Genomic DNA, 115,343 nt, shown 5'->3' on the forward strand with positions numbered 1-115,343 from the left:
AGCTTTTATCGCAGGCATTTGGGCATATACGGCGATTATCCGTCCGCAGCCACCATTTTAACGGGTGGCCCGAGTCTTGAAATCGGCCTATATGCCCAGTTGACCTTCATGAGGGGTGGCTGGCCTCGCAAAAAGTTGCTATAAGGACAAAATAGTAAAAATCAGAGGTGGCTGGGAGCTTTCCAAAACGCTATATGCCCAAACCATTATTCTTCACAATCATATGGACTGAATGGAACATAGAAAATTTGGATTGTCAAAGTGAATTGGGTATATAGTCATATTTTTTAAGTTAACACATCCATCGACAGAATTTTCAGGAAGTGAAACTGGGCATATATGAGAAAAAATAGATTTACACATCCATTGAATCAGTGATATGAGACAATCAATCATCTATAAAATGGTGCGTGAACTTCAAAAAGGCCGTATATACCCAAAACCACAAGTCAAAATCCTTGTCGACTGGTGTTGTAAGTTCAAAAATCAGGCTATATTTCCAAAATGGAATCTTCGCTCTCTTCATTGGAAGCCGCAGGAATATAGTCACACATATCCTTGAAAGTAGCCACCCCTACTGTTCTCGGAATTGGATCCTGAGGCACCTTAACCAAGCCACACCGAAGGTGCTTGCCATTGACGGGTTCTGAGGAAAACGCTACAATGCTGATTCCGACGGTGCGAGAAAATCTACTGTTCCCATCATCCTCACCGTCGGCTCGCAGACCAAGGCGTTTTACTCAGGTCCAGTCAATGGTGGCGTACGGAGCCAAGCATTGAAGACAGCGGATATATCTGGAGATCCAAGATTCTTTAAAATCCCATCATAAATTGCATCGTCAAAAACAAATAAAATGCGTGCCATGATTTCTATCTACTCGTATAAACAGTATAGAACTGATTGATTGGCGCAGACGAAATTTTATTTTAGGCATGTTTAATAATACGTTATTAAATATTTAATAATTCGTTGATAAACTGTATATGTATAACTTTGAATACTGTCTTATTGTGCGCTTTTTTAAGGTAAGCAAAGGAGTAAAAGATTATGCCTATAGATGGAATGGAACTTCAAAAAGAGAAAAAGCCTTTTGAGATAAAGGTTACACAGGATGCTGAAGACGTCTCCGGAAATCTTGATGTGAAAGAAAAAATAGGAAATCCTTATGATCTTCAAAAGAAGAAAAGGCCATCCACTGATGATGATATTGTCCATGAAAAGAAATGGGTTAGCGATTCCTTAAAGAAAATGGAAGAGGAAGATGAAAAGCGCAAAAAAGAAGAAAAGGCGCGGAGAGAAAGATCAAAAAATCTTCAGGAGCAGGATGAAAAAGAGAGATTAAAGCTCTTTGTAGAAGATGCTATCGATATTTCAAAAGATCGTCTTGAGGTTAAAGTTCCACTTAAGACAGTTCTTGATTTTAGCTATGGGAAAAAGTTTACTGACAGGATTGATAAATCTAAGCGTCAAAAAGCCCAGAATAATAAAAACTCCCGCCTGTATCACAAGCTTGTTACAGCCAAGGCGCTTGAAGATAAATTAAGCGATATATATGAAACACAGTTTGCAAGATGCAACGAAATGGCAAAAGAAGTCAAAGGAAACATTGATTCTTTTGACTTTAGTGACCTGTGCAGTTTTATGGGCAAAGATAAGTTTAAAAATATAGATCTCTTAAAGCTTTTTCTAGGCGGCAGAGATGAAAATGATAATCCTCAGACTGATGAATTTCACGCAAGGCTTGCCCTTGTTGAGATGGCTAACCAGATACTTGGATTTAACTTTGATGGCATAGCTTTAAATACAGATAATGACATAGTAGCAAGTGCAGACAAGCTTGAAACAATGTCTGTGCAGGTTGCTGCATTTGAAAGAATATCTGCAAAGTATAAGCTTTTCGAAAACATTGACCCTGCTAAAGTATCAGCAATAGAAAGTAAGCTCGCATCTCTTAGGCCGCTACTTACATACTATTCCATACGTAAGCAGATAATCGGAAATAAAGAGTATAAAAACCACTATAACGATGAGCTTTCAATGGATATTAGCGGAGCCAAGACAAAAGAGCAGAAGGAACTTGCAAAGCTTCTTATGAGTTCTTATGTTGTTGGAAAAAACATGTTTATTGCAAGCAAAAATACAAAACAAGCAGAAAAAATGAAGAATCTGCAGTTTAAGAATACATCAGCAAATGAGGCATATAACCAGATCGTAAATGAGTTTGCTTTAAATAATCAAAAGAATTATTCAAAAGAGCTTAAGGATAATTATACTTCAACAGAAAGCCTTGGAGCACTGGCACTTCAGATGAAACAGGCGGGAATAAATGAAGAAGTAAAAATAGATGCTCCTATTGAGAATAATGTTCAGGCCAGGGCACATAGCCAGAAGATGAATGCGTATAGCTATATCGAAGCGCCACTTAGGTCGATGCTTACTTCAGATGAGCTTATTCCTCTTAAGGGCACCAGAGAAATGGCTACTCTGAAAAAAAATATAGCTGCAATTTCAGCATTTGCAAGCAATACGATGCCTCCTATAAAGCTTGATGCCCAAGGCAATATAGATGGAGAAAATGAGAAGAAGGTTCAAGGCGAAATTGATGCTGTATGTACAACTATGGTCATGCTCTATTCGAAACTTACAGACAGCATAGATAAATTCATAAAAAAATATGGCAGTGCCTATACAGAACTTAGTGAGATGCTTACTGAGTTATCTAAAAGTGTTGCTGAAGAAAGAGAGTCTTTTAGGCAAAAGACTATCGAATACAGAGAAGTTGTGAGCATTGATCAACAGTTATCAAAAAAGCCAATAACTGTTTTAGATACTATCAGGTACAACCGAGGAGCTTTCTATGACCTTGACAATGATAAAAATCTGACAGTAGAGGTTGGAGGAGCAGTATCTTCTATTGTTTATAAGATAACAAGGAAGGTTCCAAAGACAAAAGAGAATCCTGAAGGCAAAGAAATAGTTTATTTCAGGGAGAAGGATGAGGTTCCAAGCGAAAATAATATAAAACTTGTTGATTCAGCGCTGGCTGGCTTTGAGTTAAGTGAAAAACTTAAAGAAACGCTTGAAGATGCGTTAGATAATATTTCAAATAATTTAAATAAAATCAAGACATTATTTGGCAAACTAAATGAGTACAAAGCTAATAAAGAAATGACAATAGAAGAAAAGATCGAAAAACTGAAATATTATATTAAAGACATGACTGACAAAAAACTGAATATTTCTGAAAATGAGTATGAAGCGGTATGGAATGCAGTACTTAAATATCAGCATTTGATGACATCGCGTGAAATAGCAAGTCAGATGGATGAATCACCCAAAATAAAATGCGGGAAAAATCTCTCTGACAGAAATGTAGCTACAAGCCGCCTTGCAACACTATTAGGTATGCAGGCCATGATCTGTGATTCACGAACAGCTACCATCCGTATGAATGGAAAGCTTGTTAAGGGCAACTTAATGGATAATACAGGAGGTAGTAGCACAAGTACGAAAAATGTAGCATATTCACCGGAAGCCATAGCCCAAATATTCCAAATGCAGGTATTTGATTTTATCTGCGGCCAGACAGACAGACACTTTGGAAATTTCCACGGAGTAATAGAAAACGGTAAATTCACTCAGATCAGGTGCCTTGATAATGACCTGGCTTTTGGAAGACTTAAAGCTGCTGATATAGATGGAAAATACTTTAATCGAATTAAGCCAGTTGATTCAATTGCAATTTCAGGACTTTCAGCATCATTTATCAATAAGATAATGGCGATGGACAGACCATATATGGAGCAGATTCTTGGCGATATTATTGATGCTGAAGAGATGGACGCTCTGATGGACAGGCTTAATTGCGTTAAGAACCATATTGTTAATTATGCTGAAAATCATAAAGCAGTAGCCGAGTGGGATAGCGAGAAAAAATTGTTTTCATTCAAAGGAGCAACAAAGGATGATCAGCTAAGACAAATACTTGCTGTCAAAGCATATGTGAATCGTGCAGATCAAAATTATCAAATGCTTGAAAATATATGCTGCTTCTTTAGAGAAAATATTGAATTTACTGATCTTGATAGCATGGAAAAGAAGCGTAGAAGAGAACTTCAAAATGCAGGCAATAAATAATTACTTTTCGTAAAAAAGGAGATCGCTATATGCCCAACAAAGATATGCAGCATTTAAACAAAGAAAATAGTTTAAAGAAAGGCAAATATAAAGAGGCAGAGGATGTAGCAGGTAAGCTTGATATAAAGTCGATGCTTCTTAATGATGCTGAGCCTATGAACATAAATGGGCAGGACGCTTTAAATGATCAAAATGCTGATAAACAGTGGGTTGGCGATTCTTTAAAGAAAATGGAAGAGGAAGACGAAAAGCGCCGTAAAGAAAAAGCGCTTAAGGCCCAAAAGGAGAAAGAACAAAAAGAGAGGTCAAAGCAGCTTAGAGACCAGGACGAAAACCAAAGACTTGACCTTTACGCGGAAGACTTAATTGATCTTAAAAACAGCCAGATTGGTGTTTCCATTCCGAAAAATACTGTTCTGCAGATCAGTCATGGAAAACAGTTCTTAGAAAGGCTTACTGCGGCAAAAAGGGCTCAGAAGCAGAAAAATAAAAAGTCCCGCTTATATAACAAACTCCGCAATGTAGAGGAATTGGAAAAGCAGCTTTCGGATGTCTATGACAGCCAGTATGCGACACGCCTTGAAATGGCAAAAGAAATAAAGGGCAACATAAGCGCTTCTGACTTTAATGATATCTGTAACTTTATGACAAGCACCGACAAAAGTAAGAATATTGACCTTCTGAAATTATTTATGGCAGGCAGAGATGATAATGGGAATCCTCAGGTGGATGAATATCATGCAAAGCTTGCTCTTGTAGAGGCTGCAAATCAGATCCTTGGAATAAAACTTGATGGAATCAGACTGGATTCAGACAAAGATATTGTAGAAAATACTGTAAAGCTTGAGAAATATTCGATGCTGGTTGCTTCTTTTGACAGGCTTACATCTAAATACAAATTCTTTGAAAACTTAGGAAATGAGAAGAAACAAGCAATCGAGTCCAAGTTGTCGTTACTCAGGCCCGTGCTTACTTACTATACACTCAGAAAAGAAATAATCGGAAATAAAGAGTACAAGAATCATTATGATGATGAACTTTCTATGGACTACAGCAAGGCAACTACCGAGGAGCAAAAGGAACTTGCAGGGCTTCTGATGAGTTCCTATGTTGTAGGAAAAAATATGCTGTCACTTACCGGTAAAAAATCATCCGGTATGAAGTCGCTTCACTTTAAGGATTACAACACAACACAAGTTTATGCAAAGATCGTCGAAGACTTTGCGCCGGAAAATGAAAAGGTATATAGGGAAAAACTTCAGGACAATTACTCGCCAACTGACAGCCTTGCAGACATTTCTCTAAAATTGCATAGCGAAGGCTTGAATGTTGAAGTCCAAATAGATGAGTCTATGGTGGATGAGGAACAGATCATAGCACACAACAAAAAGATGAATGAGAGCGAGTATTTATCAAAACCTCTTAGCACAATGCTTTCATCAGATGAGCTTATTCCTCTTAAGAGCACCAGAGAAATGGCAGCACTCAGAAAGAGTATCGAAGCTCTTTCTGCATTTTCATCCAATTCTTTTCCTCCTGTAAAGCTTGATGGGGAAGGAAAACTCGATGAAAAAAATGAAAAGCTGGTTAAGGATGAAATTGATGCAGTCTGCACGTCAATGATCATGCTATACAACAGAGTTACGGACAGCATTAACAATTTCATAAAAAAATATGGCAGTGGGTATACGGAACTTACCGAAATGCTTACAGAGCTTTCTAAACAGGTAAGCAGTGATAGTGAAACATTCAGGCAAAAGACAATTGAATACAGAGAAATAGTAACTAGGGATCCGGAACTTGTGAAAAAACCTATTACAATACTTGATACTATCAGGTACAACAGAGGAGTTTTCTATGATCTTGATAATGACAAGACTTTGACAGTAAGTATTGAGGGAGCAGCGGCATCCACTGTATATAAGATTACCAGAAATGTAGCCAAGACCAAGGATAATCCTGATGGCAAGGAAGTGGTGTATTTCAGAAAAAAAGACAATGTACCGCCTGAAAATAATCAGGAACTGGTAGAGGATGTTCTTTCAAGATATGAGATCAGTGAAGAAGTAAAAAGTAAGCTAAGAGAAGGGTTTAACAGCATACTTGGCAATGCAGAAATTGGCAAAATGTTCTTTATGAGACTGAAAAGCATTAAAAACACTCCAAAGGAATATTTTTCCGATGCAGTTGTAGTAGCCACCGGAGCATTTATTGCGGCAACGAGTATTGATATTGCAATTCCTAATCAGGAAAAAGAAGAAGCCTGGAGATTATTTGTAGATTTTACAAATGCGGTTACCAAGAGAAAAATGGCAACAATGAAGGGGTCACCTTATATTGATTGTGGGAAAAATCTTTCTGACCGAAACGTGGCAACAAGCCGCCTTGCAACACTTTTGGGAATCAGTTCCATTGTCTGTGAATCAAGAACTGCCACTATTCGTATGAATGGAAAACTTGTAACGGGAAATCTTATGGAGAATTCTGGAGGAATATCTACGCTGAATGGCAAAAAGCCAGCAACCTACTCGGATAAGGCTATTGAACAGATATTCCAGATGCAGGTGTTTGATTTTATCTGCGGACAGACGGACAGACATTTTGGAAACTTCCATGGGATATTAGAGAATGGGCAATTCACGCAGATAAAGTGTATTGATAACGACATGTCTTTTGGAAAGCTTAAAGCCAAGGATATAGACGGATTCATATATAACCGCTCAATACCTATAAGCGATAATGGAATCAGTGGACTGTCGGCGGAGTTTATAAATAAGATCATGGCACTTGATAAACCATATCTGGAACAGGTTCTTGGAGATATTTTGGATGAAAAAGAGATTGCGGCTCTCATGGATAGGCTTAACTGTGTCAAATCTCATATTCTTAAAACTGCAGGTAAGAATAGTGATATTAAATGGGATAAAAAGAAAAAGAAAATTGTCTTTACCGGCTCTATGAAAGATGACAAGCTTAGGCGCTTAAAGGCAATCAAAGCATACCAAAAATATATTAACCAAAATAAAAAACAAAAATTAGAGCTGGAGCATATTAGTAAATTTTACGGTCCCCATATCAAACTAACAAACATCGATAAGATGATAAGTGACAGAGAGGCAGAACTGAAAAACGCAGCTAACAAGTAATTCTTTTTCATGGATCAGGAGGCGAAGATATGCCAAATAGTGATAACCAGCAGCTAAACAAAGAAAAAGGAAAGGCAGTCCATAAGTATAAAGAAGCGGAGGATGCAGTAAATAAGCTTGATATTAAGTCAATGCTTCTTAATACGGGTGATAATGGTCAGATAAATAAAAAAAATGCTGACAAGAAGTGGGCCAGCAAATCCGTAAAAGACTTGGAAGAAGCGCCTGAAGGAGGCATACAGGTGGAAGTTCCTGCCCAGTCTGTATTAAACGAAAATCATAGCGGAAAGTTTAGTGGCAGATTAAATAACAGGAAATCACTGGGGGAACCATCGGTAAACAGAAAAAAATTAAAAGAAGACTTGAAAAAGTCCAAAGTGCTGGATCATGAAAATTTAGATAATGCGCCAAATGAAATTATTATCCAAAATGGGCCGCAACAGGCAGAAGTGCCGGTCAATGTAGAAGAGGTAAAGGATAATCAGCCCATTGAGAATGAAATTCAGGAAGAAGCGCAAATGGAGCGCTTTAAAGACATAAGTTTTGATAATGAGGCGATAAATACTCTTCTTACATCAGATGAACTTGTTCCGCTTAAAGGAACAAGAGAGCTTGCTGATGTAAGAAGGAGCATAGAGGCTATCCAGGCAGTTTATACCAACGAACTGCCACCTATTAAACTTGATAAAAAGGGAAAGCTTGACACTGAATATGAAAAGAAGGCGCAGGAAGAAATGGATGGCCTGTGCATAATGGTCACTATGCTCTATAAGCGCCTTATAGACAGCACCAATAATGTTCTTGCAAAGCATGGCGCAGACTATAAGGATGCCTGCCAGATACTTAAGGTCCTTTCAGGGTATACCCAGAAAGAAAGCGAGAGCTTTAGGGAAAAACTGCTTGAGTACAGAAAACTGGCCATTTCAGATAAGACTCTTGCAGGAAAGAAAACAACAATTCGCGACATAGTCAGCTTTAACAGGGGCGAGTTCTATGACCTTGATAATGACGAAAATATTACTTACAGCATAAAGGGCGCTGCAGCTTCAACTATCTACATGATAAGCAAAAAGGTTCCAAAAACAAAGGCTAATCCTAAAGGAGTAGAAATTGTGTATTTCAGGGAAAAAGACTTTGTTCCGGCAAAAGACAACATAAAAATGCTCTCGGATGTATTTGCAAAACATGAACTTACTGAACAAACGAGAACGAAGTTAAAAGAAATACTCTCAGAAGTTCTTGATAAGAGAAATCAGCGAGTGGATATTTCCGATGCAATCTCTAAATATAGGGATAAAGGACTAAAAGCTGATAAATTTGCAAAGGCAATGGAAAAGGAAATAAAAAAGGCAACCGGGAAATCAATTAAATTTGATGCCGGAGAATATGAAGCAGTTAAGCTGGCGCTAATTGATTACTCAGGTGCATATGCTAAGCGAAATATGGCAAATAAACTTAATAATTCTGCCAAGATAGGATTTGAAAGGAATCTTTCTGACAGAAATGTGGCCACCAGCCGTCTTGCTACACTTTTGGGAATACAGTCAATGATATGTGACTCGAGAACGGCCACAATAAGACTAAATGGAAAGGTTTTACAGGGAAATCTCATGGAGGATGCAGGTGGAAAGTGCACACTTATTGATTCACCGGGTTACTCTATGAAGGCAATTTCTCAGTTGTTTGAACTACAGATATTTGACTATATCTGTGGTCAGACTGACAGACACTTTGGGAATTTTAACGGAATAGTTAAAAATGGAAGAATAGACCAGATACGATGCTTTGATAATGATATGGCATTTGGAAATCTAAGGCAAAAGGATTTAAAAGGAAAATTCTATAACAGGATAATTCCTGTTAGAAAGGAAGGTATTTTAGGACTGCCGACTTCCTTTATCAATAGGCTGATGGCTCTTGACAGGCCTTATTTTGAGCAGGTTCTTGGAGACATTTTAAATAAAGAAGAGCTGGATGCCATGGAGGAGAGGCTTAACTATGTTAAGCAAAAGGTATTACAGTTGGCAAAAAAAGATAAAAATGTTAAATGGGATGATAAGAAAAAGCAGATTTCTTTTTCTAACGAACTGGCAAATGAAGAATTAAGACAGCTGTACTCCATTAGATATTTTGCTGATCTTGCAGCGAATAAGGGCTTGGGAATCGAGAAGGTAAGTAAATTTTCACCTGTCGCTATTTTTAGAAGTGACATAGACGATATGATCAGGAATAGAAAAAGGAGAATTCAATGAGAGGGACACTGATAAACGAATCCAATATTAAATTCTTTGAAAATGCTCTTGATGCTGAGACCAGAAAAAGAAGCGACATTCTCATAGGTGTTATTGATGAAGAATCTGGAAATGCCTGTGGCATCCTTGCAGCAGAAGCGGTTGGTGATCACGTTTTGGATATCAGGTATATTTTCGTTGATGAGAATTTCAGAGAAAAGGGCGCAGGAAAAGAACTGGTCTATACCTTTATTGAAGCAGCAAAAAGAATGCAGGCAAGTGGCATTACCTGTGTGCATTCAAGAGGAAACATCAGTGATGGTATATCAGAGCTATTGGAATCCTGTGGCTTTTATCCTGATGAAGAACTGAGCAGCTTTATATATGGAGCCATGCTAAGTGAAATACAGATAGATGAGATCAAGGAAAAAGCGCTGAAATTCAGCGTAAAATCCCTGAAAAATATAAGTGATAAAAAGTGGAATGATAGCAGGATCATGTGGGATCACGATGGCGGATCATCTCATGGTATGGCAGGTCTTTCCTACAAAAAAGATACCTATGACCAGGAACTTAGTTTTATGGCGTTTGATGATAACGGGGACATAAAAGGAATGATCCTGGGAAAAATATCAGAGGCCGGCTTTGAAATCCTTACCCTTTCAGCCATAGGGGCACAAAAATCTTATATTCTTTATGCGCTGCTCAAAAATGCAATTGATGCTTCACGTAAAAAGCTTGATGAACAAACATATGTCATTGTGAGCGGTGCTTCAAAATCATCTATGGAAGTGCTTGATCATATATCAGGGGGCGCTTATATAACCCTCGGCAAGACAATTTATTATTACTACGATATTGGATAATATCGGATGATATCTGTAATGGAGATAAAAGTACTTTTGGAATAAGGAGAGATAGCATGAATTACGATGAAATGTTAAAAACTACCCAAAAGAAGGCCCAGGTTATCAACACAAAATCTGATGAAAAAAAGAAGCTTAATCTGGCTAACCCGGATGAAAAGAACAAGCTAAAGCCACAAAAGGCAGCCGATAAAGAATTTATCTCCAAGCAGACTGCCGCCCAAAATGAATTTAAGAAAAAATACATGTCCAGGAGGACAGGCTTTGATATTATAGATGGTCCTGAAATTGAAGAATCATCTTTTGTTCCTGTGAATGAATCAGTTGAACTCAGGGCTTTTGATAAGACCTTTAAAAACCGTATAAAAAAAGATGCCAAGCAGTGGGTATCAAAATGGAACGATATATGCCAGATCAATGATCTTAATAAAAATGGTTATGGCTTTAAGATAGCCAGCAAAAATGTAAATTACAAAACCTACTCAATGATGGTAGGCCTTAATAACTGGGCCAATGCACAGAAGTTAAAAGAGCAGTGCGCATCAGTTCTTAAAGGAAATAAGTTCTATCAAAAGAACAAGAAGATAATTGATGCTCTTGCTCCAAGTCCTAAGATGGATATCAAGGCTGTCAAGGAAAGTGAGGACTCATCAAATAATCCACTTGTTCTTGATCTTGAGTATAAAAAGTTTACTGCTGGTTCTGTAGAAGCGGTACGAAAGTATTATGAACAGTTTAATAACAATGATGAAAAAACTCAGGCTGAGCTTCTAAAAACAGTCGCAGAAGAAAGTCTTATCTCTATGGATTATATAAACGATAAGGCTTTAAGCCCTGATGCAATGCCCCAGAAAATAATGGAAAGCAAGCTTCTTAGGGACAGGTTAGAGGCTATTCATCTGTATTCAGCGACAAGCGGGAATACAATAAATGAAGAGTTTTCTGAGCATATAAAATTAGCAAGGCAGCTCTTTATGGCTCTTGATGCAGATATGAGGACGTGCTTTGTGAAAAATGGAATGGATTTTGCTGAGAATGGTTCATTCCTTCTTGAAATGAACAAACAGGGAGTTCAGATTAAAAGTACCTATAAAACTCTTAGCACGGCATACCACAATCTTGCCAAAAACCATAAGGAAAAGGGACATTGCGCGGAACTTATAATAAAGTCACTTGCCGGGTACGATACCAGAAAGAAAAATAGTGAATCAAGTGATTTCTTTGATATTTTTAATAAAGAGCTGGAAGAAAAAATTGAAGCTCACGGAAATAGTGGTGACGATGAACTTGGAATCGGGCAGGCTGTTTTAAATATGCAAGCTAACAATGAAGAGAAGTACCAGGCTAACAAAGCCATGCTTGATCCGATGATAGAAGATGCCAAAAAAGTGGCGACTTCTATTGATAGTCTTAGGCATCAAATTGAGTACATGGAAAAGATAACAAGTGGGGCTGGGGTTCCTGATGACTCCAGTGCTCTTTCTATGCGCATTCAGATAAATGAGAACTTAAAGAAGTCATTAAATACAAGTATAGAACAGAAAAAGAGACAGGTGATGGAGCTTTTGGGAAGAGCTAATGGCTTCATGAATGCTATGAGCAATATATACACTGACTCTGAACTTAGTCCGGAAGGACAGGATATCATTGAAAAATATAGAAGCAATCCGGATACATATGTAGATAATTCACAGACTGCAAATCTTCTAAGAAAGATTGGAGGATTGTCAGTCCCAACAAAATTTAACAATACTTCAGAATTAAAAAATACTCTTATAAGTAAATTATGCGCAGCAAAGAAGGCAAGCCAGAAAAAGGAATTAACCGAAGAAGAAAAGGCAAAGATAAGTACATGGATGAATTCTACTGCAGGTAGTTTATGTCTTATTGACCTTGATATTAATGGCGTTGATGTTAGTAAGCTAAGCGATAAGGAATTATACGAAAAGATACATGAGTATGCTCCTCTTTTAGGAGATTTGAAAAAAAATAAGTTTAAAAAGCTTATTAAAAGAACCAAAAAAGAAGAGGATGTGATTAAATCCATATTTGATAAGGTAACTGAAATCAGTGTAGAGTTTCAGAAGCTTTTTGCTGATAATTTTGGAGCTATGGGCACTCTTAAGGAAGAAACATCCACTGCCAAAGCTTTTAGGGATAAAATCGAAAAGCTTATAGAACTTAGGAACAAGTATGATTCTGTTCAAAAGATATTATACTCAGAAGTCGACGATATAGATTACACTACTAAAAAGCCAATAAAAAAGACTCTTATTGAGACGCTTAATTATAAACTTGGGCCTGCTCAAATGGAAAATTTTGAGAAAATCCATGCCATATGTCAACAAGAGTTTAAGACCGCAGAAAATGTTGTTTTTGAGTTTAAACTGGGTGAATTAGTCAAAAAGCTTGATATGGGCGTTAGCATTAAAAAGATTGTTACGGATAAAGTTTTTGGGGAGCATCCTGACCTATATAAAGCTATTGATTTATTTCAAAAATCGAAATCTAATGCAACCGAGGATGATCTTATTATTTGTGTCAAGACTCTCTATGCGAAACATAAGGAATATACTGATAAGGCCATAAAAAATCTTTGGAAGCAATTTGATAAAAATGAGGTAGTTGCTCAGCAAAAGCCTATATACAACGAAAATATAGATTTCTTTGTAAAAAAACTAAGAGAATATGCTGAAGATGGATACAACGAAGAAGAGGATGCTAAAATCCAACAGGAAGTTACATTGGAACTAGTAAAAGAAGCGACAGAAAGAAGAGAGAAAGAATTTCTTGATGAACTAAAAAAACAAAATATTGGTAATCGGCTAAATAATGAAAAAATAGACATTGATGATGAATATGCAGGAACCTTGGATAAAGAACTTGAAAAAGAAGTGGATTACCTGCTTGATATTGGAAACAGTGATGTAAAGATTTCTCTTGAAAGTAAACTTTCTGATATAGCAAAGGGTAACAGTCTCATTAATAATATCGATAAGAGAATTCTTTGTATCGATGAAAAGTACCTTACAGATGAGGAAAAAGTGGCAAGAGAGAACTTTATGCTATTACTAAATAACATTGTTGAAGGTGCAAAACTACTAAATATTGAATTCATGGATGAAAACGGAAAAGACGCTGTAGAAATACCATTATTACGAAAGCACGCAAGGAAGCTTGCCAGAATAAAAAATTACAAAGAAAGAGAAAGTGCAAAAGAAGGATTAAAGAATAAGCTTTTAAATGGAGATAAAGATTTTGATGGTCTTAGCGCCGGAACAAAGTTAAGACTTCTTTTGATGTGCGACAAAAATATTTCCGGTAAAAAAGTTGTATATGTTAAAAAAGATAAAGAATTTTCTGGTAAAGCTAACAACTATGCTGGTATGGAAGCTAAATATCAAAATTTCGATAATGATCAGATAAAGGATATATTAAGAAATTATGAAAAATTGTCGTTTAGTCCAATTGTAAGATGGCGAGACGAGAAAGAAGCATTCGAGGAGCAGAAAAACAGAGAGGCTATTGAAAAGTATAAGAACGCAGTTTCTGTACCTGATGTATTAAAAGAAACTGTTGATAAACTGCTTGGTGTGGGCGACAAGCTGGAAAAGCTTGGCGTGTATGAAAATAGTATACTTAATAGTCCAAAAGCAATAATTGAGTCTTATATGAAACGGCATGATTTTGATAAGAGAATTCTGTATCTGGATGATGATCTTTTATCAGATAAAGAACGTAAAGATAAAAACGATTATGTCAATGAAATATCTAAGATAACTAAAGCATTTGAAAAAGTATATGGTAAAGACGGCACATATGCAGATGATAAGGGCGATTACGATCTGGCCGTTATTATGGATATGGCTAAAAAATTCGCTGTAGCAAGTGATGATCCTGAAGATTCTGAAAAAGATACCAGTGATCTTATTTCTGAATTTGATAACTTGATGTCTCCAAGGAGCGAGATAAATAACGCAACGCGTTTCAGATTACAACTCTTATATTATAGCAAATATGGTATGGGAGCATCTGGTGAATTAGATGATAATAAGCATATTTATGATACGTTAATGAATAATTTAAAGTTCATGGGAAAGGGAGAAATAGATTATACCGATTATAGGTACAAAGATTACAATGTTAGGATCAGGAAAAATGAGCTTAAGTTGGCTGAATTAAAAAATAAAGGAACTATTTCTGCAGATCTTCAAAGAAAATTGGATGCAGATTCTATTTCAAATATTGCTCTCACAAGAAATCTTGACTCTATAAGAGATCTTTTTAATGATCCGGGAGACCAATATCTGAATGATATGGGATTAGTCACCAGAAATTTTATAGAGGATTTCTTTAAGGGAATGGATAAGTATCAGGAAGATGCAGTGGTCCTGGATACTTCTATTAGTGATGAAGAAATAAAGGAACTTAAGTATATCATTGATAGCACCGGATATGACAGAATGTATGATCTTCGTAAACAGATGAATATATTAAGTCAAGATATTGATTCTAAATTCAAGTCATATTCTGATGGATTTAGAATAAGACTTGCAGGAATTATCAATAGCTATATAGCATTGGCAAATAATAGCGATGAACTGAAAGAGAGTGTCGCCAGAAAGAAAGGCCGTTTAGAGAATCCTGGAGGATATGATGAGAGTTTAGGAGAGCTGTTTGTTGATGAGGATAAAGCTTGGGAGGAGCATGTTAAAGCCGTAGAGAAAGAAGAAGCTTTAGAGAAAGAAGCTTTAAAGAAAGAAGCTTTAGCGAAAGAAGAAGCTTTAAAGAATAGAACATTAGACGAAGTGATCAACGAATACATGGCCCCCTATTTGAAAGATTTAACGGGACAATTTGCTAAGCTGGCTGAAAAAGAAGAACAAAAGAATAAGGACGCCATTCTTCGGGCTGAAGTAAAGAAAAATGTGAGAAATGAAGAACTAAATAATCATGGGGAACTAAGTAAAAATGAAGTAAAGGAACTAGAGAAAAAAAGTAAAAGAGCTGAGAATTTGTTCAATATATTAAATTCCAGATATAAGATGCGAGATGGTCTAAAACATATTCTCCTTGTTGATGATCTTAAAGATATGTTTAGGGCATTTGATACAAAGCTTTTATTCATTGATCCTAAATACTTGGATGGACATGAGAAAGCTCTTATTTCGATGTTCTTTAAAATTAAAAAGAGAATGATTTCTTATAATAAATCGTTTAAAAACAATGAACAATTAATGCCTATGTCTATGATAAAAGGAGAAGAGACGCTTCTTTCTACAATAATAGATTCTTTTTCTATTCTTGGGACTGAAAATCAAAATGTAAATTTAAGCCTTAAGAATAATCTTTTGAATGAAATAGAAAAAAAAGATGGCATGTTTGAACTATGCTCAGATGGCTTTAAGCTAAGGCTAAAGATGCTTCTCAATAGTGGATTTGATGCTCCTAGTGTAAAAAATGAAGGTTTTAGTTCTGATGGAGAAAGAAATATTGCAAAATATTATGAAGGCCTTAAAGAGCTGGGGTTTGATGATGAAGAATTGAGTATCTTAGAGCAAGAAAAGAATACTCATATGCGGAATCGTGAGAAATATACAAACGAACGAATAGATCAAATAATGGATTTGGAAAAATTCGAAGAAATAGATCAGAAGGTAGATGAGGTATTAAAAGATAAAGAAGAAGCGATAGAAAAAGAAATTGATAAGAAATTAGAAGAACTGAATTTGTCTGAAGACCAGATACACGAATATAAGAACCAATTCATAGCAGCAATAAAAGAAGAAGTAAACAACAAGGTTGAGAAAGAGCTTAAAGATGGAATTAATGAAGAATCTGCTAAGAAACATGGAAAATACATATCCAAGGATGAATTTGATTCTGAAAAGTATAATGAAAAAGATGAGCTCGAAGAAGAGGTGGAGGAAGAACTTAATAATCTTAATAAGAGAGCAAAAGACGATTTTGATACTGCAAGACATAGAATGAAACTTGATGATGTTGATACTGATGTTGAACTTGCTGTTGATACTGTTATTAAACAAAAACTGAGTGAACTGGGGCCACAGTATGATGTCATCGAGGAATATGTAAATAAAGATATGGAAAGCAGCTTTATTTCTGCTAAATCAGAAGTATCATTTGAAGAGCAAGAGGAGTCAGATTCTGATCAGCTCAAAGAGGATAGTCTCAATAAATCTTCAGTAGAACAGCTTAAAGAAAGCAGTAATGTCAATGAGGATTTTGATGATGAGGATTATGAGGATTATGATGATGCTCTAGGAGAAGAGGAGTTTTATGCGCAGTATGCTAATGAAGTAAAGAATAATGAGCAAGAAATCAATGAAAAATCTAAAGAAAAAATAAGTTTTAATATTAACGAAGAAAAAAGAAACTGGCAAGACACTGATGAAGACTTTGAGAAAGCTTTAAATGACAACAAATCTGAGAAACTTTTGAAAGAACAAGAGTTGCAAGAGCAGATAGCTAAGGAGAAAGAAGAGGAAGAACGTAAGAAGAAAGAAGAACAACTTCGTAAGGAGAAAGAAGAGGAAGATCGTAAGAAGGAAGAGGAAGAACGACTTCGTAAGGAGAAAGAAGAGGAAGATCGTAAGAAAGAGGAAGAACGACTTCGTAAGGAAAAAGAAGAGGAAGAACTGCGCCTTAAGAAAGAAAAGGAGGAGCTGGAAAAGTATGAATTGGCAAAGAAAAAATATCTAGATTCATTAAAAGCGCAGAAAGCCAGTAGAAGAAAAGAAATTAAAAAGATATTGGAGTCTGGGCTTGATAATGAGCTGGATAAAATGGAAGAAAATATGGGTGGTAAGACTGAAGAAGAAATACAGAAAGAAATTGATAACCTGACTGATGAAAAGTATAAATATGGTATAAAAAAAGGCAACTACAATTTTGGAGATATTTCTTCTTCTATGTTTAAGATATTCGTCACAAATGAATACGGTAAATTTGAGTTTGTGAAGAACGAGATAGACGATAAAGATGAAGAAATTGACCGAAAAGTATTACTCAGGTTTGCACTACACACACTAGGCAAGAAGGCGCTCAACCATGAATATTGGCAATATGTAGAAATGCTTCCGGAAACAGATTACAGGAATATATTTTATAAAAAGCTTTTGGAAGCCTTACCAGAGGACTCTTATCAACTTGGTGATGCACAAATGCTATATTTTGATAAGCTTTTTGAACATATTGATGATTATTCAAGTCCAAGGCAACTTAGAGATAGAATGTATGAACTTGAGAAGGAATTTCCACAATTCTATGAAGAAGGTAAGCTTAAGCGTGGTGCGTTCGAATATTATTATGATCTTATGGATGCATGGAAAAAAGCTGAAAGTGCTGCATTAAATTCTGAACCTATTCAGAAACAGAAATACGACAAATTATATAAAGAGTTACATGATCATAAGAAGATGAAAATTAAACTTACAGAGGATGTCTATAAGGATAAGTATCAAAAAAAATGTTATATACAAAATGGCGATACTTTCGAACCTCAATTTTATAAAAATAGCTGCTATGCTACATGTTCTGCATATTTGCTAAATAAGTTCTTTATACAAAATCCAGATTTGATAGATAGTGGAAGATTAGATAAATATCGCTGTAAGAATAGTAAGTTTGGAAAGGATGAAAAGGGTGTTTATGTAAATCAGGAGGATTTTAAGTATGGAAAATTAAAAATTAATGATATTGCAAAGGATGCATTAGATAACAAAGGCCCATTTGATGCGGATACAAATTCAGGAATTCAATATGCTTATAAGAACTTTTTGGAAGAATCAAATACTCAAAATGACAGTGAGCGTGACATATATAGTATCTCTGATAAGTTTATTAATATGTCTAAGAATGTATGCGTAAACTGCATAGAATTTGAGCCATTTTCGGATTTCTATACCGAAGCTCTGAAAAAGGAGACAGAGAAGGATAATCTACCTTTCAACAACAGTGCTTTAGATTCTAGTATCGACAAATATAAGGTTAATAGTAAAAAAAGAAAGCACTTTACTCCTTATATGAGAGATATTAAAGAAAATTATTTTCAAACAGTTGTTGGAAAGATAGAAGAGCTTATGGAAGAAAGGCCAGATACGCCAATTGCTCTTTTGACTGCTGATTATGGACAGGCGGGGCATTACGTTGTAGTAAAGGGAACTACTACAGATGGCAGACTAATCGTTATGAATCCAATGCACAAAAAGGATAACGAGGGTGATACTTCAGAATTGATACCTGATATGCTAATGGATGTGGACAAATTTTTTGGCTATTCGGGGGACAAACCTGGATTTACTCTTACGTGGCTGGAGAAATTTGACTCAAAAAAAGCACAAGAGGTTGAAAAGAAATGTGATATGAAGGGAGCCTCTTATAACGAAAAAGGAGAACTTGTTAACTCTACGGCAGCTGAAAAATCTAATTTGAGTGATAAGGCTTCATGGCTTGCACATAGGAATGGTGTTTCTTTTGAGGTTAATAAAAAGTTAAATGGAAAAAATGGAGATTTGTTCAACCATCATATTTACGTTCCAAAGACCTATGATCCATCTGTGAAGTAAAGATGAAAAAGTTATCATAAAAGTGTATACTTATAATAGAGGATAACGCACATATGGTTACTGAGATCTATAAGCAGGATGTTAGGAAATTCATACACTTGGTTGATGACCGTATATGGAAAAAGGCGATTGAGAGAAAATACCATATGCTTGGAAGCATATGGGAAACAGAGAGTGGCATGCTTCCGGCCGGAGTTATGATCTACGATATCATAGATCATCCAGAGCACGTAGGAACCTCTTTTATACACATTAAATGGGTGTATGCTTCGGTTGCGGTTCAGAGGCCGGAAGCGGTTTACGATGATTTTTTTGAAGAAATTTATAAAGTTGCTGTTAGACGTAAGATAAAGCAAATATCAATAACTATTCCCAAAGTTAAGGAGTATAACTTTGAACTGTTGTCTTCTTATATTGGGGACAGAGGCTATATCTTAATGGAAGGCAGTTCAGGAAATGTAAATGCTATTCTGAAACTGCCCTAATGCAGGAGGCATGCTGAATGCTTGGTGGTGACGATCAAAACAGTTTAAATAAGTTCAAAGAAAATAATCAGAACATAGTTGCTCATGAAAATCAGAATGTAGAACAAAAAGCCCAGAACGTTGAAATGCTTAATAAGGGCCTGTATTCTTATGCCGAAGGCAAAACAATGGACAAAATGAAAAAAAAGTTTGGCCTTGATTCGGAGTCGGGATCAGAGCATAAGGAAAACGAGCTAAAGCATGTAGTAAAGGTTTCAAAGGAAATTGCAGATGAGGATAATAGCAATGTGCAGGTAGCAGCAAATGCAATGCTTGCTAAAGAGGTGCTCACTGCGCCAAAAGAGATAGAAAAAATAATACAAAAATTTGAGGACGATGGGTTTATTGACCTCATCTCTGATTGTAATGTCCTTATAGCAGACAAAAGCAAGATAGACACAAATGTGCTTGCAGAGTTTAAAGAAGCAGCAGATGAGCTGGGGGCTGTTGCCCATAAATATATGAAAAATACTGCTGCAGCAACACCTGATGACTATGATGCCTTTGTAAAGGGGCTTATGCGCCTTTATGAGGCTGCTTCAGGATATATAAGTGTGACTGGTAAAAAAAGTAATACAAAAGATCTGGCACAGTCTATCTATGACAGGATAAGTGCTATGCTTTTGGCAGATAATGAGGTTGTAAATAATGTCATTGAAAATAATGATTCTCCAGAAGCTATAAAAAAAGCGAAAGTTGCTCAAAAAGCACTAATCAACTTAAATGAAAACTATTTAAGGTTTTCTAAAGAGCTTGCAGAGGATCCGTATGATTCTCCTGAGGAAAAGCTTAATAGAAAGCTGAGTCTTTTTAATTCCCATAAAGCTTATTTTGATGATTATATAGCTGTGCATGAAGGCAATATGCCGGCAGAGATAAAAAATCTTTTGGCAGAAAGAAAAAGACTTTTTAGTGAGCTTAAATTTATGGCCACATGCACTAAAAACAGCCTGGCTTTAAAGAAAGAAGAAAAGGAATCTCTTTTTGATAATAAAGATGAATTAAAGGAAAGAAATAAAAAGCTTGATGAGGGCCTTACCAAGGAACAGGAGAGAGGAGTTGCTGAAATTGACAGATGGCTCCTTAGGAATTATCAGAACGGAGGCCTGGTAGGTGGATTTAGAAGTAAGGTAAAAAAGAACAGGTCAGAGTTTATATTCAGCCTGTTATCCATGTCAAAGAGGGAGAGACTCTTTGTCTACTTCATGGTGGAGTCAAGAAAGCGTGTTAAGCCTGATGAAAAGGGCAATGACATGATATATTCTCAAAAGCATTATATTCCTGATCTTGATAAGTTTAAGGGCAGAATGATAGCGTCCAAGTGGCTTATGTCTAAGCGCTTTACGGGAGACTATATTTACTGGGATAAGCTCGACAAGGCTGTCTCCTTATTGGGAAGTGAAAGTAACAGGAACGTACTTGACGAGCAGTATCTTGAAAAAAAAGTAGTACAGGCTGATGTTGATGAGGATTATGAGCCTGTTAAGAAGGAAAGCTTTTTCAAAAGTGGTCGTTTAAAAAATGCAAGGCGTGAGTTTAAAGAGGCCAAACAAAAAGCTGCCTATCTCAATAATATGATCGATATCTTTGAGAAAGCAGGTCTTCTTGACGGAAAAGGAAAAGTTGATTTATCCTTCCTTGAAAAATTTGGGGTAAAGCTTGGAAGAAATATAGCAAATTCAGCAGTTTATACGCCTTTTTCTGTGCTTGGAGCCATAGAAAAGATAGTGATGCAGATTAAATTCGGCAAATATTCTGATAACCCTGATTTACTTACTGCCCTTATTGATATTTTGATCTCTGGTGGCAGAACAGTAAGCTCAGTTCTTATGTCTGTGAAAAGTATTGGAAAACAGATTGCCAAGGACGGCTTTAAGAAGTTCAAATTCCTGGATAAGTTCAGCAAGGTTCTGGGCATAGTCGATGTGGGCAACAAGATTCTCCAGGGTGGAATCTGGGGGCATAGAAAAGGTAAAGTTACAAGTGCTGTAAATGCGATTAAGAATAAGTATGCTGATCAGGATGATGAGAACCTTACCAAGGAGAAAAAGAAAGAGAAAAACTACGACCAGAAGATTGCAGCTCTTAGTAAGAAGGTAGTGAACTTTAAAGGAAAGAACCTGGCCTTTGGGTCCGTAACCTCAGGCCTTGCTCTTGCATCAGCCTTTCTTCCGGGATATGGAATTGTATTTGGAGCGGCAACCGCTATCTATGCGACTATTACCAGCGTTTTAGATGCTACAAGAGAAAACAGCATAGCTAAGTGGATCTTTGATAAGTACTATGACATAGAGAATAGGTATAAGGAAATTGTCGGGAAATTTAAGTTCGAGCGTCCGGATAAATACAAACTCATGAGAAGGCTCAGAGAGAGAGTTGCATCTGAAAATAAGTTCACTTCAGTTAATTCTGCAGTTTCATCTATCGGAAAAGATTATGCCAGATTCATTATAGATAAGGTTTTTGACGGAACAGATATAAATAGTGAAGAGAAAAAGCCCTATATAAATATCATTAAGGCTTGCGGACTTAAAATACATGAAGCCAAAAAAGAGGATGAAAAAAACAAACCTACTGTTGAATCTTTGGCTTATAAGCTCATAGGAAAGTAAAAGTGGAGGGTGTAATGGATATTGAGAAGATTAAAAAGCAGAGAGAAAAGCTATTACAAAAAGCAAACGAAGAGCTTAAGGATGAGCTTATACCGTCAGTAATTAAGGATAAAGAAGAATCCGGAATTGAGGACGGAGTACTGGCTATTCTTTTTGATGAGCTTGGATCAAATAGTGATGAGGCATTTGGAGAATTCTTTTTTTCTCCTGTAATCACAGATGAGGATGAGGTTCAGTATTTTAACTGTGTCATTGTGCTGACTCAGGATATTGATAAGGATAAGCTTCCTTTATTGTATGAGGCATTTGCTTATATTAACTTTTATATTCCTTATGGAGCGTTTGCCATTGACGCAGATCATGAGAGCATAGTTTACAGATACACTCAGGCCCTTCCAATCAGGATGAAGGATGAAGACCTGTATGCGCAGATACAGATAGCAATGGGAAATGCCATTTCAATGGCAGATACTAATGCGAATATTGTTCTTAGCCTTGAGGATGGGACTATGGATCTTGAAGATGTGAGGGATGTCTTTATTACAAGTGGCGACGAGGAATGATTTTCTTTTTCTTATGAGGATAAAAAATGCCTGGATTTGGTGAAGATCAGAAAGATGAACAGGTAATTGATAATAATATAGAGAATGTTGAAGAAAATGAGCAGCAAGCCTCCCTGGAAAATGAGGAGGCTGATTTTGCTGGTCAGGAAAATGAAAATGAGAAATCTTCTGAGAATGAAAGCCCTGCTGATGAAGCCAAAGAAAATAAAGTTGAAGTAGAAGCCCAGGTTGAAGAGGACGTTGAGATAGATTCCGGTTTTAACCTTGATGCAGGTCAGTTCATGGAGGCTGAGCTAAAGGGAGAAAGTGAGCCTTTGGAGGTGGAGGACATTAACACTGAAGGCAAAGATTTTGACTCCCTAAACGCTATAGTTATAGGTATTCTTGAAGATATCAATGAAGAATCAGATATCATCGATGATGTCAATAGTTCCTCTGAGTATAAGAGAAAAAAAGGGATTCTTGAAAGCAAGATACAGGAGCATGAAGAAAACAGAAAAAAACTTGAAGAGTGGGCTAAAGGGAAAGATGAAAAGGAAGTTTCAAGTGAAGTCTTTTCTTTTTATAAAAGTGCGATAAGCACTGATGATATCACAAAGGCATTTGACACTCAGGCTGAGATAGAGGCCAAAAAGAGGCTTGCAACGAAAGATGCCCTTCTTGATTTTGAGGATGGGAGACTTAAAGAGGCACGGAGCGGTGATATCGAAGTAATAAAAAAGCTCTTTGACTATGCCTATGATCATGGAATCAAGAACTTTGAAGAGGTAAGGCCTGATTTTACAACCCACGCCTATACAATTGCAAAGCCGCTGGTGGAAGGTAGAGAAGTAGAGGATGTATCTGATGAAGACATTATAAAGCGAGAGAGAGAGAGGATAGACAGGGAGACCTTCGAGGGAAACGAGAGAATAAAGCTATATGAGAAAAAGCTTGAAGAGCTTGGAATAGGAGATGACAAGCTTGATAAGCCCAATAAGGATTTTGCCAGGTTTTATAAGGAAAATGGCGGTAGTCTGTTTTTTAAAGAAGCCATAATAAACGGCCTTGTTGATGTTACAAAGATAATAGACATAGAACTTTCGGAGCTGAAAAGGGACGACGCCACAAAGAAAGCCTATGATATCTACCAGATGCTCTTAGAAAAAAAAGAAGAGTATGAGACTTATGAGGAACCGTACAAAAAGGTGAGCCTTGAAACCGCCAGAAAGCAGTTTTTTGGAACGGGCGGATTTAAGCTTTCGGATGTGGTCGCAGAGGCCTACAGAATGGCTACTTCAGAGGAAATTATCGATTATGAGGAAAGAAAGGTCAATCGGATTGAGAATGACCTGTTTTTAGGCAAAAGAGTAGATGAACTTCTTGCAAGTATTGATTATACGGGAATCAGCCAGAAGGTCTTTTCACCTGATAATAATAAAAGAAAAGAAATAATAAAAAACAATGTTGAAATTGATACCCTCATAAAATATGAGGATGAGCAGATAGCGTATTTTGAACGTGTCAGAGATGTAAAAGAGGAACAAAGGCACCGCAGCAGACGCGGATATTTATCAGGCCTTTATAGTGATATTAAAAAGCTTGAAGAGGGTGAGATAAAAGATGCCCAGATAAATGCCTTAAGAGCAGATTACTTTAAGGGAGTTTTTGACTATAAGGGCGAGAATATGGGGGATCTGAAAATAGCCCCTATAAAGGACTTTTTGGATGCTGCTGTGGAGGGAAGATATATAGCTGATGATCAGCAGATATTGGAGGCTCTTAAGAAGGAAATAATAGATAGTCATTATTCCAAAGAGTTTATTTTTTCAGACAATCACGTTCTTCTTTTGAAAAAGTTAAAAGACCTTAAGGCAAACGGAGCTTCAGAAGATGAAATCATGGACTTTTACAGAAAAGAAAGGGGTATGAATATCTCGCATTTTTCTAAAGATATAATGTGGGACAGATTAGATCTGAAAGCATTTATTTCTTTTGATGAAATGATCAATTTTACCAGGAGTAAGTTAAGAGACCTTTCAAAGCTGTCCTGGGCTACCCGCAAGAAAAAGGGAATTGGGGATAAGGAGATAGCAAATCATTTTGACAGGATAGAGGCTCTGGCAAAGTTCCGTGACAGTAATGAATATTCAGATCTTCCCGAAGATGAGCGCCGAAATAGGCTTAAGGAGTTATATATTGATGAGCTTAAAGCTGGTGGAGCTTTGAACAAATTTGTTAGTGATACCGACAATACGCAAGCTACTCCTAAAATGATAATGGATTATGAAAGAAGGCTTGTCCATGAGGAAAATGAGAAAAAGCTAAAAGAGCTTGACCTGTTAGTAAGCGGAAGAAAAAGGGAGTATAAGGCCGCTGCTGAGGGGGAAGACAACGTTTTTGTATTATGGGCAAAAGCTGTTTTCAGGAAGACTCATGGCGAGAAAGAGCTGCTAAAGATCGAGCCAAAGGAAATAATCGATAACTTAACACCACTTGATATTCTGGAATATCAGTATGAATATTTCAAGGATGCAGGCCCTGAATACAGTAAGAGAGTAGCATTTCTTAAAGGCAGTAACATAACGCAGGAAAATGCCTATGAAGAATATGATAAAAAATTTGGAACCGGGGATTTCTTTAAGGTAAAGGCAGAGCAGCTCCAAAAGCTGAAGGTGTCTCTTTCAAAGGCATATATGAAGAAAGGAACCTTTGGGCTTGATAAGCTCGTTAAGTTTGAACAGGACAGAGAAAATCTCTACAAAAAAGAACTGGAAGCACTCCCTGATAAAGAAATCGCAAGGAGTAAGGAAAGGTTACAGAAGCTAAACAATAATTATGAAAAGATAAGAGCTGCCATAAGAAAGCTTGGTGAATTGGGTTCCAGTGAAGAACAAAAATAAATCATAAGGAGAAACTATCAGATGTTTACATGGGGTAACTTAAGCAGGGATCAGAAAATTCTACTAATTTCATCTTGTGTTTTATATGTACTTGTAATATTTGGCTTTTTTAATTTTGATCTTTACCTGATCATAGTTCTTTTTGTTCTGCACAGCATTTCGCTTATTCTTTTTACATATGTGTCACTAAGCGCCAAAACGGATGAGGATGACCTTGATGATCTCAGACAGGAAATCGGAATAATGCGTGCTGAGAATGCACAGACTGTAAGGGACTGCGATGAGAAAGTTGCATCCATCAAAAAAGAGATGGATGATCTTGAGCTCTGTCTTGTGGATGAGAGAAACAAGAATAAGGAACTGTCTGATGCTCTTGAAAAGGAAAGAAATAATAAAGAACCTGAGAGAGTAAATAGTTTTAATGATGATGCTTTTTCATCACTCCTTCCTCCGGCAGCAGATGGAGAGGAAAACAGGGTGGTGGATATTATCGCCATTGCAAAAGAAACTGCTGAGGAGTTTAGAGAATCTGCCCGTCAGGCAGGACTTACAATAAATGTCGTGGCAACAGAAGAGGCACTTGAGGTAAGAGCAAGTGCCAGACGCATTAAGATCATGTTCAAGAACATCATAGATAATTCTATAAAGTACATGCAAAAAGAGGGCACTTTAGTTATTACGATCTCAACTATAAATGACGATATATTTATAGTACTAAAAGACAGCGGAAATGGTCTTTCAGAAAATGAAACGAAGCATATATTTGAACTCAATTTCCAGGGAAGTAACAGGATAAGCGGAAATGGGCTTGGTCTAACTCAGGCAAAAGCGATTGTAGATTATTATGGTGGCAATATTTATGCAAGAAGCAGCCAGGGAAAGGGTATGGGCGTCTATATCCAGCTTCCTGCTGAAACTGCAAAAGAAGAATGAGGTAGGCTATGAAAAAAAATCAAAACTATTTAATATTCATGATTGTTTTTTATGTACTTGTTGCTTTTTTTGCATTTGCATTTCTTAGCAGGGACTTGTCTGTATTTAACAGAAAGTACTCAGATGAAGTCATAGAGGCCCAAAATACTGAGACAGTGGTCGGAAGAGTTGAAAAGGCCGAGGAAAGTACAACAGAGGCTACAGCTGAAGTAGAGACCAAGACAGAGATTGAGGAAGTTGTAGCTGCAATTGAAGCTACCAGTGAGGCGCCTGCAGAGACTGAGGCAGAGCCTGCAGAAGAACCTGCAACAGAGCCTGCAACAGAAGCAGAAATTGTTTACTACTCCTATGTAACAAATAATACAGAATCAAATCTAAGAGTCAGGGAAGAGCCTTCTTTAAATGCGAAGGTTCTAAAGAGGCTGTACCCGGGCTCTAAGGGATATGTTCTTGAAAAAGACGATGAGTGGTGCAAGGTTGTTGCATCAGGAGATACTATAGGTTATTGCTCGACAGAATTTTTAGACTTGGAGGAAATTGCAAAGGAAGACTTTCCGGCAGAGTATGTTGAACTTGTCACAAGCACCAGATGATCAGGAGGAGCTTTGATGAACAGAATTAATATGCTGAACAAGAAAGCTAAAAAAGCCTTAGCCATATGTATGGCCACAGCGCTTGCCTGCACGACTACAAGTATAGGGACATTTATAGTAGAGGCGGATGATCCATATGAGGATATGTATATTACTGATTTTGACACACTTTCGGAGTCAGTTGCATATCAGAAACTAATGGTTGGTTCATCTGAATCAGACATAGTTTTCCCGACATCACTTAGTGTTACTTTTTTATCTTTTGGTAAAAAGGATTCATCAAGTGGTGCTTCGAGTGCGGCTTCAAGTGCATCAAGTGAAGCTTCAAGTGCAGCATCGAGTGCATCTACAGAAAGCTCAAGTGCGGCAAGCTCTGCATCAAGTCAGGAAAGTACAGAAGGAACGAGCGAAAGCTCTTTAAACGGAGCATCAGCTGCAAGCGCTGCAGAAAATAGCGGCGAAGTAACAAATCCAGAGGCAGCAGGTGAAGCAACTGTAAATGAAGATGCTGCAACTACAGGAAGTGATGTAGAAAATACAGAGCCTGCAGGTAATGCAGAAACTCCTGCTAATACAGAATCAGGTGATAATACAGAAACTCCCGCAAATACAGAGCCGGAGACGACCTCTGAAACTGAACAGGAAGTGCCTGCAGAGACGCAGCCTTCTTCTGAACCTGCACCTTCTACAGAGGAAGAACCTTCGCAGCCTGAAAATGCAGAACCTGAAAATTCAGAGCCTGAAAGTACTGACGGCACAATAGTTGGAAGTGCCATTAATTCTTTTAATAAAGTAAGGGCCCTGTCCGTAGTTTATGCTATGGAAGATGACTTAGAAGAACTATCAGAGGGAACAAGGGCTATCCTTGAAGATATAACCTGGACTTTGGATGAGAGCGCAAGTTCTCACAATCAGTTCCTTTCATTTAAGGAGAATGTAGGCGATTACTACACCTATGTGCCTGTTCTTGATGAATACGAGATTTCAGAAAATGCCGTTCTTCCTAGAATAAGAGTAACTATTATTCCTGATGAAACTGAAGAAGAAAAGCTTTATCCATTTAATGAGAGTGTGACAATTGACGGAATCACAATCTCGGTATCAGCTCCTGAAGGAGTATTTCCTGAAGGTGCCTTTCTTGAAGTATCAGCCCTGGGCGGCAGAGATGACCTTGAGTATATAGAAGGCGAGCTTTCGGGGCGTATATCTGAAGATAAAGAAATTGAAGATATTATCTCTTTTGACATAACGATATTTAATAAAGACGGAGAGAAAATAGAACCGGATACAAATTATGGAGAAGTAAGCGTTACATTCTCTCAGCTGGGTATGGCGCAGGATGTTTCAGAGGATGATAATGCTGAGCTTAGGGTATACCATTTTAGCGATGACAGCGGCAGCGTAGATGAAGTTGGAGCTGATGTAAATGGCGATACAGTAGAATTTACAACAAACAGTTTTTCTACTTATACCATAATCAAGATCACGGATTCAAAAACAAATGCGGAAATAGATATCTCTGTTACAGGAAATGACTCCATTTATGACGGTCTTGAGCACACTCTTGTGACAATAGGAGACTATGACGCTAGTAAGATCACTATTTCAGACTTTGCTATAAAATATACTGACACTTTAGGTAAGACAACATCTACAACTTCCCAGAGTATTCCAAAGGGCATAGCAGCCGGGCAATATGATATTACTATCAATTGCAAGGACAGCGCAGGTAAAACCTCTGCCAATGTAGTTACAGCCAATATTGTGGCAAAGAGTATCTCTACGACTACAATGGAGCTTACACCCTCTGATGGAAGCAACCAGTTCTTTAAGTATAACGGTGGGAATGAGGTAAAGCCTAAAGTTACAATTACTGACTACATTGACGGCACAGAATATGTTCTAAAAGAGGGAACAGATTATACTGTAGCTTTTTCTAATAACAAAGAGAAAAAGCTCTCCACGGATACTGATGCACCTACTGTAGCAGTTACAGGTAAGGGCAACTATACAGGTTCTCTGTCCCAGACATTCTCAATCGGTGATGAGATAGCTGCAAGTGAGATTCTTGTGACAGCCTGTGACGCTGAGTATACAGGAGCATCAATACCTCTTGTTACATTAAATGGAACTTACCCTTCGGGAAATATCACAGCTGTAAAGTACTCAGTTGAAAAAGAGGCAGAGACCGATACAATTCCTGAGGCTATAGCTGCGGATATATATGAAGTCAAGGTGAGATTCTGCGGTAAGGAAGGGTACTGTGACTATGTAAAGACACTTAACTGCAGAATCAGGCCCAAGGATATATCAGGCATGACGGTAGTGCTTGTAGAGTCTTCTACTTCTACGACACCTTTGGAAGAGTACGCCTATACAGGATCCCCGGTTGAGCCTATTGCCAAGGTGACTGATGGGACAACTGAGCTTTCATCAGGGATTGACTATATCATTTCCTATGAAAACAACACTGCAGTTGCTAAAAAGACTGCTGCCAAGGCGCCTACTGTAGTAGTGACAGGTAAGGGCAACTATACAGGAGTCATCAAAACAAAATTCTCAATTGTTGGAAGCAGCGGCGATATCACTGTTATGTATAACAGCAGCACTACCAAGAAAGACTGGTACACCGGTGACGTAGTAGTAACAGTTCCAGGGTATAACTTATCTACCGCATTTGATGGTGCCTTCCAGCCTAAATACACCATAACAGGTGAAGGTATGGTAATAGGTGCGGGACTATATTTAAAGAATACTTCAACAGGTGAGGTTCTTTCATCGCCTATAACAGCCACCGTCAACATAGACAGGACTGCTCCTACAGGTACTGTAAGAGTAGGTGATCATTCATCATCCAAGATAAATACCTCCAAGGAGATTGCTTTTTACACAAGGGAAAGAAGGGGTATACACATAACATATGATGATGTGCTCTCCGGAGTTACTTCGGTTGAGTACTATATTTCATCAAAGCTTTTGGCAGACTCTTCTGACATTGAAACAGCAGCCAAAAACAAATGGATCAAATACACCGAGAGCACAAATCCCAAGATCGCGGATAATGATGCAAGCTTTGTATGTGTAAGGATCCAGGATGTTGCCGGAAATATTGCCTATGTATCAACCAAGGGAATAATACATGATACAGAAGGCCCGACTATTAAGAGCATGGCAGTAGTGCAGGATGGCAGCGTTGCTCATATCAAGGCTGTAGCTTCTGATAAGCTAAGCGGAGTTGCAAAGTACTATCTTATTCAGTATGAGGCAGCATATGCTCCATCAAGTAAGCCGGATGCTGATACAGTTAAGGGCGGATACTCATCTGATAAAGGTGAGTTTGATATTCCTGCAGATAGCACCAAAAGCTATGTATATTATGCTGTGGCAGAGGACAAGGTTGAAAATCTTGGAGAGGTTTACAAAAAGGGTAAAAATGGCGGTGGAAGCAGCACAGCCTCATCAAAAGCAAGTGGTGCAACCTCCCTTGCAGCTACTCCAAATGGAATAGCTGGCGGTGGCGCATCAGGTTCAGGCGCAGGCGGAAGCTCGCAGGGCTCTAAGACTTCTGGAAATAAGAACAGCAGTAAGGAAAAATCTTCAGGATCGTCAGATAGCGGAAAGCTCGATCTTAGTCAGATTGAGATAAAACGTGATCCTTATATATATGATGCCACAGGCAATGTCCATATCGGAGAGGAGCTTACCAGCACCTGGCCTTCAATTTCATCTGAGGTTAAAAGAGCTGATGAAGGTGCAACAATTTCTGTAGATATGAGGGGAACAAGCAATGTCCCTGCTACATTTATCTCAAATCTTCAGAATAAGGATGTGGATGTTATCCTTAAGATGGCGGACGACTATAGATGGACCATAAATGGAACAAGTGTTACAGATATAGAAAGTGATGGAGTTGACCTTAGAGTTACAGCCAATTCCAGAAATATCCCATCCAGCCTTATCAGCCAGATGGCAGATAGTTATCCGCACTATGAATTTAATATAGCCCATGATGGTGAGTTTGGATTTACAGCAAGACTTACAATGAATGTAAATAAGGCAAATGCCGGCCTTTACGGTAACCTTTATTACTATGATCCATCTAAGGGAGAGCTTAACCTTGTTGATAGCTCCAAGGTTGATAATAACGGAGATGTATCCTATGAACTTGGTCATGCTTCTGACTATACAGTAATAGTAAAACCGACGGTAGCAGGAGCAATAGGGGATCCGCAGGGCCTGGGAATAGCAGGCACTATCGAAGACTACACCAATGTTCCCACAACCAGGAGTACAGGACTTCTTTCAGCAGGTAAGAAGTTTGAGGGAATAAGGAACTGGCTTATTGCGATTACCATTATAAGCATAGCACTTGGTGCATCCATCCTCTTTATTCCGGGAATGCAGGACGAGAATTTCAGATTTACAGACTTTATTCTAAATACTGCTAAAAGATTAAATTTTAATAAACAAAAAAAGGATCCTTGGGATCAAATGCTTGATGAATAACAGAGTACAAGCGGTTTTAGAGCAAGGCGTGCATTAAAATAGTGCACGCCTTGTTTATGTTAGGGCAAACATAAAAACTCTTAATTATGATAAAATATATATGTGATTTTGCATTAAAAAATACGGTATCGAGGGCATATTCTTGGAACAAAAAACAGACGACTGGCGAGGATTTGTGCTTGATTTGATATCTTTTGCCAATGGAGGTTTTGACAATCGAAAAAATACAGATTCGCTTCGAACTTGTTTTGACGGTCTTTATGAAAAAGATAAAGATCTGGGACTGTCAGAGATAAGTTTTTTTGCGCTTATTTTCTATGTCTGTAAAGACCTCTATGAGTCCGTAGACAATTCTTTGTCCAAAAAATCCTTATCATATAGAGATATTTGCCTTTATGCCGGATTTATTTTTCCGGAGAGTTCTTTTGAATGCGAACTTCTATCAGAAAATAGCCTTCTTAATGAGGTTTTTATGGAACCGCTCAGGGAATCGGAAGGACTCTCGCTGTCGGCACCAATGAAACTTGAAAGCGGGATAGAGAGCTTTATCTGTGAAAAAAAGCTACCTCTCGGTGAGGCAGAACTTTGCTGCAAAGAAGAATCCTATGAAGAGCTTCTGAGCCTTGATCTTGAAATGCTTTCCCATAAAGAAGAAATCTTGGAAGCCTGGTCTGTGGTGCAGACGCTTGGTATTCGCCAAAAGAAAGGAATTATTCTCTTTGAGGGAACCAAAGGCAGAGGAAAGAGATTTGCCGCAAGGCGCCTTTCCTGCCAGATGAAAAAAGGTCTTTTGACACTAAGTCTTAAAAAGTATCTGGCGCAAAAGGAACAGATGAGGCAAAAGATACTAAAGAGAGTTCTCCAAAAAGTATATCTTGAAAATTATCAGATCTATATAGATTGCAATGGAGAAAGCTTAGATGATCAGGGCGTTTTGAGAACCCTTACCCAGATTATCTCTTACATACAATTAAGGGCAGATATCCTTGTGGCAGGCTGCGAAAAGAAACCGGGAGGAAGTATTTCTGATCTTGAAGTTTATGAGATCACTCTCCAGGGACTTAATGAGACAGAGCAGATAGCCATGTATAAATACTTTTCTCAAAGAGAAGATATTTATTTTGCAGATGATGTGGATTTCGACAAGATTACTTCCAAGTACAGATTAAATTCAGGTCAGATAAAAGAGGTTTTAGTTAACTGCGCAAAAGATGTGATAGGTAAGAATGATTCCGAAACAGATTTTGAAGAGGAATTTATTGTTGACAGACAGGTCCTTGAAAAGAATATCAGAAGTTCCTGCAATGTATCTTTTAACGGCCTTGCAACAAGACTTGAAAGTGCATACACCTTTGAAGATATAGCTCTTCCGGATGAGTCATTGAACAAGCTGAAGGAAGTGATAGACAGGGTAATCTATAAAAATACAGTGCTTGATAAATATGGCTTTTCCAAAAAGCTTCCCTATGGAAGGGGGCTTGTACTTGCACTTTACGGGCCACCTGGCACAGGAAAGACCATGGCTGCCAATGTTCTTGCCAATGAACTTGGACTTGATATATACAGAATAGACCTCTCGCAGATTAGCAGTAAATATGTGGGAGAGAGCGAAAAGAATCTTGGGGCAGTGTTTGAAGCCGCAAAAGATTCAAATGTGGTTCTTTTCTTTGATGAGGCAGATGCCCTGTTTGCCAAGAGGACAGAAGTTTCATCCTCTAATGATAAATATTCAAACTCGGAGACAGCTTATCTCTTGCAGAAGATGGAGGAATATGAGGGGATTTCGATCCTGGCAACCAATGTAATGCAGAACTTTGATAATGCATTCAAGCGAAGGATCACCTATATCATAAGCATCGAAGCTCCCCAGGAAAAAGACAGACTCCTTATGTGGAAGAAGGTATTTCCAAAAGAGGTTAAGCTCTCTAAAGACGTTAAGTTTGAAGTATATGCAAGATACGCAGATATGCCGGGAAGCAGCATAAAATCTGCTGCCTTATCTGCAGCTTACAAAGCGGCCGCAGGAGATGGAGTCATAAAGCATGAGGACCTGTGCAGCGCTATTGATGAGGAATACAAGAAAACCGGTCATACCAGTATTCTTAGAGAACTATTATATGGGACTTTGTAAATAGGAAAAAATAGAAAGGACTAAATAATGGGCAATAATCGTCTGTATCCATTTGAAAAAAACCGTTACTACAAGGGAAAAGAGCTTGCCAGCGCTGATTTTTTGGCAGAACAGAATTACAGCGTCAACAAGTCCAGATTCATGAACAGCCTTATGTATGGATCCGGTATTGTTTGCGGACTTGGAGTGTTTAGTCTTGATGATCTGTCCATCCTGGTTGAAAGCGGAGTGGCAATCGACGGGATTGGCAGAGAAATTGTAGTTGACAGTTCTGTGGTTTTAAAGCTCTCATCCATAGAAGGCTATGAGAATCTAAAAACTTCATCGGCCAGCCTGATCATTAAATACAAGGAGACAGAGGTTCATCCTGTGTATTCCGTAAGCCATAAAAATGGTGAACAGGAATATGAGAACAACCGCATAAAAGAGGGCTATGAACTGTCGCTTATCGACAGCGAGGACTATGAGGAGAATTACGATCTTGAGACAGAGTTTTTGGCTACAGAAAATCTCTTTTCAAGTGAGAACTATATAGGAAATATCATAATCCCGAACACAGCCTGTAAGGGACGCAATTTCAAGATAACTGTTGAGATAAAAAAGCTCACAAATAATCCTTGCAAGATCTCATGCAAGGGAGTGCTGGAGCTTCCTGCTTTTACAACTCCTGATGATGAGAAGACTCTGGATATAGACATTGATGACCTCAGACTTTCTGCCGGAGAGACCTTTGTAAAAGAGTACTGGGTAAGACTTGATAAGACAAGCGCTATTGACTCAGAGATCATCTTAAAGAGCGGATCCTGTTCAGCTTTTGAGGATGACAGGGCAGTGCCTTGTGCCAGCAGTTTTTCCATAAAACTAAAACTCACAGACGCTTCTCCGATGGAGCTTGTAAACAGAGCTACAGCCATTATGAATCTGGAAATGAGAAGTGTGGAAGCGGGCGAAAACATCAAGCTTGCAGATATAAGTCTTGTCAGATCAGAAGGCACCTACATTATCGAAAAGATATCCGAAATCGGTATCAAGAACTATATATCAGCGCCATCGCAGGAACTGTTAAAAAACAGGTATCTTGAGTACTTTGTAAAAGACGTTGATATAAGGGAAAAGAAAATAAAAGAAAGCTTTGTAGCTGATACAAAAGATAGCCCGGCTCAAAATGCTGACCTTGGCAGATATCTTGCAACAGGAATACTTGAGATTCCTCTTGGCAAGAATGCAAAGGCAGGCGATATAAGGTATTCCGGAGAAATTGCTCACGGGCTTGGAAAGGGAAATATCTATGTTTCTATAGGTTATGAGTATATTTCACAGGACAAGACTCTTGGAGCCAATGCCAGAAATACAATTTACGGTAATCCGGAGCTCTTTTCCAAGGAATCAGGTCAGTCGGTTGATGCTGAAACTGCCGTAAGAGTTCTAAATGATAAGGGAAGCTTTGTAGTTGCAGCAAGACTTTTAAGAGATGTTGAATATCTGGTTCTCACCTACAGATGGATCGCCATTAAGTTTGCATCAGGCGATGAGAGCGATGTGGTTGATTACTATTATGACAAGTCAATTACCGCTGAGACTCCGACAATTGTTATGGGACCTAAGACCAATCACTTCTTCGGAGTAAGGTTTAACAACATGAAAAACTGCAGTATAACCTATGAACTTACGTCTCCTGGAAGTGGCGAGATCACTGCAGATGGTATTTATACTTCACCTGCCAAGGAGGGCGTATATGAGATAAGGATCTATTGCACTGATATGCCTGTTATCTGCACATACGCTTATGCAATTGTTAAAAAAGAGCAGGAAAATCCCGATGCTGAGCCCGTAAGCGGCCCTGCAGGGGAAGATAAGATTGCTGAAGGATTTACGCTGGATGTACCGGAACTGAAGATGAAATAGTTCTTAAGGAGTGCCAATGATTTTTGAGTCATCAAAAATGAAATTGGAAGTCATTAGTACAAAGCTTATCGGTGAAACTAATGACTGCTACATATGTAAAGACTTAAAGTCTTCCGGTGGAAGTCTTTATACAGTTATTGTGGTCAAGGACCATGAATGTATAAAGAATGTTCTGGAAGCTTTCAGGCGCCTTGACCTTGTTGAGAACTCCGCCCTTGTTGACAGCTTTGCCTGTGAAGGAATCCATGTTCTTGTTTTCCCATACAGGAGGGAAAGGAACCTCTTTGATTTCTATGCAGGAGAACTGTACAGCTTAAAGGTGTGTGAAGACATATGTATCAACACGATCATAGCCTGTATGCAGCTGGCACTTCCCTATCAGTTATTGTATCTTCTTTTGACCCAGAACCAGCTTAATCTGTCATCAGACAACAATATATTTATGAGCTATGCCATAGATCTTAAGGATTTTGATCTTAATATCACTGAGAAGGATTGCGTAGTAGAGTGCGCGAGAATAATCCTGGTGCTTCTTGAGGCAAAGGCTTCACAGAAGGCCAACAGCTTTATCCTTCTTCAGAAAAAAAGTGCCAACAGAAGCTATTCAAAGTTCTCAGAGCTTTATAGGGACATTACTATAGCGGCAGTTGGAGATAAGAGAATATCACTGTTTGGCAGGTTGAAGCTATGGCTTTCACTTTATTCGAATTATATATTCGGTGTTCTCTTTTGGATATGCGTAATACTTGGAATTATCGCACTGAGTCTTATTATATCAAGATTTGTACTCGGAAATGGCTCGTGGCTTAGGATCATATTCAATAATTTCAAGAATATTGGAACAGAATCGCTTGTACAGTAGTTCGTGGTGAGGGATAGCATGAATATAAGAAAGAGGTTGTTACCAATAATTTATATAGTGAGTATAGCTGTATCAGCGGTTATCTTTGCGTTTGTCATGTCCAGAAACGTTCATGATACAGAATACACATCCTATACCAGATCTCTTGTTACGAACGAGGGAATCTATTTTAGTGAAAATCTTGAGGATTTTGCGCTGCTGTACAGACTTACCAGCAAGGGCAAAGTCAAAAATGTCTATAACAGCGCAGATATCGATCAGGAAAGGATTCTTGCCCTTACAGTTTATGACGGCAATCTATATGTTGCTTTTTCAAAAACTGAAAATGATGACGAGTACCAGGAGGGCAAGCATTACGAGTACTGCATCGGAGAGTTTAATACAAAGCTGAATCTTTTACAAATTTCAAGTGAATTTCATCTGGATGAAGATATTCTTTCATCCATTACAGTAGACAACAGCGGAATTTATGTGACTGCGATCTCAAAGGATGGCGGACAGGTAAGGGTTGTATCTTTTTCACATGATAAGATGGCAAGTCCGTCAGAAAGAGGACACGAGATACATGCCACAGAAAACGTGATGATAAGAAAGGCTGATCCTGAAAGATTCTTTGTATCTGCAATTTATGAAAACGGCGGCCTGACTATCAGGACCGACGAGGATGAGCCATCAGGATATTTTGCACAGGATGAAAGAGTTTCAGCTGCAGTATCATCCATGTCTTTGTCGGCACCTGCAGAATTCATAATGTACAGGGCTTACTTCATTGTATGGATAGCTGGAACAATCATCTGGCTCATCATAGTAAGGCTTATTTACAACATGCTGATAGTTTCAAACAGGACAATGTATTCCTTTGTTCTGTTCGAGATTATTCTGGCGATACTTGTTGGATGCAGCATCTATTACATAAGTGGCCAGTATATGACAGCCAGAAAGCAGGAGCATGTCAGGTTTGGAATCATTTCAATGCAGGCTCTTGCAGATGAATCCGGACTTACAAGAGCCGTTGATTATGGAGCCCAGGATTATTTTGAAAGTAATGACTATTTTGAGACGCAAAATGCTCTGACAGATTTCCTTGAAAGAAATGGCAACTCTTCAGTATTTTACGATGTTCTTATCGTAAGACTTGCTGATGGCATGGTTGTTACAAGCGGAAGTGGAAGGAACAACGAAAGCGCTGTATTTCTTTTCGGAAATGCAATTTCAGATGTTATAGATGATCTTCATAACAGCACAGCAATGTATTCGGTATGCGAGCTGTACCTTGGCGGAGAGGATTGCCTGGCAGTAGGTGTAGCGGATGATGATTTCATCTCTGACTATGCGATCGTAGGAATTATCGATGATACAAGGGTCAATGAGAGATTTAATAAGAGTAACTTTTTCTACGTAGTTCTTTTTATAGCCCTGTTCGCTGTCGGCAGTCTGATACTTTTGGGCATTTATTATCTTAATTCAAGAGATCTTAAGCATCTTGAGGATGCCCTTCGTGAATGTGCACTTGGAAGAAAGATTCCCGACAGACCTGCAACTGCAGGAGTTGATCTGAAAAATATGTGGGATTCTCTTTTTGAAATAGGAAAGAGAGTAGATGAGATCAACTATAAGAGATTTAAGGTATTTGAAGCATATTTTAAATATGCTCCTAAAAATATTGAATTTGCTCTGGGCAAAGAATCAATTATGGATGTCAAAAATGGTGAAAGGACAAAGATTGATGGAAGGCTTTTGACGATCCAGCTTGGGGAGGGACTTGAAAAGGAGCTTCTTTTATCAGTGACCACAGCCCTTGAGCAGAGGCAAAAAGGAAATGACTGTATCCTTGTTGGAAACAGTACAGACCTTTCAAGACTCCAAATGCTGTTCATGATGTCGGATAAACCTATGGTGGACTATGCAGCAGAGATCATTCATGACATCAACATGCATGGAAATGTCTTTAATTCAGCCTTTATTTTCTTTGACACCTTCGAGTTTGGAATAGTTGGAAATGACGGGCTTGCACTTACATATCTGGACGGCGACATATCAAAAGAGTTTACAGGTTATGTTGAGTTCTTTAACAGGCTCCACTTAGGACTTGTTATAACTGAGTACATCTATCTTAGAGAGTATGAGGACAGGTCAGTCAGGTATATAGGCTATATCAAGTGCGAGAAGTACACAGAAAATATCAAGCTTTATGAAGTTATGGATGCCTGCGGACAAAGCGAAAGGCATGCCAAGATCCACACCTCAAGACTCTTTAAGGAAGCTCTTGAGACTTATGAGAAAAAAGATTTTTATCTGGCAAGAAATATGTTTTCAGATCTGCTAAAGGCAGCTCCCGGTGACGAACTTTCAAGGTGGTATCTGTTTGAGAGTGAGAAGTACTTAAATAACGGAATTGCTGACGAAGCTACCTTTGGGGCACTTCATCTGTAATAAAGGAGAGGGGTCTAAGTGCAAAACCTTTTTACTGTTTTAGTCCAGACAATTAAATCAAGATGGGCCGGCCTGGTATCCAAGTTAAAGCTTCTTACTAACTGGAACTTTATCAGGACCAAGATAATAGCCAAGATTCGTGACTTCTTTTACAGTTTCCTTAACCTAAAGCCACGAAATAAAAATGACTATATTACGGTCTTTGGCTGGATGATATCAAGGCGCCTTGTCCATGCAATGATCATTGTTATAGGTGTTTTAAGTATTTATTACATTGCATCTGAGACCTCAATTTTCAAGCAGTTCGGACAAAACGGTGGAATTAAGACTTACAAGTATGATTCCGTGAGACTAAGACTTGTCAGTGATAATGTCAGGATAACCGGGAAGTCAGGGTATCTGGCCTATGAGGGACAGGTTGAAAAGGGCTATGTTACAGGGAAAGGTACCCTTTACAGCAAAGAAGGGAATGTTGTCTATGAAGGTGACTTTGTAAACAACAAGTATGAGGGACAGGGACTTTTAAATTATCCAAGTGGCAATACCATGTACACAGGACAGTTCCACGATAATCTCTTTGACGGAGAGGGAACTTTATACAGAGAAGATGGGACCTTTGAATATATTGGAGAGTTTGATCTTGGAGAAAAGAACGGAAAAGGCGTCCTTTATGACAATGGTGAAAATGAGATCTACTCAGGTGCATTTTCCAGTGACAGCATAGTTTACAGTGAACTTTTGGGCAAAACAGTTCAGGAGGCCGCAGACTACTATAAGGGCAGTCAGGTTCTTTATCAGATGGATGATGACATCGCTGTATATATGAAGCAGATAGAAGGAGTTTATTACGGAAAAGGGGAAGAGGATTCCCTTGATGACAGCATCAAAATAGAATCTGTCTATGTTTTAAAAGATTATTTTGGATATGGAAACACCAATATAGATACCATAACAAAGCTGAAAAGTATTTTAGGAGACCCAATATATGAGGGCAACTCCACAGTTGTTTTTCCTGAGGTTGTATGTATAAACAAGCTCAACGAATCAGAAAATTCCCTAAGCGGAAGGGTAACTGTATCCACAACTGAACTCTATTCAGATGTTATCGAAGTAAATGAATTTGATAACAAGTACGTTGTATATATCTATTCCTTCAGAAGAGGAGACCTTATTTATTCATTTGTCTGCAAGGGACAGGGCGAATACTTTGATTTTTACTACGTTTCTGCAGCAGATGCCTGACATTTTTTGTTTTCGTTCGTATCAATATAAAAGTTTTTTGATTTTGAGGTATACATGATAAGAAGCAGGGGAAAGGTTAGCTTAATACTTTATCTGGCAGCTACAGTGCTTTTCGTAGCGGTTTCATTTTACCTGCCTTCAGAAAGCAGTACATCTTTTGCAAAGGACAAAACTCTTACTCTTAAAACCTGCAAGATACTGGCTATAAGAAACAGCAGTAAATATGAATCGGCAGAGGATCAGGTAGAGGCTAAAGAGGCTAAGTATGAGAGCTCTGTAAAGTCACTTAAACTAAAAAAGAAGAACCTTACAACCTTTAGATGGTCACCCTTACTAAACTTAAAATTCCCTGAGAAACTGACACTTGATCAGGATTCAGAGTTTGAGTTTAAGCCCATCTCTCTTCAGTACGATATTGATGTTGCCGAGCACAACATAAATGATGTAAAGCTCACGGAATACCAGGAAGTAAACAATCTTTACGTGGAAATAGTAACACTCCAGAAAATGATCTCTTTTAACGAGATGAGAGTTGAGACCTTAGAGGATGGAGTAAAAAGAAATACAGCAAAACTTAAGCTGGGACAGGCCAATCAGGCAGATGTAGATACCATGACAGCAAAGCTTAAGTCAGTAAACAATACGATAGCTTCTGACAGACGAACACTTGAAGCTGATCTAAAGAAGATGACAAAGAAGGTTGGAATGGATGTGACAACAGGTTACGTCTTTGAAGACCCATATATAGATGCAAGGCTAAACAGAGACATGCTTGAACCCTTAATAGAGTACACCCTTGACAGAGATGAGACCTACTACGAGGCATGCATAGAGGAAACAAGGGCAAGAGTGCAGCTTCAGACCAATTTTGATCTGATGAAAAAGCACTATGGCGGCGATACAAATATGATCGCATCCTATGTGAACATGGCAATAAGTGGCCAGGAGGTCAATAAAAAGGGATTTAAGGCTGATTATAAGAAATTTCTTGAGAAGGTAGACAGCTACTGGACGGGCAAGAAAAAGATCTGCTGGTTCATCAAGATCCCCAGGTTATGGCTCAAGGGAGCAATAGACGGAACAAGATATGTAGAAGATGATCCAAATATTCTTTATCAGGATGTTTTAGATTATGTGAGTGCCTATAAGGACAAGGAGGCGGCCGAAGAGGATGTAAGGCAGGCTGTAACTGATTCTTTTAACAACTATGTATCAGTTAAAAACTCCTATGCCCAGTATCAGACAGATGTTAAAGAGGCAAAAGAAAACCTTGATAAAAGCTCACTTCTTAATAAGACAGGAAAGCTCTCATTTTCAGAGTACGATGCGGAAATGAGCACCTATGAGGAGCTTCAAAAGAGTCTTATAGACACCATGAAGTTATATACAAATACCCTTCATGCCCTTGACAGAACAACCTGCGGCGGAGTGTCTGCAATACTTGATGGAAATGACGCAGATCTTCAGACAGCAAAGCCCGGCGAGAGCTATATAGAAGAACAGACAGCAGAGGGCGCCTACTACTACATCAAGCAGATCATCCAGAAGACAGAATTTGAAGTAAATATATATATTCCTGAGGACTTTGATGTAGAGGTGACTGACTACGAGCTTTGGGTAGACAACATACAGATTGGAAGCAAAACTCCAAAGGATGGAAAAATAAGACATCTGGCACTTACGCTTGATGATATAGATGAAGTGAAGATAAGGCTTTATAACGGCGAAGAATTCATAGATGACTGTGAGATAGATCCCCAGTCGGTTTCGGGACCTTTAAACGTTATAACAGGCTATGACATAAAGACCGTAGAGCTGGAAGAATATGGAACCTATGAAGCTGCTATAAACGAGGGCACCGGTCTTGTAGATATAACGATATCGCCTGCTTTAGATGATATAAAGTTCTTTGTCGTTAAGAATGAAGAGGGCATAGCCCTTGGAAGCGGTGAGCCTGCAAGCATTCAGACCGGTTTAAAGCATTTGCAGCTTGTGGCATTTGACCTTGATAAACTCACCATCGAACTAATGAATGAAGAAAAAGAAGTAATTTATACTGCAAGATTCGATACTGCAAACCAGAAGGTGGTAAAAGCCATCACCCAGTAAAGGACTGTAAAGTATGAAAATGCATGAGTTTAAGAGGAAAATTTCATACCTGATAAAAAGACTTCCGGTGGTCCTTGCTGTGATCCTTTTGATCACCAGTATCCCGGCTGTAAATTCAAAGGCGGTCTTTGATGAGAAGGATGCCATTAAGTTTCGTGTGTTTAAGAGCAGATATACCATCGATAATTCAGTTCTTTTCATCGGAACCTATGTCCTTCATATAAATGCCATGACAGATGATCTGTATGAAAAGGCCTCTGAATCAGCGAGCCAGTCGGGACAGTCTGAAGTTTACTATAAGTCAGAGCTTGCAGACGGAAGCTGGTTTGATATCGGAGATATCCAAAACGGTGTTGAGGGAATCTCAAACAGCGGAGTTATCGTACCTGAAGAAGAGCTTGATGAGCTTTATGTTCGCTACTACGCAGGGGCAGATGGTATCCTTATTGACCTGTTAAATGATAAGGGAGTTAATCCTTTTGATATTCCTGACCCTTATGATCTAAAGCAGCTTGAGGAGCTGAATCCTTTGTGGCTTCAGTACACCTATTCAACTGAAAGTCAGGACATTTCCCAGGATGATTTCCTTACGACCAGAAATTCCAAGGATAGCGGGAATTTAAGAAGTGATGTTTATTATTATCAGATCCTTAGTACATTCTTTAACCTGAATTTAAGGGATGAGACTACCAATAAGTATGATAAGCAGCTGGCAGCTTTAAACAGTATATATGCGGGCTACAAAGCAAATGGCAACCAGGATGAAGCAGAAGTTGTTTATAAGCTCATGAAAAAGGTTGATTCTGCAAGAAGGGCAATTGTCTTTGAAAAGCTTTCTCAGCTGGATGTAAATGCTCTTGATACTTTGTTCTCACTGGCAAACGGAGCTTATTATACAGCATCAGGAAACTTTAAGGATTCATCATCAGAAAACAATGCGGGAAGTGAGCCCTCTTATGTAAGAGAGATTCAGGATTCCCTTCAGTATGATTTTGAGGCAGCATCGGGTGCCAGCTGGTTCCAGGGATGGATGAGAAGCCTTGGACTATCCCAGGACAGCGATGGCTGGTGGAGAGTACTTGAAGAAGCAAATGAAAATGACAGCGATGATGATGACGACGATGACGATGAGGATGAAGAAAATACCAAGGACAAGGGTGATGCATTTAAGGTTGACAGCGGCATTACAGAGGCAATAGTGACTTGTATTTCCAACTGTTCAACAAGCTATATCACGTATTCTTCAGACGGACTAAATGACATAGATACAGTGCTTGGACACGCGGAATATGAGTACAGCACGCAGGTTCTGGAAAATACAAGCGGAGCGGAGCTTGGAGGACCTGTAGAGTATCTTAAGCACATTTTCAATATAAATGACGGAATTATTGCTGACGCTAATGGAGAGTGTTCTCTTTTGGAAAATTCTCTTTTGGGCCTTGCAAGAAATAAGTACTCTTCAATGGTAAATGGCGGAATCGATCCTGAATACAATTCAGTTCAGGGTGAAAGCGCCAAGCAGTCAGTACTTGAAAACCAGACATCAAAGACTGACGGATTATGTGCTGAACTAAAATTTATCCTTGATGCCATAAAGAACAGAAAGGCAGCTGCTGACTCTCTGACGCTTGTATATGAGGTCACGGATTGGGCAGAGGGACTAAAAGTAGGAGTTGTGCAGGATGATTACAGCTCTGCAGCGTATCTTTCCATCGAAACATTTTTAAATTATCTAAAGAAACTTGCAGAGGAAATAATAGCTTCAGATGAGAGCCTTCGCTCGGAACTTGATAAGCTGCGGGATAAAAAGAGCGAGCTTCAAAAAGAGCGTGATAAGTGCCTTGATAATAATGATCTTGCGGGAGCAAAGAAATATGATGCCATGATAGCGGCAGTTGATAAGGATATTGATTCACAAAATGGCAGTGGAAGCGGCGATGGTAGTGGCGATGGCAGTGGTGATGGAAGCGGTGGAAGCGGCTCATCAATTTCAGATGACCTTTTGGCAAAAGCCGTTGATTCTCTTCAAAATGATGCCAATGCAGATCTGTCAGATATAGCAGAGGCTTTGTCAGACCTTGGAGAAGATGAAGCTTTGGACGATCTGTTAGACCTTGCCGAAAAATCAGGAGCAGGAGCTGACACTTTGGATGGTATCAGGAATGCCAAAGATAAGGATACAAGCGGTGGTGCTTTATCTGAAGATGATCTCTTATCACTTTTAGAGAGCTTTTTTGGCAAATCTCTTGATGACCTTGATATGAAGGAACTTGCAATTGTTACGGCAGCTCTTTCAAAGTTCTACAGGATGGGAAATACACCGGCTGCGGCGCTTGCCTCAAGGCTTGCAACCAAGGGCGTAACAAGCAATAACATTTATTTCTACAGTCAGTGCCAGGGAACTCAGAGCAGTGAATATGTAAGCCTTAAATCTATAGGAGATGTGACGAGCTTTAGGTATTTCTATGATGATACAAAGAAGATCTCGACTATGACAAGCGGGGCAAAGATATACATTTTTACCAACGGAAGTGACGTGATGTATAAGAATTCCTACGGCGAAGACCAGGAGAAAATGAACAGCCCGGTTAAGCTTTCAGGCGTTCCTCACATATCAGAAGCAGATTCTGTCGTCTATTTCAAGATAGAAACCGAGTATGTTCCAAACTCGTCCTATGCAGTATGTTACACAACGCCTATGAAGGCAAGGGCAGAAGAATTTTTGGAACTTCTAAATAGTCAGTGATAGGAGCAGTGTATGGCAGATTATCCGATCATAGCAGATGTAAGTGCATATATTGTAAGGACTCTCAGGGAAAAGATGTGTCCTGAACCTATACCATCCCCAAACAATATAGAGATTTCTTCACCTGCATCTCAGGACGTTGACTATATTGTAGGACTTTACCTTTACGACATAAGGGAGGCAGTTCAGCTGTCTACTCCCAACTATGTACAGAGGGGAAGAGTCCAGTTATCAAAGCCGCCAAGGCCATATGAACTTTACTATATGGTCTTCATAAACGGTTCCTCCCAGATGGGACTAAAGGCACCGGATATACAAAAGATCATTGGTCGTGTTGCTCAGATCGTAAATGACAACAGCTCTGTACGACCCAATGAGTTGCAATCCTGGCTGGATACCCAGGAACCTCCAATAGTGCTGTCTCAGGCGAAGATAAGTCTGGAGGAGAAAGTAAGGGTGTGGCAGGCTATCAGCAAGCCCTATCAGATAAGCCTGTTTTATAAGGCGGCACCCGTAATGCTTTCAAGCGGTGAGATCATCACCACACCTCGTGTATCTGAAGCTGAATTTGGATTGTATTCAGTAGGAGAAGAAAGGAGGGAATAGCGTAAGTGAGTGCTTCTGTTATTCGTGTAAAGATTGACCTTGTACTAAGGCTTATCGACACGACCACAGGGGCGGCGGCCTCAGAAATAAACGTAAAGTTTATTGAAAAGGGCTGCGAGGTCAAGCCCTTATACAAGGGCGATGGTACATTCATATTCATAAATAAAGGCAGAGAGAATACTCTTATGCAGATCAGGGCTTATGGATATGAGGATATAGATATTGCCGTGAATTATGAAGAGCTTGATGAAAAAGCCCCTACCTGTGATGTTTTCCTGATACCGTCAGAGAAAGTCATAAGTGGCGAGCCGGTACTGGGCATATCCGGAAACCTCCCTTCTCTAAAGTCAATTGATGCAGTAAATCTCATGCGTCCTGTGTGCTCATTAAACGAGTTTGAACCTAAAAAGAAGCTGTTGTCAGTATTTAGCTTTGTTGCAGGTAAAAAGATAACTCTGGATGATGTGTACTACGGACTGGCATCAACTGATGAAAAAAGCTATGAAGAGTTTGTTGTTACAGATCAGAGCGGTGACAACAAAGTGGTTTTGAAAGATCTTATCCAGACTGAAGTAAAGCCAAATCGGAAAATATTCAGATTGCTCTATGGCAATGTGAAGGAAGATGGAAGCTTTATTTTCAGGATCAGGGATGATGCGACGGTACTTAAATATCTTATCCGCTTTAGGGCGGGGGATGAGACGTACTTCAGAGTCATCGATTTCAGAGAAGAAAATGGAAAGATCGATCTCATGGAAAAGGCCGAAAGATTGACTGATCTGGAGCCAAAGGAGGTGGAAAGTGAGTGAACTTGTAACGGCTGGAGCTACATGCATGTGTTCCTTCGGAACAGCACCTGCTCCACTAAAGGTTACCTCGCAGCTAAAGGTCCTTGCAAGCGGCAAACCTGTGGCAACTATCCAGGATTGTCAGGGACTTGCAAACATAGGGCCCTTTGGAATGTGTACGACCCTTACAAATCCAATGGTGGCATCAGCCACAGCAGCTGCTTTGGGAGTCCTGACCCCCCAACCCTGTATTCCTGTTCCGGCAGGAACATGGATACCAACTCATCCAAAGGTACTAAACAGCGGTAAGCCTTGTCTTACCTCTGACTGCAAGATGATGTGTGCATACGCAGGGCAGGTTTCGATTGTTAATCCAGGCCAGATCAAAGCTACAGCTAACTAAAAAATAGAAGGAGAAAAACTATGCCAGAATATTTATCACCAGGTGTATATGTGGAAGAGTACGATAATTCTCCACGGAGTATAGAAGGTGTGGGCACCAGTACTGCAGGATTTATCGGTCTTGCTGAAAAAGGTCCTATAGAGGGGGCACCACTCCTTGTAACCAACATGAAGTCTTTTAAACAGCAGTTTGGCGGATTTCTTCCTGAATTTCTCTATGGAGAATATAGATATCTTGCAAACAGTGTTGAGCAGTTTTTTGATAATGGCGGAACAAGATGTTATGTAATGCGTGTTGCTCCTCCAAAGGCAAAGGTAGCAAAGAAGAAACAGGGTATTTTATCTGTTGAGGCTGCTAACCCCGGTAAGTGGGGAGATAAGATCCAGATCTTTTTCTCAACAGGCAAAAAGCACAAGATGCAGCTTATCAAAAAGGTTGATACCGGCTATATTGCAAAGAGTGTTGATGGATTCAGAGAAGGAGACATCGTTGAATTCAATGGAACCTACAACAAGATAAAGACTATCTATGACAATGTAGTAGCTTTTGAAGAAGATATGCCAAAGGGCGTTGTTGACGATGCTATCGTTCCAAAGTCACTTGTTTATCTGGTTACTGTAGATGTAAGTGTCAGATATGGCGATGATGTTGAGAATTATTCAGAGCTTTCTTTTAACAGAAAGTCCACAAGATACATCGAGTCAAAACTGTCTCTCAGTAATATCGTAAAGATCACTGTTGATGACATGAAGGGCATTGGTAATCCGGTAGAAGCAATCCTTGGAGATGGCAATACTGACGGAATGTTCTTCCTTGAAGGCGGCGATGACGGCAACATTTCAGGTGTAAATGCTGCAACATTCATCGGTGAGGACAACGGCCCCGGAAAGAGGACAGGTCTTCAGGCATTTAAGGAAAACAATGTGATAAGCATGCTGGCAATCCCGGGTGTAACAATCCCTGAGGTAATTGTTGCTCTTGTTGGTCACTGCGAGAACTTAAAGAGCAGATTCGCAGTTATCGATATGCCGGGCGACATGTATAAGACAGCAGATCTTATCGGTTACAGACAGATGATTGACAGCTCCTATGCAGCTATGTATCATCCATGGATCCAGGTATTTGACAGATCCTCAAATAAGCCTGATTTTATTCCTCCATCAGGTGCTGTAATGGGTGTTTACTCAAGAACTGATATCAACAGAGGTGTTCATAAGGCTCCTGCTAATGAAACAGTCTTCTGTACAGGACTTAAGGTTAACTACACCAAGGATGAGCAGGACATCTTAAATCCTGAGGGCGTAAACCTTATAAGAGCACTTCCCGGACAGGGAATCAGGATCTGGGGTGCAAGAACAGCATCCAGCAATACCAACTTCAAATATGTCAACGTCAGACGTCTGTTCATATTTGTTGAAGAGAGTATCAAGGCTAACACCAACTGGGTTGTATTTGAACCAAACGATGCTTCACTGTGGCAGAGAGTCAGTCTTACAATTTCTAATTTCCTCGATACCTTGTGGAGAAACGGAATGCTGGCAGGAGAGTCCATTTCAGACAGCTACTTTGTAGAGATCGGACCTTCTACTATGAGCCGTGAGGATATTATGAACGGAAGACTTATCTGCAATATCGGTATCGCTCCTTCAAGACCTGCAGAGTTCGTAATCTTCAGGATTACACAGCACACTGCAGAAGCAGGCGGCGAATCTGAAGAATAATACAAAGAGAGGATAACACATTATGGCTGATGCATATAAGAATGATAAAAACTCTGATTATCCGTTAACCAAAATGAACTTCCTTGTCACAGTTAATAACATCGCAGGAACAGCAGCTTTCAGCGAGGTGACAGGAGTAGAGTCAACGGTAGAGCCAATCGAGTTCAGACAGGGTAATTCAGCTTCACTTGCACCGGTAAAGATTCCGGGACTTGTAAAGCACGGTAACGTTACTCTTAAGATGGGCTACATCATCAACAGCCCATTCAAGACATGGATCCAGGAGTGTGTAAGTGAGACAAGAGGTCAGATTCCTCGTCAGAATGTGACTATTGAGCTCATTGACATAAATCCGGGAGCACCGGCTCAGCTTGTTACAGCTGCAACCGGAACAAGGCAGTGGACACTTACAAATGCCTGGGTAACCAAATACTCAGCACCTGATCTTGATGCAAAGACAAGTGATGTAGCAATTGAGAGTGTTGAAATTGCCTATGAAGAACTTGTAATACCTAACTAAATTCATGGAGGCAGGGGCCGCTTTTGGTCCCTGCCAATAAACACATATAGAGGAGGCACATGATGGAAACAGTATATGAATTCACACTCCCTAAGGGATATGTTGATGGAAATGGGGATGTTCACAGAAAAGGCAAGATGAGACTTGCAACAGCAGGTGATGAGATCACCGCTACAAGAGATCCGAGAGTCCTTGCCAATCCGTCCTATCTGACAATAGTTATTTTGAGTAAAGTCGTAACAGAAATAGAGGGACTTGATGCTGTGACGGCTACTTCGATCGAGAGGCTCTTTACTGCAGATCTTGCTTTTTTGCAGGATATGTATCAGAGGATAAATGATATAGAACCTCCTGTAATGCAGTGTGTATGCCCTGATTGCGGCAAGACCTTTGAGGTTCCATTAAATTTTACTCAAGAGGGCTAAGGCTTTATCCAAAGGACGAGCTCTTTAAAGAGATGTCTTTTATCTCATACTACTTCCACTGGAGTGAAAAGGAAGTCCTTGAAATGGACCATTCAACGCGCCGAAGGTGGTGCAGTGAGATATCGGAGATAAATAAGAGTCTTAATCCCTCTAAGGAGAAAAAAGAAAAGAGTATTTTTGAACTTAAGGCTGACAGATAGAGAGGTTAGTTAATGGGTGTATTAGATACTATTGCTAAAGGCATAGATAACATAACAGGTAATAATAAAGCTGAATTTGATCCCATACCCAGTTTTAACTTTGTGCTGTGGGTTGAGGGTGTTTATTTTCTTCCCCTTAAATCTGTACATGTATTTACCAAGGAAAATGAGTTTGAATACATTCAGGAAGGCGGGGTCAATGACTATGTTCAGATGAAAAGAAAACCTGTGTCCAAGCCTTTTACATTTCAGGTTGAAAGATATGTAGATACGGGCTGGTCTAAGTTTTTGGACCCTTTGGCAAACGGTACCGAGATGATGCTTCCCATGTCTCTTTTTGTATATAAATCCAATGCCAAGCAGGGCTTTGCCAGTGAAAAGAGCGCAGAGGCCTGGGCTTCGAGGTTCTATGTATTTACAGGCTGTGTTGTGACAGCAAAAGAGTACGGAGAACTGAATGCAGAAAAAAGCGGACTTTTAGTAGAAACAACGACCATAGCCTACAGAGAGCTAATGGTTGTAAATAACCCTGTAGATGACTCCACGACGGATGGAAGATGGGATAAGTTTGACGATGACAGCGACTTTAAGAACAGCTTTGATCCGCTTACCTGGAGAGGGAAAGATGGCAGATTCGGAAAGACCCTTGAGCATACAGACAGGGTAAAGGTTTCAAAGAATGATATAAATCAGGAGTTTGGCGCACAGACCCTAAACGGCGGAGAACCAAGAGTTGAAGCTGACGGAACTATAAATGTATCTCCATATGCCATGCCGGATGATTTTGATGCTTCCAAGAAAACAATAAGTACTTCGCAGTTTGCACCAACAAGTCCAAATATTGTGACATCAAAAAATGATGTTCCTGAGAGGAAGATAAACGGAGAAAAACAGTCAAACGGAAAAGCTTTTGAGATGAAAGGTAAGGCGGATACGTCACCGGTTTCAGCTCATATTGCAGTTTCAAAACAGGATAAGGAAACCTGGAAGGTAAATGATCAGGTGGCACAAGGGGCCTTTGACATGAAAGATGTCGATTTAAAAAAGCCAAAGCCACATACAAAGAACGTAGCAACGTCGCCTGTTGATGGCTCAAAGCCGGTACCTGTTAAGTGGCCGCCCACAAGAAGAGCTCTTATGGCAGATATGTTATCCAAAAAGTAAAGCAAAAAGATCTAATGAGGGGAAGCAAAGGTAAATGCTTAAATTACTCGCACCAATTGAAATAACTGCAAAGACTACAATTGTAAATGATAATGAAAGCTTTACTCACAGCATTATGGCAGGCTATGACCTGATGAAGACAAGGATTGAGAAGACAGATCTTTTGCATGTGGTAAATACTCCTCCTGAAGTGTACATAGCAGAAGGGAATGGCTTTACCAGTATTCTTAACCAGAATAGTTCCAATCAGGTCAATTATGAAAAGATAGAGATAATAAATAATCTCATGAACAGCATAGTAAACAGCGCAAGTGTGGATCTTACTTACCAGATGAGGACCTTTGTGACAGATGCGCTCTACAAGCTTGGAATCCGGGATGACAGAAAATTCATGAAGAGCTTTTATGAGATTGTTAATGAGTACAAGGAAAAGAACAAGCTCATTGATATGTTTTTTTCTGATAATACAGAAGTAGAAAATATAAGAAATGCTCTGACTGAGCTTATAAATAACAGGGAGTCCCAGGACAACAGAAGGTTTGAGAAAACTGAGAATTTAAATCTTTACGAATCAATTTTTAACAGGCTTCAGACAGGGGCAATTTACCAGATAGTTTCAAACTTTGCACATACTCAGGAGACGAATCAGATAAGTGCAGAGGAGTTTTTAGTTTCAGAGCAGAATAATACAGCTCTTAACATGCTTATAAACAATATTGCTCAAAGTGCTGAGTTTAAAAGTCCCGAGATCATTTATAACTATGAAAATGAATATGAGCAGGAATACGCTGAAGGAAATGTTACCAATGAGCAAAACAGTAGCCTTGTAACTTCTGCAGTATTTCTTGATATGATAAGAAACCTTTATAACACAGGTTATGACAGATTCAGTTCAAACAGTAACACTTACTATGATTTTACAAGTACTATCTACAATTCATCCAATAACACATTTCACAGGCTCTACAATGAGACCTTTGTGGACAGGACAAGTAACAGACTTGTAGAGGAGTATGAAAATACCAATAAGGCAGAAATCGTAAATACTTACGAAGATAAGTCACAGATGAGCAGTGATGAGGTGCTTGTATCAGTACTTAATGAGATAAATATACAGAATGAAGAAAGACGTAAACAGTACACTCAGCTTATAAATCAGATAGAGAGAAAGTATAAAAACAAAAAGAAAAAGTTAAGCTTCAAAGAGACAATAAAAGATGCAAAGCTAGCCCTGAATGACAAGGACAGACTCATAGAAAAGCTTGAAGAGAGGGAGGAAGAGAGCGCTCTTCTCGATGATCAGATGAGGAAAGAAATCGAGCTTATTTTCCCTGATGAAGCAGGAAAGATATTTGAGACTGTTGCTAACTACTATAAAAACACTACAGAGGCGGGCGTATCTCAGATGACACAGCAGAGCATCAGTATGCTGATAAGCAATATCGAAGAAGTACGTCACCTTAACGAGGCAAGCTACCAGCAAAACGTTGAGATAAAAAATGAGATCAGCGAAGGGGCAAAGATAGTACACAACATCATTGAAAATGGTCCTGAGAATACAAGGACAGTTGAGACTGTAAGGGAAAATGTACCAAAGATTGAGAAGGTTCACAGAAAGAGCGAGACCATTTCCAGTGAAGATATAGAAGAGACACTAAATCAGTACAGAAGAAATATTACAAGAGAAATAAAAAATGAGGTGAAGCAGGAAACAGAGAGTATTCAGAATACCACTACAAACAAGGTAATAAATACCATAAACACAACGAAACAGGAAATAGAAACTCCTGATATCCGCAGGATGGTACAGGAGGGAGTTAACGCTTCGCTGGGAACCATAAGCGATAAGGTATACACGAAAATAGAAAGGCGACTTGCGAGCGAGAAAAGTAGACGAGGTTACTGATCATGGGTTTTGCAGATTTTATAGGCAGTGCGGCGAGCTCAGTTGGCAACTTTATAAAAGACAATACTTCTACAAAGAAGGCAATCCTGTGTATGGTAAATCCTTCTCTGGCCAATGAGTACAACACTTTTTCCATAGGACCTGTAAAGCAGCAAAACAATGTAAAGCTCTTTGAGCTTGCTGAAAAGGCCAATGAAAAGGAAAAAGAGCTTTTGGCAAATGCAGAAAGCGCTTTAAAGATATCCGATGTGGCCGGGAAGCTGCCAGGTTTTCTAAAAAAAAGTGATACTTTTGTGGAGTTCGAGGTTCAATATAATCCCAATTCCCTCAGGTTTGAGGCAACTGCAGGAGAACAGGTCTATATTCAGAACACTCAGAAATCAGCCTATGCAGATGAGCTTAAAAAGATCAATTCAAAGACCACCATATCACTTGATTTTCAGCTTGTTTTTGATGACCTTCAGATAGGCGATGCCTTTTCACTGGATACAGGAAGTCTTATATCCAATACAGCAGCAGAAAAGGTAAAGGATCTTACCAAGGTAGTTCAGGGCAAGAGCACTAAGCATACGGTGCAGCCCCAGATGGATATGCTGGTGGCAGCCATAGCAAGAGCATCTACAAGGCAGGTTATCTTTTTCTGGTCCAATATGAGCTTTAGAGGCGAGATCACAATTGTAAATGCCAGATATACCATGTTTAACACCAAGGGTAATCCTATAAGGGGCGTCATTGACTGCAGAATCGTCCAGAATGCCGAGATGGCGGAACTTAAATATGATGACAAATACTGGAATAAAAAATTTGAGAAGGTGTTTAAAGAGGGGAGCCCTCTGTCAGCTTCAGCGTTAAATGATGGTGGAGAGATGATGAAGAAGGCTCAAAAAGCTACAAAATTAAGCTCCGGTAATTTTTTCAATAACAATTTCTTTAGCTTTTAAGATTTTTGTAAGGAGATGCCTATGGGTTTGGGAAGTTTGCTTTCAAATGCTGGAAGCGCCATAGTTGATTCACTTGAAGATATAGCGGGTTTTAATGAGAAAGCCATTATAGAGATCACAGATATAAGTGACCGCAATCTAAAGCAGGAGGAACTGGAGAAATATAAGACCGGTTCTATGAATACAGGCTTTAGCAGCAGCTTTGCGGCCAATTATATTCAGTCTGACATTATGAGCAATGTATCTTCCGTACAGGGAAAACTATCTCAGATGGCAGGAGATGTTTTGGGGCTGTCAGATGAACAGCAGATAGCATCGTATCTGAGCGCTGCAAAGAGCAGGCAGTTTGTTGTTATGTTCAATCCCAGCGAGATATCTCTTTCAGCTCATGGTGGCGGCCAGTTTCCAAGTGAAATTTTTGAAGATTCACCCACAAAGAACACAGATCTTAGAAGCTCATCAATCCTTCCTGCAAAGGCAAGAGTTGAGTTTTCTGTCAGACTTCTTTTTGACAGGACAGATATAAGGGAAGCATTTATGGCAGATAAGGCAACTCTTTCAGGTTCAGGAATTGTTAAAGAAGGAATAAGTCTGGTTAAGAAGGCAGCAGGTAAGAAGAATGAGACTTCGGTTCAGAAGGAAGTGGAGGCCTTTATAGGAGCCATTAGAAACCCTAATACGAGACTTATCTCTTTTAACTGGGGAGATATGTGCTATGAGGGAATATTATCAAGAGTAAATGCTGATTACACCATGTTCAATATGAATGGTGAGCCATGCAGAGCCTTTGTGACAATAAGGATACTGTGCGTATCTGACAGGTATAAAGAGTCTGCTAGCGTCTTTGGTCAGAGATATGAAAAGTACTGGGGCAAAGATGATTCTGTATCAGCTGTGGCAGGAGCTATCAGCAGCATATTATAGGGGGTTACTTAGGGTTGGCTACTTATAACTACAAAGATCTGTTTGATAAGTACGAGTCTTTTTATGATTCCATATACTATGTGTACGTAGGGGACAGGGATATTGTCAATTCCAAAAAGAGCATTTATACGATCGATGATCTTTATGTGGAGCTTTCCTGTGAATATAAGGCTAATATTGCGACTTTTACCATAATCGGAGCTTTTGATGAGGAAGGCAAATCCTTTGCAGTAGATGAAGCCAAAAAATATATCATGCTCGGTTCTTCTGTGAAGATTGAAATGGGGCATGGAACTTCTGTAAGAGAGGTATTTAGAGGGTATATAGCAAGAGTTGCCTTTAATTATGACAAGGATTCAGCCAGAGCTCCGGGAATAGCTATTACGGCCATGGATGTGAAGGGCATCATGATGGTCAACTGTTATTCAAAGAGATTATCGGCCAAGTACTATTCTGATGCGGTGCAGGAAATATTTAATTCCATGACTTACCAGTCTCTTATTACCAGTCAGATAGTTACTTCCTATGAAGTTTCGGCAACTCCTGATAAGTCCATGATCCCGGGCACGGGAGCCCTTGGTGGGGCAGCAGGCGGCCTTGGATCTATGGCAGGTGGTCTTGGCGGCGCGGTAGGAGGACTTAGTTCCGTAACAGATAGTCTTGGATCTATGGCGACAGGAGCACTGGGGTCAGTTGCCCAGGGAGCTGTCAGTTCAGTAACAGGAAATCTTGGGAGTTCTGCGCAGGAAGCTCTTTCTGGGGCAACAGGTGCAATCGGAACAGCGGGCGATTTAACTGATGCAGCAGGAAGCCTTAGTTCTGTGGCGGGAAGTCTTTCAAGCGGATCTATACCGGGAGCAGGAAGTCTTCCAACTTCGGGGTTATCAAGCGCCACAGGAGCTGCGAGTGCCGCAGGTGCGGTTATACCTGACCTTCCAAATGACAGAATAGAGATGAACTGTGAGAGCGACTATGACTTTATTGTAAAAGCTGCAAAGAGGTTTAATTATGAGTTCTTTTCACTTGGTGGTTATGTGTATTTCAGAAAGGCCAAGGAAAATGCAGCTGTACTTATGGAGATAAATCCATCCTGCGTTATCTATTCCTACAATATCGAATATGATCTGACAGGGATAGTAGGAGCAGTTGAAGTAAGAGGAATAGATGCAGCAAAAGGCAGCGTTATCACTGCCAAAAGGAAAAACAGCAACAAGCTCTCGCTCGGAAGCAAGGCAAAATCTCTTGTTTCAAAGCAGACCAAGGTCTATTTTGATCCAAGTGCTGATACAAAAGAAAGTGCGGATCAAAAGGCTGAGTCTTTGATGGAGAGCATATCCTACAGGCTGGCTAGCCTGGAGATGGAAATAGCGGGACTCCCGGAGATAATACCTGGAAGTTACATCCAGATAAGCGGTATAGGAAGTGCAATTTCAAATACATATTACATCACAGAGACCGCGCACTATATAAATCATGAAGGAACCTACATTACAAAAATCATAGGAAAAGCGGCCACAATTGCTGATGGCAACAGCCCGCTCGGCGGTATAGGCGGACTTGGAGCGGCATCTTCAATTGCGGGCAGTATAGGAAGCGGCCTTGGAGATATAGGTAGTATGGCAGGCAGTTTACCATTCTGACAAAAACTATTTTTGGCAAGGAGGAGCAAAAATGCCACTTTTTGATATTTTTGATGAAGTAGCTCAAAAGCAGATAGAAAAGACTGACCTTGGTGAGAACAGGATGCTGGGGGTATATCTGGGAAAGGTTACGTCAAATTTTGATATGACTCTTCCGGGAATGGTGAGAGTTACCATTTATGCAAGGGATTATGATCAGGAAAAGCAGGTATGGGCGAGGATGAGCTATCCATACAGTGGCAGCAACTGGGGAGAGTACTTTTGCCCTGAAGTTGGAGATCAGGTTCTCATAGCCTTTGAAAATGGCAATATATCAAGGCCCTATATTATTGGCAGCGTTCCAAAGAGCACAGACAGGTTTGCCAAGGGTTGCATTGATATGAATAATGCCAATAAAAAGATCCGAACGAAAAATGGAAATTCCATTTCTTTTGTTGATAAAGCTGTAGGAGAAGGAGCCATGGACAAGATAACCATCTCAACTTCTACAGATGCCCATCAGATCGAGCTAAACAATGAGGGCAAACAGATCGTCATAACAGACAAGGATAAGTCCAACCAGATAGTTATGAAGACTGAAACAGGTCAGATGGAGATAAAGGCACAGACCAAGCTGACAATAAAGGTTGGAGAGACAATAGAGCTTACCATGAACGGCAATAACGGAACGGTTCTGCTTAAGTGCAATAAGCTAAAAACAGATGTTACCAATCAGGTTCAGATATCGGCAAACAACAATACAAAGATCGAGGGCGGAAATGTGTCACTGACAGGTAACTCAATGCTAAAGCTCGAGAGCAGCGGACCTGTAAATATATCTGGAACACCAATAAAACTTGGATGATCGGGGTAAAAAGATGGCAGATAATGGAGCACATTTAGGGACAGGTGCAAAGTTTCCCTTTGAAATTGATAAGGCGACAGGCAGGTTTATGACAGTATCAGGCAATCAGAGCGTCAAGGAATCAGTCTATATTATCCTGATGACTCAGCTGACTGAGAGGATCACAAGGCCTGATTTTGGCACGGATATCATGGGCTATACCTTCATGGATGTGAATCTTACCAGGATCAATATGATGCGCCGAAGCCTTACCAATATGATATCAAGGCAGGAGCCACGTATCAGCGATGTGGAAATAAATATAGAAATGTCGCCAAGTCAGGAGTACCTGATGATAAATATCGATTATTACGTGGCCCAGACCAACACAAGAGATAATATGGTATTTCCTTTCTACCTTAATGTTTCCGAAGAGGAAGAGCTTGAAGAAGAATATCACGAATCTGAGATAGAGGAAGAGATTGATGGATAAATTCAAGGGACATACTGCTGAAGAAATAGAAAACAGGATAATAGAGCTAAGTCACAGCTATACGCCTGAATGGCACTATGACAAGGAAAATCCGGATATAGGTGCAGCAATAGCCAGGATATTTGCCTCCCAAATGGAGGACAATGTTGGTATTTTGGATGATGTCCTTGAAAGATATCATGCGGAATTTGTAAATTTCCTTGACCTTACTTTAAAGCCTGCAAAGCCTGCCAGCAGCATTGTTGTATTTAACAGTATCGACAATGGCGGTGACGGGACTGAGGTTGTGCGTGGAACTAAGCTCCTTGCAATGTCTGATGGGGGAGAAGGGCAGGATATTGTCTTTGAGACAACAAGGAATCTTTTTGTGACTAATTCAAGGCTTGACCTTATCTTTATGGTGGACTATGAGGAGGGGTCAGTTATTCCTCTTTTGGGGCAGATGGCTCCGATTGAGATTTACGAGGGAGAGCTAAAGGCTGATCCTTTGGAAGAAAGTGAGATTGAAGAAGATGTAATGCCGGTTGAGCCGGTACTACAGCCGTTTACTTTATTTGGTGAGAAGGAAGGGTCTATTTGCAGGAGCGTTTTATCTCTTTATCACAGCTCACTTTTTGATGCCCAGGACGATCCTATATTTATCAGGTTTTCAGGTGGAGAAAGGCTCTGCAGCCTCATAAGTGAAGGAAAGATTGTTTTTAAGTATCTTACAAAAGATGGCGGCAGGGAGTTTGATGAGGTAGCTCTTTTGGAAGATGGGGTTACCTTCAGGCTCATCAAAAAAACTGAGTGTGAAAAGCTGGAAATTGGCGAAAAGGAGCTTTCTTTAGTGTATCTGGAGGCTCTTGTTCCTGTAAGAGAAATCCTGAAAGCAACAGAAATTGGCATCTCATCAAGTGGAGCAGAGCTTGAGCCGGAGTTTGTTACTGATGGAAATCTTGAGTACAACAAAAAATCTTTTGATATGTTTACAGACACTATTGCAATTTACAATGAGTGTTTTATTGGGCATGACAGATATTTCAACAAGCCCGGAGCTAAGGTGAACATATCTTTTGATGTGTCTTTTTTGGAAAAAGAGCTGTATGTCACAGCGAAACAGGAAGAAGAGGAGCTTAGTATCATTAAGAGAAAGCCAAAGGCAGTCTGGACTGATAAGGTCGTAGATTCTGTTATAAATGAGATTTCTTTTGAATATTATAACGGCCTTGGCTGGAAGAAGCTTTCTTGTGACTATGATGTCTCAACTATATTTGAGCAGTGTAAGGACGGCAAATATGAGATTTCTTTTACCTGTCCTGATGATTGGGAGCCTGTGGAGGTGGGAGCTTATTCAGGCAGATGTATAAAGCTTCAGATTCTGAAGGCAGACAACTGTTACCTCAGGCCTGCAATTCATCATTATCCGCAGGTAAAGAACATGGTAATGTCCTTTACCTATGAGGGAAAGTATGTAAATCCTGATAAAGCTGAAATGATATGCGGAACGAAAAAGGTTGATATCACAGGAAATCTGGATGAAGAAGAATTTGAGATCCTGGCAGGCAGCGATTACACAGGTGATGCCCTGTATCTTGGATTTTACAGAGCTATGAAGGCAGGCCCCATAAGCATTTTCTTCGATCTTGAGGATGCCTTTGGACTTACCGGCATCAAGTGCAGATATGAATACAGCACTATTGACGGTTTTAAGCCTCTAAGAGTACTTGATTTTACGGATGACTTTACAAGGCCCGGAATAATAAGATTTATTCCGCCTTCTGATATGCATGAGATGACCATAGAAGGACAAAAGAGATATTACATCAGGATTGTCAGAAACGAAAGACAATCTGATCCGGATAGACGCATGTTCATGCCCAAAATAAGAAATATCATGCTGAATGCTATTTCTGTTGAGAATATTTTTACCAGTGATGCCAAGGAGTTTTTCATTGATGAAAGTGCTCCGGATATGCATTTTTCTCTTGGGGCAGGGAATATCCTTGACGCGGAAGTCTGGGTAAATGAAAAGGGAGATATTTCAAAACAGGAAATAGACTTTTTGCTCAACAATTCACCGGACAGTATAAGGATTGATTACAACTTTGTGGGGGATGTTGCTGCAGTCTATGTGAGGTGGCAGGAGACAGAGAACTTTGACAGGGCTCTATCTGACAGGTGTTACGTTATAGACAGGCTTCTTGGTGAGATCATTTTTTCTGATGGTATAAAGTGCAGGATACCGAGGGTTACGGATGATATAGCTTTTGTTGCTGTTGTGAGGTGCACAAACGGGACAGAAGGAAATGTTGAGGCTTTTCGAATAAATGACCTGATGGGACAGGGAGTCTACATAGACTCACTTACAAACCCTGTAAAGGCCTATGGCGGCTGCGCTATGGAGACTATTCAGAAGGCTCTAAGGAGAGGTGCCGGGATCATTCATTCAAGAAACCGCCTTGTGAGCATCGGAGATTATGAGAATATTATCCTTAACTATTCGGACTCTATAGACAAAGTCAGTACCGTGGTCGGAGAGACAATAGATGGTAAAAAGAATCCGGCAGACATAACCTTTGTAGTTCTGATGAAGGACTTCATGAACGGCTCATTTTCTTTTCACAATATCGAAAAGCAGCTGAAGATGCACCTTCTTAAGAACTGTGAGATGGTGGTAAAAGAAGACAATGTCCATATTGTTGAGCCAACATTTGTAGACATTTCGGTTAATGCCTGGGTTGAAATCACAAATATCGATGACAGCTTTGAGATACAGAACCAGATAAAAGCGGTTCTGCAGGAGTACTTAAATCCTGTAACTTACATATCTCATACGGGATGGACAATAGGAACTATACCTAAAAAGTCTCAGATACTCATGAGACTCAATATCTTAAAGAGCAAAGCTATTGTCAAGAGAATAGCCATTATCTGTAAATATACGGATTACATGGGTGAAAAAGAGGTTGATCTTACAAAGCTTGAAGTTACGCCATTTATGATATGTCGAAGCGGTGATCACGTTATCAATATCATCTATGACTGAAAACTAAGTAAAGGTTGGGAAGACTATGCTGTTTGTAAAGGAATTACAAAACAAGCCCTATGCAGAGCGAATAAGTGAGGCAATGATGAAATTGCCTTTGATATCTCCCGAGTGGACAAACTATAACCCTTCAGACCCTGGGATAACTGTGCTTGAAAATCTGACAGCTTTTAATACTCTTCAGGGCGAGTCAATCACGAATATTTCCTACAGGGCCAAGGCTGCACTTCTAAAAATGGCATCAATCACGCCAAAAAAGGGTAAGTGCGCAAGACTCCTTTTATCTGCTGACAAGCTTGATAAACCAATCTATATAAGGACAGGTCAGAAATTCAGACTTGGAGATCTGTGCTTTGAAGCCGGAAGAAACATGAATGTGGGTGGAAGCAGAGTAGTTGGTGTGTACTCAAGATATGGTGATACATTCCACGATTATTCCTACTGTGTAGACAGAGAGGTAAGGCTGGGAGCAAGGATTTTTGGTGATAAGCCAAAAGTCGGTGATGAGCTTTACTTTATCATCAATTCAATTCCGGACGATATCAAGGATACTTACTTTTACTTTGAAGTTGATGGCAGCAACAAACGTAATCCCGTTGAAGACAGAGCCTTAAATATATTTGCGGATGCAAAGTGGGAGTACTATACAGAGCATGGTTTTGAGGAATTGAAGGTACGAGATTATACAGGCACTTTCCTATATAGCGGAGAAGTGAAGATTTCTTTTGGAAGCTCAAGGCCTGCAGTTTGCAAGGAGGCTCCGGAAGAAGGGTACTGTATCAGGGTTACTCTTACCAAGGCTGATTTTGACGTAAGACCAAAACTCCTTGGAGTAGAGGGATTTCTTTTTGAGGTGTGGCAGAGGGAAACTGAAGGTATATGCTATACCATAAACAAAGTTGACGGTATTGAAATAACATCAAATTTCAGCGATAATGAATATATAGCAGTATTTGCAAAGGAAGAGAAGGGATCAGCCTATAGAAAGTACGAACTCACAAGGGGTGACGGTCATGGAAGGTATTGCTACTTTGAAGAGACGGGCAGCCGCAGTTTTCGTATTTCTTTTGACAAGGAAAAATATGGGTATGAGCCTGTTAAAGTAAAGGACTGCGTAAGAGTCATTATCTATAACGAGGACATGATGCGCACCTATGATGTGGGCAGCGTTATAGGCTATGATGATCAGGAAATAGAGCTTCCTGTAAAGCATATAGTAAGAGACAGCTTCTGCCTGATCGCCAGAAGGGATGACGGAGAAGGCGGCTTTATCTATGAGTTTGTAAGACCTGAGAAAAATGAAGAGGATGCTCTTTATTATCATCTTCTTGAGAATGATGGAAAGATAATCATTGAAGATGCAGGGGATTATATAGGTGCAAGGCTCTATATCGGCATGATAGCTGTAAGTGAGGGCGAAAAGGGAAATATCCTTGCAGGAAATGAGCTTATAGCAGATAACATACCGGGTGCTTATTTTTATAATCCTTGTAACGGCGTTGGAGGGGCCTTTAGAGAGAGCCTTCAGAGCATGAAGGAAAGATTCGTTGAAGATATAAACACTCCATATACAGCTGTTACTGAAAAGGACTATGAGCAGATAGTAAAGACAACGCCGGGGCTCTGTATCAGAAAGGTTCACGCCTGCATAGATACAGCGGAAAATATGGTAAAGGTAATAGCAATGCCTGACACCGGCGATGAGAAGCCCTATTTGTCTGATATTTACATTGAAAAGATTACGGAAAGACTTGAGCAGAGAAGGCTTATTTCTACAAGAGTTGAGATTATACAGCCAATTTATACGCCGGTTGCAGTAAGAGGCACGGTGTACGTAAAGAGGCACTATAACGGGTGCAAAGAAAAGATATTAGAAGCTCTTGGCAGAGAGATTGATTATATGAGGTCGGATAAGAACTTTGGAGATGTCCTTGTATTTGAGGAGGTTTTCCATAGTATAGAGGCGCTGGACTGTGTTCAGTTTGTCTACGACCTTTCAATCACACCTGAAAATCCTAAGGTTGCAACACTTAAGGATTCTGATATTTACCCAAAAGAGAACTGCCTGTTTAGTCTTGGAAATGTCCAGATTGAAACAGTTACCTATGAAGACTAAGCGTTTGGCATAAAGGAGTTTTGATGGCTCAGATGGTGTATTCCATAAAAAAGAATAGACTAAAGAGAAGCTATATTAAAGGCTTTGATTTAAATGGTGATACAGAGCTTGTTCTTGATAAGAATAGTCTTTTTCACGAGATATTTTTATCGCCTTTAGACGGCGTTGAGAATGAGAGATACTGGGGAAGGCTCCATTTTGATATCAGGCTTTCAGAGGACATGATCTACTATGTCCATGTGCTTGCAACAGACCAGGATCAGTATTATGACGACGATGGAAGGCTTGTTGATATAAGCAGATACCTTCTTGATGAAAGTATTGACGTCACCAGAAAGGCCAGATTTATATCGGAACTTGGCGGCAAAAGATTTGTTGGCCTTAACGATATTCTTTTATATGAACTAAAGGGTAGATACCTTTATATAGGCATTGAGCTTTATGGCACAGAAGAAGCTACAATTTCCAACATCAAAGTGGATGCCATAGGCGATAATTTCATGAACGCTTTTCCGGAGATCTATAAGGAGAGGAATAGTTTTTTCCACAGGTATATGTCGCTGTTTTCAAGCGTTTACAACGATATGCAGGATGAGATAGACCATGTCTATGAGGTGCTTGATCTTGATACCTGCAGTACAGAGCTTTTGGTTACTTATGGAAGCTGGCTTGGAATCGACTTAAGTGGCGGCTTTTTGCCGGATGATGTTCTTAGGACCTTGGTAAAAGAACTCTACTATCTCAGCAAGATAAAGGGGACAAAAGAGTGTCTGACAAGGCTTTTGGAGATTTTAATCGGTAAAGAAATTATCGTAATTGAGCACAGTTATCTAAAGAATTTCGCACAAAATGTCGATACACATATATCAGAGGGAATTGGAAGTGGCTCGGTTTATGACGTTACTGTGCTGGTAAAGGGAAAGGTTTCTGAGGAATTAAAGCATCAGGTGTCCTTTATCATAGACCAGTTCAAACCGATCAGATCTAACATTACTTTGGTTCAGATGGACAATTCGGCAGTGCTTGATTCTAATGCGTTTATGGATATGAATGCAATGATCCCGCATGAGAAACAGATTATCCTGGACGAAGATGTATCTTTGGATGGCATTATTACCCTAAAATAACGACTGGAGAATTTCATGACTATTGAAGAAATCAAATATGATGACCAGATCCAACTAAATATTTCAGGAAAAATTGATACCATCACGTCTGCTGACTTCCAAAAGGCTGTTCTTGGTTCTTTCCAAAAGAGCAATAAGGTCATACTGAATTTTCAGGATGTGTCTTATATCTCAAGTGCAGGACTGAGGGCTTTGGTTCTTGGTGAGAAAACGGCTATTTCCAAGGGCGGAAGCATGAAGGTTATTAATACAAACTCATCTATACAGGATATTTTCAAGATGACAGGTATGAACAAGATATTTGATTTTAGCTAGGAGTGGCAATGATAAGATTCGACGCTGTAAAAAAATGTTACGGTGAGGAGACAAAAGTTTTTGACAATTTGAATCTTGAGATTGAAGAGGGGGATTTTGTATTTCTGACAGGAGAGAGCGGAAGCGGCAAGACGACTGTCATTATGATGCTTCTTCGGGAAATAGTTGCTGATAGCGGGGAAATTACATTTTTTGGTAAAAACATAGGGAAATTTAATAAGGCGCAGATACCTTTTTTCAGGCGGAAGATAGGTGTTATTTTTCAGGATTTTAAACTGATAGAAGAGCTTACCGTATATGAGAATCTGTATATGGCTTATCTTGCCATTGGCGGCAGGAAAAGAGATGCCGAAAACAAGATAACAGATGTGCTAACGATGATGGGGATTGACGGTTTCCACAAAAGATATCCTTCACAGCTGTCAGGCGGCGAAAAGCAAAAGGTCTGCCTTGCGAGAGCTCTTTTGAATAATCCAAAGCTTCTTTTAGCTGATGAGCCAACAGGAAACCTTGATCCGCAGTCTTCCGTTGAGATATTAAAGCTTCTTGAACTTATACATAATCATGGGACAACGATAATCATGGCAACTCATGATATATCGAATGTGAAAAGTACTTTGAGTGAAGATATATACAGGATGATCCACTTAAAAAATGGCTGTGCGTACGAGGTTTCAGGGAATAAAAGTGAGAGCGTGTTAAGCTATGGGACTTGATAGCAGATTAAATACCGATATCAGGAATTTAAAAAGAATTATCGAGCAGAAAAATGCTGATACGACCGACGAGATCGACCTTGATGAAGAAACATATATGTATGCAGACAAAAAGCCTATGGAATTCATCAATGAAGGAGAAGGCGTTTTTGATATAAAAAAGCAGACAGGCATCAATAGTAAAAAGAGCGTTTTCGACAGAACTGCTTTGTTTAAAACGAATAATGGAGATGACTGATGGCAAAGTATTCAGAGGATTTACGAGATAAGCCTTTTGAAAACTATAATGAATATATGCAGTATATTTTTGACTGTGTAAATACCAGCCTTGATAAGTACATTACACACATGAAATCCATCTATTCACAGGGAGAGGGCAATGGCTACAAGAATGTACTTTATCCTGATATTGAGATAGCCGGAGACAATGTGCATACAAAGCTGGAACAGTTTTATACTGACGCTGACAATGACAATGTTCAAAAGTCTGACGATGATGAAGATTCAGATTTTTTTGATGACCTTGATGATGAAGAAGGCGAAGAGGATGAGAATCTTGATGAGTCAGTGACTGATGAAGACGATATAGACGAAGAACTCCTGGCTCTTCTTGGCTCTTTTTCCGAGTCAAATGTAGATAATTCACTTGATACTTCGGGCGGTAAAGCTAAACTTGCAGAGAAGATCGCAGAGGATAAGCATGTAGGCGTCTATGACAGAATAAAAATGATAGAGGAAAGAGCGGAGCTTACTATTGAAAGTGGCGTTAAGCTGCCCTTCCATACGCTCTGCAAAAAGCTTGAATTTGAGCCCTTTACACTGTTTTGTTTTGCCTGCGGAATTTTGTCATCAACCCAGACAGATTACGCCGGAGTATTCCAGATTGTTAACGAGAATGGTAACCTTTCAGCACCTACCATAGAATCAGCCGCAAAGGTATTTTATGGAGCGGATTTCTCTATTACCGGTGCTTACGGAGATATGTCCACATGTCTTGAGCAGCTGCTTCCGATTCTTTCTCTGGATGTGGTTCCAAGCATGCCTTTCTCCACAGCTGTTTCTCCTGATAAGAGGATCATTGATTTCCTTTTTGGCCGTGACCCGGATAAGCTTGATGAGAACTACATCAGATTCTTTAGCATGCTCACCAAGAAGGAAGAGCTGAATCCAATAATGGCCAACAGCGGAATCATAGAAGCCATGGAGATTTCCTATGATGAGGGCTGCAGGATATTCTACTACTTTGGTGATGATGGAAGCGGCAGGAAGTTCTTTGTTAAGAAGTTCTGTGAAAAGAATGATCTGAAGGCAGTTGCCATCAACTGTAAAAAGCTCTTTAACTATGACTATAAGTTTGTAGAAAAGGCTCTGTGGTCAGTTACAAGAGAGTGTATCCTTATTGGCGCATGCTGTTGCCTTACAGACCTTTCATATCATGAAGAAGAAAAAGAGAAGTTTTTTGGATATATGGATCTTGCTTTTTCCAAGCTCACGGAAAAAGATATTTTAGTTTTTGCCATGAGTAAGGAAAAGATTGATTTTAGAGAAATCACGAAGATGCAGTTTACAGAGCTTGAGCTTCCTACTCCTGATACGGGAGAAAGAGAAGCCTGCTGGAAGTATTTTTCCCAGAATTATCAGCTTGAAGATGGCATTGATCTATTGGAGATGGCTACAAAGTTCCTGTTTACTCCGGGTAAGATACACGATGCTCTTGATCATGGAAGAAGGCTTTCTACCATGAAGAAGGAGATACTGATAAGCCGTGATACTCTGTTCCAGGGGTGTTATGCACAGATGAGTTCTGAGCTGACGCAGAAGGCTACAAAGATAAAGGCAAACTTTGGCTTTGAGGATATTGTTATGAATCCAAGCCAGAAGGAGACTTTGCTTCACGCTATTGACCAGATGAATTTCAGAAAGCATGTATATGAGAACTGGCACTATACCAAGAAGTACCCTTATGGTAGAGGCCTTTCAATACTTTTATTCGGTGCACCCGGAACAGGTAAGTCCATGTGCGCGCAGGTTATTGCCCATGAACTTAATCTTGAGCTTTACCGTGTAGACCTTTCAAAGGTTATCGATAAATACGTAGGTGAAACTGAGAAATCTATTTCAATGATCTTTAGAGAAGCCAAGAAGTGTAACGTCGTATTGTTCTTCGATGAGTGCGATACTCTATTTGCAAAAAGATCTGATGATGGTGGAAGTAACCAGGCCTCCAACAATAACAAGACAGCTCTTTTGCTGCAGGAAGTTGAAGGCTATGACGGGGTTTCAGTTCTTGCCACAAACTACAAGCACAATATCGACCCGGCTTTCTTTAGACGTATGAAATATATTGTAGAATTCCAGTTCCCGGATCCCGATACCAGAGAGATGCTTTGGAAAACTACAATTCCAAAAGATACACCACTTGCAGATGATGTTGATATCAGATTTCTTGCCGAGAAATTCGAGTTCGTTGGAGGTAATATCAAGAACTGTATTCTCAATGCAGCTTTTTTGGCTGCAGCTGACCCTGAAGCCGGTGATAAGGTGCATATGAAGCATTATCTTTTAGCTATTAAATATGAATTTGTTAAGGTAGGAAAAGTATTTACTAAGTCTGACTTTGAGCCATATGCGGATCAGGTTGGTCTATAAAAAGAGGTAAAAAATGTCCTATATTAAAGAGATAAACGGCAATGAGATGGACAAGTTCATAGAGTATATCCCTAATTCCATTATCATCGATTCTCTGACTAATGATAATTATATCTACTACGGGATAGTTGAAGATAATGAAGCTATAGGCGTTATTGTTATGGAAACAGACAGTGAGAACGTCGAGCTTACATATGCTTATGTGCTGCCGGTGTACAGAGGACGAGGGATAATGTCCAGGGCTTTGAATCAGCTCATCGTTGTTTATTGGTATAAGGGATATCAGAATCTCCATATGAGCTATAATCCCAAGCTTGCGCCCGCTATAGATAAATATGCGGATACAAATGAATTCGTTAAGATAGAACTTGATAATGCTTACTTTGAATTTAGTCTACAGGTGGCTTCAGAGAGTAAACTCTGGAGTAAGAAAATCCTTCACACAAGAAGAATGTCAGAACTGGATGAATCTCAAAAACAGATTCTTTATGCTGCAATAGAGGATCTTGGAATTGAGATATTTAACGAGATTGATACGGACCGCGGATATCTTATAAATCAGTCTATTGTATATATGAATAATGAGGTGCCGGAAGGTCTTTTGATAGTAGGTCAGGATGAAAATAAAAAGCTTGATGCAGAGCTTGTTTATTTAAAGTCCAAGGATGTTATGGCGCCTTACTACATGATTTCTGCTCTTCATGAGAATTTAGAGAATGACTATCCACTTGAAACTATAGTTTCTTTTTACTCAAAAAATGGCTATATGACAGGAGTTCTTGAAAAAATTCTTGGCACTAAGGGCTACCGCGAGATCATCGCAAGGTATGACCTTAGCAGAGTTGCAGTCTATAGTGATATACCGATAGTGTGATTTGCTGGCAGAAAAGCACTGTTTTGCATAAATTCAATCGCGTCTTATGAGGGGCTGTCGCTTTAGATGATTTAAGGTGCTCACTTACCTATTAAGGTAGGCGGGCGCCTTTTTGATATATTTATATTTTCTGAAACTGGAATGGGGAAGAGCGAAAATTTTTAATTGCTTCCTGACCGACTGTGTGATATTCTGACATGGCTGCAAAAATCTTATGCAGCTTCAAATCCAATCGGAAAAGGCTTAGCAGTTCTTGCATATGCTTTTTTTCACAGGTTTTGTAATTATTTTTTTAGAAAGGGGCATATGTGTATGTCAGAAGAAAACAATCAGATTAGTAACAGTAAAGAAAAAGACAGCGGAGCAAAGCTCATATTTGGTAACGCAAATCTTTGTGCGCAGCTATTGAGGGATTACTCAAATATTGAAGCGCTGAAAGATGTGAGGGCAGAAGATATTGAGGACGTCACTGAAAGGTACATCCCGATGTTTACAGAGGAACGAAACGCAGATGTAGTCAAGAAAGTGCGCATTAGAGATGGCAGTGAAATATTCATTGCATTAATTGAACACAAGGCACAGGTAGATTATAATGTATGTATGCAGGTTCTTCGTTATATGGTGTTTATCTGGGAGGATTATGCCAGACAACAGGAGAAGCTACACAAAGGAATAAGTAAGTCCAGGGACTTTAAGTATCCGCCTGTATTTCCAATCGTTTATTATAACGGTGTCGAAAAATGGTCGGTGGATAAAACTTTCTCATCAAGAATTGCGCTTGGAGATGTGTTTTCCAAGTATATTCCTCAGTTTGAGTATCACCTTGTAAATACGGGGGATTATAATCGCGAAGAACTACTTGATAGAGAAGATGGACTTTCTTTAATAATGCTGATAAATAAACTTAGGGATGCCGCAGATTTTAACTCACTGGGGCTGCCTAAGGATTATCTTGACAACATAGCGTTCAAATCTCCGGAAGATGTTCTTGAGACATTGGCAAGAGTAATTGCAGTAGTACTCAGAAAACAGTTCGTTCCGGAAGATGAGATTCAAGGCTTTGTGAGCCACATAAAGGAGCGGGATATGAGTGATCTTTTTGAGGGATGGAAAGGCTTTAATGTACAGGAAGAGAGACAAAAAGGCAAGGAATTAGGAAAAGAAATAGGAAAAGACTTAACACGTATAAATCTTATTTGCAAAAAGCTTTCAAAAGGAAAAAGTATAGAAACAATTGCATCAGAGATTGAAGAGGATGAAGCGTTTGTAAAGGAAATAAGCTCTATAGCGGAGAAGTATCTTCCGGACTATGATGAAGAGAAGATATATGAGGAGTGGAAACAAATTCTATGAAGAAGGTGCTCACTTACCTATTAAGGTAGGCGGGCGCCTTTTGTTATATTTATGTTTTCTGGAACTGGAATGGGGCGAAAATTGTTGAAAAAAATTATTGATAACAAAATAGAAATGTGATGCCTGTTATGATATATTGTAAGCGTATGCTAACATAAGAAGGAGGCAATTTATGAAAGATTATTTACAGATTGTACAGGTTATAGGCAGAGAAATCCTTGATTCAAGAGGAAATCCTACTGTTGAGGCAGAGGTTACTCTTGCTGATGGAACAGTAGCGACAGGTACAGCACCAAGTGGAGCATCAACAGGTGAGTTTGAGGCATTGGAGCTTAGAGATGGAGATAAGTCAAGATACCTTGGAAAAGGCGTTACAAAGGCTGTAGAGAATATCAATACAATTATCAATGATGCTATCGAGGGACTGGACGCATCTGATACATATGCTGTTGATGCAGCTATGATTAAAGCTGACGGTACAAAAGATAAATCAAAGCTTGGAGCAAATGCTATTTTGGCAGTTTCTATTGCAATAGCGAGAGCAGCTGCAAAGAGTCTAGATATTCCTCTTTACAGATTCCTTGGCGGTGTATCAGGAAACAGACTTCCTGTTCCAATGATGAATATTTTAAATGGTGGAGCACATGCAGATAGTGCGGTAGATACACAGGAATTTATGATCATGCCTGTTGGAGCTCCTTCATTTAAGGAAGCACTTCGCTGGTGTGCTGAAGTATTCCATAATCTGAAAAAACTTATCAAGGATATGGGCGATGTTACTGCTGTTGGTGATGAGGGCGGATTTGCTCCTAATCAGTTAAAGAGCGATGAGGAAGCTATCGAAAAAATCCTTGAAGCTATAAGGGCAGCCGGCTTCGAACCCGGAAAAGACTTTATGATCGCTATGGATGCTGCTGCATCTGAGTGGAAGAGCGAGAAAGGAAAGGGCTTCTATAAGCAGCCTAAGTCAGGAAAAGAGTTCACATCAGATGAGCTTATTGCTCACTGGGAGAGTCTTGTTGACAAGTATCCGATCATTTCAATCGAAGACGGACTTGATGAGGAAGACTGGGAAGGCTGGCAGAAGATGACAGCCAAGATCGGCAATAAGGTTCAGCTTGTTGGAGATGACCTTTTTGTTACAAATACTGAGCGCCTTAGCAAGGGTATTTCTCTTGGCGCAGGTAATTCAATCCTTATTAAGCTTAACCAGATCGGCTCAGTTTCTGAGACACTTGAAGCAATCAAAATGGCTCACAACGCAGGCTACACTGCAATCTCATCTCACCGTTCAGGCGAGACAGCAGATACTACAATTGCTGACCTTGCAGTTGCTCTTAATACATGCCAGATCAAGACCGGTGCTCCCAGCCGTTCAGAGCGTGTAGCCAAATACAATCAGCTTCTCAGAATTGAAGAGATGCTTGGCGACAGCGCAGTATATCCCGGTATGGATGCATTTCATGTGAAGAAGTAATTGAAAAAAAAGGATAAATGCCTGAAAAAACAAGCATTTATCCTTTTTTTTATTTAAATGCAATCTGGGCAAAGTTGTAAAAGCCAAGATACCAGATTCTAAAATCGTGGCCGCCGTCCAGTTCCTGCCAGGTAAAGTTTTCTCCGTCTACAAACTTTTCGCTTAGTGCTGGTAGTGTTTTGGCTGCGGCTGAAGCACTTTGGTATGCGATATTGTCCTGAAGACCGCAGATGTTGTAAAAGTAGTATATAGGATATTCCTTATCTTTTATAATTGATGCAGTTTTTGAAGCAATATTGCTGGTTGGAGCAGCTGAAAATGCTCCAAAATAACCAAATATATCTACGCATTCTCCAATTCCTATGTTAATTGTCTGCATTCCTCCCATAGACAGACCAGCAATAGCCCTGTGTTCTCTTGCAATAGAGAGGTCATAGCCGTCACTGTAATCAGCGTAAGTGCTGTAGTGGGAGTCTATATAAGGAATCAGATCATTTCTGAGTTCCTGTCCAAAAAGGTAAAAAGATTCAATACCTGAACCTTCTTCACCACCAAGCTTGCAGGCTCTTCCGTTTGGTGTTACCACAATAAAGGAATCAATGTCTCCGTAATAGGAAAGATTGTCCATTATGGCTTTAACTCTTGATGTACTTTTTGTTAATCCCCATTCGTTCTCATCACCGCCTATACCATGCATTAGTATCATGACATTGTACTTTTTGTCTTCACTATAGCCGGCAGGCAGATATATGTTAGCTTCTTTGGTAATCTCGCTTCCATCACCTGCATAGTCATGACTTGGATAAGTTATGTGCTCAATTGTACCTGCTTCTTCGCCGGTTCTAAGCGTTGTGTATTTTGGAAGGACAATATTGCCAACTTCCGCAGTGGCTTCTTTGTCTGATTCCTGTTCCTTGGAAGAAGCAGCAGTAGCATCTTCCATGTAAGAATGTTCCTGCATGATTGCATCTGATATGCCATTATTAGCACTTTCTGCAGGCGTATTATTTGACGCGCCGCATCCTGACAATAAAATGCTTGTAGCTATTATTCCCATAAGTATTCTTTTTTTCACAAATTACCCTCCATTTTTGTTCTGTCTTTTAGATTAAAGCAAAATCAAGCCTTGTGCTTATCAGATTCTGACAAGTTAGAATCACTTATTGCGTAAATGAGGAAGTTTATTATAATTGAAAATGTGGCTAAAATATAAAAATGATCAACCAGTTCATTGGATAATTATATGTCACTGTCTTAATGAGTATTTTGGGGGAAGGAAAAGAAATAATGATAACCTACAAGTGTAGAAATTGCGGGGCACAGCTAAATGTTTCTGACGCTGGTGGATTTAGCTGCAGTTATTGCGGTTGCAGAGCCTTTATGTCTGATTCGGAACTTAGGGGTAACGAAGCATTCAGGCAAAAAATTCTTTCTTTTTATATGGCAAAAGCAATGGCCAAGGAAGATGATTATTCTGGGGATGATCTTTGGGAAGAGACCGGTAGCGTCTCATTCGTCATGGACAATTCAAAACCACTTACAATTGCATATATGGATAAATATGTATATCCGGGAATGGAATGTTTTTTGGCAAAAAAGAATGTTGTCTATGTGTTTGATAATGGCAACGAGGCAGATCTGTTCATGAAAGGACTTCTTAGTCTGACATTTCCTGAAGCTGATATGAAGCTGGACAGGTGCTTTCCGATACTGACGCAGAGGCTTCATCTGAAGGATGGCAGGGAAGTGCTTGTTTTTGTACGTAAGCCCTACTTTTATCCGGTTGAAGTTTTTGCACCTTTAAAGGCAGAGCATCTTGCCTGGGTGATTTCCCGTATGGAAAATATCTGCTGCGCATTGGAGTTTTCGGAAATTTCTCATGGGGATATCAGTACATCCAGCGTATTTGTAAATCCTGTAACTCACGAGGGAATGTTATTTGGCGATTACAGAAATGTAAGGCGCATCTCAACACAGGAAGATCTTAAAAGGATCAGGGAAACAGCAAAGCAGGTAATGGAAAGAGGCAGTGGCCCTTCGGAGCTTTTTGCTTTCCTTGATTCAAAACCAAGAGCAAATGCATATGAAGACTTTGAGTACTGGGATACTGTTATTGAAAAAGGCTTTGGCGGCCACAAGTTTGTAAGGTTTTAAGCCTTTTGTTAATAAAAATGTATGTTGATCAATGATCAAAAAAGAAAAGTATGAAAAAAGGGGAAAAAGAAAATGGGATATGGAAGTTATTCAGCATCAGATTGGGTTAAGCTAAAAAACAGCAGAAATCTGTCAAGAAATCAGAGTGTAGAAGAGGTTTTTACAAAAAAACAGTGCGATCCCAAATATGATCCAAAATATATAGGAACAAGAGAGTGCTTCGATTCAGAAGATCATCCAAATACAACACCTATCGTTGTTGGCCTTGATGTCACTGGGTCTATGGGATATCTGGCAGTTGAAGTTGCTACAAACGCTTTAAATGAGCTTATCACAAAATTGTACTCTACAGGAGCTGTAGAAGATCCGGCTTTAATGTGCGCAGCATACGGTGATTATCTGGACAATTCACCACTTCAGGTTACTCAGTTTGAATCTGATATCCGTATTGCGCAGCAGCTTTTGGATATTTATTTTGAAAATCATGGCTATGGAGAAGTAGTACCTACATGCCTTTGGGAGTTCCTTGCCCATCACACAAACATTGATGCCATCAATAAGAGAAATGAAAAGGGATTTCTTTTTACAATTGGTGACAAGGCAACAATCAGAAAAGAGTATGTAAAAGATACCATTGAAAGAGTTATCGGTGATAAAACCGGATATATTTCAAGGGAAGCGGTACTTGCTGCTGTTCAGAAAAAGTTTAACGTATTCCACATAACGATTGATCAAGGAAACATTGAAAATCAGAATCTTTTACCGGGACACACGATCATTATAGAACGCCAGCATATCGGTAATATTCCTGAGATCATTATCAGCACTATACAGATGCAGAAGGGTAAAAAACTTGAGGAAGTTTTGGAGCAGTGGGAGGAGCTTGACAGACCTGCTATAGGTGCTGTTCTTTCACGACTTTCTTTTGAAGATAACGGAATCAGTTTATGAAAGCCATTGCTGTCATTGGGAAAAACTTTGGAGATGAAGGTAAAGGCCTTGTCTGTGCCTCTTTTGCCAAAAAAGAAAAAAGGACGCTGATTATAAAGCATAACGGAGGCGGCCAGGCAGGGCATACCGTGGAGGATGAGAGCGGAAAGCGGTTCATTCATCATCAGATAGGATCCGGGGCTGAGTATGGCGCAGATACGCTTTTGGCAGATACTTTTTTGATCGACCTTTTTCAGCTTGGAAATGAGTTAAAAGAGTTTGAGGCTTTATATGGCTTTACTCCGAAGATATATGCCGAAAAGAATACAAGGATCACGATCATAGATGATGTGCTTCGAAATATGTTCATTGAATCTGCCAGAGGGAAAGAGCGGCACGGCAGCTGCGGAATGGGCATAAATGAGTGCCTGAACAGACACGAATGCGGACTGGTTCTGACTGTCTGTGATGTGCGGGATAAGTCTTTTAAAGAGCTTCTTGATACACTGATTGATTTTAGAAATAAATATGGTCAGAAAAATCTGGATTTTATAAAGATTCTGTTTGAGGAAAATAACCCGGGTGAAAAAGCAGATTACTATGATATGCTTACAAACAGCGATGTACTTGCGAACTTTGCGGAGAGTATAAAAGAGACGGTGAAGCATATTGAAATAATAGATGCTTCAACCGATTTCTTGCTTGGGTATAGTCAGGTCGTTTTTGAGACCGGGCAGGGACTTTTACTTGATAATGACTATAAAAAGTTTGCTCCATACCTTACACCTTCAAAAACCGGTCTTTGGAATATAGCATCTTTTCTTGATGAAAGAAATTTGAAACTTGATAGAGCGGTCTATGTTACCAGATCTTATGTTACAAGGCATGGTAACGGACCACTTCCGGGAGAGTGTGACAGAAATGAATTTCCCGAAGTAACCATGGACCTTACCAACATAGATAATGAGTGGCAGGGTAGCATCAGGTATGCAAGGCATCAGGATATTGAAGACTTTGTACTACCTGTAAAAGAGGATTATAGAAGCGTAGGGCAGTTTAGAAGCGTGAAAGAAACGGAGCTTTCGATTTTTATTACACACCTTAATGAAACTGACGGATTCATTTATTTTAAGGATGAAGAGATTCCTTTTGATAAGCTGAAAGATATTCTGAAAGCTAAATATGGCTTTTCTGCTGTATATGGTTTATGGGATAGATGCTAAATAAACTTAGAGGCAGTGAAAGAGAATGAGATTATTCACAACTTCATTCTCAATTTGTTACGCTGTAGATTAGGGAGAGTATTCCGTTGAATGTAATTGGCTTTCAACGGAATACTCTTCCTTTGTATATGCGTAAGTGAGTTGGATACGTATATGACCTTCTGAGAAAAGTTTATGTTGTGGCTCCGTCCGCCACCATTGACTGAGCCTGAGGAAAACGCCCTGCAGGCTCTGCCGACGGTGAGGATGATGGGAACAGTAGATTTTATCTCACCGTCGGATTCAGCATTTTAGCGTTTTCCCCAGAACCCGTCAATGGCAAGCACCTTCGGTGTGGCCTGGTTAAGGTGCCTCAGGATCCAAATCCGAGAACAGTAGGGGGTGGCTACTTTTAAGGATGTATGTGACTATATGTCTGCGTCTTTCAATGTAAAGAGAGCGAAGATTCTGTTTTGGAAATATATCCTGATTTTTGAGCTTACGACACCATGCGACTTGGTTTTTGACTTGTGATTTTGGGCATATACGGCCTTATTTGAGGTTACCACACCATTATATAGAGATCATATGTCCTCAGTTCACTCATCCAATGGATGTGGCAATCCATTTTTTCTCGTATATGCCCAGTTTCACTTCCTGAAAATACTGTCGATGGATGTGTTAACTTAAAAAATATGACTATATACCCACTTCGCTTTGATAATCCGAATTTTCTATGTTCCATTCAGTCCATATGATCGTGAAGAATAATGGTTTGGGCATATAGCAGCTTTTTGTGAGGCCAGCCACCCCTCACGAGCGCTCAAATGGGCATATAGGCTGATTTCAAGCCTCTGGCCACCCATTAAAAGGGTGGCTGCAAGCCTGATATCCGGCTATAAGCCCAAAAACGGTTTTATTACAGGTGGCCGAGCTATTAAAAACAAGCTATATGCCCAAAACAGCAGCTCGCTCTCATAACATTGGGAGCCGAGGGAATAAAGCCTTATACGTTCTAGAGGAATCAACATATACTGTTCTCGGAGTCAGAGCCTGAGGCAATTAAAATCAGCCACACCGCAAGGTGCTTGCCATTGACGGGGCATGAGGAAAACGCTACAATACTGGATCCGACGGTGCAAGAATCTATCTACTGTTCCCATCATCCTCACCGTCGGCTCGCTGACCAAGGCGTTTTTCTCAGGTTCAGTCAATGGTGGCGTACGGAGCCGTAATCAATTCCCAATTTCTTACGCTTATACGTAGAATAACAGGGACGGTTCAAATGACTTTTTATAAGTCAATTGAACCGTCCCTCTGTCTTCATTCCATTGATTAAAGTATCGTTTCCAATACACATATTTGTTTCATCATATGGTTATTACTGTAAAGGATGAACTGATAAAAAAAGAATGCTTACGCCATCGGCGTAAGCATTCGTAATAAGGATCAATTCTTTTGAACCAATTATTGTTTGATAATTTAATTCTTTTTTACTACGTGATCTTTATCTTTGAAGATGTGGCCTTCAGGAATGCAGCCACGAACAGAAGAGAGTGGATATACGTTGCAGTTTCTTCCGATGACTGTTCCGGGGTTAAGAACTGAGTTGCAGCCAACTTCAACATTGTCACCGAGCATTGCGCCCATTTTCTTAAGACCTGTCTCTACCTTGTCGTCAGCGCCGTTCTTAACTACGACCAAAGTCTTGTCGCTCTTAACATTTGAAGTGATAGAACCTGCTCCCATGTGAGCCTTGAATCCAAGGATTGAATCTCCAACATAGTTATAATGAGGAACCTGAACCTTGTTGAAAAGAATTACATTCTTAAGCTCGGTTGAATTTCCAACAACAGCTCCTTTACCAACGATTGCGCTTCCTCTTATGAATGCGCACTGTCTGATTTCTGCATCCTCATCTATGATACATGGTCCGCCAAGGTAAGCTGAATCAAAGACCTTAGCGCTCTTTGCAACCCATACATTTTCACCGCGTTTTTCATATTTATCAGCTGGAAGGCTGTTTCCAAGTTCAATGATGTAATCCTTGATACCTGCAAGAAGCTCCCATGGATATTCTTTTGTTTTCATATAATCAGCAGCGATAGTCTCATTTAAATCATACATATTTGAAATCTTAAATTCTTCCATGTTAAATACCTCACCTATATTTTTGAATTAACAACACAATAATAACATATCTGAGAAGATAAGACTAAAAAATCTGTTAAAAAATAAACAACGTTATTGAAATTAGCATCATTATGTGCAAAAATAATGATGGTGTTTTCTGAGGGTATGTTTTCAGAAGGCATTATCTTTGGCTTGATGCTTGGCAGGCATCGCTTTATGGCCAGTCTAAAATTAGGTAGCAAGTAATGAAAGTTACTTCACAATACGAAAGGAGATTTTTTCATGATTTACTCTACAGAGGTAAAAAACATGTGCCCTGTTACACAAGGGGTACACCATGGTGCAGCTCCCATTCCGGAAGAGGCTAAGTGGGTTAAGTCAAAAGAAATAAAGGATATTTCCGGCTATACACATGGTATCGGCTGGTGTGCTCCACAGCAGGGCTGCTGTAAGCTTTCCTTAAATGTTAAGGATGGTATCATTCAGGAGGCACTTGTTGAGACTATCGGATGTTCAGGAATGACACATTCAGCAGCTATGGCTTCTGAAATTCTTCCAGGACTTACAGTTCTTGAAGCTCTTAACACAGACCTTGTTTGTGACGCTATCAACACAGCTATGAGAGAGCTCTTCCTTCAGATCGTTTACGGCAGAACACAGTCTGCATTCTCAGAGGATGGTCTTCAGATCGGTGCTGGTCTTGAGGATCTTGGTAAGGGTAACCGTTCAATGGTTGGTACAACATACGGTACACTTGAAAAGGGACCTCGTTACCTTGAACTTACAGATGGTTACATCACAGATATCGCACTTGATGAGAACGATGAGATCATCGGATACAAGTATGTTAACTTTGGTAAGATGATGGACTTCATCAAGGCTGGTGATGATGCAAACACAGCTCTTGAGAAGGCTAAGGGACAGTATGGACGTGTTGCAGATGCAGTTCGTTGCATCGATCCAAGACACGAGTAATAGGTAAGGAGGAAAATATACAATGGCTTTATTTGAATCATATGAAAGAAGAGAGCCCCAGATCCTGGCTTGCCTTAAGGAGTATGGAATTTCTTCTATCGAAGAGTGTAGAGATATTACAATGGCAGCTGGCATCGATGTTTACAAGCTTATCGAAGGCATCCAGCCAATCTGCTTCGAAAATGCAAAGTGGGCTTACACAGTAGGCGCTGCTATCGCAATCAAAAAGAACTGCCGCAAGGCTGCTGACGCTGCTGCAGCAATCGGAATTGGTCTTCAGGCTTTCTGTATCCCTGGATCAGTTGCTGACAGACGTAAAGTAGGTCTTGGACATGGTAACCTTGGAAAGATGCTTCTTGAAGAGGATACAGAGTGCTTCGCATTCCTTGCTGGTCACGAGTCATTCGCAGCTGCTGAGGGTGCTATCGGTATCGCAGAGAAGGCTAACAAGGTTCGTCAGAAACCTCTTAGAGTTATTCTTAACGGTCTTGGAAAAGACGCTGCTCAGATCATTTCTCGTATCAACGGATTCACATATGTTGAGACAGAGTATGATTACTACACAGGCGAAGTTAAGGAAGTATTCAGAAAGTGCTATTCTAAGGATGCTAATTCACCTCGTGCAAAGGTTAACTGCTACGGCGCTAACGACGTTCAGGAAGGTGTAGCTATCATGTGGAAGGAGAACGTTGATGTATCTATCACAGGTAACTCAACAAATCCTACAAGATTCCAGCACCCAGTTGCAGGTACATACAAGAAAGAGCGTGTTGAAGCTGGTAAGAAGTACTTCTCAGTAGCATCAGGCGGTGGTACAGGTCGTACACTTCACCCAGATAACATGGCAGCTGGTCCTGCTTCTTATGGTATGACAGATACTATGGGACGTATGCACTCAGATGCTCAGTTCGCTGGTTCTTCATCAGTTCCTGCTCACGTAGAGATGATGGGTCTTATCGGCGCTGGTAACAACCCTATGGTTGGTATGACAGTTTCAACAGCCGTTTCTATCGAAGAGGCTGCAAAGGCAGGTAAGTTCTGACCATGATGACTTGACGAGGTCTTGTCGAGTCTAGTCAGCATGGTCGTTCGGGCGAGCACGAAGTGCGAGAGCCGAACTTCCTTATTAAAATACAAAAAGAGCGAGTGCTAAGCACTCGCTTTTTTTAACGCCTTTTATCGGGGTATTGTTCGTAGAATTTGTTTTTGTCTTTATACATGCGTTCATCTGCGTAGCGCATGGCAAGACGGAGATTACCTGAGTCTGCATCATGATAGTAACCAATGGCAAAATGGAGCCAGTCGGGATCAGATGCTTTTTCACGAAGGAGTTTTATCTTTTCTTCGAAATTCTTTTCACTATCGAAGGATATAATCGTAAATTCATCACCGCCTGCCCTGTAAATCTTGTCTGTTGCAAAAACTTCTTTTAACACATCAGCAGCATAAACAAGAAGTTTATCGCCCTGTTCGTGGCCGCCATTATCATTTATTGTCTTAAGACCATTCAGGTCGCAGAAGGCTACGTTGAAAGGCCGTGGGTTAAATTCAAGTTTAAGTGCCAGCTCGTCTACATTTACGTTCATGCAGTTTCTGTTAAATACTCCTGTAAGCATATCAACGTTACTGAGATACTCGAGCCTTTGTAAAAACAGGTGGTTAGCAACTTCAGATGATAAAAAGAATGAGATAAGTTCAATAGTTTCTTTTATCCTTACAAGATGACTTACATCGAAGTTGGTGATGTAGAGGTAACCTATTGTTTCTCCGTTGTGGGTAAAGGGAACAAGACACAGACTTTGAACTTTATTTATTCTCAAGGTCTTAACCCAGGCAGGGGCTTTCGCCTCATAATAGTCCAGATCATGTTCATCTTTTATAATGATGCTGTTTGTCTTTTTTACAAGCTCTTCCCAGCATTCCACAATCTCATAAGGAAAAGAAGAGAAGACGCCACGGATATCGTTGTGAGGATCCGATGAAGCAGCACTGATTATATCAAAGGATCTGAATTCTTTGTCTATTGTAAGTGTGCTTGCTGCATATGAATTCGTATACTCAAGGATGTCTTTTGTGACAATTTCCATGCTATCAAGGAATTTATGCTCATTTCTAAGCTCGAGACAGGCCTTTATAACAAAGCTCGCAATGTCTGGAGAAACGGCTGCAAATTTGCCTGTGTCCATTTCTTTATTCAAAGTATAGGAGAACTGGCAGTAGGAGATAGCAGGATCATCGCATTTTTCCATGATGGGATTAAGGATGTCCTGAGTCCAAAAACCGTAAACTTTAGAGGTGTCAACATAGGTGTTTATAAACTCACCTTTCCATGCAGCTCTGAAACAAACATCTTCAAAATTTGGCTCCTTTGGAAGGTGCATGGTATAGAGCTGTCCTTCAAGGTGTTTATCAAAGGATTCATAATCAACGCCAGCATCATGCTCGGTACCAACAAAAATATCGTAATAGTTTTTCTTTAAATGATCATTTATAACAGCAAAGCGCACTTCACCACAACTGCCGTCAGGGAGCTTCTCAACAGCCATGATCGTACTTGGAATTGGGAGTTGATTAACATAATCTTTTAATTTCAAATAGGTTTCATTTGTCATATTATTTTATCATCTCCGGGTGAGTGTAATAGAATTCTTCTTTAAATTCCTGGACGTACTGATTTGCAAATCTCATAGCTGTATGAAGTGAACCTTCTGTTGTGTCTGTATAGTAACCTACTGAGAAATATACCCATTCAGGGTCTGAAGCTTTCTCTTTTAAGGTGTCGATCTTTTTGCTGAATTCGGCTTCGGAGCTGTTTGTTGATATTACTGCAAATTCATCGCCTGCAGATCTGTAAATAAAATCATCTTTAAATACTTCGCGAAGTATCTTTCCTGCATCTCTAAGGAGATTGTTTCCGGCATCATGTCCCTGATTTATATTGATGGTTTTTAAGGTGCTCAAGGTACAGAAAGCAACACTGTAAGGAACAGGAGCCATCTTAAGTTCCATGGCAAGTTCGTCAACCTTTGTGTTCATGGCGTTTCTGTTCTGAACACCGGTACGGATATCAAGGGAACTCAGACTTCTTAATTTATCAATAAAGATGTGGTGCGCTGCCTCTGAAGCCAGGAAGAAAGCGACCATCTCAATTGTGTCTTTGAATCGTGCCAGCTGGCTGATATCGAAATTAGTGATGAAAAGATATCCGATTACCATGTTTTGATGGATAAAAGGCGCAAGGCAAAGGTTCTTTACATCATTTGTCCTAAGTGTCTTTACCCACTCAGGTGCTCGCTTTTCAATATCGCACATATCCTGTTCGTTTCGAATGATGATGCAGTCTGTGCCTGAAATAAGATCTTCCCATGATTCAACTATTTCATATGGAATATCAGTGAAGATGTCATGTATGTTGACAAGGTTATTTCTGACGGATTCGCTGATAACTTCGAACTGATAGAGATCTTTTGAGACTGTGACAATAGATGTGGCAAAAGAATCAGTGAATTCGCGGATTTCTTTTGTTACGAGATTCATAGTGGTGTAGAAATCGTCATTTTTCCTGAGGTTAAGGCAGGTCCTGATGACAAAGCTTGCTATATCCGGTGAAATAATGGAGTACTTGCCGGAATCCATTTCTTTACTGAGATTGTAGATAAACTGGCAATATCCGATTTTGGAATCACCATTATTGTTTATGGGAATGACTATATCTTCAGTCCAATAGCCGTAAAGCCTTGTTGTGTCGACATAGGCGTGATAGTGCTCGTTACTCCAGGCTGCTTTAAACAATATCTCTTCGAATTTTGGATCTCTTGGTATTTTCAGGTCATAGGGCTGGCCTTCAACGTCTTCTCCGGTCATACTGAATTTGTCGTTCGTTGCAGCCATGAGAATCTTTCCGCAGGTTCCGTCATCATTTTTTTCAACTGACAGAATAGCAGAGGGCATGTTACACATATTTACTATTGTTTTTAGTGTTTCATAATTGATACCAGACATTTTTATCCTCCAAAAGATACTTGAAAATAACGGCATCACGATAATATTTATACTATTATATAATAGCATATAGGGAATTAAATTTTTTAATATCTCAATGTATAAATTATGAAATTCCTATTAAATAATCATTACAATAATGCTTTAAAAAGAGGTATACAATTGATATAATGATTTTTGAGCGGCATGGCTTAACTGTGCCGCTTTTACTATAATTATCACAGCATTGGATCAGGATTTTTTTACATATGAACAATAAAACAGAAAAGACAATCAATCATAAATTTAATACAAAATCTGAACTTGTGTGGTTTTTCCTTAGAGGGAGTAAGACTTTCTTTTGCCTTTCAGTCATTCTTTCCTTTGGGATAACATTTTTTGAACTCATAAGTCCCAAGGTTGTTCAGTACACGGTCGATTATCTACTAGTTGATGTTCCGGATGAAAGTGGGAGCATACCTGCGTATTTGAGACTTTTATTGAATGCAATAGGTGACAGGGCATTTCTTAAAGACCATATCTATATCATGGCCCTTTTAGTTGCTCTATTTGCTCTTTTATCAGCAATATGCAGATATTTGTTTAAAGTGTGCAATGCTCATGCTGCGGAGAGGCTTATCCAGAGGATGCGAGATAAACTTTTTGAGCATATCATGCATCTGACTTTTTCCTGGCACAGTGAGAATCATACAGGTGATATCATCCAGAGGTGCACTTCAGACGTTGATACTGTAAAGATGTTCATATCAGAACAACTCTTGTCTTTAGTCAGGATCATTATCAGGATCATCATTGCCATGTATTTTATGATCCAGATAAACGGTGTGCTTTCTATTTTTTCTGCGGTTTTCATTCCTATTGTGGTACTGTATTCATTCATTTTTCACAACAAGATCAGCAGAAGCTTTGAAAAAGCTGACAATGAGGAAGGAAGGCTATCAGCTACAGCCCAGGAAAATCTCACAGGTGTGAGGGTTGTCAGGGCCTTTGGAAGAGAGCAGTATGAAAAAGAAAGATTTGAAAAACAGAACTATGAGTACACAAATCTCTGGATAGAGATCATGAGGATATTGTCCTTGTTCTGGTCTTCAAACGATCTGATCTCGGGATGCCAGGTTATGCTGGTAACTGTTGTGGGCGCGGTTTTTGCAGTAAATGGGAGTATTACGGTTGGTGAGTATATTGCATTTGTTTCATACAATGCTATGCTTACATGGCCTGTAAGGGCGCTTGGAAGAATCATCTCTGAGATGAGTAAGGCCGGAGTTTCTATTGAACGTATCAGATATATCATGAATTCTGAAGTTGAGAAGGATAAAGAAAATGCAAAAGAAGTACCAATGAATCAGGATATTTCTTTTGAAAATGTTTCTTTTACCTATGGAAATGGTTCTGAAGAAGTTCTAAATAATGTAAGCTTCACCATAAAAGCAGGAACAACGGTTGGAATCCTGGGCGGAACAGGGTCTGGTAAATCAACGCTCATGTATCTTTTGGACAGACTGTATGACCTTCCTGAGGGCTGCGGAAAAATAACAGTCGGAGATACTGATATTAAGGACATCAAGGCAAGTCATTTAAGAAAGAACATTGGCCTTGTGCTTCAGGAACCCTTCCTGTTTTCAAGGACCTTGTCTGAAAACATAGGTATAACCCTTAAGGATAATGATCTTAAACAGGTAAGGGATGCTGCGAAAGTAGCTGCTTTGGATGAGACTATTCAGAACTTTGGACAGGGGTATGACACCTATGTAGGCGAGCGAGGTGTGACATTGTCAGGAGGACAGAAGCAGAGAACGGCGATAGCGCAGGTTCTTGTTTCAAAGCCGCCTGTAATGATATTTGATGATTCACTTTCTGCCGTCGACACGGGAACAGATGCCAGGATAAGGCGTGGCCTTTTAGAGTCTACTTACGATACAACAGTGGTCCTTATTTCTCACAGAATAACAACTCTTATGCATGCGGATCACATTATAGTTCTTGATCATGGCAAGGTGGCGGAAGAGGGCCCGCATGACGTGCTTTTAAAGAACAACGGTATTTATAAAAAAATCTACGATATACAGATGCAGGGAATATGAAAAACGAACAATTAACAAAACTACCATTTTTTGGAATACCAAAACTATATCCATTTATTAAGCCATATCTTCCTAAGATAGTATTTATGGTCACTTTGGGAATACTAAGTTCTCTCGTTGATTCCATTTATCCTATCTTTAACAGGTATGCGCTTGATAATTTTGTAGGTAAAAAGACATTAGAAGGCCTTGGAGGCTTTGTGATCCTTTACCTTGTTATCCTTATTCTGCAGGTAATTGATAATTATATATCTACCTATGTCTGCGGGCAGGTTGAGATGAGTATGGACAGAGATCTTAGAAATGCTTCTTTTAACCATCTGCAGGAGCTTTCGTTCGCATATTTCAACCAGAATAATGTGGGATATATTCATGCAAGGGTAATGAGCGATACGGGCAAGATCGGAGTAATGGTATCATGGCGAATGATGGACATTATATGGAATGGATCATATATTGTCTGCGTTCTTATTATGATGCTGTTCCTCAATGTGAAACTGGCGCTTTATGTAATAGTTCTTGTTCCTGTGGCAGCTCTTTTCTCTATGTACTTCCAGAAAAAACTCATCGTTCTTAACAGAAAGATTCGTGAGATAAATTCTACTATTACAAGTAATTTCAATGAGGGAATTACCGGTGCAAAAGCGATCAAAACCCTGGTTGTAGAAGATAAGATCCAAAATGATTTTGAAAAAGACACCGGAAATATGTACAGAACTTCGGTACACACAGCGCATTTCTCTGCGCTTTTCACATCATCAATAACACTAATGTCCTCATTGGCTCTTTCTCTTGTACTGTGGAGAGGCGGCCTTGCAACTATGGAGGGGGTTATCCAGATTGGTACTCTCTCTGTGTTCCTGTCTTATGCGCTTGGCCTTATGGAGCCTGTTCAGAACGTTATCGTCACAATATCTGAGCTTATAAGTGTTCAGGTAAATGTCGAGAGATTTTTTAAGCTCATAGAGACTGAGTCCGACGTTTCAGACAGACCGGATGTCATAGAAAAATATGGAGATACCTTTAATCCAAAGAAAGAAAATTGGGAAGAACTCTATGGCGATGTTGAGTTCAAGGATGTGACCTTTAAGTATCCTGATGGGGATGAGTATGTCCTTGAGCATTTTAATCTAAAAGTTCCACAGGGCACGAATGTTGCCATCGTGGGTGAAACTGGTGCCGGAAAATCAACGCTGGTAAATCTTGTCTGCAGATTTTTTAAGCCCACAAGCGGAAAAGTCCTTATTGATGGAAAAGATGCTGCGGACAGGTCTCAGTTGTGGCTTCACAGTAACATTGGATATGTTCTTCAAACGCCACATCTTTTTTCAGGAACAGTAAGGGATAATTTAAGGTATGGTAAGCCTGACGCTACGGATGATGAGATTTGGGAGGCCTTGCGCCTTGTGTCTGCCGAGGCAATTGTTAAGCGCATGGATAAGGGCCTTGACAGCGATGTTGGAGAAGATGGAGGAATGCTCTCAACCGGTGAAAAGCAGCTTTTGTCTTTTGCCAGAGCAATTCTTTCCGATCCCAAAATCCTTATTCTTGATGAGGCAACAGCTTCTATTGATACTGTGACTGAAAAGGCAATTCAGGATGCTATTGTTACTGTTACCAGGGGAAGAACTTCCTTTGTTATTGCGCACAGACTTTCAACTATTGTTGATGCAGATATCATTTTAGTTGTTCAGGATGGTAAAATAATAGAGAGAGGAACCCACAAGGAGCTTATGAAGCTCAAAGGTTTCTATCACGAGCTCTTTACAAGGCAGTTTGCTGATGAAGCTTTTAATCAGACAGCAGGATGAATAAGGGTGGCAGACTAATATGATGGATATAGCGGTATTTAGTGATATACATGGTAATCATTCGGCGCTTCAGGCGTGCATTGATTACGCAATGGGGAAGGGAATCACAAGATTTGTACTTCTTGGAGACTACGTTACAGACTGCCCCAATCCCCAAAAGACCATGGAACAGATTTATGTATTAAAGCAATATTTTGAGACTTATATCATAAGGGGAAACAGGGAGGAGTACCTTCTCAATTACAGAAAGAATGGAGAGGGTAATTGGAAAAAGGGGTCAGCCAGTGGTTCACTTTTATACACATATGAGAATCTGACTGATAAGGACTTTAATTTTTTTGCTTCCCTTCCAAATTATGGAATATATGAGCAAAAGGGCTTTCCGGGCTTTGAATATTGCCATGGGTCGCCTAATGAGACTTCAGAACTTCTTTTCAGAGAGAAAAGAAATACCAAAAAGGTGCTGTCTCACCTAAAGACGGGAGTTCTTTTACATGGTCATAATCATGTACAGGACACTTACATTTACAGGGGAAAGAAGGCGGTAAATCCCGGATCTGTTGGCATTCCGTGGTACCATGATGGTAAGACTCAGTTTTGTATACTACATGGAAATGGAAAGACCTGGGAAGAAGAGTATGTGCAGCTGGACTATGATAGAAAAGAGATCCTAAGGGAATTTAAAAACTCAGAACTTAAGACCTACGCACCTGCCTGGGCTGCGGTCACCATGCATACAATAAGGACCGGAATTGATCTTAACCAGACCGTTCTTCTTCGCGCCATGAGGCTTTGCGAGCAGGAAAGGGGCGTTGTTAAATGGCCAAATATTCCTGAGAAGTACTGGGCTATTGCCCTTAAGGAAAACTATATTGATCTGAACGGAAAAGAGATACCTCATGATGAAGAGGCATAAAGAAAGGCGCATCGCTTTGATGCGCCTATAATTATGCAGATATTACAGAATTTCTTCCTTGATTCTTGGCTGTATAGAGCCTGCTGTCAGCTTCTTTTAAAAGGTCATAGGGAGTCATGCCATCATTGCATGTAGCGGTTCCAAAAGAAGAAGTTACTTTTATATCATTACCGCCATAAGAGAATATGTTATCTGATATTTCATTACAGATATCGTGTATGATATTGCAAAAATCATCGTAACTTTGAGAATCCTTTGAAAGAATAAGAAATTCTTCGCCGCCCCATCTTCCACAACATATTTCGCTGTGAGAAGAGAGTATTTTTGCAATTTCAATCAGCACATGGTCGCCCATGAGATGACCGTATTTGTCGTTGATGTTTTTGAAATGGTCAACGTCCATGATTGCAACATTTTTGTAGGATTCGTCGTATATCAGTTTTTGAATGAACTGCCTGTTATAAAGCCCTGTCAAATAATCTGTATTGGCAAGATTATTGAGTCTGTTTGTGTTTTCTTTTATGTTCACACAGTATACTGTTGTGTAAACAATGATATAAGAAAATGCTATAAGGCCATTTGTATAGTACATAAAAGTAGCTATAGAATCAGAAGCAACATATCCGATCGGGAGATAACCGTTCTCATGAAAACCATATAGTGCTATGAAGGTTACAATGTAGAGAAGTACAAGTATGTTTGCCAGTACGCTCTGTACTTTTGACTGAAGAGGCATAAAATATGGTGTGATAACTGAAAGCACACAAGGGAAAAGCCAAAGCCAGTATCCACATTTATATCCCATAAAAACAGTAGCAAAAATAATATGAAAATAGATCTCAAAATGTGCTATCCATACAATTATTACATTATGTCCTGTGGCATTTAAAACAAACTCTATTAGATAAATTCCAATGCTTACAAGATTGATGTAGATCATTGGAGTACAGAACGAATATGTATAAATGCCTTCAAGGATGATATGTATCAAAAGAAGTGCTGTAGCCGTTTTAGTAATAAATTCTTTATCTTCAAGGTCGTATTGAACTTTTTCTCTTTTTACCAGACCTGCAAGAAAAAAATTGTCAAATGAATTCTCCATTTAATTTACCCACAAAAAATAACTTTTTATCTTTAAACAGATATATTATATTTGTTCGATTGAAAATGTCTAGTTCAATATAGTAAATCACTAAAGAAAAATAAAGTTGAATGCACAAAAAAGCCCTGAAAACAGAATTTTCAGAGCCTTAATGTCATATAATAATGATTTCTTTTAAACAGTTGTGTCAAGAGCAACTGAAGTGTCAGCTGCAGTGGTTTTGTTAGCGTCTTTGTCATAGCTTTTCAGCTGATCGTCAAGCCAGGAAGATTTGTATTTGTTATATTTATCAGCTGTAACAGTAGAGTCAGAAGAGGAGCCTGATCGTCCAACACTATCAAGGAAATTGGTTTTATGCGTAACAGTCTTTTTTGTAGCGCTTGTTGCTGATTCAGAATCAGTAGCAACCGTAGTTGAGCCGGTTTCCCTGTACGCGTTTAGGGCGTTTTGATTACCTACTTTTTTTACATAGGATTTCATAAGGGAACCATATGCGCCGCTCTTGATACTGGAGTAGTCAGTCAAAAGATTGCTCATGTCATTAACATAATTATATGAGCCGGAAAGGCTGCTGAATATATTTGCCATGTTCGCACCTCCTTGCTAAAAATGCATACTTAAGGCCTCCGTGCCATAAGCATAGTATCAGTAATAATCATACTATTAAGGATATTATCACAGAAAAGATATGGATTATCAATTTACTGCAAATTAAATAAATATAAAAAATTGATATAGAAGATATGCTGATAAACAGTAGGGTTAAACTATGCTAAAAGAAATAAAAGGTAGAAAACGTGAGAAAAAAGGAGAAAATAAGAGTAAAATACTAAATATATAAAAATATAGCCCATTATTCAGCTTGCGCAAGTAAGATTAACATACTAATATATGTTCTTAGAGATTAGCACTCAAAACTATCGAGTGCTAACAATAAATAAAACAATAATCTAAAGATTATATAAAGGAGGCATTTACAATGAAGTTAGAACCACTTTCAGACAGAGTTGTTTTAAAGCAGCTTGAGGCAGAAGAGACCACAAAGTCAGGTATCGTTCTTCCGGGAGCAGAGAAAGAGAAGCCACAGCAGGCAGAGGTCATTGCAGTAGGTCCTGGCGGAATCGTTGATGGCAAGGAAGTTAAAATGCAGGTTAAGAAGGGTGACAATGTCATCTATTCAAAATATTCAGGAACAGAAGTTAAGCTTGATGATGTTACATATATCATTGTTAAGCAGAACGATATTCTTGCAATCATTAAATAATCCAGAGACTTTTAGAAGGTCGTATGATCCGGATTAAGTTTTTAATATAATACTTTGGAGGAAAACAAAATGGCTAAGACAATTAAGTACGGCGCAGACGCCCGCACAGCTATGGTAGAAGGCGTTAATAAGCTTGCAGATACAGTTAGAGTAACAATCGGACCTAAGGGAAGAAACGTAGTTCTTGATAAGAGCTATGGTGCACCTACAATTACAAACGATGGTGTTACAATCGCAAAAGAGATCGAGCTTGAAGATGCATATGAGAACATGGGTGCTCAGCTCGTAAAAGAAGTTGCTACAAAGACTAACGATGTAGCAGGTGATGGTACAACAACAGCTACAGTTCTTGCACAGGCTATGATCAATGAAGGTGTTAAGAACCTCGCTGCAGGTGCTAACCCAATCGTTCTTCGTAAAGGTATGAAGAAGGCTACTGATACAGCAGTTGCATCTATCAGCAAGATGGCTACAAAGGTTAAAGGAAAAGAGCAGATCATGAGAGTTGCTGCTGTTTCATCAGGAGATGATGAAGTAGGACAGATGATCGCTGATGCAATGGAAAAGGTTTCTAACGATGGTGTTATCACAATCGAAGAGTCCAAGACAATGCAGACAGAGCTTGACCTTGTAGAAGGTATGCAGTTCGACAGAGGATATATCTCAGCTTACATGGCAACAGATATGGATAAGATGGAAGCAACACTTGAAGATCCATTCATCCTCATTACAGATAAAAAGATCTCAAACATTCAGGATATCCTTCCACTTCTTGAGCAGATCGTTAAGACAGGTTCTAAGCTTCTTATCATCGCTGAAGATGTTGATGGTGAGGCTCTTACAACTCTTATCGTTAACAAGCTTCGTGGAACATTCAATGTAGTAGCTGTTAAGGCTCCTGGATATGGTGATCGCAGAAAGGCTATGCTCGAAGATATCGCTATTCTTACAGGTGGTAAGGTAATTTCTTCTGATCTTGGCCTTGAGCTTAAGGATACAACAATGGATGACCTTGGTAGAGCAAAGAGCATCAAGGTTGAAAAAGAGAAGACAACAATCGTTGATGGACTTGGAAACAAGGACGAGATCAAGTCAAGAGTATCTCAGATTAAGAAGCAGATCGAAGAGACAACATCTGATTTCGATAAGGAAAAACTTCAGGAGAGACTTGCTAAGCTCGCTGGTGGTGTTGCAGTTATCAGAGTTGGTGCTGCTACAGAGACAGAGATGAAAGAAGCTAAGTACAGAATGGAAGATGCTCTTAATGCTACAAGAGCAGCTGTAGAAGAAGGTATCATCTTTGGTGGTGGTAGCGCATATATCCATGCATCTAAGGAAGTTGCTAAACTTGCTGACTCACTTGAGGGTGATGAGAAGACAGGTGCTAAGGTAGTTCTTAAGGCACTTGAGGCTCCTCTTTTCCACATTGCTAACAATGCAGGTCTTGACGGATCCGTTATCGTTAACAAGGTTAAGGAGTCTAAGCAGGGTATCGGATTTAACGCATACACAGAAGAGTATGTAGACATGGTTAAGGACGGAATCATTGATCCTGCCAAGGTTACAAGATCAGCTCTTCAGAATGCTACATCTGTAGCATCAAGCTTCCTTACAACAGAGGCAGCCGTAGCTACAATCAAAGAGCCAGTTCCTCCAATGCCAGCAGGCGGCGCAGGAATGGGCGGGATGATGTAAGCGATAACGAGCCAAACTCCAATACATAATCAAAACCGCTTTAGCGGTAACAATAGAGAAAACCACGGAACCAAGTTTACTTGGTATTCCGTGGTTTTTCTATTGGTATATGAGCGCTGCACATTTTTCCATCCCTGCAAAAAATCCCCCCTTTATTTTGCGCATTTATTGTATATAAAACCACTAAAAATCTGCTATACTCATCTTATAAAACATAAGGAGGGGAGTTATGGATATATCAATGCAAATTGTCTGGTTGATTGCAGCTATAGTCTTTGGCGTTCTTGAACTTATTACCACCAGTATTTTTAGTATATGGTTTGTATTTGGAGCTGTTGTGGCTATGATCACGGCACTGTTTAATGCTCCGGTTCTTTTTCAGATAATTGTTTTTATTGTCGTATCAGCGGTTTCCCTTTTATTTACAAGGCCTTTAGCAGCTAAATATCTAAATAGTAAAACAATTAAAACTAATGTCGATTCACTTGTTGGAAGAACACTTATTGCTAAGACTGAGATTGATAACCTTAAGATGAGCGGAAAGGCAGATCTTGATGGTACAACCTGGATAGTTGTAAGCGACGACGATTCAGTTATAGCTGCAGGTGAAGAGATTGAAGTAGTAAAGGTTGAAGGAGCAAAACTTATAGTTAAGAAAAAAGAAGCAGGAGGTCAATGATATGGGTTCAGTTTCGAAGGTTTATTTTACCAGAAACATAACACCACAGCAGGTTGTTAAGATGTATGATACTCTTGGCAAGAAGCTTACAGGTAAGATTGCAGTTAAGGTTCATTCCGGTGAAGATGGTAATCAGAATTATCTGAAGCCTGAGTTTTGGAAACCTATTGTTGAACATGTTGGAGGTACTGTCGTTGAGTGTAATACTGCCTATGATGGCGAACGTAACAGCACAGAAAAACATGTGAAACTTATTAAAAAGCATGGCTGGAATGATTTCTTTGTAGTTGATCTTATGGATGCTGAGGGACCGGATGCTGTACTTCCCATCACTCATGCTAATCATTTGAAAAATGATATCGTGGGCAAGAATCTTCTTAACTATGATTCAATGCTTGTTCTGTCACATTTCAAGGGACATCCAATGGGCGGATATGGCGGCGCGTTAAAACAGCTTTCTATAGGTTGTGCATCAACTGCTGGAAAAGTTAATATTCATTCGGGCGGAAAGCTTACAAAGACTGATGATCAGGCTATTGTATGGGATAATCATGCTGCCCAGGACGATTTTCTTGAGTCTATGGCAGAGGCTGCATCTGCTGTAGTAGAGCACTTTAAAGGGAATATGGTATTTGTGAATGTAATGAAGAATATGTCTGTTGACTGTGACTGCTGTGCAGTTGCTGAAGATCCTTGTATGGCTGATGTTGGAATCCTGATTTCGACAGACCCGATCGCTATCGACAGGGCTTGCATGGATCTTGTTTATAAATCAGACAATCCGGGAAGAGATCATTTCCTTGAGAGAGTACAAACGAGAAACGGAGAACATACGATTGATGCTGCCGCAGAAATGGGATTTGGCGTAAAAGAGTATGAGCTCATTTCTATAGATTAAAAATAAAATGTTGGGGCATGTTTTTTTAACATGACAAAGGAGGAAAAATGATAGCAGTAATTATTTTAGTTATTCTTATTATTGCGCTTATCGCAACCAATATCAGGGTTGTTCCACAGGCGCATTCTTTCGTAGTTGAAAGACTTGGAGCATACAAGGAGACATGGGATGTTGGTCTTCATATCAAAGTTCCTTTTATCGACAGAGTTGCCCGTCAGGTTGATCTTAAAGAGCAGTATTGCGATTTCCCGCCTCAGCCTGTTATTACACAGGACAACGTAACAATGCAGATTGACTCAATTGTCTTCTTTAGAATTTCAGATCCTATGGCATATGCTTACGGCGTAAGAAATCCTATCGGAGCTATTGAGAATCTTACAGCAACAACTCTTCGTAACGTTATCGGATCACTTACACTTGATGAGACTCTTACTTCCCGTGATCAGATCAATGCACAGATGCAGGATGCGCTTGATATCGCAACAGATCCTTGGGGAATAAAGATCACCAGAGTTGAGCTTAAGAACATCAATCCTCCTGAGCAGATCAGAGATGCAATGGAGAAGCAGATGAAGGCTGAACGTGAGAAGAGAGAGAAGATTCTTTTTGCTGAAGGTGAAAAACAGTCTCAGATCACAGTTGCAGAAGGTGAGAAGCAGAGTAAGATCCTCCAGGCCGAAGCTGATAAGCAGGCTACAATCCTTAGAGCTGAAGCTGAGAAGGAAAAGAAGATCAGAGAAGCTGAAGGTCAGGCTGAAGCTATCAGAAGCATTCAGAAGGCTAATGCAGACGGTATCAGCATGCTTAAGTCCGCAGGAGCAGATGAATCAGTTCTTACACTCAAGAGTCTTGAGGCATTTGAAAAGGCTGCTGACGGCCAGGCTACAAAGATCATTGTGCCTTCAAATATTCAGGGACTTGCAGGTCTTGCCGGCTCTCTTAAAGAAATTGTGAAATAATTTAAAAAATATAGCGAAAATCGGCATTATATAGTATTATTACATTACTGTGTAATTTGATAAAACAAGGGGTTGTACGTTCCTTTGGAACGTGCTACTCCTTTTCGCATGTTTAAGATATTTTGGGAGGGTATGTAGTTGGATCTTGAGAGGCAGAAAAGAGCGCCTATATACGAAGCGCTTGAGAGATTTAGAAAGCAGCGTGTGGTTCCATTTGATGTTCCGGGACACAAAAGAGGAAGAGGAAACGCTGAGCTGGTTAGTTTTCTTGGTGAGAGGTGTGTCGGAATCGATGTGAATTCCATGAAGCCTCTGGATAATCTTTGTCACCCGGTATCTGTTATTAAGGAAGCCGAAGAGCTTATGGCTGACGCATTCGGTGCTGCCCATGCTTTTATGATGGTCAACGGTACTACAAGTGCAGTTCAGGCAATGGTTCTTTCTAATGTTAAAATGGGTGAAAAGATCATTATGCCCAGAAACGTTCACAAAAGCGCGATCAATGCCCTTATACTTTGTGGCGCAATTCCTGTATATATTGATCCTAAGGTTGATACTAAACTCGGTATTCCTTTGGGAATGGAAATAGCAGATGTTAAAAGAGCTGTAAAAGAGAATCCGGATGCAAAGGCAATTCTTATCAACAACCCTTCTTATTATGGAATTTGCTCAGATCTTAAGGCAATTGTAGAATTAGCACATGAAAATGGAATGAAGGCTCTTGTAGATGAAGCTCACGGAACCCATCTGTACTTTGGTCCCGGACTTCCTCTTAACGCGATGGCGGCAGGTGCTGATATGGCAGCCATAAGTATGCATAAGTCAGGTGGAAGTCTTACACAGAGCTCTATTCTTTTATGCGGAAAGGGTGCTAATATAGGATATATAAGCCGCATAGTTAATCTGACTCAGACCACAAGTGCCAGCTATCTTCTTCTTGGAAGTCTCGATATTTCCAGAAGAAACCTTGCACTTAACGGCTATAACAGCTTTGAAAAAGTAACTAAGATGGCTCAGTATGCAAGAGAAGAGATCAACGACATCGGTGGTTACTATGCATACGGCAACGAGCTTAAAAACGGCGGAAGTATTTTTGATTTTGATGAGACTAAACTGGTTGTAAATACCAGAAGCATAGGTCTTACCGGTATTGAGGTTTACGACCTTTTAAGAGATGAATATGACATTCAGATGGAGTTTGGTGATCTCTCCAATGTCATGGCATATATTTCGATAGGTGACAGACTGCAGGATATTGAGCGTCTTGCCGGAGCTTTGGCAGATATAAGGCGTCTTTATGCCAAGCCTGAACAGAGCTTCTTTTCTGCAGAGTATGTGACTCCAATCGTTAAGGCAACTCCTCAGGAAGCCTTCTATGCAGAAAAAGAGCAGCTTCCAATCGACAACTGCGTTGGCAGGATAAGCGCAGAGTCTGTTATGTGTTACCCGCCGGGAATCCCGATCCTTTCTCCGGGAGAAGTAATAACAGCAGACATTTTGGATTATATAAAGACAGCAAGAGAAAAGGGTTGCTCAATGCAGGGTCCTGAAAGTGAAGATATATCTGAACTTTTTGTGCTGAAATAACCTTTTGATAATAACTGAAGTATATAGGAGGAAGATCATGGCCGAGATGGATTATTGGTTTAGTGATATGCATACAGGCAATGTCAAGATAAGCATTAGACTTGCCAAGCAGCTTTTTTCAGGAACAAGCGAGTTTCAGAGAATTGATGTTTTTGATTCTCCTGAGTTCGGTAAATTCCTGACCTCAGATGGAAATATTATCTTTTCAGAGAAGGATGAATTTACTTATGACGAGATGATCGTTCATGTGCCTATGGCAGTTCATCCTAAGGTTCAGAGGGTCCTTGTACTTGGTGGCGGAGACGGTGGTGTTGCCAGAGAGCTTTGTCATTATGATGAGATTAAGGTTATAGATGTAGTTGAACCTGACAATATGTTTGTTGATGTGTGCAAGCAGTATTTTCCTGACAATGCTATAGGTCTTGAGGATGACAGAGTTCATATTTTCTATCAGGATGGCCTTAAATATCTCAGAAAATGTGAGGACATGTATGACCTCATAATAAATGATGCCACAGAGCCTTTGGGACATGAGGCAGGTCTTTTTACAAAGGAATTTTATGGAAGCTGCTACAAGGCGCTTCATGATGATGGAATCATGGTTTATCAGCACGGAAGTCCTTTCTATGATGAGGACGAGGAAAGCTGCAGAGCCATGCATAGAAAGGCTTACAGAGTATTTCCTGTAAACAGAGTTTATCAGGCACACATTCCTACATGTCCTGCCGGATACTGGCTCTTTGGATTTGCCAGCAAAAAATATCATCCGTTAAAGGACTTTAATCCTGACAGATGGGACGAGAGAGGCATTAAGACCTGGTACTATACAACTCACTTACATAAGGGAGCATTCATGCTTCCTAAATATGTAGAGGATCTTCTTCAGGAAGAAGAGGATATGAGCAGGTAAATTTGATTTTATTATTTTTTCCTAGTTTCAAGGGAAGAAAACGGAGGGTATATAGATGAGTAGATTATTGGTTATCGGATGTGGCGGTGTTGCACAGGTTGCAATCCAGAAATGTTGCCAGAACAGCAAGGTGTTCACAGAGATGTGCCTTGCCAGCAGAACTGTTTCTAAGTGTGATGCACTTAAAGAGAAAATTGAGAAGCAGGGAACAAGCGTAAAGATTACTACAGCAACTGTAAATGCTGATGATGTTAATGATGTTATTAAACTTATTAAGGAGTACAAGCCTGAAGCTGTGCTCAATGTTGCACTTCCTTATCAGAATCTTGTTATCATGGATGCATGCCTTGAGTGCAAGGTTGATTACATCGATACAGCAAACTATGAGCCTGAGGATACAGACGAGCCTGTATGGCGTGCTGCATATGAGAAGAGATGCAAGGAAAAGGGCTTTACAGCTTACTTTGATTACAGCTATCAGTGGGCATACATGGACAAGTTCAAGGAAGCCGGAATCACAGGCCTTCTTGGAACAGGTTTTGATCCCGGTGTAACAAGTGTATTTACAGCTTATGCTAAAAAGCACTATTTCGATGAGATCCACACAATTGATATCCTGGACTGCAATGGTGGCGATCATGGTTATGCTTTTGCTACAAACTTCAATCCTGAGATCAATCTTCGTGAAGTAAGCGCAAATGGAAGCTACTGGGAGGATGGCCACTGGGTTGAGACAAAGCCTATGGAGATAAAGAGAGTATACGACTTCCCACAGGTTGGACAAAAAGACATGTACCTCCTTCACCACGAAGAGATTGAAGCTCTTGGTAAGAACTTCCCTGAGGTTAAGAGAATTCGTTTCTTTATGACATTTGGACAGAGCTATCTTGACCATATGCGTTGCCTTGAGGATGTTGGAATGCTTTCAACAAGTCCTATCAATTTCGAAGGCAAAGAGATTGTGCCTATCCAGTTCCTGAAAGCTCTTTTACCTGATCCTGCAAGCCTTGGACCTAGAACAGTCGGAAAGACTAACATTGGATGTATATTTCGCGGAATTAAGGATGGAAAAGAGAGAACAATTTATATATACAACGTATGTGACCATCAGGAGTGCTATAAGGAGCTTGGCAGCCAGGCAATCAGCTACACAACAGGTGTTCCTGCTATGATTGGAACTGCACTTGTTCTTAGTGGCAAGTGGAAGAAGCCTGGTGTATATACAACTGATGAGTTTGATCCTGATCCATACATGGAAATGCTGGGTGAATATGGCCTTCCATGGGTTGTTGATGAAAATCCACAGCTTGTTGACTGATATGGGATTGATATTTATAGCTGTATTGATGAGGGGAAATTATGAATCTATCTGAAATACGTACGCCGGCGTATGTTATTGATGAAAAGAAATTACGCGAGAATCTTGAAATTCTTGACAGAGTACAAAAAGAGTCAGGAGCTAAAATACTCCTGGCTCAAAAGGCGTACTCTATCTATCAGACATATCCATTGATATCAAAATATTTAACTGGTGCGACAGCTTCGGGGCTTTTCGAGGCGAGGCTTGCTCACGAAGAGATGCAGGGCGAGAATCATGTTTTTGAACCTGCTTTTGGTGATGAAGAGATGGTTGAACTATGTGATATTTGTGATCACATTGTTTTTAATTCTCTTAATCAGCTTGAACATCACAGACCTGTGTGGGAGAAAAAAGCTGCCGAGAGAAAACTCTCTGTTGGCCTTAGGATTAACCCTGAGTTTAGTACTCAGGATGGTCATGAGATCTATGATCCCTGTGCAAAAGGATCAAGGCTTGGAATAAGGCTAAAGGATATGCCTGAAAGACTACCTTCAGGAGTTGAGGGCCTTCATTTCCATACACTTTGCGAGCAGGGATTTGAGCCTTTAGAGACCACATTTTTAAAAGTTGAAGAAGAGTTTAAGAGATTCTTTCCAAGTCCTGTACAGGAAAATCTTGAAGGATTTGATGAGGATACACGTGGCAAGATCAAATGGATCAATCTTGGTGGTGGACATCATATAACAAGGGAAGATTACGATGTTGATGGTCTTATCAGACTTGTAAAAAGAATCAGACAGACCTATGGAATAGAGGTTTATCTTGAGCCGGGAGAGGCAATCGCGCTTGATGCAGGATACCTTGTGACTACTGTCATGGATATTGTCGAAACTGACAGGATTCCAGTGCTTATTCTTGATACTTCTGCAGCCTGCCATATGCCTGACGTTTTGGAGATGCCATATAGGCCGCCGCTTAGAGATGGTGAGGAACCAGGGGAGATGAACTATACTTACAGATTATCTTCCAGAACCTGCCTTGCAGGGGATGTAATCGGAGATTACAGCTTTGATACCCCAAAATGTATTGGGGACAGGCTTGTGTTTGAAGATATGGCTATCTACAGTATGGTTAAGAATAATACTTTTAATGGAATGCCACTTCCTGATATAGATATTCTTCATGAGGACGGAAACGTCGACCTCATCAGAAGATTTGGCTATGATGATTTCAAGTGTAGGTTATGATATTACCGATAGTTACAGATTTATGATTATACGCAGGTATTTGTAATGGAAATAATTAGTAAGAGAAAGCCTTATGAAGATTCTTTTTTCATGCCGGCAGAGTATGGTGCCCATGAGGGAACGCTTATGATATATCCTGTTCGTCCCGGAAGCTGGGGAAAGGATAGAAAAGGCGCTTTAAACAGCTTTAAAAAGATATTTATAGAGATTATTAAAAGGGAAAGCTTATTTCTTTTGGTAGATGAGGAGCATTTCAAAGAAGCAGAGAACCTCATTTATGGAGCGATAAATGAGTACTGCGATGAGCTTAAGGTCTCAGGAAAATATAATGAAGTCTTTGAAAACTATATTGGTTCCGATGCAGACGATGAACTGATCCTTGAGGATATCCTTGAAGAGAGATGCTTTATTCTAAAAATTGACTCAGATGATTCCTGGGCAAGAGATGTGGGTCCTACTTTTGTTATAAATAAAAACAGAGATCTACGTGGAATTAACTGGAAGTTTAATGCCTGGGGTGGTGAATTTGATGGACTGTACGCTTCATGGGATAAGGACGATGCTGTAGCTGAGTCTTTTTGCAAGACTCTGGATGTGGACATGTATGATGCAGCACCTTTTGTTTTAGAAGGTGGCTCCATACATACTGACGGAGAGGGCACTTTGATGGTTACAGAGAGTTGCCTTTTAAGTCAGGGAAGAAATCCTTCAATGAGCAAAGAGCAGATAGAAAAGACTTTAAAAGAGTACCTTGGCATTTCAAAAGTTCTTTGGCTCCCAAGAGGAATCTACAATGATGAGACTAATGAGCATGTAGACAATGTGTGCGCTTTTACTGCACCTTCAGAGGTTGTACTTGCCTGGACTGATGATGTAAATGATCCTCAGTATGAGCTTTCTAAGGCTTGTCTTGATTATCTGGAAAAAGAGACGGATGCAAAGGGAAGAAAGATCAAGGTTCATAAATTGCCGATTCCTGGGCATCCTGTACTGGTAAGTGCTTTGGATCTTCAAAACTATGAGTTTGAAGAGGGCGAAGATATGCGAGATGAAGGAGAGCGCCTGGCAGCCAGCTATGTGAATTTTTACTTTATAAACGGAGCAGCCCTTGTTCCTCAGTTTGGCGATGATAATGCTGAGAGTGATAAGAAAGCTTTGGAAATACTAAAAGAGATCTGCCCTGATAGGGAGATAATCGGTATTCCTGCCAGAGATATTCTTTTAGGTGGTGGCAATATTCATTGTATTACACAACAGATTCCTGCCAGGAAATAAGTAAAAGAAAATGCGGTGAAAAATATGAATAATAAGATAAAGGTTGCCTGTGTTCAGTTTGCATGCGGCGCGGTTGCTGCAAGTGATGAGGAACAGGTAAAAAGAAATATAGAGAAGGCGGGACAGCTTACAAGAGAAGCTGCAGCAAATGGCGCAAAGATAATTCTTTTGTCAGAGCTTTTTGAGAGAAAGTATTTCTGCCAGGAGAGGCGCTATGACTACTATGAGCTTGCAGTGCCTGTCCTGGAGAATCCTGCAGTTCTTTATTTTAAAGAGCTTTGCAAAGAGCTTAAGGTTGTTATGCCCATAAGCATTTTTGAAAAGGATGGCAATGTTTTTTATAATTCGGTTGCAATGATAGATGCGGACGGAGAGGTTTTGGATGTGTACCGCAAAACTCATATACCAGATGACCATTATTATCAGGAAAAATTCTACTTTACTCCGGGGAATACTGGTTTTAAGGTGTTTGAGACTGCTTATGGAAATGTGGGAGTTGGAATATGCTGGGATCAGTGGTTCCCTGAAACTGCAAGATGCCTTGCTTTAAAGGGTGCTGATATTATTCTTTATCCTACTGCAATTGGTTCAGAGCCTATTTTGGAAGTTGACAGCTCAGGACATTGGATGAGAACAATGCAGGGACATTCTGCGGCTAATATTATCCCTGTGGCGGCTGCCAACAGAATAGGAAGAGAGGATGTTGAACCGACTGAAGAAAATGGCGGACAAAAATCAAGTCTTACTTTCTATGGATGCAGCTTTTTGACTGATGAAACAGGTGATATTGTTTCAAGGGCAGGTCGCGATACAGAAGAAATAATATATGCAGAGTATGATTTTGAAGAAAATAGAAAAATGAGATCATCCTGGGGACTTTTCAGAGACAGAAGACCAGAGTGTTATAAAACTATTACAGAATAAAATAATTAAAGTGTTATGAATTGTTGGGGGGAAATATGACAGTTGATGCTTACTTGAATCCGGATTTTACTATAACAAAGAAACTTATTTTTTCATTATTATCTTTTGCAGGGATGTTGCTTTGCGTACTTGGCATATTCATTTATTCGAAAGTCTATGCCCAAAAATATCCATCCGATAGAAGAGAAGAGTATCTCAGCATAGATTTTGAGATAAGGCTTCAGAAATTTTTTGAGATGCTCATTGCAGGAACAGCCGTAATGTCTTTTTCCTGCGCGTATGTGATCATCAATCATGTATACAGCCTTGTTGCCTCAGGAAAGGCAACAAATCTTACGAGAATTGAGCGGTATCTTACAAGTACCTGGGCAGATGGTAAAGATTTTATCCTACTGTTTCTGATTCTTTTTTCATGTGTCATAAATACGGTGCTTGATGGCTTTATTATAAGGCTAAAGATTCTGACCAACGAAGAAAAAGCAACAATGCGTATGCTGGCGATGTTCTATGTTATTCTGATACTTATGTATTTAAACAACATAGGCGATGAAAGCGAATATGGTCCTGTAATGATGTATTACTTTGGACTTATGATAGGACGTTTCGTTTACTTTGATGCTTCTTTCAAGGATTTTGTAACAAACATAAAAAACGTTATCATAAACCTTCCATACATGCTTATTGATATAGCGCTCACAGGACTTTTGTGCTATATAGGTTTTGTATCGGGGTACTTTCTTGAAAGGAACTACTATATTGTAGGCCTGTTTCATACACAGATATTTATTCTTGCTTGTACCTTTATAATTCATCATGCAATGCGCTTGCTTTACTTTAATAAAAAGCATTAAATACAAAAAGCCTCTTCCGCAGTGGAAGGGGCTTTTGCTATAAAGAAAAGAGATTATTTTGCTTTTTCTTTGATTCTTTTAAGGTCGTCTACTGAGAATGTGTAGGCTTTATTGCAGAAGTGGCAGCGAAGCTCAACATCCTTGCCATCGTCTATCATTTCCTGAATTTCCTTTTTGCCGATGAGCATGAGAGCTCTTTCTACTCGGTCTTTGTCGCAGTTGCAATAAAAGTTAAGATCAACCTTGTCTGTAAATTCAATATCAAAGCCATCGAGAACAATTTCTAGGAGCTCTTCAGGTGTCTTGCCGGCTTTTAAGATATCTGTGACTGATGAAAACTTCTGAAGATTGAACTCAAGGTGAGTGATGGTCTGTTCATCAGCAAAGGGCAGAAGCTGAATGATAAATCCGCCTGCTGCTATAACTGAAAGACTTTCTCTTTCTACAAGAACACCAAGGCCAACTGAGGAAGGAGTCTGCTCTGATTTTGTAAAATAGTATGTGAGATCTTCAGCAACTTCGCCTGAGTAGAGGGGGACCTGACCAACATAAGGCTCTTTAAGACCCATATCCCTTATTACAGTGAGGGTTCCTTCACCGATTCCACCGCCTACATTCAGATGACCTGCTGCATTGGGCTCCATGATGACATATGGATTAACTGCGTATCCCTTTACATTACCGTGCCTGTCTGCTGTGGCAAGAACTCCTTTTAAAGGACCATCGCCGTCCATTTTTACGGTGATAAGGTCATCGTCATTATCCATCATTGTTCCCATCATAGCGGTACCTGTCATGAGTCTGCCAAGAGCAGCAGCTGCTATTGGGGAGAGATTGTGGGCTTTCCTTGCATATTCTGCCAAATCTCTGGTAGTTGCTGCGAAAGCTCTTATCTGCGCATTTCCTGCTGTTGCACGTACCATGTAATCTTTATATGACATAAGTTTATACCTCATCTTTCAAATACTAAGCTTTTCCATGATAAGTTATTTTCCATGATATGTAAACAGTAAAGCTTAATCAAAAATTAATAAAAAAAATATCGATATTACAGGAATTATAATTTGGTTTGCAATATAATAATAAATAGTAGTCTGTATTTTATATATTAGTTTTCGATTAAGCAGGAGGGATAAATGGAAGTCAAAGAAAGAAATGGTAAGCTAGTCTTAAAGCTCATTATTGCAGCTGTGCTGGCTATTATTTTTGTGGCAACTGTTTTGACTATTATAAGTGGTATTGAGATCAATAATGTATACGATACTATGGTTCAGGAAGAACTCAGGGTTGCAGCTGAACAGCTTAACAGTGAAGTGAGCAATGTCTGGGATGGTGATTGGAGCATTGCTGATGGTGCACTGTATAAGGGCGATCAGAATATCATGGAAGAATATAATGAGATCATTGAAGAGATGAAATCTCTGACAGGCATTGACTATTCTGTTTTCTATGGTAAGACCAGGCAAATAACAACTCTTGTTGATAGTAATGGCAAGAAGGCTATAGGCTATGATGTATCTGATGCTTTATATAATCAGGTTGTTGGAAACAAGTCAGAATACTATGCAAAGAGTACTCCGGCAGGAACAAGTGAAAATTATTATCTATATTATCTTCCGCTTCAGAATGATGATGGAACTGCAGTTGGTATGGTATTTGCAGGAAGAGAGAGCGATTCAGTAGATGGCAAGGTTAGAAGCATAATTATCATGATGGTTATTATTTCCGTTATTCTGGCTCTCGCTACTTCAGCAGTAGGCTATTTTGTAGCCAATACAGTATCAATAAAGATGAGAGCAATTGCAGACGAACTCGGAAATCTTTCAAAGGGTGAGCTTAAACTCAATATTGATGAGAAATCATTAAAGAGAACTGATGAGATAGGTCTTTTGGCTGATGGGGCAAAGACGCTTAGCGATAAACTTGGCGATGTCATTACAAGGACCATGGACATGTCCAATGAGCTCAAAAGGTCAGGGGCAGAACTTGCTGATTCAGCCAATCAGGCGTCAACAGCTTCAGGTCAGGTGAGTCAGGCTGTGGACGATATTTCAAAGGGCGCTGTAAATCAGGCTGAGAGTGTTGAAACAGCTGCAGGAAATACCCAGGATATTGGCAGAGATATTGAGCAGGTTGCAGATAACGTTGAACAGCTCAATTCTTATTCGGAGCAGATGAAGACTTCCTGTGAGGCAGCGATGGAAGCACTTAACAAGCTAATCGTACAGAGTACTGAGGTTCAGGAATCTGTTAAAGATATTGGAGCAACTATCGATTCAACCAACGAATCGGCAAAAGAAATCTCAAAGTTTTCAGAGGCTATTACAGAGATCGCGAGCCAGACAAATCTTTTGTCACTTAATGCTTCTATTGAGGCGGCAAGAGCCGGCGATGCAGGTAAGGGATTTGCAGTTGTTGCAACTGAGATTGGACAGCTTGCTGTACAGAGTAGTAACAGTGCGGAAGAAATAAAGAAGATTGTTGAAAAGCTTGTGGCTGATTCGGAAGCTTCCGTAGAAGTAATGCAGAGGCTGAATTCCAGCTTTGATCAGCAGTCTCAGCAGCTCGATGATACAAAGACCAACATGCAGAGCATGGCTGAAAATGTTGACAATGTGGCTGACAGTACAGGAAACATAGCAGGGTACGTTGATCAGCTTAACGCAGCAAAAGATAAGCTTGTTGAGATCATATCTGATCTTTCTGCCATTTCTGAGGAAAATGCGGCTTCTACAGAGGAAACCAATGCATCAATGCAGGAGCTCAATGCAACCTTTGCGATTATTACAGAATCGGCAGATAAACTTCAGGAACTTGCATCAAATATGACCGACGTAATAAGCTACTTTAAGCCATAACAGAGCGCTTTTTCAATTGACATATATTTAACGTGTGGCTATAATATCTTTTGTATAATTATTAACAAACACGCATATTTATATGTATTAGATAGGAGCAGCATATGGCAGAAAAAGAGATTTCTCAGGCGGTTATCGCTAGGCTTCCAAGGTATTTCAGATATCTGGGAGACCTTAAAGAGAAGGGTGTTGAGAGAATTTCATCTCAAGAACTATCAAGCATCATGAAGGTTACTGCTTCACAGATAAGACAGGACTTTAACAATTTTGGTGGCTTTGGACAGCAGGGGTACGGATATAATGTAAGCTACCTTTATGAAGAGATCAGTAAGATCCTTGGCATCGACAAACAGCACAGTTTGGTTATTATCGGTGCAGGACACCTTGGTAAAGCTATTGCAGGTTATACTAACTTTACAAGAAGAGGGTTCGTGTTTAAGGGCGCTTTTGACTGCAATCCATCACTTTACGGAACCAAGATCCGTGACGTTGAAGTAAGACCTATCGAGGAGATGGAGCAGTTTGTAAGGGACAACAACATAGAAATAGCAGTTTTGACTATTCCTAAGGATCAGGCAGTCCCAATGGCACACAAGCTCGCGCAGTGTGGCATCAAGGCTATATGGAATTTTGCTCATGTTGATCTGGAAGTTCCTGACAATATTCAGGTAGAAAATGTTCATTTATCTGACAGCTTGATGAAATTATCATATAATATTAATAGATACGAAAAAAACATTTAACAGTGAGAGAAACTGATGGCAAAGAGTGATGAAGTGTATATGTCTGCTCTTGAGGGGAAAAGTATTCCCATACTGACGCTGGATAATAAATGGCATCAGTTATTTACTCAGACAGAAATGACACCTGAGATCGAGCAGCTAGCAGATCAACTTAATGCACTCGTTGAACGTGATGGCAAGATCCGAAGCGAGACTAAGGATATCAAGAAGCTTAAGAAAAAGCTTCTTGGTGAAATTGTGCCGCTCAGAGATAAAGCCAACAAATCAGGTAATTCAGCCGCCATCGAAAAAGAAATACAGGATAGAACCAGACTTATAAATGATTGTAATGACAGACTTGATTCCCATCAGGATGAACTTCTTGATCTGTCCAGAGAGATATATGATGTTGACTATAAGCTCATGATCGAGACTATGAAGGTGTGCTATGAGACACTTCATGAGAATACAGATTATATTAAGACCATGGATGAGTGGATCTCAAAGGTCAGAATAGAGCTAAAGAAAAATGTTATACGTCTTCAGGAAACTGAAATGGAGAATTATAATCTATATTCTTATATGCATCAGATTTTCGGACCGGAAGTTATCGAGATTTTTGATCTGAAGTATGATCCTGATAGAAGACATCCAATAAGAAGACCTCTTGCAGGCGACGAGTCGGAATATGTTGAATAAATTAGGCTGCCCTTTGGCAGCCTGCTTTTATATTGGGGAGGGGCAAGAATGAAGTATGCAGTAAGCAGTCAGGAAATGAAGATCTATGACAGAAATACTTCTGAAGTTTTTGGTATTTCCAGTGAAGTATTGATGGAAAGAGCATCTCTAAAGGTTGTGGAAAAAATAGACCTATGGGCAAAAGAAAGACAGTGCCAGCGAAGATATAGAGCACTTATTTTTGCAGGTGTAGGAAATAATGGTGGCGACGGCGCTGTTATTGCAAGACTTCTTAAACAAAAGGGCTATCTTGTCACTTTGGTGGTTGTAGGGGATCCCACCAAAATGAGTGACCTTCTTCTTAAACAGCTTAAGACCTGTGAAAAATATGGGATCACAACTGACACATTTTCCAATGTGACGGGCAACCTTTACTCCTTGGAATGGGATATCATTATAGATGCATTATTCGGCATCGGATTATCAAGGAATATTACCGGGAGCTTTTTAAAGGCAGTTGAGTATATAAATGCCTGTAAGGAAGAAAAAAAGAGCGACATGCTTGTTATATCAGTTGATATACCTTCCGGTGTTAATGCTGATAACGGCAAGATTATGGGAACTGCTGTAAAAGCAGATGTCACAGTTACCTTTAACCAGGTTAAACTCGGCGAGATCCTTTATCCCGGATGTGAGTACTGCGGCAATCTTTATGTGGAAGACGTGGGAATAACTGATGATAGCTTTTTGGGAAGAGAGCCGTCAGCTTTTTACTATGATGAAAAGATAACTGAGCTTCTTCCTAAGAGACGCAAAGATGCCAACAAGGGAACCAACGGAAAAGTGCTTATAGTTGCCGGCTCCAAGAATGTCAGCGGAGCCTGCGTACTGGCAGCAAGTGCTTGCATTCGCTCAGGTGCGGGAATGGTCAAGATCATGACTGCTATTGAGAATGCAGAAATTGTTAAGTCACTTCTTCCTGAAGCTCTTATTGATGTATATGAAGATTTTGAGCCTGTGGCTGATAAGCTCATAAAGGATATTGAATGGGCAGATGCTGTGGTCATAGGGCCTGGAATCGGGATTGATATGAAGGGCGATGAGCTTCTTAGTATCGTTCTTAATAACTGTAATAAGCACCTTGTAATGGACGCAGATGCGCTTAATCTTGTGGCTATGAACAGTGAGTACAGAAGGCTTTTGGCTCATTACTCAGTTGGAGGCAGAAAACTTGTTTTAACACCCCATTTGGCAGAATTTTCAAGACTCTTTGGAAAGCCTGTCAGTGATTGCAAGGAGAATATCCTTTTTTATCCAAAAGAACTTGCAAAAGAGCTCAGATGCACTGTTGTCTGCAAGGATGCCAGAACTATAGTAAGTGACAGCAACGAGAAAAAGATATATATTAATGTGAGCGGTAATGACGGTATGGCGACTGCCGGATCAGGAGATGTTTTATCCGGCATAATAGGAGCGCTTGTGTGTCTTGAAAACACCAGTTTTGAGGCTGCGTGTCTTGGCACATATATCCATGGTGCCTGTGGTGATAATGCCGCTGCAAAGCATGGTAAATATGCTATGGTCGCATCTGATATTGCGGCTGAACTTGAAGATATACTGAGGTGAAGTTTAGAAATGTTAGAAGAATTTTCCAGAGTTTATGCCAAGATTGACTTAAAGGCAATTGATTACAATTTGGAGAGTATGAGAAAGAATATTCCTGCCGGAACCAAAATAATGGCGGTTGTTAAGACAGATGCCTATGGTCATGGAGCAGTCAGAATAGCTAAGGAGCTGGAAAACAAGGATTATATCTGGGGATATGCTGTAGCTACAGCAGAGGAAGCTTTTGAACTTAGAGATAATGCTATCAAAAAGCCTATTCTTATTTTGGGATACACTTTTTCATATGCTTATGAGAGGCTTTTGATAGAAGGTATAAGACCTGCAGTATTTAGAATAGATATGGCAAAAGAGCTTGATGCCTGTGCCAAAAAGCTCCTTGAAAGAGGCGATATTAGTAAAAAGCCTGAGATTCATATAGCTATTGATACAGGAATGTCACGTATAGGAATTACTCCGGATGAAGAGGGAGTAGAGTTTATAAAGGAAGTAGCTGCTCTTAAAAATCTGGATATTGAAGGTGTGTTCACACATTTTGCAAGGGCCGATGAAAAAGACCTTACAAATGCGAAAGAGAGAGAACTTGTATTTAAAGATTTTGTTGACAGGGCTGAGGCTGAGTGTGGAATAAAGATAAAATTACGACACTGCGCAAATAGCGCCAGCATAATATCTATTCCTGAAAGCTCAATGGATATGGTGCGCGCAGGTGTGACAATGTATGGAATGTGGCCATCAGAGGATGTTCCAAAGACAATAGTTGATCTTAAGCCTACTCTTGAACTCATCAGTCACATTGTAATGATAAAGACAGTACCTGAAGGAACGCCTGTAAGCTATGGCGGAACATTTGTAACTGAAAGACCGACTAAGATTGCTACTATACCTGTTGGATATGGTGACGGCTATCCAAGAAGTCTTTCCAATAAGGGATATGTTCTAATTGATGGCGAAAGAGCCAATATCATCGGCAGAGTATGTATGGACCAGTTTATGGTTGATGTAACACATATAGATAGTGTCAAAGAGGGAGACGAAGTTATTCTCATCGGCAAAGATACAAAATCAGGGGAAGAGATAACTGCCGAGATGCTTGGAGAGTTAAGTGGAAGATTTAACTACGAGCTTACCTGCAACATAAATAAAAGAGTTCCAAGGGTATTTGTATAAAGGAAAAGATAATTTGTACAAGATAACTATTTTGGAGGATGAGCAAAGTCAGCTTGATAAACTGCTGGGAGTCTTATCCAGATATAGCGAAGAAAATCCATCATTTGAATACAGTGTTGATACGTACGATAGAGGAATCAATCTTTTGACTTCTTATAAGCAGGATGCAGATATTCTGTTTTTGGATATCAAAGTGCCTGATATGCTTGGAATGGATGTAGCAAAAAAGATAAGACTTCGTGATGAAAATGTCATGATCATCTTTGTTACAAACCTCACTCAATATGCGGTTGAAGGGTATTCGGTCAATGCTTTTGACTATATCTTAAAACCTCTTCAGTATGCTTCTTTTTCGGCAAAACTTTCAAGAGCATTAAAGACATTGTCATACAGGAATCCCGGAGTCCTCATTGAGCTGAAAAATAAGGAATCCGGAAGGCGTGTCAGTGCAGATAACATTACTTATGTTGAGAGCTCAGGACATGATATTTTGTTTCATATGGGGCAGGAGACTGTACGGCAGTGGGGTACACTTGGCAAATATGAGCTTCTATTGGAAAAGGCCAAGTTTGCAAGATGTAATGCAAGTTTCCTTGTAAACCTTAAATATGTTGAGGTGATACGAAAGGACGATGTTATAGTAGCAGGTGAGTCAATACCCATATCAAGGGGCAAGAGAAAAGAATTTCTGTCTGCTTATGCTCAGTATAAAGGAGGTACTTTGTGATGCCGGTTTGGTATATGAATCATAGGATAAGTATTCTCCTTTTTCAGTCTGTTGTCGGAGTTTTACCTTTTGGCAGTTTTCTTGGTAAAAGAAAAAACTATGCTTTCAGATTTATTCTTGGAGCTTGTTTGGGAATAGTTTTAATAGAAATGCTCCTTGGCTTTGGCATATTAAATCTTGAGCAGCTAAGAAGCGGTATTACACGAGTAGCTGCATCTCTGCTCGTATTTTTTCTTACTATAATTGTTTGTTTTTTGGCTTATGAAGAGAATTTTTATACAGCTCTTTTCGTTGCTTCGTCAGGGTATATTGCGCAGGATATAGCAGGTACTTTCAAAACTGTATTAAAACTGATTTCTGGAATTGGCGAAATAAGTACCACCTTAAATGGGGTGCTTATTCTTGATCTTTTAGTCTACGGGTCTATATATTTGGTTTTGTTTGTCATGTTCAGACCCTTTACCAGAAAAAGGGAGAGTATATTCCATAATAAGGAAAAGGCTATATTTTCGGCTGTGGCGCTTGTTTTCTGTATTGGAATGGCGCGCCTTTCTCAGGACAATTATGATAGGAATTCTCTTGCGGTTGGAGCGGAGGCTGTCTATCAGATATTATGTGATTTCTTTATTCTGTTATTACAGTTTGGTGTCATGGAAAGAGTTGAACTCCGAAATGGTGTTGATACTATGAAAGAACTCATGCATCAGCAGTATGATCAGATGAAACGCAGTAAAGAGAGTATAGAACTTGTTAATGAAAAGTATCATGATCTGAAAGGCTTTCTTGATGGCTATGATATTGAGCTTCCAAAAGACCAGCTTCGTGCTTTGAAAAAGAAAATTGAAAAGTACGAGGAATTTGTAAGTACCGGAAACCATATCCTTGATGTGGTCATAGCTGAGAAAAAAGAAGTATGCAGTAAAGAAAATATAGAGCTTACGACTCTTGTAAATGGTGCAGAGCTTTCTTTTATGGATGATGTTGATGTATACAGTCTTTTCGGAAATGCTTTCAATAATGCTATCCATGCGACAAAAAAGCTTCCCGAAGATGAGAGATTCATCACACTTACAGTTTCAAGTGGTGGAGGTACAACAACCATACATATTGAAAATTCCTTTGATGGGAAGGTTATCATGGAAAATGGTATGCCTAAGAGCCAGCGAGATCCAAGATATCATGGTTTTGGAATGAGGAGTATGGAGCGTATAGTTAAAAAGTATGATGGAACTATCGCTGTGAAGACAGAAGATAAGGTATTTAATCTTGATATCATTATGCTTTAATTGAAAATTATGATGTAGAATGTACTGATTGTGCGGTTCGTCTTTAGACGAATCGCATTTTTTGTTACTTTTCTTATAAAAAATGTTGGAGGTATTTTTTTATGAAAAAGTTAGGGATGGTAGCTATGGCTATATTGCTGGGAGCATCAGTTTTGGCAGGGTGCGGAAAGAATTCAGCGACTGTAAATGAATCCGCAGCTGCATCAAGTGAGAGTATTTCAGTTACTGCTGAAGAATTTGACCTTACAAGCGATGGAAAGAAGATTTATGGCATGATGTACAAACCTGAGGATGGTAAGGAAAAGCATCCCACAGTGGTTTTGTGTCATGGTTATAACACAAATGCTGATATGCTTGACGGTTATGGAAAGTCATGGGCTAAAAAGGGTTACCTTTGCTACGCATTTGATTTTTGCGGTGGAAGTATTGGATCAAGATCTGAAGGTTCAAGTCTTGATATGAGTGTACTTACGGAAGTTCAGAATTTATCAGATGTTATGGATCAGCTTTTGGCACTTGATTATGTTGATTCTTCAAATTTCTTTTTAATGGGCCAGAGCCAGGGAGGATTCGTTGCGGCTCTTACTGCAGCAAAGAGGGCTGAAGAGGTAAAAGCACTTGTTTTATATTTCCCTGCACTTTCAATTCCAGAAGGACGCAGAGCTCTTTACAGTTCTTTGGACGAAGTTCCCGATGAAGAAGAAATTATGGGGATGACAATCGGAAGAAAGTATACAGAGGATGCATTTAATCTCGACGCCTATGAAGAAATATCCAAATATCACGGTGATGTTCTTATCTGCCATGGAGACAAGGATCAGGTAGTTGATCTTAGTTATTCAGAAAAGGCTGTTGAAGTATACGATCATGCTGAACTTAAAGTGATTGAGTACGCCGAGCATGGTTTCCAGGCAAAAACTGCAAAAAAAGCAACAGAGTATACTCTTGAGTTTTTGGATGCTCATTTGGATTGATAAATAGAAAAAGGTCAATGATTTTTTTGTACAGCAAATTATGATGTGAGAAATACCATTTTTGATGTACGTATGTAAATGAAAATTTGTAGATGTTAAATTGTGAAAAGTAAAAAACATATAATTCTTGGAGGAAATCAAAAATGAAAAAAGTTTCAAAGTTTTTAGCAGTTCTTATGGCTCTTGTAATGACTTGTGCAAGTCTTACAGCGTGTGGAAGCTCAGCTTCTCTTAGCAAGGCATTTACTTGCGGCAACTCTTTTTACATCGATGCTATCGGCTGGTACAGCAGTGATGTAGTAACTCTTAAGGTTAACAGCGACAACACATATGAGCTCACATATCAGGAGCACATTTTTGGAACAACAGATCCTGGAGTTAAGGGACTTAGAACAGTTGTTTATACAGGTAAGTGCACATCAGCAGCTTCAGCAGATGGTTGGGCAACTCATGTCGACTATACACTTCAGCCTGCTGACAGAATATATTTCGAACAGCATGAAAAAGGATACGGCAGAAGCAATATTGCAGGTCACTGCGTTCTTGATACAGCAAACTGGACAGACGATATGAAGGAAATTGTTGATCCTGAGAATGGTGCTATGGATGGAAAAGAATTCCTTTCAAAGTATGCTGAGACACTTACTATCACAGTTGAGGATCCTTCACTTGATCCTGAAGATGTAAGTCTTGGATACAGAATTATCACAATGCCAGAGATTAAGCTCATAACAGAGGCTTGATGGAGGATTTATTTTGAAGAAGAAAAAGAATGTACTTTGGGTAGTCCTTAGTATTGTTTTTACGCTTTTCTTCCTTATCACATTGATTGGTGGCCCCATTGCCAACAACTACTCCCAGATCATAAATATGGTCCTGGGAGTAGAAGGGTCTAAAGTCATAGGTGACGAAGGAATTACATATTTTGAGCCTGATTACACAAGTGATCAGCAGGTTGACGAAGGACAGAAGGTGGTAGAAAGCGTTGTTGCAAATGGCGCAGTTCTACTTATGAATAAAGACAATGCCCTTCCTCTTAAGTCAGGTGACAAGATCACATTGGCTAGTATTAATTCATCTAAATTTGTTTATGGTGGGACCGGTTCAGGTGGAATGAACACTGATGGTGTTGACAGCCTTAAGGATGCACTTGAAAAAGATGGATTTGAAGTTAATCCAACCATGTGGTCTTTTTATACAGAAGGCGCTGGCAAGGAGTATGGAAGAATTCTTGCTTCAGGAAGTTTGAACAACTATATCTTTGAAAATAGCGAGTTCAAGGTTAATGAAGTACCTGTCAGCAAATATTCAAGTAATGAATGGGATTCAATTAAAAGCTATGGTGATGCAGCTGTAGTTGTTTTTTCAAGAGTGTGCGGCGAAGGAGCCGATCTTCCATGGTATGGAGCAGGAGATGCTGATGGTAATATCCTGCAGCTTTCCAAGGATGAAAAAGATCTTTTAGCTAAACTTTCAGAGCTTAAGGCAAACGGATCTTTAAAGAAGATTGTAGTTCTTTTGAACGCTGCAAATGCGATTGAGCTTGATTTTCTCAATCCTGATATATGCGGAGTTGATTATGGAATTGATGCCTGTATGTGGATTGGAGAAGTAGGTCAGGGAATCAGTGCAGTTGGAGAACTTTTGAATGGTACAGTTAATCCATCGGGTAAACTGGTAGATACCTATTGCTATGATAACCTCACTTCACCTGCGCTTCAGAATGCCCATGCAACATCTTATACAAATTCTAAGGCAAAAGGATTATCTTTTTCCGAAGGTAACAATGAGTATTATGTTGCATATCAGGAAGGCATTTATGTGGGTTACCGTTACTATGAGACTCGTTATGAAGATGTAGTAATGGGCACTGAAAATGTTGGTGAATATGATTATGCGTCTACAGTTGCATATCCTTTCGGGTATGGACTTAGCTATAGCGATATCTCTTATGATAGTATCGCAATGGAAGAAGATAGTGATAATCTGAAATTTACTGTTAATGTAAGCAATAGTTCAAACGTAGACGGAAGAGAAGCTGTACAGATCTATATGCAGTCACCATATACCGATTATGATAGGTTAAATGGTGTAGAGAAGGCTTCCGTTGAGCTTGTAGGATTTACTAAGGTAGATGTACCTGCAGGTGGAAGTGCTGTTGCAGAAATAACAGTTCCGAAGACTGAACTTAGAGCTTATGATGCAAATACAGCAGGAACCTATATTTTGGATGCCGGTGATTACTATTTCACGTCAGCAAATGGTTCACATGAAGCGTTAAATAATATTCTGGCAGCAAAAGACTATACAGTAGAAAATGGCATGACTTCTGATGGTAATAGAGATATGGTTTGCCAGTACAATGTTCCTGTTCAGGATAACACTGTTTTTGCTACAGCTATAACAGGAAACGAGATTCAGAACCAGTTAGACCATGCAGACCTCAATAGAAGGGAAGGCGATAATGGTGATGGTATCGTTTATCTGACAAGATCTGACTGGGAAGGAACAATGCCTGTTGCTAACATTACAAATGGTAGCTATGAGGCAGCTTACAAGATGCCTGCATCTGATGACATGGTTGCTCAGATGAACGAAGTTTATACAAAGAATACTGATGGTGAAATGCCTGTTGTTGGTAAGGAAGGAAATCTTAATCTTGCCCAGTTTGTAGGTGTTCCAATTGATGGAAGCATTGGAATTGATGGTGAGACTTACACATGGGATGATCTTGTTGATCAGGTTTCTTTTAACGAAATGGCAAAGCTTATTGGCCAGACATATCATTCTACAGCTCCTGTAGCTTCAGTATCAAAGCCTGCTACAAAGGATGAGAATGGTCCACAGGGTATTACGGCTACACTTACAGGTGGCGGATCTTCTACAAGTTATACTTCTGAAGATCTTATGGCTGCATCATTTGATGCTGAAGTAGCAACAGCTGTTGGCCGCAGCATGGGTAATGATTGTCTTCTTGCAAATGGTAAAGCATATTCAGGAATTTATGGTCCTGGTGTAAATATTCACAGAACACCATACAGTGGTAGAAACTTTGAATATTATTCAGAGGATCCGTTTATTTCAGGTAAGACATGTTCTGCTGAGGTATCAGGAATTCAGAGTAAAGGTGTATACGTTTATATGAAGCACTTTGCTCTTAATGATCAGGAAACAGCCAGAGATGGTAT

General features: G+C 39.7%; 80 protein-coding genes (1 of these 80 running past the window's edge). 73 read left to right on the forward strand and 7 right to left on the reverse strand.

The features are described from left to right. The first annotated feature begins 1,048 nt into the window (after positions 1-1,048). The 43 genes from C4S54_RS00005 (at position 1,049) to eno (ending at position 71,219) form a co-directional block, all read left to right on the forward strand. The gene (locus C4S54_RS00005) at positions 1,049-4,138 is read left to right on the forward strand and encodes a hypothetical protein (RefSeq protein ID WP_103867713.1); all 3,090 of its coding nucleotides are present in this window, start codon (positions 1,049-1,051) and stop codon (positions 4,136-4,138) included. 29 nt (positions 4,139-4,167) lie between these two features. Continuing rightward, on the forward strand, positions 4,168-7,284 hold the full coding sequence (locus tag C4S54_RS00010; protein ID WP_103867714.1) for a hypothetical protein: 3,117 nt from the start codon (positions 4,168-4,170) through the stop codon (positions 7,282-7,284). A gap of 29 nt (positions 7,285-7,313) precedes the next feature. Then, a complete protein-coding gene (locus tag C4S54_RS00015; RefSeq protein WP_103867715.1) occupies positions 7,314-9,536 on the forward strand; it encodes a hypothetical protein in 2,223 nt (740 codons plus the stop codon). Then, complete coding sequence (locus tag C4S54_RS00020) at positions 9,533-10,381, forward strand: GNAT family N-acetyltransferase (RefSeq protein ID WP_103867716.1); 849 nt, start codon at positions 9,533-9,535, stop codon at positions 10,379-10,381. Before C4S54_RS00015 ends, C4S54_RS00020 begins: the two co-directional genes overlap by 4 nt. Positions 10,382-11,184: 803 nt before the next feature. Further along, positions 11,185-18,969: a hypothetical protein gene (locus C4S54_RS00025; protein ID WP_146059952.1), complete on the forward strand. Its 7,785-nt coding sequence runs from the start codon at positions 11,185-11,187 to the stop codon at positions 18,967-18,969. A gap of 53 nt (positions 18,970-19,022) precedes the next feature. Continuing rightward, entirely contained in the window at positions 19,023-19,454 is a 432-nt protein-coding gene (locus C4S54_RS00030) for a hypothetical protein (RefSeq protein WP_103867718.1), read from the forward strand. Between the two features lie 17 nt (positions 19,455-19,471). Beyond that, complete coding sequence (locus C4S54_RS00035) at positions 19,472-22,105, forward strand: hypothetical protein (RefSeq protein WP_103867719.1); 2,634 nt, start codon at positions 19,472-19,474, stop codon at positions 22,103-22,105. Between the two features lie 14 nt (positions 22,106-22,119). Beyond that, positions 22,120-22,668, forward strand: coding sequence for a hypothetical protein (locus C4S54_RS00040; protein ID WP_103867720.1), 549 nt, complete (start codon positions 22,120-22,122; stop codon positions 22,666-22,668). A gap of 26 nt (positions 22,669-22,694) precedes the next feature. Next, positions 22,695-25,550, forward strand: a complete 2,856-nt coding sequence (locus C4S54_RS00045; protein WP_103867721.1) for a hypothetical protein — start codon at positions 22,695-22,697, stop codon at positions 25,548-25,550. Positions 25,551-25,571: 21 nt separating this feature from the next. Continuing rightward, a complete protein-coding gene (locus tag C4S54_RS00050) occupies positions 25,572-26,483 on the forward strand; it encodes a sensor histidine kinase (RefSeq protein ID WP_103867722.1) in 912 nt (303 codons plus the stop codon). Positions 26,484-26,491: 8 nt separating this feature from the next. Further along, the gene (locus C4S54_RS00055) at positions 26,492-27,076 is read left to right on the forward strand and encodes an SH3 domain-containing protein (RefSeq protein ID WP_103867723.1); all 585 of its coding nucleotides are present in this window, start codon (positions 26,492-26,494) and stop codon (positions 27,074-27,076) included. A 15-nt stretch (positions 27,077-27,091) separates the two neighbouring features. Continuing rightward, positions 27,092-31,582 carry a hypothetical protein gene (locus C4S54_RS00060; RefSeq protein ID WP_103867724.1) on the forward strand — a complete coding sequence of 1,497 codons (4,491 nt, stop codon included), beginning with the start codon at positions 27,092-27,094 and terminating at the stop codon, positions 31,580-31,582. A 142-nt stretch (positions 31,583-31,724) separates the two neighbouring features. Further along, a complete protein-coding gene (locus C4S54_RS00065; RefSeq protein ID WP_103867725.1) occupies positions 31,725-33,713 on the forward strand; it encodes an ATP-binding protein in 1,989 nt (662 codons plus the stop codon). Between the two features lie 27 nt (positions 33,714-33,740). After that, the gene (locus tag C4S54_RS00070; RefSeq protein ID WP_103867726.1) at positions 33,741-35,618 is read left to right on the forward strand and encodes a hypothetical protein; all 1,878 of its coding nucleotides are present in this window, start codon (positions 33,741-33,743) and stop codon (positions 35,616-35,618) included. Positions 35,619-35,634: 16 nt separating this feature from the next. Next, positions 35,635-36,480: a hypothetical protein gene (locus C4S54_RS00075; RefSeq protein ID WP_103867727.1), complete on the forward strand. Its 846-nt coding sequence runs from the start codon at positions 35,635-35,637 to the stop codon at positions 36,478-36,480. 18 nt (positions 36,481-36,498) lie between these two features. Continuing rightward, entirely contained in the window at positions 36,499-38,913 is a 2,415-nt protein-coding gene (locus C4S54_RS00080) for a hypothetical protein (RefSeq protein WP_103867728.1), read from the forward strand. An 18-nt stretch (positions 38,914-38,931) separates the two neighbouring features. After that, the gene (locus C4S54_RS00085; RefSeq protein ID WP_103867729.1) at positions 38,932-40,155 is read left to right on the forward strand and encodes a hypothetical protein; all 1,224 of its coding nucleotides are present in this window, start codon (positions 38,932-38,934) and stop codon (positions 40,153-40,155) included. A 54-nt stretch (positions 40,156-40,209) separates the two neighbouring features. Then, complete coding sequence (locus C4S54_RS00090; RefSeq protein WP_103867730.1) at positions 40,210-42,264, forward strand: TolC family protein; 2,055 nt, start codon at positions 40,210-40,212, stop codon at positions 42,262-42,264. Between the two features lie 13 nt (positions 42,265-42,277). Further along, the gene (locus C4S54_RS00095; protein ID WP_103867731.1) at positions 42,278-45,010 is read left to right on the forward strand and encodes a hypothetical protein; all 2,733 of its coding nucleotides are present in this window, start codon (positions 42,278-42,280) and stop codon (positions 45,008-45,010) included. Positions 45,011-45,022: 12 nt separating this feature from the next. Then, positions 45,023-45,616, forward strand: coding sequence for a DUF4255 domain-containing protein (locus C4S54_RS00100; protein WP_022774825.1), 594 nt, complete (start codon positions 45,023-45,025; stop codon positions 45,614-45,616). A 5-nt stretch (positions 45,617-45,621) separates the two neighbouring features. Beyond that, the gene (locus C4S54_RS00105; RefSeq protein WP_103867732.1) at positions 45,622-46,425 is read left to right on the forward strand and encodes a hypothetical protein; all 804 of its coding nucleotides are present in this window, start codon (positions 45,622-45,624) and stop codon (positions 46,423-46,425) included. Then, positions 46,418-46,807, forward strand: a complete 390-nt coding sequence (locus C4S54_RS00110) for a DUF4280 domain-containing protein (protein ID WP_022774822.1) — start codon at positions 46,418-46,420, stop codon at positions 46,805-46,807. Before C4S54_RS00105 ends, C4S54_RS00110 begins: the two co-directional genes overlap by 8 nt. Before the next feature lie 20 nt (positions 46,808-46,827). Continuing rightward, positions 46,828-48,528, forward strand: a complete 1,701-nt coding sequence (locus tag C4S54_RS00115; RefSeq protein ID WP_103867733.1) for a phage tail sheath family protein — start codon at positions 46,828-46,830, stop codon at positions 48,526-48,528. A 22-nt stretch (positions 48,529-48,550) separates the two neighbouring features. Continuing rightward, on the forward strand, positions 48,551-49,048 hold the full coding sequence (locus tag C4S54_RS00120; protein WP_022774820.1) for a phage tail protein: 498 nt from the start codon (positions 48,551-48,553) through the stop codon (positions 49,046-49,048). A 62-nt stretch (positions 49,049-49,110) separates the two neighbouring features. After that, positions 49,111-49,473, forward strand: coding sequence for a hypothetical protein (locus tag C4S54_RS00125; RefSeq protein ID WP_022774818.1), 363 nt, complete (start codon positions 49,111-49,113; stop codon positions 49,471-49,473). Further along, entirely contained in the window at positions 49,449-49,673 is a 225-nt protein-coding gene (locus C4S54_RS16350) for a DUF6760 family protein (protein ID WP_026663926.1), read from the forward strand. The genes C4S54_RS00125 and C4S54_RS16350 overlap by 25 nt, the downstream gene beginning before the upstream one ends. Positions 49,674-49,685: 12 nt before the next feature. Then, positions 49,686-50,837, forward strand: a complete 1,152-nt coding sequence (locus C4S54_RS00130) for a hypothetical protein (protein WP_103867734.1) — start codon at positions 49,686-49,688, stop codon at positions 50,835-50,837. A gap of 34 nt (positions 50,838-50,871) precedes the next feature. Next, entirely contained in the window at positions 50,872-52,743 is a 1,872-nt protein-coding gene (locus C4S54_RS00135) for a hypothetical protein (protein ID WP_103867735.1), read from the forward strand. A 2-nt stretch (positions 52,744-52,745) separates the two neighbouring features. After that, positions 52,746-53,684, forward strand: a complete 939-nt coding sequence (locus C4S54_RS00140; protein ID WP_103867736.1) for a CIS tube protein — start codon at positions 52,746-52,748, stop codon at positions 53,682-53,684. A 21-nt stretch (positions 53,685-53,705) separates the two neighbouring features. Continuing rightward, positions 53,706-54,608, forward strand: a complete 903-nt coding sequence (locus tag C4S54_RS00145) for a CIS tube protein (protein WP_103867737.1) — start codon at positions 53,706-53,708, stop codon at positions 54,606-54,608. Between the two features lie 14 nt (positions 54,609-54,622). Beyond that, positions 54,623-56,248 carry a phage late control D family protein gene (locus C4S54_RS00150; protein WP_103867738.1) on the forward strand — a complete coding sequence of 542 codons (1,626 nt, stop codon included), beginning with the start codon at positions 54,623-54,625 and terminating at the stop codon, positions 56,246-56,248. Between the two features lie 31 nt (positions 56,249-56,279). After that, positions 56,280-57,092 carry a phage baseplate assembly protein V gene (locus tag C4S54_RS00155; protein WP_103867739.1) on the forward strand — a complete coding sequence of 271 codons (813 nt, stop codon included), beginning with the start codon at positions 56,280-56,282 and terminating at the stop codon, positions 57,090-57,092. Between the two features lie 13 nt (positions 57,093-57,105). Continuing rightward, on the forward strand, positions 57,106-57,564 hold the full coding sequence (locus C4S54_RS00160) for a GPW/gp25 family protein (protein ID WP_022774807.1): 459 nt from the start codon (positions 57,106-57,108) through the stop codon (positions 57,562-57,564). After that, positions 57,557-60,592 carry a hypothetical protein gene (locus C4S54_RS00165; RefSeq protein WP_103867740.1) on the forward strand — a complete coding sequence of 1,012 codons (3,036 nt, stop codon included), beginning with the start codon at positions 57,557-57,559 and terminating at the stop codon, positions 60,590-60,592. Before C4S54_RS00160 ends, C4S54_RS00165 begins: the two co-directional genes overlap by 8 nt. Before the next feature lie 25 nt (positions 60,593-60,617). Further along, on the forward strand, positions 60,618-62,708 hold the full coding sequence (locus C4S54_RS00170) for a baseplate J/gp47 family protein (protein ID WP_103867741.1): 2,091 nt from the start codon (positions 60,618-60,620) through the stop codon (positions 62,706-62,708). 23 nt (positions 62,709-62,731) lie between these two features. Continuing rightward, the gene (locus tag C4S54_RS00175; RefSeq protein ID WP_103867742.1) at positions 62,732-63,835 is read left to right on the forward strand and encodes a phage tail protein; all 1,104 of its coding nucleotides are present in this window, start codon (positions 62,732-62,734) and stop codon (positions 63,833-63,835) included. Positions 63,836-63,850: 15 nt separating this feature from the next. Further along, positions 63,851-64,150 carry an STAS domain-containing protein gene (locus C4S54_RS00180; protein ID WP_103867743.1) on the forward strand — a complete coding sequence of 100 codons (300 nt, stop codon included), beginning with the start codon at positions 63,851-63,853 and terminating at the stop codon, positions 64,148-64,150. Between the two features lie 8 nt (positions 64,151-64,158). Next, positions 64,159-64,866: a cell division ATP-binding protein FtsE gene (locus C4S54_RS00185; protein WP_103867744.1), complete on the forward strand. Its 708-nt coding sequence runs from the start codon at positions 64,159-64,161 to the stop codon at positions 64,864-64,866. After that, complete coding sequence (locus C4S54_RS00190; RefSeq protein ID WP_103867745.1) at positions 64,856-65,104, forward strand: hypothetical protein; 249 nt, start codon at positions 64,856-64,858, stop codon at positions 65,102-65,104. The genes C4S54_RS00185 and C4S54_RS00190 overlap by 11 nt, the downstream gene beginning before the upstream one ends. Then, positions 65,104-67,515 carry an ATP-binding protein gene (locus tag C4S54_RS00195; RefSeq protein WP_103867746.1) on the forward strand — a complete coding sequence of 804 codons (2,412 nt, stop codon included), beginning with the start codon at positions 65,104-65,106 and terminating at the stop codon, positions 67,513-67,515. The genes C4S54_RS00190 and C4S54_RS00195 overlap by 1 nt, the downstream gene beginning before the upstream one ends. A 13-nt stretch (positions 67,516-67,528) precedes the next feature. Next, positions 67,529-68,389: a GNAT family N-acetyltransferase gene (locus C4S54_RS00200; RefSeq protein WP_103867747.1), complete on the forward strand. Its 861-nt coding sequence runs from the start codon at positions 67,529-67,531 to the stop codon at positions 68,387-68,389. Positions 68,390-68,701: 312 nt separating this feature from the next. After that, positions 68,702-69,742, forward strand: coding sequence for an Rpn family recombination-promoting nuclease/putative transposase (locus C4S54_RS00205; RefSeq protein ID WP_160110640.1), 1,041 nt, complete (start codon positions 68,702-68,704; stop codon positions 69,740-69,742). 172 nt (positions 69,743-69,914) lie between these two features. Next, positions 69,915-71,219, forward strand: coding sequence for a phosphopyruvate hydratase (eno, locus tag C4S54_RS00210; protein WP_103867749.1), 1,305 nt, complete (start codon positions 69,915-69,917; stop codon positions 71,217-71,219). Between the two features lie 49 nt (positions 71,220-71,268). Here eno and C4S54_RS00215 read toward each other — a convergent pair whose 3' ends face one another. Next, positions 71,269-72,294 carry an alpha/beta hydrolase gene (locus tag C4S54_RS00215; protein WP_103867750.1) on the reverse strand — a complete coding sequence of 342 codons (1,026 nt, stop codon included), beginning with the start codon at positions 72,292-72,294 and terminating at the stop codon, positions 71,269-71,271. A gap of 212 nt (positions 72,295-72,506) precedes the next feature. Here C4S54_RS00215 and C4S54_RS00220 point away from each other — a divergent pair, with 212 nt between their 5' ends. The 3 genes from C4S54_RS00220 (at position 72,507) to C4S54_RS00230 (ending at position 75,526) form a co-directional block, all read left to right on the forward strand. Further along, complete coding sequence (locus tag C4S54_RS00220; RefSeq protein WP_103867751.1) at positions 72,507-73,373, forward strand: hypothetical protein; 867 nt, start codon at positions 72,507-72,509, stop codon at positions 73,371-73,373. Positions 73,374-73,445: 72 nt separating this feature from the next. Further along, entirely contained in the window at positions 73,446-74,324 is an 879-nt protein-coding gene (locus tag C4S54_RS00225; RefSeq protein WP_103867752.1) for a hypothetical protein, read from the forward strand. After that, positions 74,321-75,526 (forward strand): adenylosuccinate synthetase, encoded by a 1,206-nt coding sequence (locus C4S54_RS00230; protein WP_103867753.1) that lies wholly within the window; start codon positions 74,321-74,323, stop codon positions 75,524-75,526. The genes C4S54_RS00225 and C4S54_RS00230 overlap by 4 nt, the downstream gene beginning before the upstream one ends. A 1,461-nt stretch (positions 75,527-76,987) precedes the next feature. On the opposite strand, the gene C4S54_RS00235 is transcribed toward C4S54_RS00230, so the two are convergent. After that, entirely contained in the window at positions 76,988-77,656 is a 669-nt protein-coding gene (locus C4S54_RS00235; RefSeq protein WP_103867754.1) for a UDP-N-acetylglucosamine pyrophosphorylase, read from the reverse strand. Between the two features lie 264 nt (positions 77,657-77,920). Here C4S54_RS00235 and C4S54_RS00240 point away from each other — a divergent pair, with 264 nt between their 5' ends. Next, complete coding sequence (locus tag C4S54_RS00240) at positions 77,921-78,613, forward strand: iron-sulfur cluster assembly scaffold protein (protein WP_022773289.1); 693 nt, start codon at positions 77,921-77,923, stop codon at positions 78,611-78,613. Positions 78,614-78,635: 22 nt separating this feature from the next. Then, entirely contained in the window at positions 78,636-79,655 is a 1,020-nt protein-coding gene (locus tag C4S54_RS00245; protein ID WP_103867755.1) for a GGGtGRT protein, read from the forward strand. Positions 79,656-79,779: 124 nt separating this feature from the next. On the opposite strand, the gene C4S54_RS00250 is transcribed toward C4S54_RS00245, so the two are convergent. After that, entirely contained in the window at positions 79,780-81,225 is a 1,446-nt protein-coding gene (locus C4S54_RS00250; RefSeq protein WP_103867756.1) for a GGDEF domain-containing protein, read from the reverse strand. 1 nt (position 81,226) lies between these two features. Next, a complete protein-coding gene (locus C4S54_RS00255) occupies positions 81,227-82,615 on the reverse strand; it encodes a GGDEF domain-containing protein (RefSeq protein WP_160110641.1) in 1,389 nt (462 codons plus the stop codon). Positions 82,616-82,863: 248 nt separating this feature from the next. On the opposite strand from C4S54_RS00255, the gene C4S54_RS00260 reads away from it, so the two are divergent. Genes C4S54_RS00260 through C4S54_RS00270 form a run of 3 tightly spaced genes read left to right on the forward strand, consistent with a single transcriptional unit; the run spans position 82,864 to position 87,426 of the window. Beyond that, positions 82,864-84,699, forward strand: coding sequence for an ABC transporter ATP-binding protein (locus C4S54_RS00260; protein ID WP_103867758.1), 1,836 nt, complete (start codon positions 82,864-82,866; stop codon positions 84,697-84,699). Then, positions 84,696-86,510: an ABC transporter ATP-binding protein gene (locus tag C4S54_RS00265; RefSeq protein WP_103867759.1), complete on the forward strand. Its 1,815-nt coding sequence runs from the start codon at positions 84,696-84,698 to the stop codon at positions 86,508-86,510. Before C4S54_RS00260 ends, C4S54_RS00265 begins: the two co-directional genes overlap by 4 nt. 19 nt (positions 86,511-86,529) lie before the next feature. Continuing rightward, entirely contained in the window at positions 86,530-87,426 is an 897-nt protein-coding gene (locus C4S54_RS00270) for a metallophosphoesterase family protein (RefSeq protein ID WP_022773281.1), read from the forward strand. Positions 87,427-87,457: 31 nt separating this feature from the next. On the opposite strand, the gene C4S54_RS00275 is transcribed toward C4S54_RS00270, so the two are convergent. Together C4S54_RS00275 and C4S54_RS00280 are read right to left on the reverse strand one after the other, a co-directional pair. Continuing rightward, the gene (locus tag C4S54_RS00275; protein ID WP_103867760.1) at positions 87,458-88,528 is read right to left on the reverse strand and encodes a GGDEF domain-containing protein; all 1,071 of its coding nucleotides are present in this window, start codon (positions 88,526-88,528) and stop codon (positions 87,458-87,460) included. A gap of 174 nt (positions 88,529-88,702) precedes the next feature. Further along, positions 88,703-89,116: a hypothetical protein gene (locus C4S54_RS00280; protein ID WP_022773278.1), complete on the reverse strand. Its 414-nt coding sequence runs from the start codon at positions 89,114-89,116 to the stop codon at positions 88,703-88,705. 391 nt (positions 89,117-89,507) lie between these two features. On the opposite strand from C4S54_RS00280, the gene C4S54_RS00285 reads away from it, so the two are divergent. The 12 genes from C4S54_RS00285 to C4S54_RS00340 all read left to right on the forward strand — a co-directional run bounded on the left by C4S54_RS00285 (position 89,508) and on the right by C4S54_RS00340 (position 102,117). After that, a complete protein-coding gene (locus C4S54_RS00285) occupies positions 89,508-89,792 on the forward strand; it encodes a co-chaperone GroES (protein ID WP_022773277.1) in 285 nt (94 codons plus the stop codon). A 69-nt stretch (positions 89,793-89,861) separates the two neighbouring features. Further along, positions 89,862-91,487, forward strand: coding sequence for a chaperonin GroEL (gene groL / locus C4S54_RS00290; protein ID WP_103867761.1), 1,626 nt, complete (start codon positions 89,862-89,864; stop codon positions 91,485-91,487). Positions 91,488-91,716: 229 nt separating this feature from the next. Beyond that, a complete protein-coding gene (locus tag C4S54_RS00295) occupies positions 91,717-92,166 on the forward strand; it encodes an NfeD family protein (RefSeq protein ID WP_103867762.1) in 450 nt (149 codons plus the stop codon). Position 92,167: 1 nt separating this feature from the next. Then, entirely contained in the window at positions 92,168-93,064 is an 897-nt protein-coding gene (locus C4S54_RS00300) for a DUF362 domain-containing protein (protein ID WP_103867763.1), read from the forward strand. 47 nt (positions 93,065-93,111) lie between these two features. Beyond that, on the forward strand, positions 93,112-94,023 hold the full coding sequence (locus C4S54_RS00305) for an SPFH domain-containing protein (RefSeq protein ID WP_103867764.1): 912 nt from the start codon (positions 93,112-93,114) through the stop codon (positions 94,021-94,023). Between the two features lie 138 nt (positions 94,024-94,161). Beyond that, positions 94,162-95,610, forward strand: coding sequence for an aminotransferase class I/II-fold pyridoxal phosphate-dependent enzyme (locus C4S54_RS00310; protein WP_103867765.1), 1,449 nt, complete (start codon positions 94,162-94,164; stop codon positions 95,608-95,610). Positions 95,611-95,656: 46 nt separating this feature from the next. Next, positions 95,657-96,520, forward strand: coding sequence for a polyamine aminopropyltransferase (gene speE / locus C4S54_RS00315; protein ID WP_026663772.1), 864 nt, complete (start codon positions 95,657-95,659; stop codon positions 96,518-96,520). Positions 96,521-96,575: 55 nt separating this feature from the next. After that, complete coding sequence (locus C4S54_RS00320) at positions 96,576-97,838, forward strand: saccharopine dehydrogenase family protein (RefSeq protein WP_103867766.1); 1,263 nt, start codon at positions 96,576-96,578, stop codon at positions 97,836-97,838. A 41-nt stretch (positions 97,839-97,879) separates the two neighbouring features. Continuing rightward, entirely contained in the window at positions 97,880-99,067 is a 1,188-nt protein-coding gene (gene nspC, locus C4S54_RS00325) for a carboxynorspermidine decarboxylase (RefSeq protein WP_103867767.1), read from the forward strand. A 45-nt stretch (positions 99,068-99,112) separates the two neighbouring features. Next, the gene (aguA, locus tag C4S54_RS00330) at positions 99,113-100,342 is read left to right on the forward strand and encodes an agmatine deiminase (protein WP_103867768.1); all 1,230 of its coding nucleotides are present in this window, start codon (positions 99,113-99,115) and stop codon (positions 100,340-100,342) included. A 24-nt stretch (positions 100,343-100,366) separates the two neighbouring features. Next, positions 100,367-101,266, forward strand: coding sequence for an N-carbamoylputrescine amidase (gene aguB / locus C4S54_RS00335; RefSeq protein WP_103867769.1), 900 nt, complete (start codon positions 100,367-100,369; stop codon positions 101,264-101,266). A gap of 35 nt (positions 101,267-101,301) precedes the next feature. After that, complete coding sequence (locus tag C4S54_RS00340) at positions 101,302-102,117, forward strand: hypothetical protein (RefSeq protein WP_103867770.1); 816 nt, start codon at positions 101,302-101,304, stop codon at positions 102,115-102,117. Positions 102,118-102,170: 53 nt separating this feature from the next. On the opposite strand, the gene hslO is transcribed toward C4S54_RS00340, so the two are convergent. Continuing rightward, on the reverse strand, positions 102,171-103,058 hold the full coding sequence (hslO, locus tag C4S54_RS00345) for an Hsp33 family molecular chaperone HslO (RefSeq protein ID WP_103867771.1): 888 nt from the start codon (positions 103,056-103,058) through the stop codon (positions 102,171-102,173). A 195-nt stretch (positions 103,059-103,253) separates the two neighbouring features. Here hslO and C4S54_RS00350 point away from each other — a divergent pair, with 195 nt between their 5' ends. The 10 genes from C4S54_RS00350 to C4S54_RS00395 all read left to right on the forward strand — a co-directional run. Then, on the forward strand, positions 103,254-104,975 hold the full coding sequence (locus tag C4S54_RS00350; RefSeq protein WP_103867772.1) for a methyl-accepting chemotaxis protein: 1,722 nt from the start codon (positions 103,254-103,256) through the stop codon (positions 104,973-104,975). Positions 104,976-105,079: 104 nt separating this feature from the next. Continuing rightward, positions 105,080-105,718: a redox-sensing transcriptional repressor Rex gene (locus C4S54_RS00355; protein ID WP_103867773.1), complete on the forward strand. Its 639-nt coding sequence runs from the start codon at positions 105,080-105,082 to the stop codon at positions 105,716-105,718. 15 nt (positions 105,719-105,733) lie between these two features. Then, positions 105,734-106,396, forward strand: coding sequence for a hypothetical protein (locus C4S54_RS00360; RefSeq protein WP_022773257.1), 663 nt, complete (start codon positions 105,734-105,736; stop codon positions 106,394-106,396). 48 nt (positions 106,397-106,444) lie between these two features. Continuing rightward, the gene (locus C4S54_RS00365; protein ID WP_103867774.1) at positions 106,445-108,001 is read left to right on the forward strand and encodes an NAD(P)H-hydrate dehydratase; all 1,557 of its coding nucleotides are present in this window, start codon (positions 106,445-106,447) and stop codon (positions 107,999-108,001) included. 9 nt (positions 108,002-108,010) lie between these two features. Beyond that, positions 108,011-109,168, forward strand: coding sequence for an alanine racemase (alr, locus tag C4S54_RS00370; protein WP_103867775.1), 1,158 nt, complete (start codon positions 108,011-108,013; stop codon positions 109,166-109,168). Positions 109,169-109,181: 13 nt separating this feature from the next. Then, the gene (locus tag C4S54_RS00375; RefSeq protein ID WP_146059954.1) at positions 109,182-109,895 is read left to right on the forward strand and encodes a LytR/AlgR family response regulator transcription factor; all 714 of its coding nucleotides are present in this window, start codon (positions 109,182-109,184) and stop codon (positions 109,893-109,895) included. Further along, the gene (locus tag C4S54_RS00380; protein WP_103867777.1) at positions 109,895-111,181 is read left to right on the forward strand and encodes an ATP-binding protein; all 1,287 of its coding nucleotides are present in this window, start codon (positions 109,895-109,897) and stop codon (positions 111,179-111,181) included. The genes C4S54_RS00375 and C4S54_RS00380 overlap by 1 nt, the downstream gene beginning before the upstream one ends. 101 nt (positions 111,182-111,282) lie before the next feature. Next, positions 111,283-112,155 (forward strand): alpha/beta hydrolase family protein, encoded by an 873-nt coding sequence (locus C4S54_RS00385; RefSeq protein WP_103867778.1) that lies wholly within the window; start codon positions 111,283-111,285, stop codon positions 112,153-112,155. 143 nt (positions 112,156-112,298) lie between these two features. Next, on the forward strand, positions 112,299-112,898 hold the full coding sequence (locus tag C4S54_RS00390) for a hypothetical protein (protein ID WP_103867779.1): 600 nt from the start codon (positions 112,299-112,301) through the stop codon (positions 112,896-112,898). Between the two features lie 13 nt (positions 112,899-112,911). Further along, positions 112,912-115,343, forward strand: partial view of a glycoside hydrolase family 3 C-terminal domain-containing protein gene (locus C4S54_RS00395; protein WP_103867780.1) — the 5' portion only. The gene runs 526 nt beyond the window's last position; 2,432 of the gene's 2,958 nt are visible here — the first part of the coding sequence; its start codon is at positions 112,912-112,914; the stop codon falls past the right edge of the window.

It is taken from the genome of Butyrivibrio sp. Su6 (genome assembly GCF_900108105.1).
Lineage (GTDB): Bacteria > Bacillota > Clostridia > Lachnospirales > Lachnospiraceae > Butyrivibrio.

Coding starts and splice junctions, on each gene's coding strand:
- C4S54_RS00020 (WP_103867716.1), top strand. CDS start 9,533: ATGAGAGGGACACTGATAAACGAATCCAATATTAAATTCTTTGAAAAT.
- aguB (WP_103867769.1), top strand. CDS start 100,367: ATGAATAATAAGATAAAGGTTGCCTGTGTTCAGTTTGCATGCGGCGCG.
- C4S54_RS00140 (WP_103867736.1), top strand. CDS start 52,746: ATGGGTTTTGCAGATTTTATAGGCAGTGCGGCGAGCTCAGTTGGCAAC.
- aguA (WP_103867768.1), top strand. CDS start 99,113: ATGGAAATAATTAGTAAGAGAAAGCCTTATGAAGATTCTTTTTTCATG.
- C4S54_RS00230 (WP_103867753.1), top strand. CDS start 74,321: ATGAAAGCCATTGCTGTCATTGGGAAAAACTTTGGAGATGAAGGTAAA.
- C4S54_RS00160 (WP_022774807.1), top strand. CDS start 57,106: ATGGCAGATAATGGAGCACATTTAGGGACAGGTGCAAAGTTTCCCTTT.
- C4S54_RS00045 (WP_103867721.1), top strand. CDS start 22,695: ATGCCTGGATTTGGTGAAGATCAGAAAGATGAACAGGTAATTGATAAT.
- C4S54_RS00195 (WP_103867746.1), top strand. CDS start 65,104: ATGGCAAAGTATTCAGAGGATTTACGAGATAAGCCTTTTGAAAACTAT.
- C4S54_RS00205 (WP_160110640.1), top strand. CDS start 68,702: ATGTCAGAAGAAAACAATCAGATTAGTAACAGTAAAGAAAAAGACAGC.
- C4S54_RS00190 (WP_103867745.1), top strand. CDS start 64,856: ATGGGACTTGATAGCAGATTAAATACCGATATCAGGAATTTAAAAAGA.
- C4S54_RS00155 (WP_103867739.1), top strand. CDS start 56,280: ATGCCACTTTTTGATATTTTTGATGAAGTAGCTCAAAAGCAGATAGAA.
- C4S54_RS00320 (WP_103867766.1), top strand. CDS start 96,576: ATGAGTAGATTATTGGTTATCGGATGTGGCGGTGTTGCACAGGTTGCA.
- C4S54_RS00300 (WP_103867763.1), top strand. CDS start 92,168: ATGGGTTCAGTTTCGAAGGTTTATTTTACCAGAAACATAACACCACAG.
- C4S54_RS00350 (WP_103867772.1), top strand. CDS start 103,254: ATGGAAGTCAAAGAAAGAAATGGTAAGCTAGTCTTAAAGCTCATTATT.
- C4S54_RS00340 (WP_103867770.1), top strand. CDS start 101,302: ATGACAGTTGATGCTTACTTGAATCCGGATTTTACTATAACAAAGAAA.
- C4S54_RS00025 (WP_146059952.1), top strand. CDS start 11,185: ATGGATTATATAAACGATAAGGCTTTAAGCCCTGATGCAATGCCCCAG.
- C4S54_RS00360 (WP_022773257.1), top strand. CDS start 105,734: ATGGCAAAGAGTGATGAAGTGTATATGTCTGCTCTTGAGGGGAAAAGT.
- C4S54_RS00385 (WP_103867778.1), top strand. CDS start 111,283: ATGAAAAAGTTAGGGATGGTAGCTATGGCTATATTGCTGGGAGCATCA.
- C4S54_RS00070 (WP_103867726.1), top strand. CDS start 33,741: ATGGGCAATAATCGTCTGTATCCATTTGAAAAAAACCGTTACTACAAG.
- C4S54_RS00225 (WP_103867752.1), top strand. CDS start 73,446: ATGGGATATGGAAGTTATTCAGCATCAGATTGGGTTAAGCTAAAAAAC.
- C4S54_RS00115 (WP_103867733.1), top strand. CDS start 46,828: ATGCCAGAATATTTATCACCAGGTGTATATGTGGAAGAGTACGATAAT.
- C4S54_RS00130 (WP_103867734.1), top strand. CDS start 49,686: ATGGGTGTATTAGATACTATTGCTAAAGGCATAGATAACATAACAGGT.
- hslO (WP_103867771.1), bottom strand. CDS start 103,058: ATGTCATATAAAGATTACATGGTACGTGCAACAGCAGGAAATGCGCAG.
- C4S54_RS00285 (WP_022773277.1), top strand. CDS start 89,508: ATGAAGTTAGAACCACTTTCAGACAGAGTTGTTTTAAAGCAGCTTGAG.
- C4S54_RS00380 (WP_103867777.1), top strand. CDS start 109,895: ATGCCGGTTTGGTATATGAATCATAGGATAAGTATTCTCCTTTTTCAG.
- C4S54_RS00175 (WP_103867742.1), top strand. CDS start 62,732: ATGGCTCAGATGGTGTATTCCATAAAAAAGAATAGACTAAAGAGAAGC.
- C4S54_RS00255 (WP_160110641.1), bottom strand. CDS start 82,615: ATGTCTGGTATCAATTATGAAACACTAAAAACAATAGTAAATATGTGT.
- C4S54_RS00090 (WP_103867730.1), top strand. CDS start 40,210: ATGATAAGAAGCAGGGGAAAGGTTAGCTTAATACTTTATCTGGCAGCT.
- C4S54_RS00060 (WP_103867724.1), top strand. CDS start 27,092: ATGAACAGAATTAATATGCTGAACAAGAAAGCTAAAAAAGCCTTAGCC.
- C4S54_RS00135 (WP_103867735.1), top strand. CDS start 50,872: ATGCTTAAATTACTCGCACCAATTGAAATAACTGCAAAGACTACAATT.
- eno (WP_103867749.1), top strand. CDS start 69,915: ATGAAAGATTATTTACAGATTGTACAGGTTATAGGCAGAGAAATCCTT.
- C4S54_RS00365 (WP_103867774.1), top strand. CDS start 106,445: ATGAAGTATGCAGTAAGCAGTCAGGAAATGAAGATCTATGACAGAAAT.
- C4S54_RS00220 (WP_103867751.1), top strand. CDS start 72,507: ATGATAACCTACAAGTGTAGAAATTGCGGGGCACAGCTAAATGTTTCT.
- speE (WP_026663772.1), top strand. CDS start 95,657: ATGGATTATTGGTTTAGTGATATGCATACAGGCAATGTCAAGATAAGC.
- C4S54_RS00145 (WP_103867737.1), top strand. CDS start 53,706: ATGGGTTTGGGAAGTTTGCTTTCAAATGCTGGAAGCGCCATAGTTGAT.
- C4S54_RS00200 (WP_103867747.1), top strand. CDS start 67,529: ATGTCCTATATTAAAGAGATAAACGGCAATGAGATGGACAAGTTCATA.
- C4S54_RS00390 (WP_103867779.1), top strand. CDS start 112,299: ATGAAAAAAGTTTCAAAGTTTTTAGCAGTTCTTATGGCTCTTGTAATG.
- C4S54_RS00180 (WP_103867743.1), top strand. CDS start 63,851: ATGACTATTGAAGAAATCAAATATGATGACCAGATCCAACTAAATATT.
- C4S54_RS00280 (WP_022773278.1), bottom strand. CDS start 89,116: ATGGCAAATATATTCAGCAGCCTTTCCGGCTCATATAATTATGTTAAT.
- C4S54_RS00250 (WP_103867756.1), bottom strand. CDS start 81,225: ATGACAAATGAAACCTATTTGAAATTAAAAGATTATGTTAATCAACTC.
- C4S54_RS00240 (WP_022773289.1), top strand. CDS start 77,921: ATGATTTACTCTACAGAGGTAAAAAACATGTGCCCTGTTACACAAGGG.
- C4S54_RS00125 (WP_022774818.1), top strand. CDS start 49,111: ATGGAAACAGTATATGAATTCACACTCCCTAAGGGATATGTTGATGGA.
- C4S54_RS00095 (WP_103867731.1), top strand. CDS start 42,278: ATGAAAATGCATGAGTTTAAGAGGAAAATTTCATACCTGATAAAAAGA.
- C4S54_RS00055 (WP_103867723.1), top strand. CDS start 26,492: ATGAAAAAAAATCAAAACTATTTAATATTCATGATTGTTTTTTATGTA.
- C4S54_RS00305 (WP_103867764.1), top strand. CDS start 93,112: ATGATAGCAGTAATTATTTTAGTTATTCTTATTATTGCGCTTATCGCA.
- C4S54_RS00050 (WP_103867722.1), top strand. CDS start 25,572: ATGTTTACATGGGGTAACTTAAGCAGGGATCAGAAAATTCTACTAATT.
- C4S54_RS00100 (WP_022774825.1), top strand. CDS start 45,023: ATGGCAGATTATCCGATCATAGCAGATGTAAGTGCATATATTGTAAGG.
- C4S54_RS00165 (WP_103867740.1), top strand. CDS start 57,557: ATGGATAAATTCAAGGGACATACTGCTGAAGAAATAGAAAACAGGATA.
- nspC (WP_103867767.1), top strand. CDS start 97,880: ATGAATCTATCTGAAATACGTACGCCGGCGTATGTTATTGATGAAAAG.
- C4S54_RS00170 (WP_103867741.1), top strand. CDS start 60,618: ATGCTGTTTGTAAAGGAATTACAAAACAAGCCCTATGCAGAGCGAATA.
- C4S54_RS00185 (WP_103867744.1), top strand. CDS start 64,159: ATGATAAGATTCGACGCTGTAAAAAAATGTTACGGTGAGGAGACAAAA.
- C4S54_RS00270 (WP_022773281.1), top strand. CDS start 86,530: ATGATGGATATAGCGGTATTTAGTGATATACATGGTAATCATTCGGCG.
- C4S54_RS00010 (WP_103867714.1), top strand. CDS start 4,168: ATGCCCAACAAAGATATGCAGCATTTAAACAAAGAAAATAGTTTAAAG.
- C4S54_RS00080 (WP_103867728.1), top strand. CDS start 36,499: ATGAATATAAGAAAGAGGTTGTTACCAATAATTTATATAGTGAGTATA.
- C4S54_RS00005 (WP_103867713.1), top strand. CDS start 1,049: ATGCCTATAGATGGAATGGAACTTCAAAAAGAGAAAAAGCCTTTTGAG.
- C4S54_RS00120 (WP_022774820.1), top strand. CDS start 48,551: ATGGCTGATGCATATAAGAATGATAAAAACTCTGATTATCCGTTAACC.
- C4S54_RS00275 (WP_103867760.1), bottom strand. CDS start 88,528: ATGGAGAATTCATTTGACAATTTTTTTCTTGCAGGTCTGGTAAAAAGA.
- C4S54_RS00030 (WP_103867718.1), top strand. CDS start 19,023: ATGGTTACTGAGATCTATAAGCAGGATGTTAGGAAATTCATACACTTG.
- C4S54_RS00015 (WP_103867715.1), top strand. CDS start 7,314: ATGCCAAATAGTGATAACCAGCAGCTAAACAAAGAAAAAGGAAAGGCA.
- C4S54_RS00075 (WP_103867727.1), top strand. CDS start 35,635: ATGATTTTTGAGTCATCAAAAATGAAATTGGAAGTCATTAGTACAAAG.
- C4S54_RS00260 (WP_103867758.1), top strand. CDS start 82,864: ATGAACAATAAAACAGAAAAGACAATCAATCATAAATTTAATACAAAA.
- groL (WP_103867761.1), top strand. CDS start 89,862: ATGGCTAAGACAATTAAGTACGGCGCAGACGCCCGCACAGCTATGGTA.
- C4S54_RS00040 (WP_103867720.1), top strand. CDS start 22,120: ATGGATATTGAGAAGATTAAAAAGCAGAGAGAAAAGCTATTACAAAAA.
- C4S54_RS00355 (WP_103867773.1), top strand. CDS start 105,080: ATGGCAGAAAAAGAGATTTCTCAGGCGGTTATCGCTAGGCTTCCAAGG.
- C4S54_RS00235 (WP_103867754.1), bottom strand. CDS start 77,656: ATGGAAGAATTTAAGATTTCAAATATGTATGATTTAAATGAGACTATC.
- alr (WP_103867775.1), top strand. CDS start 108,011: ATGTTAGAAGAATTTTCCAGAGTTTATGCCAAGATTGACTTAAAGGCA.
- C4S54_RS00035 (WP_103867719.1), top strand. CDS start 19,472: ATGCTTGGTGGTGACGATCAAAACAGTTTAAATAAGTTCAAAGAAAAT.
- C4S54_RS00295 (WP_103867762.1), top strand. CDS start 91,717: ATGGATATATCAATGCAAATTGTCTGGTTGATTGCAGCTATAGTCTTT.
- C4S54_RS00265 (WP_103867759.1), top strand. CDS start 84,696: ATGAAAAACGAACAATTAACAAAACTACCATTTTTTGGAATACCAAAA.
- C4S54_RS00245 (WP_103867755.1), top strand. CDS start 78,636: ATGGCTTTATTTGAATCATATGAAAGAAGAGAGCCCCAGATCCTGGCT.